This window comes from Veillonella sp. KGMB01456 (genome assembly GCF_023051165.1).
GTDB lineage: Bacteria > Bacillota > Negativicutes > Veillonellales > Veillonellaceae > Veillonella_A.
Genome location: NZ_JALKIG010000005.1, coordinates 1 through 113974, shown reverse-complemented (window position 1 = coordinate 113974; position 113974 = coordinate 1). Strand labels below are relative to the sequence as shown.

The 113974-nt window shown below is 43.8% G+C and carries 104 protein-coding genes and 2 riboswitches; of the genes, 88 read left to right on the top strand and 16 right to left on the bottom strand.

Features of this window, described 5'->3' with window-relative positions; all coding sequences use genetic code 11:
• Window positions 1-135: 135 nt before the first annotated feature.
• Window positions 136-1821 carry a glycoside hydrolase family 2 TIM barrel-domain containing protein gene (locus MXE28_RS02780; RefSeq protein WP_226974256.1) on the top strand — a complete coding sequence of 562 codons (1686 nt, stop codon included), beginning with the start codon at window positions 136-138 and terminating at the stop codon, window positions 1819-1821.
• A 106-nt stretch (window positions 1822-1927) separates the two neighbouring features.
• Here MXE28_RS02780 and MXE28_RS02775 read toward each other — a convergent pair whose 3' ends face one another.
• The 3 genes from MXE28_RS02775 to MXE28_RS02765 form a co-directional block, all read right to left on the bottom strand.
• On the bottom strand, window positions 1928-3493 hold the full coding sequence (locus tag MXE28_RS02775; protein WP_247239773.1) for a reverse transcriptase/maturase family protein: 1566 nt from the start codon (window positions 3491-3493) through the stop codon (window positions 1928-1930).
• 277 nt (window positions 3494-3770) lie between these two features.
• On the bottom strand, window positions 3771-5030 hold the full coding sequence (locus tag MXE28_RS02770; protein WP_021840967.1) for an O-antigen ligase family protein: 1260 nt from the start codon (window positions 5028-5030) through the stop codon (window positions 3771-3773).
• Complete coding sequence (locus tag MXE28_RS02765; protein ID WP_247239772.1) at window positions 5030-6598, bottom strand: polysaccharide biosynthesis protein; 1569 nt, start codon at window positions 6596-6598, stop codon at window positions 5030-5032. The genes MXE28_RS02770 and MXE28_RS02765 overlap by 1 nt, the downstream gene beginning before the upstream one ends.
• 327 nt (window positions 6599-6925) lie before the next feature.
• On the opposite strand from MXE28_RS02765, the gene MXE28_RS02760 reads away from it, so the two are divergent.
• Both MXE28_RS02760 and MXE28_RS02755 read left to right on the top strand, forming a co-directional pair.
• Window positions 6926-7276, top strand: coding sequence for a type II toxin-antitoxin system RelE/ParE family toxin (locus MXE28_RS02760; protein WP_226974254.1), 351 nt, complete (start codon window positions 6926-6928; stop codon window positions 7274-7276).
• On the top strand, window positions 7266-7661 hold the full coding sequence (locus tag MXE28_RS02755) for a helix-turn-helix transcriptional regulator (RefSeq protein WP_021840970.1): 396 nt from the start codon (window positions 7266-7268) through the stop codon (window positions 7659-7661). The genes MXE28_RS02760 and MXE28_RS02755 overlap by 11 nt, the downstream gene beginning before the upstream one ends.
• 124 nt (window positions 7662-7785) lie before the next feature.
• On the opposite strand, the gene MXE28_RS02750 is transcribed toward MXE28_RS02755, so the two are convergent.
• The 3 genes from MXE28_RS02750 to MXE28_RS02740 form a co-directional block, all read right to left on the bottom strand.
• A complete protein-coding gene (locus tag MXE28_RS02750; RefSeq protein ID WP_226974253.1) occupies window positions 7786-9066 on the bottom strand; it encodes an OFA family MFS transporter in 1281 nt (426 codons plus the stop codon).
• Window positions 9067-9216: 150 nt separating this feature from the next.
• A riboswitch (ZMP/ZTP riboswitch) is annotated at window positions 9217-9298 on the bottom strand.
• Window positions 9299-9512: 214 nt separating this feature from the next.
• On the bottom strand, window positions 9513-10442 hold the full coding sequence (gene fba, locus MXE28_RS02745; protein ID WP_021840972.1) for a class II fructose-1,6-bisphosphate aldolase: 930 nt from the start codon (window positions 10440-10442) through the stop codon (window positions 9513-9515).
• 154 nt (window positions 10443-10596) lie between these two features.
• Window positions 10597-11571 (bottom strand): RluA family pseudouridine synthase, encoded by a 975-nt coding sequence (locus tag MXE28_RS02740; RefSeq protein WP_226974252.1) that lies wholly within the window; start codon window positions 11569-11571, stop codon window positions 10597-10599.
• 218 nt (window positions 11572-11789) lie between these two features.
• On the opposite strand from MXE28_RS02740, the gene MXE28_RS02735 reads away from it, so the two are divergent.
• The 11 genes from MXE28_RS02735 (at window position 11790) to MXE28_RS02685 (ending at window position 20841) form a co-directional block, all read left to right on the top strand.
• Window positions 11790-12284 (top strand): YajQ family cyclic di-GMP-binding protein, encoded by a 495-nt coding sequence (locus tag MXE28_RS02735; RefSeq protein WP_226974251.1) that lies wholly within the window; start codon window positions 11790-11792, stop codon window positions 12282-12284.
• A gap of 85 nt (window positions 12285-12369) precedes the next feature.
• The gene (gene cbiD, locus MXE28_RS02730) at window positions 12370-13488 is read left to right on the top strand and encodes a cobalt-precorrin-5B (C(1))-methyltransferase CbiD (RefSeq protein WP_156705947.1); all 1119 of its coding nucleotides are present in this window, start codon (window positions 12370-12372) and stop codon (window positions 13486-13488) included.
• Window positions 13464-14090, top strand: coding sequence for a precorrin-6y C5,15-methyltransferase (decarboxylating) subunit CbiE (cbiE, locus tag MXE28_RS02725; RefSeq protein ID WP_021840975.1), 627 nt, complete (start codon window positions 13464-13466; stop codon window positions 14088-14090). Before cbiD ends, cbiE begins: the two co-directional genes overlap by 25 nt.
• 64 nt (window positions 14091-14154) lie before the next feature.
• Entirely contained in the window at window positions 14155-14739 is a 585-nt protein-coding gene (gene cbiT / locus MXE28_RS02720) for a precorrin-6Y C5,15-methyltransferase (decarboxylating) subunit CbiT (protein ID WP_021840976.1), read from the top strand.
• Between the two features lie 134 nt (window positions 14740-14873).
• A complete protein-coding gene (cobM, locus tag MXE28_RS02715) occupies window positions 14874-15689 on the top strand; it encodes a precorrin-4 C(11)-methyltransferase (protein WP_226974250.1) in 816 nt (271 codons plus the stop codon).
• Between the two features lie 8 nt (window positions 15690-15697).
• The gene (locus tag MXE28_RS02710; protein ID WP_021840978.1) at window positions 15698-16801 is read left to right on the top strand and encodes a cobalt-precorrin 5A hydrolase; all 1104 of its coding nucleotides are present in this window, start codon (window positions 15698-15700) and stop codon (window positions 16799-16801) included.
• 29 nt (window positions 16802-16830) lie between these two features.
• On the top strand, window positions 16831-17520 hold the full coding sequence (gene cobJ / locus MXE28_RS02705) for a precorrin-3B C(17)-methyltransferase (protein ID WP_021840979.1): 690 nt from the start codon (window positions 16831-16833) through the stop codon (window positions 17518-17520).
• A complete protein-coding gene (gene cobK, locus MXE28_RS02700; RefSeq protein WP_021840980.1) occupies window positions 17517-18308 on the top strand; it encodes a precorrin-6A reductase in 792 nt (263 codons plus the stop codon). The genes cobJ and cobK overlap by 4 nt, the downstream gene beginning before the upstream one ends.
• Window positions 18295-18969 carry a precorrin-8X methylmutase gene (locus MXE28_RS02695; RefSeq protein ID WP_021840981.1) on the top strand — a complete coding sequence of 225 codons (675 nt, stop codon included), beginning with the start codon at window positions 18295-18297 and terminating at the stop codon, window positions 18967-18969. The genes cobK and MXE28_RS02695 overlap by 14 nt, the downstream gene beginning before the upstream one ends.
• Window positions 18962-20008, top strand: a complete 1047-nt coding sequence (locus tag MXE28_RS02690) for an iron ABC transporter permease (protein WP_021840982.1) — start codon at window positions 18962-18964, stop codon at window positions 20006-20008. The genes MXE28_RS02695 and MXE28_RS02690 overlap by 8 nt, the downstream gene beginning before the upstream one ends.
• Window positions 20008-20841: an ABC transporter ATP-binding protein gene (locus tag MXE28_RS02685; RefSeq protein WP_156705957.1), complete on the top strand. Its 834-nt coding sequence runs from the start codon at window positions 20008-20010 to the stop codon at window positions 20839-20841. Before MXE28_RS02690 ends, MXE28_RS02685 begins: the two co-directional genes overlap by 1 nt.
• Window positions 20842-20996: 155 nt before the next feature.
• Here MXE28_RS02685 and MXE28_RS02680 read toward each other — a convergent pair whose 3' ends face one another.
• Both MXE28_RS02680 and MXE28_RS02675 read right to left on the bottom strand, forming a co-directional pair.
• The gene (locus MXE28_RS02680; RefSeq protein ID WP_247239771.1) at window positions 20997-21947 is read right to left on the bottom strand and encodes an ABC transporter substrate-binding protein; all 951 of its coding nucleotides are present in this window, start codon (window positions 21945-21947) and stop codon (window positions 20997-20999) included.
• A gap of 370 nt (window positions 21948-22317) precedes the next feature.
• On the bottom strand, window positions 22318-23337 hold the full coding sequence (locus MXE28_RS02675) for a sirohydrochlorin cobaltochelatase (protein ID WP_021840985.1): 1020 nt from the start codon (window positions 23335-23337) through the stop codon (window positions 22318-22320).
• Window positions 23338-23578: 241 nt separating this feature from the next.
• A riboswitch (cobalamin riboswitch) is annotated at window positions 23579-23748 on the bottom strand.
• A gap of 271 nt (window positions 23749-24019) precedes the next feature.
• Here MXE28_RS02675 and MXE28_RS02670 point away from each other — a divergent pair.
• The 21 genes from MXE28_RS02670 to nrdG all read left to right on the top strand — a co-directional run bounded on the left by MXE28_RS02670 (window position 24020) and on the right by nrdG (window position 48103).
• Window positions 24020-24337 carry a hypothetical protein gene (locus tag MXE28_RS02670; protein WP_021840987.1) on the top strand — a complete coding sequence of 106 codons (318 nt, stop codon included), beginning with the start codon at window positions 24020-24022 and terminating at the stop codon, window positions 24335-24337.
• Window positions 24338-24840: 503 nt separating this feature from the next.
• Window positions 24841-25713, top strand: coding sequence for a sirohydrochlorin cobaltochelatase (locus MXE28_RS02665; protein ID WP_247239770.1), 873 nt, complete (start codon window positions 24841-24843; stop codon window positions 25711-25713).
• A 62-nt stretch (window positions 25714-25775) separates the two neighbouring features.
• A complete protein-coding gene (locus MXE28_RS02660; protein WP_156705094.1) occupies window positions 25776-26630 on the top strand; it encodes a sirohydrochlorin cobaltochelatase in 855 nt (284 codons plus the stop codon).
• A gap of 110 nt (window positions 26631-26740) precedes the next feature.
• A complete protein-coding gene (gene cobI, locus MXE28_RS02655) occupies window positions 26741-27448 on the top strand; it encodes a precorrin-2 C(20)-methyltransferase (protein ID WP_247239769.1) in 708 nt (235 codons plus the stop codon).
• 4 nt (window positions 27449-27452) lie between these two features.
• Window positions 27453-28844: a cobyrinate a,c-diamide synthase gene (locus MXE28_RS02650; protein WP_021840991.1), complete on the top strand. Its 1392-nt coding sequence runs from the start codon at window positions 27453-27455 to the stop codon at window positions 28842-28844.
• A 1-nt stretch (window position 28845) separates the two neighbouring features.
• The gene (cobO, locus tag MXE28_RS02645) at window positions 28846-29505 is read left to right on the top strand and encodes a cob(I)yrinic acid a,c-diamide adenosyltransferase (RefSeq protein ID WP_021840992.1); all 660 of its coding nucleotides are present in this window, start codon (window positions 28846-28848) and stop codon (window positions 29503-29505) included.
• Between the two features lie 165 nt (window positions 29506-29670).
• Entirely contained in the window at window positions 29671-30063 is a 393-nt protein-coding gene (locus MXE28_RS02640; RefSeq protein ID WP_040770711.1) for a class II SORL domain-containing protein, read from the top strand.
• Between the two features lie 265 nt (window positions 30064-30328).
• Window positions 30329-30604, top strand: a complete 276-nt coding sequence (locus tag MXE28_RS02635) for a thioredoxin family protein (RefSeq protein WP_021840994.1) — start codon at window positions 30329-30331, stop codon at window positions 30602-30604.
• A 185-nt stretch (window positions 30605-30789) separates the two neighbouring features.
• Window positions 30790-32019 (top strand): aspartate kinase, encoded by a 1230-nt coding sequence (locus MXE28_RS02630; protein ID WP_247239768.1) that lies wholly within the window; start codon window positions 30790-30792, stop codon window positions 32017-32019.
• Window positions 32020-32245: 226 nt separating this feature from the next.
• Window positions 32246-35158, top strand: a complete 2913-nt coding sequence (locus MXE28_RS02625) for an insulinase family protein (protein ID WP_156705100.1) — start codon at window positions 32246-32248, stop codon at window positions 35156-35158.
• Between the two features lie 161 nt (window positions 35159-35319).
• Entirely contained in the window at window positions 35320-36723 is a 1404-nt protein-coding gene (locus tag MXE28_RS02620) for an MATE family efflux transporter (protein WP_247239766.1), read from the top strand.
• 171 nt (window positions 36724-36894) lie between these two features.
• Window positions 36895-37338: a hypothetical protein gene (locus MXE28_RS02615; RefSeq protein WP_021840998.1), complete on the top strand. Its 444-nt coding sequence runs from the start codon at window positions 36895-36897 to the stop codon at window positions 37336-37338.
• A 72-nt stretch (window positions 37339-37410) separates the two neighbouring features.
• Window positions 37411-38595 carry a hypothetical protein gene (locus MXE28_RS02610; protein WP_021840999.1) on the top strand — a complete coding sequence of 395 codons (1185 nt, stop codon included), beginning with the start codon at window positions 37411-37413 and terminating at the stop codon, window positions 38593-38595.
• A gap of 26 nt (window positions 38596-38621) precedes the next feature.
• On the top strand, window positions 38622-40166 hold the full coding sequence (locus MXE28_RS02605; RefSeq protein WP_021841000.1) for an LptA/OstA family protein: 1545 nt from the start codon (window positions 38622-38624) through the stop codon (window positions 40164-40166).
• Window positions 40167-40275: 109 nt separating this feature from the next.
• The gene (galU, locus tag MXE28_RS02600; RefSeq protein ID WP_226974243.1) at window positions 40276-41142 is read left to right on the top strand and encodes a UTP--glucose-1-phosphate uridylyltransferase GalU; all 867 of its coding nucleotides are present in this window, start codon (window positions 40276-40278) and stop codon (window positions 41140-41142) included.
• A 151-nt stretch (window positions 41143-41293) separates the two neighbouring features.
• Entirely contained in the window at window positions 41294-41833 is a 540-nt protein-coding gene (locus MXE28_RS02595; RefSeq protein ID WP_226974242.1) for a hypothetical protein, read from the top strand.
• Window positions 41834-41978: 145 nt separating this feature from the next.
• On the top strand, window positions 41979-42503 hold the full coding sequence (locus tag MXE28_RS02590; protein WP_021841003.1) for a biotin transporter BioY: 525 nt from the start codon (window positions 41979-41981) through the stop codon (window positions 42501-42503).
• A 25-nt stretch (window positions 42504-42528) separates the two neighbouring features.
• A complete protein-coding gene (locus MXE28_RS02585) occupies window positions 42529-43659 on the top strand; it encodes a thiolase family protein (RefSeq protein WP_021841004.1) in 1131 nt (376 codons plus the stop codon).
• Window positions 43652-45106: an AMP-binding protein gene (locus MXE28_RS02580; protein ID WP_247239774.1), complete on the top strand. Its 1455-nt coding sequence runs from the start codon at window positions 43652-43654 to the stop codon at window positions 45104-45106. The genes MXE28_RS02585 and MXE28_RS02580 overlap by 8 nt, the downstream gene beginning before the upstream one ends.
• Before the next feature lie 201 nt (window positions 45107-45307).
• Window positions 45308-47458, top strand: a complete 2151-nt coding sequence (gene nrdD / locus MXE28_RS02575) for an anaerobic ribonucleoside-triphosphate reductase (protein ID WP_021841006.1) — start codon at window positions 45308-45310, stop codon at window positions 47456-47458.
• Window positions 47459-47605: 147 nt separating this feature from the next.
• Window positions 47606-48103, top strand: coding sequence for an anaerobic ribonucleoside-triphosphate reductase activating protein (nrdG, locus tag MXE28_RS02570; RefSeq protein WP_021841007.1), 498 nt, complete (start codon window positions 47606-47608; stop codon window positions 48101-48103).
• Window positions 48104-48297: 194 nt separating this feature from the next.
• Here nrdG and MXE28_RS02565 read toward each other — a convergent pair whose 3' ends face one another.
• The 3 genes from MXE28_RS02565 to MXE28_RS02555 all read right to left on the bottom strand — a co-directional run bounded on the left by MXE28_RS02565 (window position 48298) and on the right by MXE28_RS02555 (window position 50571).
• Window positions 48298-48846: a gamma carbonic anhydrase family protein gene (locus MXE28_RS02565; RefSeq protein ID WP_021841437.1), complete on the bottom strand. Its 549-nt coding sequence runs from the start codon at window positions 48844-48846 to the stop codon at window positions 48298-48300.
• An 83-nt stretch (window positions 48847-48929) separates the two neighbouring features.
• Window positions 48930-49871: a nitronate monooxygenase gene (locus MXE28_RS02560; protein WP_021841438.1), complete on the bottom strand. Its 942-nt coding sequence runs from the start codon at window positions 49869-49871 to the stop codon at window positions 48930-48932.
• 163 nt (window positions 49872-50034) lie between these two features.
• On the bottom strand, window positions 50035-50571 hold the full coding sequence (locus MXE28_RS02555) for a hypothetical protein (RefSeq protein ID WP_021841439.1): 537 nt from the start codon (window positions 50569-50571) through the stop codon (window positions 50035-50037).
• 362 nt (window positions 50572-50933) lie between these two features.
• Between MXE28_RS02555 and MXE28_RS02550 the strand changes: the two genes are divergently transcribed.
• The 4 genes from MXE28_RS02550 (at window position 50934) to MXE28_RS02535 (ending at window position 53500) form a co-directional block, all read left to right on the top strand.
• Window positions 50934-51068, top strand: a complete 135-nt coding sequence (locus MXE28_RS02550) for a rubredoxin (RefSeq protein WP_006554990.1) — start codon at window positions 50934-50936, stop codon at window positions 51066-51068.
• Between the two features lie 252 nt (window positions 51069-51320).
• A complete protein-coding gene (locus tag MXE28_RS02545) occupies window positions 51321-51839 on the top strand; it encodes a DUF177 domain-containing protein (protein WP_006554989.1) in 519 nt (172 codons plus the stop codon).
• 38 nt (window positions 51840-51877) lie between these two features.
• On the top strand, window positions 51878-52060 hold the full coding sequence (gene rpmF / locus MXE28_RS02540) for a 50S ribosomal protein L32 (RefSeq protein ID WP_006554988.1): 183 nt from the start codon (window positions 51878-51880) through the stop codon (window positions 52058-52060).
• Between the two features lie 303 nt (window positions 52061-52363).
• Entirely contained in the window at window positions 52364-53500 is a 1137-nt protein-coding gene (locus MXE28_RS02535; protein WP_156704552.1) for an acyl-CoA dehydrogenase family protein, read from the top strand.
• Between the two features lie 118 nt (window positions 53501-53618).
• On the opposite strand, the gene MXE28_RS02530 is transcribed toward MXE28_RS02535, so the two are convergent.
• The 3 genes from MXE28_RS02530 to MXE28_RS02520 form a co-directional block, all read right to left on the bottom strand.
• Window positions 53619-54188 (bottom strand): DNA glycosylase, encoded by a 570-nt coding sequence (locus tag MXE28_RS02530; protein WP_156705599.1) that lies wholly within the window; start codon window positions 54186-54188, stop codon window positions 53619-53621.
• Window positions 54189-54356: 168 nt separating this feature from the next.
• Window positions 54357-55565, bottom strand: a complete 1209-nt coding sequence (locus MXE28_RS02525) for an alpha/beta hydrolase (RefSeq protein WP_021841442.1) — start codon at window positions 55563-55565, stop codon at window positions 54357-54359.
• Window positions 55566-55668: 103 nt separating this feature from the next.
• A complete protein-coding gene (locus tag MXE28_RS02520; RefSeq protein ID WP_226974238.1) occupies window positions 55669-56199 on the bottom strand; it encodes a phenolic acid decarboxylase in 531 nt (176 codons plus the stop codon).
• 211 nt (window positions 56200-56410) lie between these two features.
• Here MXE28_RS02520 and MXE28_RS02515 point away from each other — a divergent pair, with 211 nt between their 5' ends.
• A complete protein-coding gene (locus MXE28_RS02515) occupies window positions 56411-56962 on the top strand; it encodes a PadR family transcriptional regulator (RefSeq protein WP_021841444.1) in 552 nt (183 codons plus the stop codon).
• A 74-nt stretch (window positions 56963-57036) separates the two neighbouring features.
• Here the strand turns inward: MXE28_RS02515 and MXE28_RS02510 are convergent, their stop codons facing one another.
• On the bottom strand, window positions 57037-58716 hold the full coding sequence (locus MXE28_RS02510; protein WP_226974280.1) for a DUF438 domain-containing protein: 1680 nt from the start codon (window positions 58714-58716) through the stop codon (window positions 57037-57039).
• A 279-nt stretch (window positions 58717-58995) separates the two neighbouring features.
• Here MXE28_RS02510 and fapR point away from each other — a divergent pair, with 279 nt between their 5' ends.
• From fapR to trxA, 31 genes are all read left to right on the top strand, one after another.
• A complete protein-coding gene (gene fapR, locus MXE28_RS02505; RefSeq protein WP_006554981.1) occupies window positions 58996-59556 on the top strand; it encodes a transcription factor FapR in 561 nt (186 codons plus the stop codon).
• A gap of 3 nt (window positions 59557-59559) precedes the next feature.
• Window positions 59560-60588 carry a phosphate acyltransferase PlsX gene (gene plsX, locus MXE28_RS02500; RefSeq protein WP_127058228.1) on the top strand — a complete coding sequence of 343 codons (1029 nt, stop codon included), beginning with the start codon at window positions 59560-59562 and terminating at the stop codon, window positions 60586-60588.
• Window positions 60572-61567 (top strand): beta-ketoacyl-ACP synthase III, encoded by a 996-nt coding sequence (locus tag MXE28_RS02495; RefSeq protein ID WP_021841447.1) that lies wholly within the window; start codon window positions 60572-60574, stop codon window positions 61565-61567. The genes plsX and MXE28_RS02495 overlap by 17 nt, the downstream gene beginning before the upstream one ends.
• A gap of 14 nt (window positions 61568-61581) precedes the next feature.
• Window positions 61582-62526, top strand: coding sequence for an enoyl-[acyl-carrier-protein] reductase FabK (gene fabK / locus MXE28_RS02490; RefSeq protein ID WP_006554978.1), 945 nt, complete (start codon window positions 61582-61584; stop codon window positions 62524-62526).
• A gap of 17 nt (window positions 62527-62543) precedes the next feature.
• Window positions 62544-63485, top strand: coding sequence for an ACP S-malonyltransferase (gene fabD / locus MXE28_RS02485; RefSeq protein WP_021841448.1), 942 nt, complete (start codon window positions 62544-62546; stop codon window positions 63483-63485).
• A gap of 1 nt (window position 63486) precedes the next feature.
• Window positions 63487-64230, top strand: coding sequence for a 3-oxoacyl-[acyl-carrier-protein] reductase (gene fabG / locus MXE28_RS02480; protein ID WP_021841449.1), 744 nt, complete (start codon window positions 63487-63489; stop codon window positions 64228-64230).
• A gap of 42 nt (window positions 64231-64272) precedes the next feature.
• Window positions 64273-64509, top strand: coding sequence for an acyl carrier protein (locus MXE28_RS02475; protein ID WP_006554975.1), 237 nt, complete (start codon window positions 64273-64275; stop codon window positions 64507-64509).
• Window positions 64510-64578: 69 nt separating this feature from the next.
• Window positions 64579-65535, top strand: a complete 957-nt coding sequence (locus MXE28_RS02470) for a nitronate monooxygenase (protein ID WP_247239765.1) — start codon at window positions 64579-64581, stop codon at window positions 65533-65535.
• A gap of 38 nt (window positions 65536-65573) precedes the next feature.
• Complete coding sequence (gene fabF, locus MXE28_RS02465) at window positions 65574-66818, top strand: beta-ketoacyl-ACP synthase II (protein ID WP_021841451.1); 1245 nt, start codon at window positions 65574-65576, stop codon at window positions 66816-66818.
• Window positions 66819-67580, top strand: a complete 762-nt coding sequence (gene rnc, locus MXE28_RS02460) for a ribonuclease III (protein WP_021841452.1) — start codon at window positions 66819-66821, stop codon at window positions 67578-67580. It abuts the gene before it with no gap.
• 103 nt (window positions 67581-67683) lie between these two features.
• Window positions 67684-68799 carry a radical SAM protein gene (locus MXE28_RS02455; protein WP_226974281.1) on the top strand — a complete coding sequence of 372 codons (1116 nt, stop codon included), beginning with the start codon at window positions 67684-67686 and terminating at the stop codon, window positions 68797-68799.
• A gap of 60 nt (window positions 68800-68859) precedes the next feature.
• A complete protein-coding gene (smc, locus tag MXE28_RS02450) occupies window positions 68860-72411 on the top strand; it encodes a chromosome segregation protein SMC (RefSeq protein WP_226974282.1) in 3552 nt (1183 codons plus the stop codon).
• Window positions 72411-73355 carry a signal recognition particle-docking protein FtsY gene (gene ftsY / locus MXE28_RS02445; RefSeq protein WP_156704582.1) on the top strand — a complete coding sequence of 315 codons (945 nt, stop codon included), beginning with the start codon at window positions 72411-72413 and terminating at the stop codon, window positions 73353-73355. Before smc ends, ftsY begins: the two co-directional genes overlap by 1 nt.
• The gene (locus MXE28_RS02440) at window positions 73348-73794 is read left to right on the top strand and encodes a hypothetical protein (RefSeq protein ID WP_156704585.1); all 447 of its coding nucleotides are present in this window, start codon (window positions 73348-73350) and stop codon (window positions 73792-73794) included. The genes ftsY and MXE28_RS02440 overlap by 8 nt, the downstream gene beginning before the upstream one ends.
• 1 nt (window position 73795) lies before the next feature.
• Complete coding sequence (uvrB, locus tag MXE28_RS02435; RefSeq protein WP_247239764.1) at window positions 73796-76000, top strand: excinuclease ABC subunit UvrB; 2205 nt, start codon at window positions 73796-73798, stop codon at window positions 75998-76000.
• An 86-nt stretch (window positions 76001-76086) separates the two neighbouring features.
• A complete protein-coding gene (uvrA, locus tag MXE28_RS02430; protein WP_247239763.1) occupies window positions 76087-78942 on the top strand; it encodes an excinuclease ABC subunit UvrA in 2856 nt (951 codons plus the stop codon).
• The gene (uvrC, locus tag MXE28_RS02425) at window positions 78942-80777 is read left to right on the top strand and encodes an excinuclease ABC subunit UvrC (protein ID WP_021841458.1); all 1836 of its coding nucleotides are present in this window, start codon (window positions 78942-78944) and stop codon (window positions 80775-80777) included. Before uvrA ends, uvrC begins: the two co-directional genes overlap by 1 nt.
• 155 nt (window positions 80778-80932) lie before the next feature.
• A complete protein-coding gene (brnQ, locus tag MXE28_RS02420) occupies window positions 80933-82282 on the top strand; it encodes a branched-chain amino acid transport system II carrier protein (protein WP_156704589.1) in 1350 nt (449 codons plus the stop codon).
• Between the two features lie 4 nt (window positions 82283-82286).
• On the top strand, window positions 82287-83207 hold the full coding sequence (locus MXE28_RS02415) for an NAD-dependent epimerase/dehydratase family protein (RefSeq protein ID WP_021841460.1): 921 nt from the start codon (window positions 82287-82289) through the stop codon (window positions 83205-83207).
• A gap of 87 nt (window positions 83208-83294) precedes the next feature.
• The gene (locus MXE28_RS02410; RefSeq protein WP_021841461.1) at window positions 83295-83894 is read left to right on the top strand and encodes a rubredoxin-like domain-containing protein; all 600 of its coding nucleotides are present in this window, start codon (window positions 83295-83297) and stop codon (window positions 83892-83894) included.
• A gap of 105 nt (window positions 83895-83999) precedes the next feature.
• Window positions 84000-84998 carry a nucleoid-associated protein gene (locus MXE28_RS02405; protein WP_021841462.1) on the top strand — a complete coding sequence of 333 codons (999 nt, stop codon included), beginning with the start codon at window positions 84000-84002 and terminating at the stop codon, window positions 84996-84998.
• A gap of 150 nt (window positions 84999-85148) precedes the next feature.
• Entirely contained in the window at window positions 85149-85637 is a 489-nt protein-coding gene (gene ybaK, locus MXE28_RS02400; protein ID WP_247239762.1) for a Cys-tRNA(Pro) deacylase, read from the top strand.
• Between the two features lie 29 nt (window positions 85638-85666).
• The gene (locus MXE28_RS02395) at window positions 85667-86407 is read left to right on the top strand and encodes a ribonuclease H family protein (protein ID WP_021841464.1); all 741 of its coding nucleotides are present in this window, start codon (window positions 85667-85669) and stop codon (window positions 86405-86407) included.
• A gap of 223 nt (window positions 86408-86630) precedes the next feature.
• Entirely contained in the window at window positions 86631-88070 is a 1440-nt protein-coding gene (locus MXE28_RS02390; protein WP_247239761.1) for a glucose-6-phosphate isomerase, read from the top strand.
• Between the two features lie 94 nt (window positions 88071-88164).
• Window positions 88165-89151, top strand: coding sequence for a UDP-glucose 4-epimerase GalE (gene galE, locus MXE28_RS02385; RefSeq protein WP_247239760.1), 987 nt, complete (start codon window positions 88165-88167; stop codon window positions 89149-89151).
• A 16-nt stretch (window positions 89152-89167) separates the two neighbouring features.
• The gene (locus MXE28_RS02380; RefSeq protein WP_247239759.1) at window positions 89168-89923 is read left to right on the top strand and encodes a hypothetical protein; all 756 of its coding nucleotides are present in this window, start codon (window positions 89168-89170) and stop codon (window positions 89921-89923) included.
• Window positions 89924-89949: 26 nt separating this feature from the next.
• The gene (locus MXE28_RS02375; protein WP_247239758.1) at window positions 89950-91140 is read left to right on the top strand and encodes a secretin N-terminal domain-containing protein; all 1191 of its coding nucleotides are present in this window, start codon (window positions 89950-89952) and stop codon (window positions 91138-91140) included.
• A 39-nt stretch (window positions 91141-91179) separates the two neighbouring features.
• Window positions 91180-93150: an ABC-F family ATP-binding cassette domain-containing protein gene (locus tag MXE28_RS02370; RefSeq protein WP_021841469.1), complete on the top strand. Its 1971-nt coding sequence runs from the start codon at window positions 91180-91182 to the stop codon at window positions 93148-93150.
• Window positions 93147-94232: a tRNA glutamyl-Q(34) synthetase GluQRS gene (gluQRS, locus tag MXE28_RS02365; RefSeq protein ID WP_226974286.1), complete on the top strand. Its 1086-nt coding sequence runs from the start codon at window positions 93147-93149 to the stop codon at window positions 94230-94232. The genes MXE28_RS02370 and gluQRS overlap by 4 nt, the downstream gene beginning before the upstream one ends.
• Before the next feature lie 26 nt (window positions 94233-94258).
• Window positions 94259-94630: a CoA-binding protein gene (locus MXE28_RS02360; RefSeq protein WP_021841471.1), complete on the top strand. Its 372-nt coding sequence runs from the start codon at window positions 94259-94261 to the stop codon at window positions 94628-94630.
• Between the two features lie 96 nt (window positions 94631-94726).
• Window positions 94727-95047 (top strand): thioredoxin, encoded by a 321-nt coding sequence (gene trxA, locus MXE28_RS02355; RefSeq protein WP_021841472.1) that lies wholly within the window; start codon window positions 94727-94729, stop codon window positions 95045-95047.
• 376 nt (window positions 95048-95423) lie between these two features.
• On the opposite strand, the gene MXE28_RS02350 is transcribed toward trxA, so the two are convergent.
• On the bottom strand, window positions 95424-96731 hold the full coding sequence (locus MXE28_RS02350) for a threonine/serine exporter family protein (protein ID WP_226974287.1): 1308 nt from the start codon (window positions 96729-96731) through the stop codon (window positions 95424-95426).
• Between the two features lie 349 nt (window positions 96732-97080).
• On the opposite strand from MXE28_RS02350, the gene MXE28_RS02345 reads away from it, so the two are divergent.
• The 17 genes from MXE28_RS02345 to MXE28_RS02265 all read left to right on the top strand — a co-directional run bounded on the left by MXE28_RS02345 (window position 97081) and on the right by MXE28_RS02265 (window position 113907).
• Window positions 97081-97278: a hypothetical protein gene (locus tag MXE28_RS02345; RefSeq protein ID WP_226974288.1), complete on the top strand. Its 198-nt coding sequence runs from the start codon at window positions 97081-97083 to the stop codon at window positions 97276-97278.
• 244 nt (window positions 97279-97522) lie between these two features.
• Window positions 97523-97957 carry a division/cell wall cluster transcriptional repressor MraZ gene (gene mraZ / locus MXE28_RS02340; RefSeq protein ID WP_021841474.1) on the top strand — a complete coding sequence of 145 codons (435 nt, stop codon included), beginning with the start codon at window positions 97523-97525 and terminating at the stop codon, window positions 97955-97957.
• 154 nt (window positions 97958-98111) lie between these two features.
• Entirely contained in the window at window positions 98112-99044 is a 933-nt protein-coding gene (gene rsmH / locus MXE28_RS02335) for a 16S rRNA (cytosine(1402)-N(4))-methyltransferase RsmH (RefSeq protein WP_021841475.1), read from the top strand.
• Between the two features lie 19 nt (window positions 99045-99063).
• On the top strand, window positions 99064-99480 hold the full coding sequence (locus tag MXE28_RS02330) for a cell division protein FtsL (RefSeq protein WP_021841476.1): 417 nt from the start codon (window positions 99064-99066) through the stop codon (window positions 99478-99480).
• A gap of 62 nt (window positions 99481-99542) precedes the next feature.
• Window positions 99543-101027 carry a UDP-N-acetylmuramoyl-L-alanyl-D-glutamate--2,6-diaminopimelate ligase gene (locus MXE28_RS02325; protein WP_021841477.1) on the top strand — a complete coding sequence of 495 codons (1485 nt, stop codon included), beginning with the start codon at window positions 99543-99545 and terminating at the stop codon, window positions 101025-101027.
• Between the two features lie 2 nt (window positions 101028-101029).
• Window positions 101030-102406 carry a UDP-N-acetylmuramoyl-tripeptide--D-alanyl-D-alanine ligase gene (gene murF / locus MXE28_RS02320; RefSeq protein WP_021841478.1) on the top strand — a complete coding sequence of 459 codons (1377 nt, stop codon included), beginning with the start codon at window positions 101030-101032 and terminating at the stop codon, window positions 102404-102406.
• Window positions 102407-102692: 286 nt separating this feature from the next.
• Window positions 102693-103655: a phospho-N-acetylmuramoyl-pentapeptide-transferase gene (gene mraY / locus MXE28_RS02315; RefSeq protein ID WP_127058256.1), complete on the top strand. Its 963-nt coding sequence runs from the start codon at window positions 102693-102695 to the stop codon at window positions 103653-103655.
• Between the two features lie 12 nt (window positions 103656-103667).
• Window positions 103668-105050, top strand: a complete 1383-nt coding sequence (gene murD, locus MXE28_RS02310; protein WP_021841480.1) for a UDP-N-acetylmuramoyl-L-alanine--D-glutamate ligase — start codon at window positions 103668-103670, stop codon at window positions 105048-105050.
• A 2-nt stretch (window positions 105051-105052) separates the two neighbouring features.
• Entirely contained in the window at window positions 105053-106159 is a 1107-nt protein-coding gene (gene murG / locus MXE28_RS02305) for an undecaprenyldiphospho-muramoylpentapeptide beta-N-acetylglucosaminyltransferase (RefSeq protein ID WP_226974290.1), read from the top strand.
• 21 nt (window positions 106160-106180) lie between these two features.
• Complete coding sequence (murC, locus tag MXE28_RS02300; RefSeq protein WP_156704603.1) at window positions 106181-107554, top strand: UDP-N-acetylmuramate--L-alanine ligase; 1374 nt, start codon at window positions 106181-106183, stop codon at window positions 107552-107554.
• A 2-nt stretch (window positions 107555-107556) separates the two neighbouring features.
• Window positions 107557-108489, top strand: a complete 933-nt coding sequence (locus tag MXE28_RS02295) for a D-alanine--D-alanine ligase (protein ID WP_021841483.1) — start codon at window positions 107557-107559, stop codon at window positions 108487-108489.
• 19 nt (window positions 108490-108508) lie between these two features.
• On the top strand, window positions 108509-109480 hold the full coding sequence (locus MXE28_RS02290) for an FtsQ-type POTRA domain-containing protein (RefSeq protein ID WP_247239757.1): 972 nt from the start codon (window positions 108509-108511) through the stop codon (window positions 109478-109480).
• Window positions 109481-109501: 21 nt separating this feature from the next.
• Window positions 109502-110197, top strand: a complete 696-nt coding sequence (locus MXE28_RS02285; protein WP_021841485.1) for a DUF881 domain-containing protein — start codon at window positions 109502-109504, stop codon at window positions 110195-110197.
• Window positions 110197-110541, top strand: a complete 345-nt coding sequence (locus MXE28_RS02280) for a small basic family protein (RefSeq protein WP_127058263.1) — start codon at window positions 110197-110199, stop codon at window positions 110539-110541. Before MXE28_RS02285 ends, MXE28_RS02280 begins: the two co-directional genes overlap by 1 nt.
• Before the next feature lie 144 nt (window positions 110542-110685).
• On the top strand, window positions 110686-111687 hold the full coding sequence (gene ftsZ, locus MXE28_RS02275) for a cell division protein FtsZ (protein WP_021841487.1): 1002 nt from the start codon (window positions 110686-110688) through the stop codon (window positions 111685-111687).
• A 43-nt stretch (window positions 111688-111730) separates the two neighbouring features.
• Window positions 111731-112309, top strand: coding sequence for an outer membrane beta-barrel protein (locus tag MXE28_RS02270; RefSeq protein ID WP_226974292.1), 579 nt, complete (start codon window positions 111731-111733; stop codon window positions 112307-112309).
• 347 nt (window positions 112310-112656) lie between these two features.
• On the top strand, window positions 112657-113907 hold the full coding sequence (locus MXE28_RS02265; RefSeq protein ID WP_226974293.1) for an aminotransferase class I/II-fold pyridoxal phosphate-dependent enzyme: 1251 nt from the start codon (window positions 112657-112659) through the stop codon (window positions 113905-113907).
• The last annotated feature ends 67 nt before the right edge of the window (window positions 113908-113974 follow it).

The following is a 113974-nucleotide window of genomic DNA, read 5'->3' as shown; positions in this document are numbered from 1 at the left end:
CACAGGAACAATATTGTGTCTTATTTATTTGTCGCATTTGATTATACTATGAACCAACAGAATTTCCTGCATAAATTCATTGAATACATATAGGTATTTAGTATATACTTATAAGAGATATAGGAGGAGTCTTTGATGAGTACGATGGAATTATTGCAGCCCGTAACAAACGTATTTCGCGACAGTATCGATTTACGTGGCAATTGGTTCTTTGCCTTTGATAAATTAAAGGATAAAAACTATGAAACCGGCGTGGCTCGGCAGATGTCGGTACCGGTACCGGCGGCTTTGCAGGACGTTTTTGTAAGTCCTGGTGAGCGAAGCTACTGCGGCACCATGTGGTATGAACGGAATATCTACATTTCGAAACGATGGCTCGGATCGGATGTATTTTTGCGTTTTGACGGTATTGGCAATCGAGCGGTTGTGTATGTAAACGGTATGGAAGCAGGGCGCCATGAAGGGGTCTTTGTTTCGACGGTTATTAACGTGACTCGGCAATTACGCTACGGTGAAGAAAACCGCATTGTTGTAAAAGTGAATAATGAATTATCCGCGTATACTTTGCCGGCCGGGCAGGTTGCTACATCGCCTAAAGGACGCCGCATTAATCAGCCGAATTTTGATTATGACGTGCCGACCGGGATTTACGGTAATGTTACGCTTTATACGGTGCCGACGACCCGTTTGACTGACATAATGGTGCAGACCGAAGCGTTGTCACAGGAAGAGGCCGTTGTGCAATATATGGCTCACGTACAGGGCAACTGTTTGGTAACGGCTACTTTGCGTGATAGAGAAGGCCGTATTGTGGCAACCGGCGTGGGTGGTAATGCGAAATTGACTGTTGAAAACCCACATATTTGGACCGTAGGCGATGGCTACTTATATACTTTGGAAGTGGAAGTAAGCCGTCTAGGCAAAAAGCATGATATCTATCATCAACGTATCGGCATTCGCACGGTAGCTGTAGATGGTGGCAACCTCATGTTAAATGGTGCCATTGTTCGCTTGAAAGGGATTGAACTGGGGCCTTCTAATTTAACCTTATCTTCAAATCCAATTCAGGCAAAACAGCAATTACAGAAATTATTGGAGCTTGGTGGCAACTGTGTTTTCACTAGTGGTCGACCAATATCGCCGGACGTGCTTCAACTCACTGATGAAGCAGGTATTTTGGTTGTCGCTGAAATGCCGGCAGCCGGTTTAGTAGCTAAAGATTGGCGACCGGGCGAAGCAAATTTCAATAAAACCGATATTAAATCCAGATTGCTTGATACTCATAAAGACACGATTGACTCCTTAATAACTCGTGATAAAAACCATCCATCCGTTATCAGTTGGTCATTGTTATATAATCCGGTAACGATGATGAAAGAGGATGAAATGTACTATTCGGATATTGCTGAAGCGGCACGTCAAAGTGATTGGGAAAAACGTCCGTTGGCGTTGACTATGATACAGTCACTCAGTGATATTTGGGCCGGAACTTTAAAAGCGTACTCCTTATTAATTTTGAAAAACTGGACAAAACAGTGGCATGCCGATGTGGAACTTTTGCAGAGCGCCATGTACAAAGAGTTGGTTGATTGGGAAGCTAAACAACCGGATAAGGCGCTTGCCGTGGTAATGGGTTGTGATTCCGCAACGGAACAGTCCGGCATAGGCCAGATGATTACTTCTTATGCGGTGTATCGTGAAGCTTCTGAAAAAGTACAGGAATTGCTAACTATGTTAAGTTCTATGCCGAATGTACAAGGTCACTTTTTACAAGGTGAGGCAGCGGAATTAGTGGAAACGCTAAAAAAGAATTGGAAATAATATATTAAAACGCTATAATTTTATAATCTATATTTTTGTATAATTAAAAAGGTGGAGAGAGAAGCCATAATATAAGTCTTCTCGTCCACCTTTTTAATTCATAATACTAATTTTTACGTTTTTTGCGTTTTTTCTTTATTGCTATTTGTATTTTATGATTTACATTATTGAGTAAAGATTGTGCTTCAGGATCTTCTGATAAATTAATAATTTTATTAGCTTTATCAAGGTAAGAAATAAAGTTTCTTTTATCGGAGCGGCCATAATTATTATAGAGAGTTTCTTTAAATGTAAACTTTCCATTATATGATGTCCAGTCTCTTTCTCTAAGAGTTTTTGCTTTACGTTGCATTCGATAATAATATTTGCCGAGAGAACGTGGCCGTATTTTTATTTTATTTCCATCAAATAGGAACCCAAGATAATCTATTTCAGTTGGAACTGAGTCTTGTTCATTTCTGGTGGAATTATTTTCAAATAAGTATACATGGGTTTTTTCTTGTGAGAGTGTGATATAGTTTCCCATTGTTGAGATATTATCAAAGATTTCTTTTTTATAATTAGTGATATCTTCTTTTTGTGTTAGAGGTAAGATGATGATTAAATCATCTGAATAACGCATATAGGTTCCGTTTTTTGATTTAACATAATGAGACATCAATTTGTCAAAATCAATCATATAAATATTTGAAAGCACTGCACTGATAGGTGAGCCTTGAGGAATTCCAATATTGGTGTGGTTTTTCTTTATATATTTTGTATTTGACTTAAATTGTAAATTTGTAAGGATTTTATCTCTTTTGTTTACAATGGATTTAATTTTATTTTTGCTTGTGGTATTAAATTCATCTTCGTAACTACACTTTATAATATCTTCCCATTCCCAGAAAGCAAATTTTGTAATGTTTTTATATACAGCATAGTAATCTTCAGGAAGCTTTTGTTCAGTTAATAATTCACAAAGCTTTTTTTTCAAATATTCATGATTTATATTGTCAAAGAAATGTTCAAAATCACTAACAAAAATAAATGCGTTCTTTAATGATGAAATCTTTCTAAAGGCTTCTTTTGCAAAGTCAATATTTGTTTTCCCTAAATTATCTCGGTAGGCAATTGCTACACTATTAATATGGTTATTTTGTGCGAAAACATTATATTTTTCATTTAACAGGAATGCATATCTTTGATATACACAACGATCTAAATGAGAACAGTAAAATAAATCTCTTGGATTAGGGGTTTTCATATTTTCCTTATTTTGGGTAAATTTCTTTTTTGTTTTGGAAAAATGAATAAAAGGATAAAAATTATGGCTTTTGATATTGTTAATATTAAGAATATATTTTAGTGTTCGTGGATTTGAAAGAGAAGTTCTCTTATCGAAATGTGCATAAGACTTTATATCGGAATGCTTTTCTATAAAATTATCCCAATTGGAACAATGTTTCAACTGAGGACAATTTTTACAATCAATGGTTAAAGTGCAGTTATTATGATTTTTTAGATTCTCCAATTTGTTTACTCCGAAAAGCAACATGCCGACTAACCAGGGGGACAAAATCCCTATAGCTAGCCGGCAGTCATATAACGTAAATGTCCAGTAAAAGATTGCTCTCCATGTTATTATTATGGAAGGAGCTGTAGCAATGGTTAGTTTCACTAACGTAGACATGGTATATCTAGTAATATTAATAGATTTACCTTGTCGGATAACTGCAAGAATTGCAATTATGTCATTGACAGAAATCCTGTGCCCTTATTTCAAAATACAGAATTTCAAAATTCTGTATAATAAATAAGGTAACATTATTATATAATTATTTGAGTTGAGAGTCAAATTCTGTTGAATGTTTGTCTATATTATATTTTCCTAATACGAGTAATTCAAAATATAAGAGGAAAGACCAATTTTATGTTTACTTATCTTTCCTCTTTTTAGTTTATAAGTATTAAGTTCTTTCTGAAATCGTATCATTTGGCTTGAGTGTTTTATTATCTGCAATTTCGGCTGCAGTCTCATTCTCTGCCAACGCTTCCAAACTCAAGCTGATAGCGATATAGTACCAATAGAGCTTCATAATAGCTGATGCATCAAAGGTATAGTCTATAAGACCAAAAAGTAAGTAGAAGGTGGTGGCAGCCAAACGCATGTAGGCATATGGATTGCCTTTAAAAGTGTCTCGAAGTGCAGTAACTTCGATATACCCGAACAGGATTAAGAAGGCTAACAGGCCGATTACGCCTGATTCGGTGGTGACTTGAATAAAGTTATTATGCGTATGTACCATGCGTTGTGTATTTTCCGGTAACTCATAATGTGCTTTATATAGTTCAGTGAATTCTCCGGGACCTACACCAAAGAGTGGATAATCATGAATCATCATAGCCGCTGATTCCCAAACAACGAGACGATCCGCATTGGAGCGGTCTGTTGTCATATTGATGGTCGATATGATTCGATTTTGCATGCTCGGACTGGAGGCAATATAGCCTCCGATAATAGCAGCTATAATAAGGCAGGCAATAGGAAAGTATTTATTCTTACGCCAATACTTAAAAGAGAAAAATGGTGTGAAGGCTAACAGTAACCAGCTGCCGCGACTTTGACCGCCGAACAAGCCAAGAATATTCGTGAAAATAGAAATAACGGCTAATTTTCGTAACCCCATAGGGAAGACTGTTTCGGCCATCACAATTACTTGTACCGGAATGGTCATAGCTAAGATGGCAGCTAAGTTCAAGGGGTTATTACTAAAGCCCGATGGACGGGGCTCTTTTAAAAGTGTATGTTGGAAAAACGCCAATAAAGAATCAAGGTTTAATGAGATAAATACCGCACCTAAGAGCCAATACATTTGTTTTTTGCTTTTTGCACAGAACGGAATAATAAAGAGCGGTAAAGCGCGATAGAGCCAAATTTCAAGCAAAGCTTTAAAGGATTTTCCTAAATGTTCACTCACAAATACAGAAGGTACTATGAGGAGAATGGCAATGCCTAAGATTTTGAAATAGGGGAGTGCCTTTTTCACAATATAATTATCTTTTAACGTGTGATTCTTATACTGTTTGTAAAGGCTGATTAAAAAGAATAAAATTGCCAAGCCATATAATACATTGCCGGCACCCATGGATATTCGTTGCATGAAAATCGCGGCACCAACAAAGAATATGCCATAGTTTTCAGTAGTAAGATGTTTTAAATAATTCATTATTCTTTACCTCTAAAGAACTTCCCAATTAATGGCATCCGTTCTCCGTCATGGCGATTCAATCCTTTTAGAAGCACCATAACGATGACGTAGATAACGCCGCCCACAAAGGCACTGATGGCCATGGCAAAGAATTTATGCATGATACCTTCAAGCGGTGGGTAGAGGAAGAACATAGCCACGCCCATAATAATGGCGCTGACGATGTTTTTCCAAAGTAGGGAAAAGTCTAGGAAATAGCCTGTGTATTTTTTAATCCAAATCAGATTTAAAAGGGCAGCTACACCAATGTCGGCTACGGTCGCATAGGCGGCACCGCTGATACCGAGCCAAGGAATAGATGTTAAGTTCCAGTTCAAAATAACTTTGGAAATGGCCGCAATGCCCATGTTAATAACCGGTAAGGTTGGTTTGCCGAGGCCTTGTAAAACACCGGTTGTTATCTGATGCATGCCGAGGAAGAAAATAGCGATAGCTGTAATTTGGGTCGCTTCAGCGGCACGCGGTGCGTTGTAGATGACGCTCACTACCGGTTCAGCTAAAACGTAAAGCATTAAGGTAAACGGCACAGTGGACATAAAGGTAATACGCATAGCACCGGCGGTGCGGTAGTATACGCCTTTTTTATCACCCGTTGCATTCGCATTGGAGATGGCCGGAACGATGCTTGTCGCCAAAGCGGCGGTAATAATCGTGGCCAAATTGATGAGCGGCACGGCCATACCGGTTAAGTAACCGAATAATTCAGTTGCCTGGCTGGTGGTAAAACCGGCGACTTCCAAACGGCGCGGAACGATGAATAAATCGAGGTTTGCTACTAACGGCAACATTAGGCTGGCCAAAGAAATCGGAATAGCCAATTTAATAAGGCGTTTTACGATGGATCCGGACGATTCACCGGGACCTTCCGGTTGTTTATGTGCATCTTCCGGAGATTTCGGTAATTTATAATAGTAGTACATGAGCACCACTAGGGCACCAAACGCACCGATACCGGCCCCCATGCTGGCACCGCCGGCGGCGGCTCCGAGACCGTAAGGAAGGAGCATATACGCAGCTCCGAGCATAACAACTACGCGGAGTAATTGTTCAATGATTTGGCTCACGGCAGTCGGCGTCATCATTTGCCAACCTTGTAAGTAACCGCGGTAACACGAAATAAGTGTTACGAAGAAGATGGCCGGAGCTAAGGCAAGTAATGCCAAATACGCTCGATCATCTATGATGTAGCCTGAAGATATGAGCCAATCGGCACCGAACCACATCAGGATGCTGAATAGCAGGCCCGTAGCAAAGAGAAGGTAGAATGACAGTTTGAAAACCTTCTGGGCGCCGCGATAATCGAAGCGGGCCAGTTTTTCCGCCGTCAAAATTGAAATTGCAATCGGAATCCCGGCACTGGACAGTTGCAATGATAAGAGATAAATCGGGAACGCCATTTGGTAGATCCCAATCCCTTCACCGCCGAGTACACGGGACAGCAAAATCCAGTTGATGCTGCCGATGGCTTTGACCACAAAGCCGGCAATGGTAAGAATAAGAGTGCCTTGTAAAAATCGGTTAACCATTTACTATACTCCCAACTTGATATTCATATGGTAGTTAATGTTTATAATGTCTATAATGTCTATTTGAGGCTGTATTAAACTTCAGCCTATCAATATTAATTTTAACATACATTCGAGTACAGTGCATTAGGATTTTGAGAAAGAAGGGGGCTTTTTAAGTGAGTCATACCATTGGTATGAATTAGCAGGAGTTTTATACTGTAAATTAGAAAGTAGTCTTTAGATAAAAGTTTAGGGATTTTAGTTTAATAACTTTTTAGTTATTGAATTTTGATAACTTTTGAGTTATTATATGATTAAGGGGAGCATTTAATGAATTAAATTTACTTGTATAAAACTAAGTCTGGAAAGATTCCTGTCTTAGAATATTTGCAATCATTAGCTGAACGTAAGGATAAGGATAGCAGAATAAAACTTAATAAAATAAGGGATTATATTAAAGTTTTACAAAATCGGGGCGTTGCGGCTGGAATGCCGTATATACGACATATTGAGGGAGAGATTTATGAATTGCGCCCCATAAGAGATAGGATATTATTTTTCACTATGCAAGATGGTAAATATATCTTGTTACATCATTTTATGAAAAAGGCTCAGAAGACGCCTAAAAAAGAAATTGAAAAAGCATATAGAGAAATAGAAGAAATAAAAAGGGGTGAATTATCATATGAAGAATAAAGCAATTGGTCCCGCTTGGGAAGATGTCGAGAAGCAGTTATATACTCCTGAAGAAATAGGGGCCAGTGATTTACGCGCGGCGATTATGTGTGAACTGATTGATGCTCGTAACGAGAAAGGTATTAGTCAGAAAAAATTAGAAGTATTAAGCGGCGTAAAACAACCGGTGATTGCCAGAATGGAAGCAGGGACAACGAGCCCTCGACTAGATACGGTATTAAAGGTTCTCGCTGCATTGGGAAAAACGTTAAAAATTGTACCAATTAATAATCAAGATGGTGATTCGGTAAATCAAACTAAGACTTATCAGTATGATCCTAAGGTTTTAGGTGTGCCGAAAATATCTGAAGGTAACACAGCAGAGTATAATTTAGATAAGAAATAAGAAATGGCTACAACATAATGCAGATGAGATCTACATTGTGCTGTAGCCATATTTAATATATTTAGTTATTTAGTATGCAAGTGTAACTATGTCTAAATACTTAATTGTAAGAAGAATGTATTTTTTACGCATTCAAAGCGTCGCCATTTTTAATATCAACAACTTTTTCTTCCGCTTCAAAGTGATGATCTTTAGTGAACACTTTGAGTGCCACAGCCACGGCCAAGTTCAAAACGAACAAGGCGCTGAACACGAAGAGCGGACCGCTATAGCTGTTGGTGCTTTCACGAAGGAAGGACACGAGCATAGGACCGGCGATACCGGCGAAGCCCCAAGCGGTTAATACACGGCCGTGAATGGCGCTGAGCGCTTTGGTGCCGAATAAGTCACTAAGATAAGCCGGCATGCAAGCAAAACCGCCGCCGTAGCAAGTAATAATAGCGAACACGAGGAACTGGAAGAAGAAGGAGTTGCTCGTATGGCCGAGGGCAAAGAAGGCCAAGATTTCGATGAGGAAGAACAACATGTAGGTAAATGGTCGACCGATGTAATCGGAGATAGTGGACCAGCCGATGCGGCCGAGACCGTTTAAGAGACCGATGATACCAACCATGGAAGCCGCTTCTGTAGCGTTCATGCCAACGATTTCCTGCGCCATTGGGGAAGCAACCGCCAATAAACCGATACCACAGGTGATGTTGATGAAGAAGATCCACCATAAAGCGCTGAACTGCCAAGTTTTCATGGCTTCGTGAGCATTCATGCCGCGGTTGAAAATAGATTTTTTCGGAGTTTCAGTTTTGGCACCATCTTTAGAATCGGCAACAGTAGTCGTAGTAGCCGTTGTCGGTGGTTTTAAGTATAACGACGAGAGCGTCATGATGATGATGTACGCCACGCCGAGGATTTGGAATGTTTGCACCAAGCTGTAGGCGGCCGTTAAGTATTGCATTAACGGACCGGCGATTAAGGCTGCAAAGCCGAAGCCCATGATGGCAAGGCCGGTGGCAAAACCGCGATTGTGCGGGAAGTATTTCACGAGGGTCGAAACCGGTGTGATATAACCGACGCCGAGACCGACACCGCCGATGACACCGTAGAAGATATAGAGCAAGGTCAAGCTGCTTTGCTCTAAGGCGTAAGCCGTACCTAACATGCCGATACCGAAGAAGAGGGTACTCAACAAGCCACTCTTTTTAGGACCGATTTTTTCAGCAAAACTGCCTAATAAACCGGCGGAAAGACCGAGGAATAAAATAGCTAAAGAAAAAGTCCAAGTTGTTTCTTTAAGGGACCAGCCCATGGCCGCCATGATAGGTCGTGTCAACACGCTCCAAGCATAGACACTGCCGATAGAAATGTGAATTCCGATAGCCGCCAAGGCAATTAACCAACGATTTCGCATATAATCATCCTTTCTGTAATGAAAGAAGCTGCTCAAAGTCTTTTTTCGAAAGTTTAGAATGGCTTTTAAAAAGAAGGCTTAAATTAGTAGTCTTTTGATGATTGAAAGGCCCTTAAAGGCTTTCAAAATATGCAAAAGACCGCCTGAGCAATCTTCTGCCCAGACGGTCGGCGTTTCTTCGCATACAATACACGTGGTTAATTCCACTAATCCGTCAGCATTGTATGTTGTTCTTTATTGTGAGGTCATTATAACAATAAAAAAGGGAGCAGTCAATCTAAAAAATTAGATAAACTGCCCCTTTTTAGTTATGCATATTATGCTAAAAAATCACAAGAAAATCAGTGATATAGCGTCATATAGCTTTCTTATTATCGATTAATTTTCAGGCTGCTCGGTAGTTAATGTGCAGTGGATTTTAAATAACTGTTGCCTGAGAGTTACGATTATAATTTGCCGGAAGAACCCAATACATCTTTAATTTTGTGCTGTACCATGCCTTTAATAGCATCGCGAGCAGGGCCCAAGTATTTACGAGGGTCGAATTCGGATGGATTTTCCACGAAGAATTCGCGAATGGAGGCGGTCATAGCTAGGCGAAGGTCGGTGTCGATGTTGATTTTACATACGGACATGGACGCTGCTTTGCGAAGCATTTCTTCAGGAACGCCTTGCGCGCCCGGAATGTTGCCGCCGTATTTGTTGCATTTTTCAACAAATTCAGGAAGTACGGTGGACGCACCGTGTAAAACGATAGGGAAACCAGGCAACAATTTGCCGACTTTTTCCAAACGTTCGAAGTCGAGGTACGGTTCGCCTTTGAATTTGTAAGCGCCGTGGCTGGTACCGATGGCGATAGCTAAGGAGTCAACGCCGGTACGTTCTACGAATTCGGCAGCCTGATCGGGATCGGTGAAGAGCGCGTCTTTTTCACTTACGTTTACGTCGTCTTCAACACCGGCCAAACGACCTAATTCGCCTTCTACTACTACGCCGTGTGCGTGAGCATATTCAACAACCTTTTTAGTCAAGGCCACGTTAGTTTCGAAATCGTGTTTAGAGCCGTCGATCATAACGGAGGTGAAACCGCCGTCGATACAGGATTTACAGATTTCAAAATCATCACCGTGGTCAAGATGTAATGCGATTGGTAAGCCCGTGTCTTCAAGCGCGGCTTCAACCAATTTCACAAGATAAATGTGTTTTGCATATTTGCGGGCACCGGCGGATACTTGAAGAATCAACGGAGATTGTTCTTCTTTAGCCGCATCAACGATACCTTGTACAATTTCCATGTTGTTAACGTTGAATGCACCAATAGCATAACCGCCTTCATAGGCTTTTTTAAACATGTCTGTTGTTGAAACTAATGGCATAGTATTTCCTCCTTGTAATGGAATACTGATAACTGATAAGGAATGTCATACATCAAGTTAAGTATAGCAAGAAGAACCTGAAAGGGCTACTGCTATTTATGCATAATAGAAGGGCTCTATGGCGGCGGCCACATGGGGGACGAGCGAATTTTTGTCAAAAAGAAATCTTGTTGTGCTCTAAGTACTGTGAAATCAAGGGTTCCCAGGCTGTCGGCAGCGGTGCGGTCACGTTCATGAACGTATGCGTCATAGGGTGGACAAATTGTAGCCCAATGGCATGGAGAGCTTGCTTTTCGAGTAAATCGAGGGAGCCGCCGTAAAGATCGTCGCCTACCAGGGGGAACCCTAAGTGAGACATGTGGACGCGGATTTGATGGGTGCGGCCGGTGTGTAATACAAAGCGAACGTGGGAGAGCCGTTTGTGGCGGGCGACGCAGGTAATGTCCGTATGAGCGGCTTTGCCGTCAGGACTTACGGTGCGCTCGATGATGCTCTCTTCTTTGCGGGCAATGGGCCAGTGGATGGTGGCAAAATTGGCCGGAAAAAAGCCGTCACACAGAGCTTCGTAGATTTTGCGAATGGGCGCGTGCGTTTTGGTAAAACTGTGCTGCACCAAGGCATTCTTCGCGATGATGACAAGGCCTGACGTGTCTTTATCAAGGCGATGCACCGGGTGAAAAGCGGCCTGCGTTTGATTCGTTTTTTCAAAATAATGGATGAGCGCATTGGCGACGGTGTGAAAACGCTCGGTCGAGGTGGGATGCATGAGGAGTCCCGTCGGTTTGTTGATGATGAGCAGGTGCTCGTCTTCGTAGATGATGGGAATGTCATACGCCCAAGGGATAAAGGTGGGCTCTTCTTTTGGTAAGTAAATAGTTACCTTATCGCCCGGCACAACGAGGCTATGCCAGGAGGCGGCTTTCTGATTCACATAGACAATGCCGTCCGTGCGCAGGCGACGCCGCATAGCTTGAGAAACGCCGGCCTGACGCACTAAGTGGTTAATAGAGAGCCGTCTTGTTTTGCCCTTATTTGAGGGCGAGGGCGTTGAATCCGCTACGACTAAGGTCAACAGCGGCTCACCGTTTACTATATTCTTTTTTTCAGTTGGAGCTGTAGTATCTGGCATAATAGGCGTGCTTTCTTGATTTTTTATTACAATAACTTGATTTTTCTAATACGATTTAGTTGTAGTTATATGTATATTGTAACCTATTTTAGTCTATTTGTTTTGTCAGGTATAAAAAAATTTCATACAAAGTTCAATTTTCCAAACCTTTCTATGTGAGGAACGGGGCCTATATGATATAATAATAGTACTATTTAAAAAGCAAAGGAGGCACATATATGGCCAAAGATTGTTCGTTTGACGTAGTGTCGGAAGTAAATATGCAAGAAGTTGATAACGCGGTAAACCAAGCTAAAAAAGAAATCGGTACCCGTTATGATTTTCGCGGCAGCAAATCTGAAATCAGCCTTGAAGGGGAAACCATTAAGGTGATTTCTGATGATGAATATAAATTAAACGCCGTAATCGACGTTGTTAAAGGCAAGATGGTTAAGCGTAATGTAGCGCTTAAAAATCTTGATTACGGTAAAGTAGAACCTGCTTCGGGAGCTACCGTTCGTCAGGTGATTACCATTAAAAAAGGGATTTCCAAAGAAACCGCCAAAGATGTGGTTAAATTAATCAAAAACATGAAACTTAAAGTAACGGCGCAAATCATGGAAGATCAAGTGCGCGTTACGGGCAAAGATAAAGACTCCTTACAGGAAGTTATCCAAATGTTGAAACAACAGGATTTGCCGGTAGAATTGCAATTTGTAAATTTCCGCTCCTAAGTAGAGCCCTAAAGAGCAGCGACATTAAGCTGCTCTTTACCATGATATCAAGTTGTGAAAGATTCTTTCACCGAAGGAGGTATGAATGGATATAGAGGCTATGCGTGGCGGTTATACGACCGGCTCCTGTGCCACCGCCGGCATGAAGGCGGCCTTGATGGCATTGCTATCGGAAGAGTATCCCTCCCGTGTGACGGTGATTAATCCGCAGGATACACCCATTGATGTGCCCATTAAGTCGGTAGAGGTCATATCTGATACGGAAGCTCGGGGCACGGTTGTTAAAGACGGCGGCGACGATCCGGATGTAACGCACGGCACCGATGTGGTGACGACGGTGCAATTGACGACTGACGGCGAGCTTCAGTTCCGCGCCGGTTTTGGTGTCGGTACGGTGACGAAACCGGGCCTTGCTATGCCACCGGGGGAACCGGCTATCAATCCGGGACCGCGTACCATGATGACCACCGTGTTCAAAGAGTTTTGCACGGCCGGTCAGGGCGTTATCGTGACGGTATCGGTGCCAAACGGCGAAGTGTTGGCGAAGAAGACCCTAAACAGTACCCTCGGCATTGAAGGGGGCATTTCCATTATCGGCACCACCGGTATTGTGAAGCCCATGAGTGAAGAAGGGTTTAAAAACTCCTTGGTGCCGCAGCTCACGGTTATGAAGGCGGCCGGCTATGAAACGGCGGTGTTGGTGCCGGGGCGCATCGGTCAGGAATTGGCCAAGAATGTGCTCGGTATCGCTATCAATCAGATGGCGGAAACGTCTAACTTTATCGGCTTTATGCTGGAACAATGTGTAAAAGTCGGTTTTAAAAAGATTGTTATTATCGGTCATATCGGTAAGATTATAAAACTCGCGTCCGGCAGTTTTCACACCCATAATCGCATGAGTGACGGTCGTATGGAAACGCTCGTTGCCTATGCGGCGCTTGACGGTGCGTCGACGGCCGTGGCCAATGAAATTATGGAGTGTCGCACCACGGAAGCGGCTATGCCGATTTTAGCGCGCGAGCATTTGACGAGCGTCTATCAGCGCGTAGCGGACAGAGCGTCTATGCGTTCGGAGCGCTATATTGCGAATGAAGCGGAAGTGGGCATTATTATTGCCACGTTGGACGGCGAAATTTTGGCGGTTGATGAAACGGCGAAACGTATCGGAGGTGAAGAGCATTGGCAAATACCCTCTACGTTGTAGGTATCGGGCCCGGTAATCCGGATTATGTGGTACCGCGCGGCCTCAAATTGATTGCGGACGCTAAGGTACTCGTAGGCAGCGAACGCTCTTTACTGGATTTTGCCCATGAAGGGCAGCTCACGCATTCGGTTACGGGTAAGCTTACGGAGCTGGCTCTTTGGATTGAAGAACAGCTCAAGCGCCATGATGTGGTTGTCATGGTAAGCGGTGACACGGGTTATTACAGCTTGTTGCCGTATTTGAAAAAGAAATTCCCCGATACGCCTATTGATGTGGTGCCGGGCATCAGTTCCATGACTTTTGCCTTTGCGCGCATTGGCGAAGTATGGCAGGATGCTGATTTACTGAGTTTTCACGGCCGTGTGCCGAAGGAAGAGGCGCTTCGCTATGAAGAAGGTCGTAAGCTTGGCTTTTTGACGGATAAAGAACATAATCCGGCGGCCATTGCGCAGATTCTAATGGATCACGGCTGGCCGGCTGATACGAAGTCGGTGGCCTTAGAACGTCTCAGTTATGAAGATGAACGGATTGAACCGGGCACGTTGGCAGAAATTGCCAAATTACCGGGATTTGAACATTCCGTGTTTATTATTTTAGGTTAACCTCGATAGTTAGCTCACAGCATGAACATCGTAAGTGTTAAATTAAAAAACTAAGGAGGTATTCATGCGACATTTTTTCGGCATTGAAGACGAAGAATTTATTCGCGGTGATGTGCCTATGACAAAACGTGAAATTCGGATGGCTGTACTGAATGAAGCGCGCGTACAAGAGGATAGCTATGTGCTTGACGTAGGCGCCGGTACGGGCTCAATTTCCATCGAAGCGGCTTTGGGGGCACCTAAAGGCCATGTATATGCTATTGAACGTTTTGAAAAAGGCATTGAGCTCATTAAAGCGAATGCGGAAAAATTCGGCGTCAATAATTTAACCGTTATAGAAGCTAAAGCGCCGGAAGGGATGGCGGATTTACCGGCCCTTGATGCCATCGTTATCGGTGGCAGTGCGGGTGGTATGGACGCTATTCTCGATGAATCGGAGCGCTTATTAAAACCGGGCGGTCGCCTTGTCGTAACGGCGGTGACGATGGAAACGGGTTATACCATTTTGAAAGCTTTAAAAGGTCGTCCTTTCACCTATGAAGGCTATCAGATGCAGATTAATCGCTTCCGTAAAGCGGGGCCGTATCATTTACTAAACCCGTTAAGTCCTATTTTTATCGTAACGGCGATTAAACAGGCTGACGTTTAAGATTCGAATTATCGAGCCAAAACTATAAAGACTTTGAGCTAAGCCCAAAGTTATATAGATGCTGGATTTAAGATACGAATTATATTATATATTACAATTAAGTTGGCCAGCAGGCCGAGGAGGTAAATCGGAACATGAGTGAAGATAAAACAATGTCAGGCGAGAATGTTATGACGGCGAATCAAGAAGTACCGGTAGTTCATATTGTAGGCGCAGGTCCCGGGGATCCTGAGCTCATTACGCGCAAAGGCTATCGTTTAGTCAGTGAAGCGGATATCGTGATTTATGCCGGCTCTTTGGTAAATCCGGAGATTTTAAAAGCTTGTAAAAAGGATTGTGAAATTCATAACAGCGCGACTATGAATCTGGATGAAGTAATCGAGGTTATTAAACGCGGTGCCGCTGAAGGTAAAGCTATCGTTCGTTTACACACCGGCGACCCTGCTATTTACGGCGCTATTCAGGAACAGATGGATCGTTTGCAAGAATTGGGCATCACTTATGCGGTAGTACCCGGCGTAAGCTCCTTCCTCGCAACGGCAGCTGCTTTGAAGCAGGAATACACGTTGCCGAATGTGTCTCAAACGGTAATTATTACGCGTATTGAAGGCCGTACGCCGATGCCGCCGAAGGAAAAGTTGGCCATGCTCGCTGCTCATGAAGCAACCATGTGTATTTTCCTTAGCGTGCAAATGATGGATAAAGTGGTCGAAGAACTCATCAAAGGCGGCTATAGCCCTAAGACACCGGTTGCGATTGTGGTGAAAGCATCCTGGCCGGATCAACGCATTATTCGCGGTACTTTGGAAACGATTGCGGATATCGTAAGTCAGGAAGGCGTATTGCGCCAGGCCATGATCGTGGTCAGCAAGGTTCTTGACAGTGATTATGAATTGTCAAAATTGTATGACAAAGGCTTCAGTCACATGTACCGCAGTGCGAAGGACTGAGTAGGCTTATGGAATCAATAGCGATTATTTCCGTTACGGTTCATGGCGCCGGATTGGGGCAGAAGTTGCGGCATCATTTTGAAGCAGATTCGAATTATGAGGTGCACTGTTTTGAAAAAGAAGGTCGTGCCAGTGGTGATACTGCCGAATTTTTCAGTTCCATGAAGCCCCATATGGAAACGTGGTTTAAATCGTATGATAAACTGCTTTTTATCATGGCTACGGGCATTGTGGTGCGCATGATTGCCCCATACATTAAGCACAAGTCGGAAGATCCGGCTGTAGTGGTCATGGATGAGCAGGGACATTTTGCCATCAGTTTATTGTCCGGTCATCTCGGCGGTGCCAATGAGTGGACGGCGGATATTGCTCAGTTTGTGGGCGCCACGCCGGTTATCACGACGGCTACGGACGTGAACGGTATTCCCGCACCGGATGTACTGGCCCGCAAACTAGGCTTTAAGGTAGAAGATTTCAGCACGTTGCGAGAAGTTAATTCGGCTCTCGTAGCGGGTGAAAGGGTACCGTATTATATTGACGATACCTTGTTCTTTTTACATGAGTATGAAGCGGTAGCCAAAGCGCAGGGGATTGAACTCATTCGTTTTAATCCGCATACCGTAACGGGCAAGGCTACTTGCGAAACGGGCGGCGAAAATGCAGCGCGCGTAGTCATTACCGATTTATTATTGCCCTTTGGACCGCGCACCTTGGTGCTTAGACCGCCGACAATGACGGTGGGTATCGGCTGTCGCCGTGACACGCCGAAAGAATTGATCTTACATGCCGTTAACGATTCATTGGCCAATGTGAATCGTTCGCCCAAGAGTGTGGCATCTGCCGCATCGGTGATTGTCAAAGCCGATGAAGTGGGATTATTGGCAGCAGTACGAGAGTTACAATGGCCCATTCACTTTTTTACGCAAGAAGAAATGGCGCCTTTCATAGAAGCAAGTCATATTGAAGAATCTAATTTTGTTAAAGAAACGATAGGAGTAGGCAACGTATGCGAAACAACAGCACTATTACAGGCCAAGAGCCAAACATTACTACAAAAGAAAACGGTGTATCCACGAACAACGGTAGCCATCGCCCAGGTACAATCAAAGTAATCGGTATCGGACCGGGCAACGAAGAATTCATGACACCGCAAGCTCGTGAAGCGATTTTGGCGGCTGACCGCGTGGTAGGTTATTTGACATATCTCGACCTCATCGCCGATTTAATTGCGGACAAAGAAAAAGTGGGCACTGCTATGATGCAGGAAGTTGACCGTTGTCAGCAGGCGGTGGATTTAGCCATTGAAGGTCACGAAGTAGTGGTTATTTCCAGTGGTGACTCCGGCATCTACGGTATGGCCGGTCTCGTTATGGAACTGGCCAACAAAGTACCGGCTGAAAACCGTCCGCAAGTGGATATTGTGCCGGGGCTCAGTGCTGTTAATGTGGCAGCGGCCGTATTGGGTGCTCCACTTATGCACGACTTTGCCGTTATTTCTTTGAGCGATCTTATGACACCTTGGGATTTAATTAAAAAACGTGCCGATTTGAGCGCTGAAGGGGATATGGTTATTGCCCTTTACAATCCACGCAGTAAAAAACGCGTTAAACATTTGGACGAAGTGCGAGAATTGGTGCTTAAACATCGCGACCCTAAAACTCCTGTCGGCATTGTTCAAAAAGCGGGTCGTCCGGGTCAGCATATGGTGATTTCCGATTTGGAAAACTTTACTAAAGAAGAAATCGATATGCAGACGTTGGTTATTATCGGCAACAGCCAGACTTATGTTGAAAACGGCCGCATGATTACCCCTCGAGGCTACAAATTATGATTTGGGTCATTGCGGGCACATTAGATGGTCGCAATTTGGCGGTTACCGTTCGTGAAACTACCAAAGAACCCGTATTCGTATCGGTGGTCAGCCAATATGGGGCGCAACTGGCGGCTCATGAAGGGATCGAAGTGCATACGGGGCGCCTCGACAAAGAGGCGATGAAAGAAATTATTGCCGATAAAAAGATTCGTCTTTTAATCGATGCCAGCCATCCGTACGCAGCCGTAGTTACCGCTACGGCGCGGGATGCGGCGGCAGAGATGAATATACCGTTCCTTCGTTTTGAACGCAAGGAAGTGCCGCTGCCGGATTATGATAAACTTCATCATGTAAGTAATGAAGTTGAGGCGGCCGCGTTGGCCGGTAAATTGGCAAGCAGCTTGCATAAGCGTGTCTATTTGACAACGGGGAGCAAGACGATGGGGATTTTTGCCAAAGCGGAAGCCCTTCAGGATATTGACGTTTGGACCCGCGTATTGCCGACGGCGGAAGTGCTGGGAATCATGGAAGACCTGGGCGTGTCGCCAAAACGAATTATTGCCATGCAGGGACCGTTCAGTTATGATATGAACAAGGTTATGTTTGCCGATACGAAGGCAGACGTGGTGGTCATGAAAAACTCCGGCCTCGTAGGTGGTTCCGATACGAAGTTACAAGCTGCTATTGATCTAGGTTTACATATCATTGTTATTGATCGTCCGGAGCCTGCCAAAGGGGCTATGACCATTTCCACGGCTCAGGAGTTCTGTGATTTATGGGAGGACAAAACAAGTGGATTACATTAAAAACCCTAAAGCCATTGAAGATAAAAGTATGGAAATCATTTATCCATATGTTAAAGATTTAAACCTCACCGATGATGAAGTGCGCGTATATTCCCGTACTATTCATGCATCGGGTGACGTAGAATACGCGCAGCTCGTTCGTACCAGTCCTGATGCGGTTAAAAAAGGCATTGAAGCGTTGCAGAACGGTGCTCATGTGTATTGCGACGTAGAAATGGTTCGCACCGGCATCAATAAACCGGCGTTGGCTCTTCGCGGCAGTGAAGTGCATTGCCTCATTAAAGATGAAAAAGTGGCTGAATTGGCGAAAGAATTGGGCGTAACACGTTCTATCGCCGCTATGCGTACGTTCGGTAAACAATTGGACGGTCAAATCGTGGCCATCGGTAACGCTCCGACCGCTCTTTATGAAGTGTTGCGTCTCGCTTTGGAAGAAGGGGTTAAACCGGCGCTTATCATCGGTATTCCGGTTGGTTTCGTAGGCGCTGCCGAATCGAAAGATTATTTAATGGAAGTATCTCCGGTACCGTACATTACGGTTAAAGGCAATAAAGGTGGCAGTCCGATTGCCGCTTCCGTGGTAAACGCGCTTCTTTATACGGGCGTAAAACGTGACGGCATGTTGTTTGTCCAAGACAACGAGTCGAAGAAAAATGACTAATCAGAGTAATGATACCAAAAATGGGGCCGAAGTAGGCCAAGTTTTGCCGAATGAGCGGCATCGCAATGTGAAACGAAGTTTTCTGGTCCTACTCTTTCTGGCCTTAGCCTTGGCGGCCATGGTTATTTCCCTTGTATTCGGTTCCGCCGATATTACGATGGCGAAAATTTGGCATACTTTATGGAGCTCCGAACTCAAGGATACGCAGGAGATGGTTATTTGGAATATCCGTTTTCCTCGTAATATTGTAGCCGCTTTGGTGGGCGCCAATTTGGCCGTAGCCGGCGCTATTTTGCAGGCTGTAATGAAAAATCCGCTGGCAGATCCGCAGATTGTGGGTGTTTCTTCGGGGGCCGGTTTGGCCGGGGTTATAATCCTCATTCTCTTTCCGAGCTGGGAGTATTTAGTGCCTTTAGTGGCCTTCGTTGGCGCTTTGGCGGCAGCTCTCATGGTGTATGCCTTAGCGTGGAAAAACGGGATTCGGCCGACTCGTATTATTTTGGCCGGGGTGGCCGTGGCGGCTTTCTTGGGTTCCGGGATTTCCGCGTTGCTCGTATTCTATGGTGATCGCGTGCAAGGTGCCTTACTCTGGATGGTAGGGGGCCTTTCGGCGCGCAGCTGGCCACAGGTATACCTCTTGGCACCATATACGGTCATCGGCTTGTTGACGGCTTTTTTAGGTTCCCAGCGCTTGACAATTTTAAGTCTTGGTGATGAAACGGCCAAAGGACTTGGTTTACCGGTGGAACAGACCCGTTTTACCATGACGGCGGTGGCTGCGTTCCTCGCTGCCAGTGCAGTTAGTGTGGCCGGTCTTATCGGCTTTGTAGGGCTCGTTATTCCGCATGTAGCCCGCATGCTGATTGGGTCCGATTATAAATTCTTATTGCCGGGCTCAGCTTTTTTAGGGGCTGCAGTACTCGTTATGAGTGATACGTTGGGGCGTGTGCTATTTAGCCCCGTAGAAGTGCCTGTAGGCATTATTATGGCCTTCTTCGGTGCGCCGTTCTTCTTATATTTGTTGCGGAGGGATGCATGATGACTATGAGTAATCAAGCACAAGCCTCGGCAACAACAGCGGTGCCGGCTATTACGGTGAAGGATATAGTGGTCTCTTTTGAGCAAAAAGATGTTTTAAAAGGTATCACTTGGGAGGTACCGACTGGTGCCATTACGACACTTATCGGACCGAATGGGTGCGGTAAAAGTACGCTCTTAAAGTGCATTACGGGCAGTGTAAAGCCTATTAGTGGCACGATTTATATTAACGGTCAAAAGGCGTCGTCCTATTCGCCGCGCACGTTGGCACAGCGGATGGCATTTTTGCCGCAGTCGCCGGAAGTACCGCGCGATATGGTGGTGGAAGAGCTTATCTATTGTGGGCGCTTTCCTCATCAAAATTGGTGGCGCAATACGGCCGGTGAAGACCGTCAAGCCGTTGAGAGTGCTATGACTGTAACGAAGACGACGCATTTGCGCAATCAGCCGGTATCGTCTTTGTCCGGCGGGGAACGGCAACGCGTGTGGATTGCCATGGCGTTGGCGCAGGAGCCGGATATTCTTCTCTTGGATGAACCGACGACTTATTTGGATATTAATCATCAGTTTGAAGTGATGGAACTATTGCGCCGTTTGAATCGTGAACAGGGGCTTACGGTTGTCATGGTACTTCATGAATTGAATCAGGCGGCTCGATATTCGGATCAGGTGGCCGTACTTCATGAAGGTCATTTGGCAGCTGTGGGCAGTCCTAAAGAGGTCATGACAGCGGAGCTTCTAAAAACAGTGTTCGCTGTTGATGCTCTCATTGAAGAGGGTCCCGATAACAGCCCGTACATTAAAATTGAAGGGCTTGTGCAGCAGGCAGAATGATCCATGCCCTATAATCCGATTAATCAAGTGAATAAAAAGAGGGATTAACGTATAACGATATAATATCGTCTGTTCGTTAATCCCTCTTTATATTTTCAGTGTTAAATTACATGCGATTTTGCACTGATGTTAATAACTTTTCTTAGGGGCTTAATTTAGAAGGTTACATCGATGCCATAGGCCATTTTAACAAGCTCAGCCATGGCTTCCGGTGTTTGTAAGCCCGGATTCAATAAGAACCAATTCGATGGTAAGTAGAATACTTTACCGTTTTTTACAGCCTTAAGATTTTGCCATGCCGGATTGCCGGTCATTTCTTTTTCCATAGTTTTGGTAATTTCATCTTTTTTACCCATGGTGGAAACAAAAATGATGTCCGGATCGTCGGAAGCGAGCGTTTCTAAGGAGTACGGAATGGTCTTGGCAGATTTATCAAAATCGCCATGTTGTAACACCACATTCTGCATGCCTAATTCTTGAACCATAGCGGCTGTTACGGCTAAGGTAGTTTCAGCGGTTACCGCTTTACCGGTAGCGCGCAACACGGCTACGCGGGCCGGTTGTACATTTTTAACGGCATTTTTGACTTTGTCAATTTTGCTGTTGTACTGGGCAATAACTTCTTTAGCTTTCTCTTCGTGATTGGTCAGTTGGCCTAAGAATTCAATGAGGGGCACATTGTCTTTAATACCGTCATAGGAAATTAAAATATACGGTAATTTATTACTCTGTAATTGGCCTTCAAATTTGCTGTGCTGATTGCTGAGGCCGATTACGAGGTCCGGTTTCAAATCGATAAGTTGCTCCATGTTGATGTTGGCGGTCTGCCCTAAAGAAGGTAATTCTTTGAGGTGAGCGGGCATGTCATCCTGCGTTTCTACGCGGCTGATGGATTTGGCATCAATGGCATCCATGAAATAGAGTAGGGAATTGGCAAGTACCGCAATTCGTTCCGGTTTGGCCGGCACCGTATAGGTTTGATCCTTATAGGTTAAAGTACGGGTGGCTGCGGATGATGTGGAATCGGTTTTACCGCAGCCGGCGAGGATAGCCATAATGACTGTCATCGCCATTACAATAATGGTTAAGCGTGAAAATTTTCTCATAATACACCTGCCTGACAGTAGATAAAAAGTACGTAAAAGTATTACCTGTGAGTAAGCAGGTAATTCATAGCGGTTCCAAAACAAGCTTTAGTAAAATCTGTTTCGCAAACTCATACTTGTACTATACCACAGGTGATGGTGGTTGCCTATGGTTATGTGTTGCGTATGGTTATATGGTGCCTATCGTTATATGGTGCGTATGGCACTTTTATAGATCCAAATATAGCAATTAAAAGAGGCTGTAAGTAAAATGTGATATGCTCTACATTTTATTACAGCCTCCTTATGTATAGAACGCTTTTGGTTGGTCAAAACGTCTTAGCTTGTAAGTGCGTTTTGGCAATAATATGAACCCTTACAGTGTTATATCTTATTTAGCGTCGTTTTGAAGAGCTTGCCAAGCTTCATCGGCATGAGCGGCAAAGAGGTCACGGATTTTCTGGTTTTCACCAAGACCATGGATGTAAGTGTCTACTTTGAAGCCGTCAGCCAACAAGATGGATTTATGGGAATCAGGTTCGTCACCGGACATATCGTTGTTGGCATGGTCGCCGGCTACCATCATGAATGGCATAAGGGTTACATGTTCGATGCCTTTTGCTTTCAATTGAGGAACGATGTCTTCAAGGCTTGGCCATCCTTCTACGGTGTAGATGTAAGTGTTGTGAAGACCGGCCGATTCCAAACGATCTTGGATTACGGAATAGTAAGCGTTGGAAGGATCCGGAGTGCCGTGAGCCATGATAAGTACAGCATCTTTAGGACCTACTTTAGGGAACTGAGTTGCTACAGCTTGTACAGTTTTAGCAATATCGTCAGTTTGACCTTCTTGGCCCATCCAGTACATGAGAGGTGTACCAAATGTCATTTTTTTGAAGTTATGTTTGTACTGATTGTAAACAGCTGTTTTATAGTTGTATTCGATACCAGGGATTACGTCGAGAGTTGCCAAAGCAACGCGAGTGTAACCTTCAGCTTTTAATTGATCGAGTGCTTCTTCAGGTGTAGGGTAGGTGATACCTTCTTTAGCTTTGATACGATCGATAATGATGTGGGAAGTGAAAGCTGTAACTACTTTTACGCCCGGATGTTGTTCTTTAATTTCGTTGATAGTCGCATCGATTGTTTTAGCACGAGTATCAGTGAATGTAGTACCAAAGCTCATTACTACGATAGCATCTTTGTTAGGTGCTTTAGCCAATACAGGATCGGTTGTGTTGTAAGTGCGAACACCGATTTCAGTTGCTTCCAATAATGCAGGGGTAGCAGTTGTTACTTCGTCACTTAATTGGTAAGCAGCGTTTACGTCTGTAGCAAGGAATCCGAAGCCTGTTAAAGCGGCCACTGCTAATGTTGTAGCTAACGTTTTTTTGAAAAAATGTTTACTCATTTCATTCACTCCTCGTGATAAAAAGAAGATAAAAATAAAAACTAAAAATAGAATAAAATAAAATACAAAAACCTCTGCCCACAGGGCAGAGGTAGTATTAATAATCACTAGTTATGCTAAGCACCTGACGTATATTAGTTCATATCAAACTTAATTAAGTCGTTTATGAATTAAAAAAATAATTCCCGGTCAGTGTATAGTACAGGTAGTGACATTGATTAACCTCGCCATCCTTCGTGGGTTATCGGCAATCCATCAAGGCAGGTCTTCTGGCTCAAGTTCAACGCAACAATCACCTTCCCAGAAACTTCCAGTGGTATTTTGATTGTGCTCCCTCTTACAGCGGCGGGATCGCGGCAGCTTCTACTGCTCTTCTCTATTAAGTCGGGCACCTTGAAGGTCGTATTCATTTGATAATCATCATAGCAGAATAAATGTCCACTGTCAATGCAATACCGGGTAGGGTATACTCACTGTGAATGGAAATTACCCGGGTCATATAACTCCTAGGAATAAGGGACTTATTTATGAGTAATAACTTTTGGTTATTTGTGATACACTTTTTTTGATTACACATAGGCAAAGGAGTCAAAGTTTGGTACTATGAATAGAGAATGGTGTTCATCATAGGGCAATGTGCTTTATGATAAATAGCTATATATTAACAAAGGAGGTCCATCGTATGGATCAATTTACAAATGGTGCCGGTCCTAATGAACTATCGGAATCGGTATATGAAGTGGCATTTACGCCTGTATTGGAACGTGAAGAGTATCAAGGTGAACCTTTACATTCCAAATTATTAGCTCTTAAAAGCGCCATGGGCGAAGAGGATTTTAACGAATATATTAACAGCTTATTGCGCATTACCTATAATTGCAAACAATTGTGGTTAATTACTAAAAGCGAACGTAAACGTACGTTAATTGAAGGCAAATTTTTACCTATGATTGCTGAGATTTTTGAAGTAGCAGCACCGCGCGTGTTCTCGCAACCATAATTATTATCAATTATAGGCGTAACAATACATTGCTTTTTGATTGAATGAATGACTAAATTAAGAAACTTGATGTATAAAAATTCATGAATGAGGAATATTAATTATTAGATGTTATCTGTATCAATCGTAGACCGTGATTGGTATAGTATTATCTGAATTATTAATATAATACCTGTAAGCAAGTAGTATTCTTTGTAATAGTAATGGGATATAAATTCTCTTTAAATCGATGAAAATAGAAGTGAATCGGTAAAGATGAATATAGTTGATGAAAATATAATTAAATTTCCGATTTATCATTGATAATCATTGATAAGTTTGAAAATGAGAGAAATTCTCATTGACTAAAAATAAAATCTAACGTATCATTATACCAACGAAGAATAATCAACATGTATTTCGAATGTATTCGATAATGTGAAATATGACAGATTTTTGTCAGATTAAGAGGTTCGATTATGGTATAAGTTTAGAGGTATTTTTGATATCGGAGGATTTATAAAATGAGTACAAAGGGTATTATCTTAGCGACATTCGGTTCAATATACGGCGAAGCCGTAGAGAAATCCGTAGGCATAATGGAAGCAAAGATTAAAAAAGCATATCCCGATGCAGTAATTCGCCGTGTCTTTTTGGCGGATGCGCTGGTGGAGAAGTGGAATGAAAAATATGAAAAACCGGTACAATCTTTGGAAGTCGTGTTGGCTGAATTTAAGAATACCGGCGTCCGCGATGTATTTGTTTTACCATTTGCCTTGGTAGCCGATCAATGTTATCAAAAGATGCGTAAAGCTATTGCCGCATTTACCTATAATACTGAACGAAACGCCATGCGCATTCACGTAGGTAAGCCACTCTTAAGTTCTTTAGGTGTAAAAAACTATGCCGATGATTATGTGGCTACCATTGATGCCATTATGAAGCACGTGAATATTCGCGCCTTGAATAAATCCATTTTGCTTATGGCAAACGGCCAAAATCAATTGGAATTCAGTGCTTTGCAGTTAAAATGCTTATACGGTAACGGCCAAAATGTGGCGGTGTTTACATCGAATGGATTCCCTAATTTCAAACAGGCTTTAACTTTATTGGAACGCTTAGATCATAAAGAAGTTTTGGTAGTGCCGTTGGCGCTTATCGGCTCAGAACATTTGATGGACTTCTTAGGTGGCGATCGTTCCGATTCCGTAGCTACTTTGCTTACTGAAGAAGGCTATGGTGTTTCTATTTGGAATGAAGGCTTAGGTGAAAACCCGTTTATTCAAGAGTTATTCTTAAAACATTTAGCCCAGTCCATTCGCATGATTGAGCGTAAACAGCAGGCGCATCAGCAGGCTAAGACGGAAAGCGTAAACCGCTCGAGTATGGCTGTTTAATACGTTAAAATTACATACTAACGGTCCTCGTTTTGGGGACCGTTTTTTTTAAAGGAGGGTGTATGAAGCAAGCTGTTTTAGTAGTCGCTTTTGGCACTACGGTGCCAACGGCACGGATCAATCAAATCGATCCGGTTGTGGATTTTATCAAAAAAGAGTTTAAAGACTATGAAGTTCGTTTAGCTTTTACTTCACGCATTATTGTTAAACGTTTGCGTGAACGGGGCGAAGAAATCGATACGGAGCAGAGTGCCATTGAGGCCTTAATTGCTGAAGACTATGAATCCATTGCGGTGCAACCGCTTCATATGATTGGCGGCGAAGAATTTGATAAATTGAAAGCCAATATAATGGCTTATGAAGGACAAGGTTCTTTGAAACACATTGCTATGGGACGCCCTTTACTGTATTTTATCGGTCAGGAAGAACGACCTGATGACTATGAAGCACTCATTGAGAATTTTATAAAAAAACTTAATGTACCGGCAGAAGAAGGTCTGTTATTGGTCGGTCATGGTGGCATGAGCGTAGGTAACACGGCGTATGCCGCGTTACAGTTGAAATTGTGGCGTGCCGGTCATACCAATGTTCGTGTGACGACCTTGGAATGCTTCCCCGAATTGGAGGATACGGTTATTCCGTGGGAATGGCTTGACGGGAAACGGCCGGGACGCATTCAGGTGCATCCCCTTCTTTTAGTGGCCGGTGATCATGCCTTAAACGATATCTTCGGCGATGAAGATGACAGTGTACAATCCATGTTGGAAGAAGCAGGCTTTGAAGTGGTACGTCATTTGAAGGGACTTGGTGAGTATCGCGGTGTTCAGGAAATATTCGCAGACCACTTAAAAGATGCCATGGCCGGGCGCTATGAAAAACGCAGTTCCCATCGGCCGAGTATTCCTAAGATTAAATAAAAAATACTTGCTCTTTGCGGCAAGTAACGCATACAATAAGAAAGTATTATCTAAGCAAGATTCAATTTCAAGATAGTTTTGTTATCAAGTGTTAAGAAAAGGAGTTTATCATGAAAGGTATATTATTTGGTATCGGCGTAGGTCCCGGAGATCCGGAATTAATGACTGTCAAAGCAGCTCGTATTGTAGGCGAAGCGGATATTATTATTACGCCAAAAACCGAAAAGAAAGACGGTTCCGTAGCGCTCAACATTGCTAAACCGTATATCCAGGAACATACGGAAATCGTGCCGGTTGTGTTCCCAATGGTGCTTGATGACAATGCGCAGGCTGAAGGTTGGCAGGAAGCCAAAAAAATCATCCTCAGCTATTTGGAAGCCGGTAAGAATGTAGTATTCCTTACTTTGGGCGATCCAATGTTCTACAGTACGTATATGTATGTATATCGTTTGATTGAAAACACCGGTTTTGAAATCGAAACAATTCCGGGCGTAACCGCATTCTGTGCTATCGGTTCCCATTTAGGTTATCCGATTGTAGAAAAGGAAGAAGTGTTGGCTATTGTGCCGGCTACAGCACCTAAAGAGAAAATCGACAAAGTATTAGCAGTTGCCGATGATGCGGTAATCATGAAAGTATATCGCAATTTCCACGAAGTTCAGGAAGTTTTGAAAAAACACGATATGGCTGATGATGCTGTAATGATCAGTCGTGTTGGTCTTGATGGCGAAGAAGTATATCGCGGTCTCGATGAGTTACCGGCTGATTTGAAATTAAACTATTTATCCACTGTATTGGCTAAGCGTAAGGATCGCTAAGACTATGAAATCATATGCTATTCCGAGAGTTGTCATCGCCGGAACAAATTCCGGTGTAGGTAAAACGACCATTGTAGCCGGTTTATTGGCGGCGTATCACGAGCAGGGCAAGGCCGTGCAAGCTTTTAAAGTGGGCCCTGACTATATTGACCCCGGTTTTCATAAACTGGCCAGCGGTCGTGATTGTTACAATTTAGACACATGGTTGGTACCGCCCCATAAAATGAAGCCTTTCTTTGCCGGTATGGCAGGGGATGCGGATTTGGTGATTGTGGAAGGCGTTATGGGCCTCTATGACGGCGGCCGTGAAGGCGTGAGCTCCACCGCAGAAATCGCTAAATCGCTTGATGCACCGGTTATTTTGGTTATTGATTGTAAAGCTATGGGCGAAAGTGCGGCAGCGATTGCCAAGGGCTTTAAAGAGTATGACCCGGCCGTTAATTTGGCGGGCGTCTTGCTCAACCGCATCGGCTCCGACAATCATGAGCATATGATTCGTACAGCTATGGAACGCTTGGGGATTCCCGTTATCGGGGCCATTCGGCGCGATGAACGGATGCATTCGCCGGAACGTCATTTAGGTCTTACGCCGGTGACGGAAACGGATCCGCAATCGGCGTTGACGACGATTCGCGAAGCTGTAAAGGTTAGTGTCGACTTGGATGCATTGGCTAACTTAGCCACGGCGGCGCCAACCTTGATGGTGCCGGAATTGACCGCAAAAGAAGTGACGGGGCCAAAAGCTCGCATCGGGGTAGCCTATGATGAAGCGTTTTCTTTCTATTATCCGGCCAGCTTACAGGCTTTGGCGGCGGAAGGGGCGGATTTGGTTTACTTCAGCCCGCTTACCGATAAAACGTTACCTGATGTAGATGCCTTGCTTTTTGGTGGCGGTTTTCCGGAAATGTTCCTCGAAACACTTAGCGAAAATACAGGCCTCATGGCGGCTATACGGGATGCAGCCGCTGACGGTATGCCGATTTACGCGGAGTGCGGTGGTCTCATGTATCTTTGCGAGTCGGTTACCGATTTTGAAAATATTACCCGTCCTATGGTTGGCCTTGTGCCGGCTAAGACAGTCATGCAGGCTAAATTACAAAAAGTTGGCTATGTAACGGCTACGGCTTTAGGGGATACCTTATTGGCACCTAAAGATGAATCTTTGCGTGGTCATGAGTTCCATTTTTCTACGATGGAATTGTCACCGCAGATTACCGAAGCTGAATTCCCGTGGGCTTTTCATTTCGAAGGGGGCCGCAAATTGCAGTCTTATAAAGGCGGTTACAGCAAAGACAATGTATTGGCCAGCTATTTGCATTTAAACTTTGCCGGTAATGAAGCGGCGGCGGAACGTTTTGTGGCGGCTGCCAAGGCCTATCGTGCCAAGGAGGCTTAGGATGACTGATAAAGTGTTAAAATCCAATACGACGGCTGAAGCTATGTCGGTTGCCACTATGGCGGACGCAACTACCACGGGTGCAACTACAGCGGCTGCAACTGCGACGGCTAAGCCTAGTCGAGGCCTCATTCTGGTCAATACCGGTGACGGCAAGGGCAAAACAACGGCCTCTTTAGGGGTTGCTTTGCGTGCCGTTGGCAATGGTTATCGCGTGCTGATTTTACAGTTTATTAAGGGCGGTCAAGCCTATGGTGAACTGAAAGCAATAGAAGCGCTACAAAAGGCCGGTATGCCTATCGAAATTCGCCCTATGGGTAAAGGCTTTGTTTTTCACAATAAAGAAACTTCGGAGGCTGATTTACAAGCTCATCGGGCAGCGGCTGATAATGCCTGGCAGATGTTGACGGAAGAAGTGATGTCCGATAAATGGGACCTCATAATTTTTGATGAAATCAACTATGCCGTAAAATTTGGCTTATTGCCGGTTGAACAGGTTGTGGACTTATTGAAAACCAAACCGGAGCGCCTTCATGTGGTTCTTACCGGGCGCGATGCGAAGCCGGAGATCGTTGCCATGGCCGATACCGTTACGGAAATGCGCGTAGTTAAGCATGCTTATCAGCAGGGCATTAAAGCGGCTCGGGGCATTGAGTTTTAGTATAATTCATGTCAAAGGCATGTTTATAAATCGAAAAAATTAGTATTTCGTGCTTGAAAAAATCGAGGTAAATGGATATAATGAAATTATAGAGAGTTATTATTAATTTTTACTATAAGAAAGTTCTTATAGGATATAATTTTTATGACCAAGGGGGTTATATCAATGGCAGTAACAAACTATGTAAAATCCGCAGATTTCAAGAATGAAAAACACGTTCCTGTAATTACCGCACCTGATACAGTTAAAGCAGGTGAAAAAGTTCACATTGAATTGGAAGTAGGCAAAGACATTGCGCATCCAAACACAACTGAACATCATATTTCTTGGATCAAATTATACTATGTTGAAGAAGGCACTACGCTTCCTTACGAAGTAGCTCGCCTCGAATTCAACGTACATGGTGAAGCCGCTGCCGGTGCCAACGAAGGCCCTGTATATGCAGAAGCAGCCGGTGTTGTTGTAGCATCCTTCAAAAAATCCGGTAAATTGATTGCTACTTCTTACTGCAATATCCACGGCTTATGGGAATCTGAAAAAGATATCGTTGTTCAATAATAACTTTTTCCGATTTACTTCGTTGTCAATAACAGCGTAAACGAAAGCTATTAGGGGTTGTAACGAAATTGAGTTTTTAGCTCATGTTTTGCTTACAACCCCTTTTTATTGCGTGTGCGTCTTTTATCGCGCTGAAGTAGATTTGCATTATTAAGAACCGGAAGCTTTTGATAGCAAGTGATTTTGAAATGCGAAGTCAGAAAGTTTTTAGATTATTAATACTACGTTATATTGTATATAATGAAAGGAGAGAAAGGAGAGGCCTATGATTTCAATCGTGCAGTACGGTTCCGACACATGTCAGCCTTGTGGCGCTTTAGAGACGAAGCTGGGCGCTTGGGTGAAGGAACAGGAAGGTATTGAGTACAGCTATGTATCGGTGGAATTAGAGCCGGCTAAGGCGGCTCAGCAAGGTGTTTTCACGGTGCCGGCCATTGTTGTGTATATGGATGGCAAGGAAATTACACGTCGCGCCGGTTATTTCAGCCTCGATGAGCTGTTAGCTCAGGTTGAAGATATTAAGACCAGAATAGAAGGCTAATCAAGGAGGGAGAACCATTGCGGTCGGTGTAAAATCGGCTGAAATGTATGTGGACTCAGTACTTTTTTAGTGAACTTGTCTTTAGATGAAGATTAAAGGCTTTTATGCTTTACACAAAGAGCCTTTTTATGATAGAGTATCTTTATATATTTTATAGTATTTTTAGAGATAAAGAGGGATGCATAGTGGCGTTAATTGTTAAGAAGTTCGGTGGCAGTTCTGTGGCTTCACCGGAGAAAATTTACAATGTAGTCAACCGCGTTTTGCGTGACAAACAGCCGGAAGACCGCGTTGTAGTCGTTGTATCGGCTATGGGCGATACGACTGATGACTTAGTGTCATTAGCACGCGCTGTCACATCGAGACCGTTTGGTCGGGAAATGGACCGCCTGTTATCGACAGGTGAGCAAGTATCCATTGCGTTAGTAGCTATGGCATTTATGGAAAAAGGGCAGCCGGCCGTTTCCATGACGGGTGCTCAAGCCGGTATTTTGAGCAGTGATAATCACGGGAAAGGTCGTATTTTGACAATCGATCCGAAACGTGTATTTAAAGCCCTTGATGAAGGTAACGTAGTGGTGGTTGCCGGCTTCCAGGGAATTACCGATTGTGGTGATATTACGACTCTCGGACGTGGTGGTTCCGATACGACAGCTGTTGCATTGGCGGGGGCTATGCAGGCGGATGTATGCGAAATCTTCACCGATGTGGAAGGTGTTTATTCGACCGACCCTCGAATTGCACCGAATGCGGTTAAATTGGATGAAATTACGTACGGTGAAATGCTGGAAATGGCTCGCTTGGGGGCGGGTGTTATGCAGCCTCGCGCCGTAGAAATGGGTAGCCGTTACGGCGTGCCGATTCATGTACGCTCTACATTCAGTGACAATGAGGGAACCATTATTCGGGAGGACTATACAATGAAAGCAAATGAACATGTAATCCAAGGCGTGGCTGACGATACCAATGTGGCAAAAGTTTCAGTGGTAGGCGTTGAAAATAAACCGGGCATTGCCCATCATATCTTCCAAAGTTTGGCAGATAAAAATGTTGATGTGGATATGATTGTGCAGAGCATTCGTACCGTTGAAGATCAGAAGACGGATATTGTATTCACCATTACATTGGATGATGTGGTATTGGCTCGCGAAGTGTTGGAATCGCTTAAAGCAGAAACGAAGATGGAAGAATATGTCATTAATGAAAAAATGGCGAAAGTATCCATCGTCGGTGCCGGTATGCTTGGTGAACCGGGCGTAGCCGCTCAGATGTTCGGCATTTTGGGCGAAGAAAATATTAATATTGAAATTATCAGTACCTCTGAAATCAGCATTACCTGCTTGATTGCGGAAGATCGCGTAAAAGATGCGATTCGTGCTATTCATGATAATTCAGTTATCGGCAATCGCGGTTAATAGTGTTCAATAGCAATTATTAGCGCGGCTGTCAGGGCTTATTAAACTTACAGATATACAGACTTTCTCAGGTTATTTAGAAGTAACCTAAGAAAGTCTGTTTTATTTTGAAAATCTTACTCATCTTTAGTATAATATACATTGTGCACAGTTTATTTGAGTGCCCGAGAAGTTAATTATTATCAATTAATTGCTTAATATAAAATAATGATAAAGGAGTTTTGCTATGAAAGAACAAAATATTTATAGCGGTTTTAAAGTAGAGCGCATTGAGACTGTTCAGGAAATCAGCGGTACAGCTTATTTGCTTCGCCATGAGAAGTCCGGCGCCCGTTTATTATACATTGATGCGGACGACACGAATAAAGTGTTCTCCATTTCCTTCCGCACACCACCTAAGGACAGTACCGGGGTGGCACATATTATGGAGCATTCCGTGCTTTGCGGATCTCGCAAATTCCCTTTAAAAGAGCCATTTGTAGAGCTCGTTAAGGGGTCCCTTAATACATTCTTGAATGCCATGACCTATCCGGATAAAACGATGTATCCCGTAGCCAGCAAGAATGACAAGGATTTTCATAACTTAATGGATGTATACTTGGACGCGGTTTTTTATCCACGCGTAGCGACTGACAAAGAAATCGTCATGCAGGAAGGTTGGCATTATGAATTGGATAATGCGGACGATGAATTGACCTATAAAGGTGTTGTGTACAATGAAATGAAGGGTGTATATTCTTCCCCTGACTCCATTTTGGAAACTCACATGATGGCGGATTTATTCCCGGATACGACCTATGGCGTTGATTCCGGTGGTAATCCTGATAATATTCCTGATTTGACCTATGAAGATTTCCAAGGTTTTTATAAAAAATATTATCATCCGTCCAACAGCTACATCTTCTTGTACGGCAAAATGGACATTGAAGAACAATTAAAGTTCATTAACGATGAATACTTGCAAAACTTTGATGCCATTACGGTTAATTCCGAAATTACCTTGCAAAAACCATTCGCTGAGGGTAAAGTAACATCCTATCCGTATAGTATCGGTACGGAAGAAAGCGAAAACGGTAAGACTATGCATGCGCTTACCTATGTAATGCCGGAAATATCTGTTGTGGACAGCTTAGGGCTTGATATTTTGACCCATGCCTTATTGACTTCGCCGGCAGCACCACTTAAGGAAAAACTCGTTAAAGCCGGTGTAGGCAGCGATATTAGCGGTTATTTCTTAGATAGCGTTCGTCAGCCGATTTGGAATGTAACGGTTAGCGGTTCTGAAATGAAGGAACAGGCGCGCGTTCAGGAATTGGTGGAATCGGAACTTGCGCGACTTGTGAAGGAAGGCCTTGATAAGAGCTTATTGGAAGCATCCCTTAATATTACGGAATTCGCTTTGCGCGAAGCCGATTTTGGGGGTCGTCCGATTGGTTTGGCTTACGGTATTCGCGTTATGGATCAATGGAATTACGACAAAGATCCGATTCAGGCATTGCGTTATGAAGAGGCGTTAACACAGTTGCGTGAAGGACTTACCAATGGTTATTTTGAAGAGTTAATCGAACGCGGCTTGCTTAAGAATCAGCATAAAGCTCTCGTTTCCATTTATCCGGAAAAAGGTTTGCAGGAAAAGAAAGAAGAAGCGGAACGCGCTCAGCTAAAAGAAATTAAAGCTAACATGACCGAAGCTGAAATCGAAGCGATTGTGGCACAGACCAAAGCCCTTAAAGCACGTCAGGCGGCACCGGATTCGGAAGAAGCGTTGGCTACCATTCCATTATTGGAACTCAGCGATTTATCCCCTAAAGTAGAACGAGTGGAACGTATCGATAGCAAACTGGGTGATGCGAACTTGCATTTCGTACCGACTCAGGCTAAAGGGATTAACTATACCAGCTTCTATTTCCATTTAGATTGCCTTGATGAGTCTGAATTGTTCTATGCTAACTTGTTGAGCGATCTTATTTCCCGTGTGAATACTACCGAGCATGATTACAACGAAATTGCCAAGGAAATTAATATGAACCTCGGCGGTTTCAGTGCCAGCATCTCCGATTTCACGAAATATAATCAGCGCGATGCGTTTACGCCATTATTTATCGTACGAGCCAAAGCGTTACACACTAAATTGGATGCTTTGGTACGCATTGTGTCTGAATTGGTTACGAAGACTGACTATACCGATGTAAATCGTTTGACCGAGCTCATTAAAGAAACGAAAGCCATTTGGGATACCGATGCATTCCGTCGCGGTCATACCATTGTAATGAATCGTGTCATTGCTCAGATTTCGGAACTCGGTAAATTCCGTGATGCCGCTAACCTCGGTTATTTTGAACAGTTGGCAGCGTTAGCTGCTGATGAAAAAGCGCTTCAAGAATTGCCACAAAAATTGGCAGCCGTAGCGGCTAAATTGTTCCGCCCTGCTAATGTGGATATCAACTTCGTCGGGGAAGCTCATGAATTTGAAGTTTTCAAAACATTGCTTACCGAAGTATTGCCACAGTGGCCGAATGAAGCTGTTGAAGCTAAGGGTTTGAAACTTACGAAGGAATATGTTAACGAAGGTATTGTTACCTCCGGTAAGGTTCAGTACGTAGCTCAAGGCGGTAACTTCCGTGACCATGGTTTCAAACCAGGCGGTGCCATGAAGGTGTTGGAAGTCATCTTGCGTTATGACTACTTGTGGACGCGTATCCGTGTTCAGGGGGGGGCCTATGGTGCTTTCGTAAACTTCTACAACAATGGTAACTTTGTACTTTGCAGTTATCGCGATCCGAACTTGACGGAAACATTGAAAGTATACAGCGAGCTCAGCGAATATCTTGCGAAATTTGATATTTCCGACCGTGAAATGCGCAAGTATATTATCGGTACCATGAGTGGCCTTGATATTCCGTTGACACCGGCTTTACGCGGACCGCGCGCTATGAGCGAATATTTCGGTGAAGCAACGCCTGAAGATGCGGAACGTTTGCGCGAACAGGTAATTGCGACCCGTCAGAGCGATATTAAAGCTTTGGCTGAAGTGGTAGCTTCGGTTATGAAAGATAGTCATATCAGCGTTATGGGTAATGAACAAATCATTAAAAAAGCAGGCGATATCTTCACTGACATCATTTCGTTGCCTCAATAAGACAAATTAAGACCTATAGTCGGTCTATGAGAATTGACGAATCCTGTGTATAATTAAATGCGAGTTAATAAACACTCCTAGGCAAGGGCCTTGACCTCTGTTTAGGAGTGTTTTTTTATAGCGAGTGGGTTTAGCATGGTTTTTGAAAAAGAGGAGTTGTCATGTTATTAGGACTAGCGGGACGATTTGGGATTGATTATATTTTGCCGCCGGCGAAACGTTTGGGACCGGTGCCGACAACAAAAGAAATTTATAAAGAATATATTGATGTAGCTTGGCCGGCTACGATGCAGGGGTTGTTGTTGCAACTTATGACAGCCATCAATTTGGCTATGGTAGGAGCTCTTGGAGCCGATGCTTTGGCGGCCGTAGGGATTATGAGTCAACCGCTTATGGTGATGCTCGTTTTTGTCCGTTCCGCAGCGATTGCGATTACAGCCATTGTGGCAAGACGCAAAGGGGAAGAGGATTATGAAACGATGAACTCCGTACTAAAACAAGGGGTATTATTGACCGTATTGTTTTACGTGCCTTTGTTGTGTATTTGTTTTTATCTGTTAAATCCTATTTTAACGTTTGCCGGAGCTCAGGCTTCTTATATTGATGAGGCCGTTGCCTATGGTCAATTCATCATTATCGGGCTTTTCTTTTCGGCCTTAGGTGTTATGCTGGGGGCGGCATTAATCGGCGTGGGTAACACGAAGGCTATTTTTAAAGCTAATGCCATCGGTAATGTGCTTAATGTAGTTATGAGTTTTACCTTGATTTACGGTCTGGGACCGATTCCGGCGCTTGGCATCAAAGGAGCCGGGATAGCCACTATGACGAGCTACACCTTAATCTTCTTTCTTTTGTTATATGCAATTCATGCGAAAGACTCCCATTTGTCGTGGCATCGGGGCAGTTGGAAATTCAATCGTGAAATCTTACAGGGTATTTATTATATCGGTGGCAGCTCTTTGGGTGAGCAGGCTTTTGAACGTTTTGGTATGTTTGCGTATACCAAAATGGTGGCGTCATTAGGTGTAGTGGCGTTGGCAACACATCATATTTGTATGAATTTTATTGATATTTTTTACTATTTTGCCATGGGTTTAAGTTATTCCGGTGCTTCTTATACGGGGCAATCGTTGGGGAAAAAACGACCTGACTTAGCCGAGGCTTACGGCAAAATCGGTGTTCGCATCGCTCTTATTATTTCGGTAATCGGCTTTGTTTTGTATTTTGGTTTACGCAATGTAGTATTTGATATTTTCACCCAAGATAGGTTGGTTTGGCAGCTGGGGGCGGATATTATGATTCTCATGGCTTTTGCCAGCTTCCCGCAGGCTTTGCAATTAGTATATTCCGGCGTCCTTAAAGGGGCGGGCGATAATTTCTATGTTATGAAATATTCGCTCTTTGTTATTGCTATTTTCAGACCGATTATTACATATCTCCTTTGTTTTACTTGGGGATTCGGTCTGTATGGTGCATGGATAGCTCTTTTAATTGATCAGAGTATGCGTACGGCATTTTCCGGTTGGCGTTTTAGAAGTGGTGTATGGCAGCATATAAAAATTTAGACATAAGTATAATGCACTTTAAAATAGAGTGTATTAGCATATAAAAAAATGATGAATTATAAAATGAATGGCGTATTTACGGCGCTTATACAAGGACAAAGGCTTTGATTTGTGATATAATAACATCAGTATAAACCGCTAATTATGTATACGATAGAGGAGGACATAGATATGAAAAAGAAATTATTGGCAACGGTTATGGCCGTTTCCATTGCAACACTTTCTACCGGTGCATTAGTAAATACGACGCAAGCATTCAGCTTGAATTTAGGCAGCATTTTAAAAGTCGGCGGCGTGGGCATCTTAGTTGATCGCTTCGGCGGCCAGATTAATGATTTTTTAAATAAAATTTTAGCTCAGAATAACTTGAGCACTACTTATACGACTAAGGTTGTGCCGATTGTCAGTGTAGGTACGAACGGTTACATCGGGGCGGCTCAGGTAACGGGTCCTGCTTCCGAAGTAGAGCGCGTTGAAGCGGTAGCTCAGTTGGAAGCCAGCTTTAATAATGTAGCTCGTGTAAAAGGTTTAGTGCCTATCGACAGCAAGAACCCTGTTAATGCATCCCGTATTCAAGGGGTTGGCGTATCCGCTATTATTGACCTCAAAATTTAATCATATTGTTTAATACGCATTGAGGCGAATAGCATTCAATAATAGGTTAAGTCTTGTTTATTTGGAGGATGTATGAAAAAACACATGCTTACGTTGGCGGTAGCAGCGCTTATGACCGGTCAGGTATGGGCGGCTCCGGAAACCGTATTAGAGAAAACCGATGCCTTAGAAAATACAGTATATGGTTCCACGCAGGTTGGGGCTTTAGTGGATCGTGTGCAGCAGATTAGTCAGACCGTTTATGGTAGAGATTCTTCCGGTACTTTAAATTCACAAGTTGATTCTTTGTATAATTCCATCGATGGCAATACGCGTGGTAAAGTATCGGTAAGTCAAGAATTATCCATGTTGGAATGGCATTACCAGAATAAAGTGGGCAACGGTTCCTTAGTTTCTCGTGTGGAACAATTGGAACGCAGTGTAACCGGTCGTATCAGTACCGGTGCCTTGGACACACGAATTAATGCCTTAGCCAAAACGATTAACGGCGCACCTTTGAAATTGACGTCTCAAGTAGGCTCGGCACCAAGCACGGAAGTATTTGCCGTAACTTTGAATACGCCGATTAATACGGCTACCAGCAAACTGGGTGATACTTTCAGCTTTACCGTGTCGGAAGACTTGATGGACGGTAATATCTTATTGGTACCGGCAGGTACTGTTGGGGAAGGTCATATTTCCGAACTTAAAAAAGCCTCCTCTTTTGGTCGTAACGGTAAATTAGATTTGATGTTTGATAAAGTTCCGGCATTGGATGGCACTGAATTTACAGCTATTCAAGGGGAAGAAGCAAAAGCTCGTACGCAGCAGGAATTGAAAGCAGCCGGCGCCTCTGTAGCCGGTGCCGTATTATTGGGTCCTGTCGGTTTAGTAGGCGGTTTCTTTGTAAAGGGTAAGAATATCGACTTGCCTGTAGGGGCTACAATTTATGTGCAGCCACAAGAATTGGTAACCGTACAGGGGATTGTCGTAGGCGGTGATGGCCAGGCTCATAATTCCAGCGATCCAAGTTCCCAAGATTCCTATGATGACTATACATTAGGTGATGCATCGGAACCGGTAACCTTAGTTCCGGCCGACTCTTATGAAGACGAAGATACACCGGTGAAGGTAGTGGAAGAGTCCGATGATTCAGCGGCAACGGTAGAAGATGGCGATTCTGAGGACAATGGTGAAGTGGAAGAAGCAAGTGCTGACACTGCGGATCAAACGAATGTATCACAATCACAACCAATAATTGTTGTAAAACGCAACTAATCCAGTGAAGATGAGGTAGGTAAAAGATGGTAATGAAAAAGGCTAAGTATGCATTGGGTGCCGCTTTAGTCGCTATGCCTTTATTAGCCGTGCAGGCGGCCGATAATAGAGGCCTTGTTTATGAAAATGCTCAAGATGTTGCAACCGATTCCAATCCGGTAACCATCGCTAATATGGGCGAGTCCGATGGCGGTCTTATTCGTGTAGTCCGTCGCGGTAAGCCGGTGACCACGGTAAATGACAGTGAGTTACCTGTTAAAGTTGATGCGGACAGCATGTATTACAGCAGTGCTACCGGCAATGTTGTGGCTGTCGGTAAAGTAGATGCTTATCAGGGCAGTCGTGAAATTCATAGTGAAAAGCTGTTAGGTAATACTAAATCCCAAGAGTATACGACGGATGGTGAGTTTCATTACCTGGAAAATAAAGGGGCCACTAAGGACTTACGGGGCCAAGATTTAGTATTTAACAGCGGCACTAATGCTATGACGGCACCTGATGTTATCGGCTATGTAGAACCATACTATGTGAAAGCTGAAAAAGCAGAATTCGACGGTAATCAGGGCCTTATTACCAAAGGCTGGGTTACTACCAAACATGCTATGGCCTATAAAGGTGTGCCCGATTATCGTATTGAAGGCAGCACCATTGAAGTGTATCCGGGGGATAAAGCCATTATTCATGATGCCAAGCTGTTTATTAAAAACGGTAAAATCATGAGTACGAAGAAATATGTAGTATCCCTTCGCAATGATCGTCAAGGTCAATTTAGTGTGTTTGACTTGATTCCAAGACCGACGTATTCCAGCGACGATGGTTTCGGCTTGAAGGGCGGTCTTAAATATCCGGTTGGTGATGACGGTGAATTGTTCTTCCGTTATCAGTGGATGACCAAGGAAGGCTTTAAGCCAAGTTACGGTTATCGTCATTACTTGCCTTGGGGCGTTGCTACGGTCGGCGTGAGCCGTGAATCGGCCACTTTAAATGCCCGTACCGTTTGGGTAGAAAAGAAACCGGAATTCTCCGTATATACCAATGTGTACCATATTGGCGATACGCCGTTTACTGTTCGTGGCGGTGCTACGGCCGGTTATTGGAAAGAAGATTACATCAAGGGCAGTCACTACATGTACTTTGGTGAAGTAAGCCATGATACAATTAAATTGGCTAAAAATGCCAATTTACGTTTCTTTGCCGGCTATCAGCGTGATTACTATGGCTATAACGACCATATTCGCAGCATGCCGTACTGGGGCGGTAATACGAATTGGCGAATAAATTCACGAGTTAACGTATTTGCCGGTTATCGTCAGAATAATATTGATCCGAAAGATAATTCGCCATATCCGTTTGACCGTGAAGACATTCTTCATAACTTTACGGTGGGGGCTTCCTTCCGCCTGACTCGTTTGGATACATTTACGATTACTACGAAACGTGATGTACAGTCCGGTGAGTTGCGTTATGTAGACTATACTTGGCATCGTGATATGCACTCCTTTGAAGGGTGGCTCACATATCAGTCTAAACAGAAAAAATGGTCTTATACGGTAGTTGCTAAAGATTTCTAGTAATTGAACGAAGTATAGATGTTTTAGGTTATGAAGCTGTGCCCTATGGCATGGCTTCATAATTACTCTTAATCATTATTATGACGGAAAAAAGTGAGGTCTTTCAAACATGGGCAAAGTACGCAAAGCTATTATTCCGGCCGCCGGCTTCGGTACACGTTTTTTACCGGCGACCAAAGCACAGCCTAAAGAAATGTTACCGATTGTTGATACACCGGCGATTCAATATATTGTGGAAGAAGCATTGGCTTCCGGTATTGAAGAGATTTTAATTATTACGGGGCGCAATAAACGAGCCATTGAAGATCATTTCGATACCAGTGTTGAATTGGAACAGTTGTTACAGCAGCAGGGCAAGAAAAAACAGTTGGCCATGGTTCGTTCCTTGGCGGATATTCGGGTTCACTTTATTCGTCAAAAAGCACCGCGTGGATTGGGTGATGCCATTCTTTGCGCCAAAGCTTTTGTAGGCAATGAACCGTTCGCCGTATTACTGGGTGATGATGTGGTATATAACCCTGAAAAACCTTGTTTAAAGCAATTAATAGATTGTCATGAGCGTATGGGCGGCACGATTCTTGGCACTCAGCGCGTACCGGAAACAAAGGTAAGTTCCTATGGTATCGTAGCAGGGCATGAAATTGAGCCTCATATTTATAAAGTGGATGGCTTGGTTGAAAAACCGTCACGCGATTTGGCACCATCTAATTTGGCTGTCTTGGGGCGTTATATTTTGACACCTGAGATTTTTGGGGTGTTGGAAAATACTCCGCTTGGCGCCGGGCGTGAATTGCAGCTTACCGATGGCCTTGCCGCATTGCAGAGTGACGTATATGCCTTAGAATACGAAGGCCGTCGCTATGATATAGGTGACCGCCTTGGCTATTTGGAAGCCACCGTGGAATATGGCTTGCGCAGTGAACATTGCAAAGATTCATTCCGTACCTATTTACAGGAATTGATTAAAACATTGTAACAAAAAGCCTTTTTCAAAGTAAGTACTTCACAGCTTTTGAGTACACTTTGGGAAAGGCTTTATTTGTTAACAATGAGAATGGCGCGTAGTTGACGAATAAGCATGAATTTAATATAATTTTAAGTAGATTTGCGAAAGAGGGGGCTCCAAAATGCGTGAGTTATTTAAGGCTATGATTGAAGCTGATAGAGAATTACCCCGTTCAATGGTGATTGCGCAATTAAAATGGCAACGTTTGGCAGAGCCGGCGGAGCACACCGAAGTTCGTCAGAACGGTGAGTGGTATGAAACTGAGCTGGTAAGAGGCAATGAAGCGCTTACGGTACTATTAAAAGTTTTAACGCCTGATTCAATTCCGGTGAAGCCGAAACCGGCGAAGGCGGATTATCAGATACCGACTGATGTTGTGCCTTGGCGAGCATTCAATCGATCTGAAATTTTAGAATTTGTGACGGATGTAGAAGATCATAACAGCATTCATCAGCAGGAAAATGCCATTGTGTCGGGCTGCCAGATTTTGGAGGCCATGGCGGCGTATTTAGCTGAAACTGTAGGGACGGATGTGACAGCTGTGAAGATTCGATTTCGTAGGCCTACCTTTGTAGATGAGACAATTGTTTTACAAAGATCAGGTCGCACCATCCAAGGTTTTACTGCGCATCGACCGGTGTTTACCTGCAGCTACAAGTAGGTTGCGTTTTCCTTACTTTGTGGTGTGGCTTCATTTTTTTTAAGAGTGTTATTTTTATTTGATGAGTAGCTTAACATTAAACTGTAGTTAAGCCAATACACTCATATTTTTGTGATTATTATTTTAGTTTGTGAGGTTGTTTATTATGTCAGATACTCGTAAATTGACCAAAATGGCGTTACTCGTAGCGTTGACCTGTGTGTCCGCTTATATTTCATTCCCAATTCCGTTTTCACCGGCCATGGTAACGGCTACCACTTTGGTATTATGCTTAATCGGATTTTTATTACCACCAAAGGAAGCCTTTATTACTATTTGTGTGTATTTATTATTGGGCATTATCGGGGTGCCGGTATTTTCCGGCGGTACCAGCGGTCTTGGTAAAATCCTAGGCCCTGCCGGCGGTTACTACATCAGTTATCCGATTGCCTATACTATTCTCAGTATGCTTAAAGGTAAAACGCCGTCTTTCTTCAGTTATTTTTGGCGTTCCGCCGTTATTACCATTCCGATTACGTATATTTTCGGTATGATTGGTGGCATGATTGTAACCAATATCGGACTTGAAGCAGCCATAGCGGGGTATGTGTTGCCGTTTATCCCCGGCGACCTTATTAAATGTGGCATTGCTGCTTGGTTAGGTATGAAAGCGGTTAAATTGAATATCTAAGAGACAATTTCTCGTTGGAGGCATTATGAAAACACAACAAACATTGTCTCCGGTGTACATAATGGGCGGCCTTAGGACGCCCATTGGTTCTTATAAGGGGCAATTTAAATCGATAAAACCAGAAATATTGGGGGCTCGTGTCTTAGATGCGTTGTATGAACAGTATCCTGACGTGGCTGAAATCATCTGTGGCAATGCGGTCGGCACCGGCGGTAACATTGGCCGGTTAACGGCCTTAAATTCTCGTTATGGTGAAAAAACACCGGCCTATACGGTAGATATGCAGTGCGCCTCGGCCGGTGCCGCAATTATTCAGGGCTTTCGCGCGATTCGTAGCGGCATGGCGGATTGCGTGCTGGCCGGCGGCACGGAGAGCAGCTCCTTACAACCCCTCAGGACCTATGCAGCGGGGGATGACAGAATAGGTGAATATATGGTGGCTCAGTTTTCACCACAGGAGAATGATGCGCAGGCTATGTTAAAAGGGGCACAACGAACCATCGAAAAGTATGATGTGAGCAAAGAAGAGTTGGATTATTGGAGCTTGCGGAGCCAACAAGCGGCCGGGCGAGCTCGTGATGAAGGCTTGTTAGCGCCCTATGTGTTAGACATGGGGCGAGACTATGTGGATGAAAGTGTGCGACCCGGACTGTCACAACGCTTATTGAATCGCATGAAGCCTGTTTTGGGACCGGGAACCTTGGTGACGGCCGGCAATGCTTGTTTTACTCATGACGGAGCGGCTTTTGTAGCCTTAAGTAATGAAGTAGGCCCTTTTAAGTTGGTCGACGCCATTACTTTTGGCGGTGATCCTTTATATAGTCCTGAAGGGGCGTGGCAGGCAACCGAACAGCTTCTAGCCAAAACGGGACTCACCATGGATGATATTGATGCGGTGGAATGGAATGAGGCCTTTGCGGTGATTGATGTGCTCTTTGAGCGCAATTATAAGGCCTATGTGGATCGTTACAACCAATTGGGCGGTGCGTTGGCCTATGGTCATCCATTCGGCTGCTCGGGAGCGATTATTTTGCTCCATTTGATGGCTGCCTTAGAGTACTGTAACGGTAGATATGGGATTTGTGCTATTGCCGGTGCCGGTGGTATGGGGACGGCCATGCTTATTGAACGAATGGAGGCTGTTTGTGATGCGTGAAAAAAATTTAACAACCTTCTCTCAGGCCGTTGAGTTGAATGACCCTAAAGTTGCTATGAAGGGTCTTTCCTTTTGGGAACGTCTCGATTATATGGCTCAGAATTATCCGAATAAGTTGGTTCTGGTTGTAGATGACGCAACGTACACCTATGAAATGCTGAATAAGGGGATTCGTGAAGTAGCCCGAGAATTGGCGAATACGGCGCAAATAGATATTTCGCAAGCAGACAGGGGGCAGGCGAATTCCGAGAAGTCTCATTCCAGGCAGGCGAATTCCGCGCAAGCTAACAATCGTATTGAGTATATCCGCTCTGATTCGGTATGGCAGCAATTCGTACAGTGGTTGGGAGCGATGAAAGCGAAACGCTTACCCATTCTATGTCATCCTGATTTAAGCGATGAACGTCTGGCACAGTTGCAAGCTAAATACGGTTTTACTATTGACCGTAGTGTCAATCCAAAAGCTGATTTCGGCGTGCTTACTTCGGGCACCACCGGTTTGCCTAAAATCTTATGGCGGCCGTTGGCCAGTTGGGTGGATTTTTTCGAAGCACAGAATAAAATCTTTAAAATCGACTTTGGTACGATTATTTTCCAACAAGGCAGTTTAAGTTTTACCGGCAATTTCAATACCCTTGTATCGGTTATCTATGAAGGGGGCACGGTGGTTACGTCGGCTCATATGTCGCCCCGTACTTGGCTGACATTGAGTGAGCAATATGAAGTGACTCATTGGTACTTATTGCCCACGAAATTGCGTCTGGTTACAGCGGTTTTACAGGATACGTTACAGTCCCTCAGAATGATTTTTACGGGATCACAAACGCTGGATGCTAAACTACTGCATAAGCTCAAAGCTAAACAACCGCATACGGAATTTATTCTTTATTACGGCGCCAGTGAACTAAATTATATTACCTATTGCTCCGGCGAAGAGTGGTTGGCAGAACCGAACACGGTGGGCTATCCGTTTCCGGGCGTTACCGTTACGGTAGGCGTTGACAGCTTTATCTATGTAGATACACCATATGGTATAGAAGGGTTAACTTTGCCTTTTACGGTGGAAGATACGGGTTACATTAGTGATAGCGGGCGATTGATTTTTACCGGGCGGAAGCAGGCTATGATTAATCGAGGCGGTTATAAGCTGTCTATTCCGTATTTAGAGAGCCGTTTATTAGCCATTGACGGCATAACGGCGGGGGCGGTTATCGGTGTGCCGGACGAACTTCGGGGGGAACAACCGGTGGCTTTTTTAGTTAAAAACAGTAACACCCCTATACAAGATATAGTAGGTGCCATATCAGAGCGTTTACTCACCAAAGAACGGCCGAAGGATATCATTTGGCTTGATGAGCTGCCTTTGACAGCCTGCTCGAAGGTTGATATTGTGCGTTTAAAGCAATTATACCTTCAAAGTGTTGTCAAGCATGAAAATAATATATAGTATAATATATTGAAATCAGATACAAGATGTTGTATAATAAGCAAGACGAAAGCAACTGGTGACTGTAAAGTACCGGTTGCTTCCATTTATAGGTAAGTACTGGGGTATTTAACTAGGTGGCCAAATGGTCATTGCTTATTTGTCAATATCTTTTTTTATTTACATACTATATTTAGTAGTAAGTGTTAGGGAGGCTTTACCGTGTTGGAGGTAATTAAACGTGATGGCCAGAAAGTGCCATTCGATAAAACAAAAATCGAAATAGCTATCGAAAAAGCCATGAATAGCAGTACCGGTTTATATGAAGAAGGATTGGCGGGGCGTATCGCTGACGAAATCGAAGAATACGCTCATAAGATCGGCAAAACATTGACAATTTATGCTATTGAAGACCAGGTATATTACAAATTGTTGGAATACCATAATCCGGCAACGGCACGTGCTTATGAAAACTACAAAGCCGTTCAGGCTTTTAAACGTAAAGAAAATACCACCGATAAAGATGTATTTGGCTTGTTGGATCGCAGCAACACAGCATTGATTGATGAAAACTCCAACAAGGATGCAGCCATTGTTTCCACACAGCGTGACCTTATTGCCGGTGAAGTAAGCAAGGACATTGCCCGTCGTAAATTAATTCCGGCGGATATCGTGCAGGCTCATGACAGCGGCGCTATTCACTTCCATGATATGGATTACATCATTCAGCCGATGTTCAACTGCTGTTTAATTAATTTGGAAGATATGCTCACCAACGGTACTGTTATTAACGGTAAGAAGATTGATACACCGAAGTCATTCCAGGTTGCTTGTACCGTAACGACGCAGATTATTGCGCAAGTTGCTTCCGGTCAGTACGGCGGTCAGAGTATTAACGGTATCGACCGTATTTTGGCGCCGTTTGTACGTAAATCGTATGATAAGATTTTAGCCAATGTTTTGGAAGAACAGGTTGAAATCTATGACATGAAACCGAATATGGAAAAAGCGAAAGAAATTGCTTGGAAACGTACGCGCAAAGAAGTTAAAGACGGTATTCAGACTATTCAATACCAGATTAATACATTGATGACGACGAACGGTCAGGCTCCGTTTGTAACTTTGTTTATGCATTTTGACCCAAACAGCGAATATGCTAAAGAAGCGGCACTCATCGATGAAGAAATTTTGAAACAGCGCATTATGGGCGTTAAAAACGAAGCGAATGTGTATATTACACCGGCGTTCCCTAAATTGATTTATGTGTTGGATGAACACAATATTCACCCCGACGCACCATATTATTATTTAACGGAATTGGCTGCTAAATGTACGGCTAAACGCATGTATCCTGACTATATTTCCGCCAAGAAAATGAAGGAAAATTACGAAGGTAATGTTTTCAGCCCAATGGGTTGCCGTGCGTTCTTGTCTCCTTGGAAAAACGAAAAGGGCGAGTATGTATTCGACGGTCGTTTCAACATGGGCGTAGTAAGTCTCAACTTGCCACAAATCGGTATTTTGGCACGTCATAGCGAAAAACGTTTCTTTGTAATTTTGGATAAACGTTTGAAATTGGTTGAAAAAGCCTTATTATTGCGTTATGAATTATTGAAGAACGTAACCAGTGATGTATCGCCGATTCATTGGCAGCACGGTGCGATTGCTCGTCTTAAAAAAGGCGAACCGATTGCTAAATTCCTTAAAGGCGGTTATGCTACGATTTCTATGGGTTACATCGGTATGTACGAAGCAACGAAGCTTATTACGGGCGAGTCCAATACCGGTGAAAAAGGCCGTGTATTTGCCATGAAAGTCATGGATCGTTTGAACGAAGCCATTGACACTTGGAAGAAACGTCATAACATGGGCTTTGCTTTATACGGTACACCGGCTGAAAGCCTTACCAATCGCTTCAGCTCTTTGGACCGCGCCCGTTTTGGTGAAATCGAAGATATTACTGATAAAGGTTATTACACAAATAGCTATCATGTAAACGTACGGGAAGAAATTAATGTATTTGATAAGTTTGCATTCGAATCGGAATTCCAGAAAAAGTCGACCGGCGGTTGCATTTCTTATGCGGAAATTCCGAATATGACCAACAATATTCCGGCCGTATTAACTATGATTAAATACATTTACGATAATATTTCCTATGCGGAATTTAATACAAAATCAGATTATTGTCATGTTTGCGGTTTTGACGGTGAAATTAAAGTCAACGATAACAATGATTGGGAATGCCCACGTTGTCATAACACGGACCGTGATAAATTGACAGTAATCCGCCGTACTTGCGGTTATTTAGGTGAAAACTTCTGGAATGAAGGACGTACTAAAGAAATTAAAGACCGAGTAATGCATATTTAACACTCAAAAACAGGTCATGATTTCATGACCTGTTTTTTGTTTAGATTATTTAATTTAGGTAAGAATATTTTATTTAGGTATATGAGAATGATTGTGCCGAAGTAACAATTATTTTTAAATTTGAGCAGGTAGAGGAGGCGAGCCGTAATGAATTATGGACAAATTCGCAAATTAGATATTGCCAACGGAAACGGTATCCGCACGTCTATTTTTGTTACCGGTTGCACACATAAATGTTTTAATTGTTTTAACGAAGAATACCAAAACCCACAGGCAGGGAAGCTTTGGACCGATAAGGAAACGGCAGAAGTACTTACTTACGTGAGCGATCCGAATGTATCGGGCCTTACCTTGCTCGGTGGCGAACCGTTTCAAAACGTGGACGGTTTGTTGCCGGTTGTGAAAAAGGTGCGTGAAACGGTGCCTGAAAAGGATATTTGGGCGTACTCCGGTTATACCTGGGATGAGCTCATCGCTTGCCCGGCTAAACGACAGTTATTGGAACAATGCGATATCTTAGTGGACGGCAAATTTGTGGATGCTTTACGCGACCCAAGCTTGCGGTTCCGCGGCTCGAAGAATCAACGTATTATTGATGTGAAAAAGAGCTTGGCTCAGGGCGAAGTTGTTATCGCCATGGACTAATGAAAAAGAGCTTGATTCAGGGCAAAGTTATTTGGTTATAGACGGATCAAACAAGCTGAAATATGAAATTGCATAGAACATATAATAAGAGGCTGACAGCAAATTGTTGTCAGCCTCTTTTGTGTGATGGGGAGCTAAACTTAGGGATAGCTCTTTAGTTTTTATTCTTTATTTGCGACAGTCATTTGTTCGTATTAAACGATTTTAGCGCCTTTTTTGTATTCTTCGCCGCCTGCATTAGGTAATAAACCGTAGCGTTCAGTCCAAAGGTTTTTATATTTCAATGCCTGGTTATGGATGCGTTCAACCTGAGATTCATCGGTACGAACTACTTTCGCCGGTACACCTACAACGAGGGAATACGGAGGAATCGTGGTGTTTTCCAACACAACCGCACCGGCAGCGATGATGGAACCGGTACCGATATGGCAACCGCTGAGAACGATGGCACCCATGCCAACGAGGACATTATCTTCCAAGGTGGAAGCGTGAACGATGGCACCGTGACCGATGGTTACGAAATCGCCGAGTACGCAAGCTTTATCGTCATCTACATGGAGTACAGAGTTGTCCTGTACATTGGTGTAGCGACCAACGATAATTTTATTTACGTCGCCGCGAGCAGCTACGTTTTGCCAGAGGGAGGCGTATTCTTTAAGCTCTACATCGCCGGCAATTTCAGCGCCCGGCATGAGGCAAGATTTAGGATCTAATTTTGGGTATTTTCCGTTAAAAGGTAACATAGTTAAAACTCCTTTACTAAATAATACATGGCCTCGGAACAATCAAAGGGGTCGTTGAGGCCATGGTAGGTCAATACTAAAGCTTAAGCAAAACGCTGTGCTTTTTTAATCGCTTCTTTTGCTTCGGCGATTACAGAATCAACGATTACTTTAGCCGGTTCAACTTTAGTCAAGCGATTTAAGCTTTGACCGCATTGTACGGCGCCATTTACGATGTCGCCTTCAACAGCCGCTTTGCGGTTAGTGCCGACGGACATAGCCGTTAATTCGTCTTTTGGAGCACAGCTGAATTCAGCTTCCAAGTATTTTTGCGTAAATTCATTTTTTAAAGAACGCACGCCGCCATGACCGCTGGTTAAACCGGTAACAGCAGAGTCCGTATCGGTTGCTTTGATGATGGCATCTTTACAGTTCTGATGCATCTGGCATTCTTCTGCCAAGATGAAGCGGGAGCCCATTTGCACGCCTTCGGCGCCCATAGTGAGGGCTGCAGCCAAGGCACGACCGTCAGCAATACCGCCGGCAATAACTACAGGGATATCTACTTCAGGCAATACGTTTTCCATGAGAGCCATGGTAGTCTGGGTACCGATATGACCGCCTGCTTCCTGGCCTTCAATGATGAGGGCATCAGCGCCGGCAGCAGCCACACGTTTAGCCAATTTAACGTTTGGTACAACCGGGATTACTTTGATACCGGCTTCATGCATCGGTTCGATGTAAGGAACCGGGTTGCCTGCCCCCAAAGTAACGAAAGCCGGTTTTTCTTCTTTAATAACGGCTACGATTTCGTCGATGTTCTTAGCCATTAACATGAGGTTAACACCGAACGGTTTGTCCGTCAAATTCTTAGCCGCACGGATTTCTTCACGTACCCAATCAGCTTCGCGACCGCCGGTAGCGATAACGCCGGTAGCGCCTGCGTTAGCTACGGCCGCTACTAAAATATGTTCAGACGTCCAAGCCATAGCGCCCTGGATAATCGGATATTCGATGCCTAAGAGTTCAGTCAATTTTGTTTTCATGTTCTACCTCCTGTAAAATGTAGATTGTTTATTATTATAAAAAATTGTGAATTTGTTTAATAAAAGAAGTAATTGAAAATCACTTTTATTTCCACTACTAATTATAAAGGAATTTAATGAAAAAGTCTATAAATAGAAATATTTCGATTGTTGTGTTGTTGGATTAAAAATAAATACTATAGACCTTTTTAAATGCACTTGATGCGGTATTGTATGCTGGACCAGCAAAAGACGATTTCATTACTCTAGGAGGATCATTGCTAGGTGGCAGTAATAGATTTCCGTTCAAATCATAAAAACCATTATCGGTGACCGTAAGACTAAGGCCATTATCTTTATCTTTTTCTTGAATTAGGATTTCGGTTAATTCATCCCTTATGTTGTATTTAGGCAAAGTGCTAGTATCTACATTATCCAGTATATAATTGACACTACGGTCATAGTTATAATTAGCAACAGTATTGATTTCTACTATTGCTTTGTTACTATAGGAAACGATATATATAGTATATTCTAATGTATAGTAAGGTGGTGAATAACGAAGTATTTTTATTGAGTCTTGGTTTAAATAATAGGTGTCATCGGATGTTTCGTCTGTTTTTAAGAATTGAGGCGAGTTTTGCAGTTCGGATAAGGAGATAGCGAAAGCTGAAGTAGCGAGAGACACCAGTAATAATGTTAAGAATAATATCCGTTTCATAGTTTTACTCCTTAATTGAAAATAAAATTGAGTATCTTTATATTTAATTATAGAATAAATCAAATGCTTTTTGTAGATGAAGTTGAATAAGAAATTAAAATGGATAAAAATATATTTTACTTAAAGAACGATGGCTAGTAAATTTATAGCAAAACGTTAAGATAAAACACCAAAAATAATAATAACAATATGCTACATTTTATTACGAGTTTTTCATGTCAAAAGTCTGACAATATAGATAGAATAAGGCTTAAAAAGGATTTAACAAATTTTGAAAAAAGATATTGAACATAATCGATATTTGTGATAGACTAAAGATGTAGATACAAGTGTCTATTCTAAAATGAAAGGAGGAACAAGTGATGGAAAAATACGTATGCGTAGTATGCGGTTGGGTTTATGACGAAGCCGTTGAAGGTGTAAAATTTGAAGATCAACCTGATGATTATGTTTGCCCAATCTGTGGCGTTGGTAAAGATCAATTCGAAAAAATGTAATTGATTGACATCTTAATCAGAAACTAAAAATATAGAAGCCTCCTTGCAAAAGGGGGCTTTTCTCTTCATTCTAAAATACACTTTTAAAGGCGTTGAGGGTCTCTTACGAGTGTATCTACGGTTATCTGTCTCCTTAAGCATAGATATTAAATCGGACGAGTATATTTTTATTAGAAAAATACGGCAAGAATGTAGATAACAATTTGACAAAGACATGTTAGATAGCTATAATATTATAGTCGAGGTAAAATTATGAAACTGCAAGTAGAGCAAGCAAAAGAACACATAGGAAAATCGTTTCCTTTTCAATTTACTGAACCGGCCACCGTGCTGGGGGATGTAACTGCTTTTCCTTGGAGCCGTCATGATATAACCATTAGTGGTGATTTTCGTTACGATGGACAGGATTTCATCGTAGAAGGAACCGTAACAACCAATGGTGATTACGAATGTACACGTTGCTTGACGGAAGTAGCGTATTCGCAGACTACACCATTCAATGAAACCTATGGCGTCCTTAAAGAATGGGACGATGTTGAGGAAGCCGAGGTTGTTCCTTTTGATGGTGAGACCATTGATTTAACGGATCTCATTCGGGATACATTAATCATCAATGAGCCATCTCAAGTGTTATGTCAGGATGATTGCAAAGGATTGTGCGTTCATTGCGGAGCAAATAAAAATGTTTCACCTTGTTCTTGTGAATCCTTTGTAGTGGATCCTCGATTGGCAGTGTTACGTACACTGCTCGATGAAAAAGATGATGATTAATTAAAAGTCCCAGTGATTATGTTAAGGAGGTGCAGATAATGGCAGTACCAAAGCGTAGATTGTCCAAATGTCGTCGCGACCGTCGTCGTGCGAACTGGAAATTAACTGTTCCAGGTTTTGTAGCTTGTCCGCAATGCCACGAACCTATGATGCCTCATCGGGTTTGCCCTACATGCGGTCATTATAAAGGAACTCAGGTTGTTAATAACATCGCTGAATAAGACCTGCTGAGCTAGTGAATAGCTCTTAATAAAGCGCGGTTATCCATCGGATAGCCGCGCTTTTGCTATGTCCGGATATTTGATTTGTGGACGATATAGTTTAATTGTGCTATAGTAGCAGTGAAATGTCTTATTAAAGGCATAGTATGTTAATTGTATTAGTGTTGATATAGACAGCAATATTTGGATGATAACCGTTAGATAAAACGGACTGAAATTAGTATTTTAATATATATGGCTGTCGGTATGAGCATTAGGCGCTACGAATAGGTTTTTAATAAGAAGAGGCATAAGGAGGTTACTATGCATCCGTTAACAGCGAATCAAAAAGCTTGGCAGGAAAAAGTAAATGAATTTTGTCGTGAATTTGTGGAACCTACCGTGATTGAACGGGATAAAGCGCAGATTTTCGATCGTCAATTGGTAGATAAGGTAATGGCTTTAGGCTTGCCTAAAATTGCTTGGTCTAAAGAGTATGGCGGCTTAGGCGAAGATTATATCAGCTATATGGTGGCTTTAAAAGAGCTCGCTAAATTTGATGATGGTCTTGCCATTACTCTGTCCGTTTGCATGGGGCTTTGTTGTGAGCCATTATTGCGATATGGTACTGATGAACAAAAAGAAAAATTTTTGAAACCCCTTGTTGCAGGCAGTATCTTGGGCGCCTTTGCATTGACTGAAAAAGAAGCAGGCACTGATGCATCGGGCGTACAGACTATGGCTGTAAAAGATGGTGATTTTTACATTTTAAACGGTGAAAAAATGTATATCACCAACTCCGGCGAAGCAGGCATGTATATCGTGTTTGCCAAAACCGATGCGGAAGCCGGTGCCAAAGGTATTTCGGCTTTTATCGTAACGCCTGATATGGAAGGGTTTACGGTAGAAAAACGAGATCCTATGATGGGCCTTCACACATCCACTTGTTCCGGTCTTACTTTTAAAGATGTAAAAGTTCCGGCAGCTAATTTGTTGGGGAATGAAGGGGAAGGCTATAAGATTGCTATGTATGCCCTTGACAGTAGTCGTATCGGCGTAGCTGCTCAGGCTACGGGCCTTGCGGAAGCTGCATTAGCTCATGCTATTGAGTATACGAAAGAACGCGTTCAGTTTGGTAAACCGCTCAGTAAATTCCAGAATACACAGTTTAAATTAGCCGATATGGCAATAAAAGTAGAAGCAGCTAATCTGATGCTTCACAATGCCGGCCAAGATAAAGCGGAAGGTAGACCGTATACAATTTCTGCTTCTATGGCTAAAAAGTTCTGCAGTGATATTGCCATGGAAGTGACTACGGCGGCAGTACAGCTTTTTGGCGGCTACGGTTTCTCTGAAGATTATCCGGTAGCCCGTTTAATGCGTAATGCCAAAGTTACCCAGATTTATGAAGGCACTAACGAAGCCCAGCAGATGGTTGTGGGCGGTTCTTTGTTGCGTTAGAAACGGGGCTTTGATTGCAATAATATAATGCTATTAAAAGAGAAACGAGCGGATTTTTCCGCTCGTTTTTTGTCGTTAACTGTTTATATTTTTTTAGTTATAATTCACACAAGGTGGGCTATTTCAACAATCCCATTTCATGGAAAAAAGCTTCATAGGCTGCCGCTTTTTTAGCAAGGCTTAACGGATAGGCGCGGGAGGTGGATGGCAAACGTGTTATGGTAACGGTTCTTGTCCCAAAGGTAACGGTAATGGTTTCACCGGTTTTAGGAAGTTTTGTTTTTTCAGGTAATAGGCTGAGTAAGACTTCCGTCGCTTTGCCGCCGGTGGTGCCGATATGTTTGCAATTCGGTAGTTTGCCTAAGACTTCTTCAATCGGCACCGGTTTTACTACTTTTAAGAAAGCATCCGACGCATTGCCGTGCTCGCGAATAGCTTGCCATACAGTAGGGCAGGAAGCGATACCTCTTTCGGCTAAAAATGCTTTGATTTTATCGGCATCGAAGGCTTTTTCTTCACCTTTACGGAAGTGGTCCGGATCATTAAAGAAAATCATGCCGTACACACGCCACATGTCGTTTTGAAAGTTTGGGTAATGGAATTGCATGGCCCGTTTATCGGCGGCCGGTGGAAAGGTACCCATCATCATAACCGTAGCATTGGAGGGTAATAATGGGGGAAAGGGCATGCTTTCCACAACCGGTGTTGCACTTGTTTCTGCAATAGTATTGGCAGTATTTTTATCTATGTTTTGATTGACTCTTTTGGCACACATAATAAAACAACTCCTTTTATGATGACTATCTATAGGCTTAGTATAGCACAGTACATAGAAGGAGTTGTTGCATTTAACACATTATTTAGTGTTTGATTGAGTTATTGGTTGCGCGTTTAATTTATCGACAATCCATTTGACCATAGTTTCGTTTACCAATTGACCTTGGTTACCGTGTGGTGCCTCGGAATTGGAAATGAATAAATTTTCCACACCATTTGAATTTAAAGCATCCCGTAAGCGATAGCTTTGGGCAATCGGTACCAATGTATCACGACCGCCGTGAGCAATGAACATTGGCGGGGTCTGTGGTGTTACCTGATAAACGGGACTACCGTTTAGAGCTAATTCAACATAATGCCAATCCGGAGATTGTGTGTTATGTGTTTCGTAAAGCTGTCGTAATACACCAACACCTTGGCCCGGTTTATTGAAGCCTAAAAGAATAGATTCATTGGCATCCGGAGCATCGTGAGTTTTGGCCGCTTTGGCAGTCGATTGTAGGGCCGGGTTCATTTCGGGCGCCATGGTCAACAAGTCCGTAGGGCCGTAATAATCGATGACAGCCGAAACGGCACTAGAGTATTCGGTGTTGCCGCCCACATTGCCTTCATAGGCAGGATTGTTATTGGTGGTAGCCAAAAGAAGCGCTAAATGAGCGCCCGCCGAGGTGCCGCTGATAGCAATGCGATTAGGATCGATGTTGTATTCTTTAGCGTGAGCGCGAATGAAGCGTACGGCACCTTTTACATCATAAATTTGATCCGGATAGGCGGCTTCGGAATTTAAGCGATAGTCTACTGAAACTAGGGCAATTCCGTGGCGAACTACTTCTTTGAAAACTTCCAAGGATGAACGGTTGTCATTAGCCATAAGTTGACCTGTAGCATCGCCGTAGGTATTCGGTGGCAGATTGCTCATCGAAGTAGGCGTATTGTTTACGGTGCTGTTTGCAGTATCATTAGCTGTCGGTTCCGCATAGGTTCCCGTAGCCCATCCGCCGCCATGTACAAAGACTAAAACAGGAACCGGTTCGGTTGTATTTTGCGGTTTGTATATATTTAATCGCAAGGCTTTGGTTTGATTGTTATATGTCGGTACGTTAGCGACTAAGATGTCCTGATAGGTGGGGGCAATATAGTCGTTTTGAGTACTGTTTGCTGTTGTTGTCATAGTTGGCACCGTATTGGCTGCATTGCTTGTAGCGGCCTTGTCATTAGTTAAAGGGAAGAGGATAAGCCCGGTCGTCAATAGTGAAACGGCCAAATAGGCTTTCAGTTGTAATTTCATAGTATCACCTTTTTTAGTAAATTACATATTATTTTTGAAAAGCCTCTAAAATATTTTACTTATATATTATAGGGGGATAGGGACTTAATTGCATCATACATGCTTATTTCTTAATGCGTTTATAGTCTTTATCAAAATAACGACCTTCACGAATATCGTCGGTCATGCCTTTATAAGGTGCTTCGGCAATGACTTCTTCATTATTTTGGCCGGCTTTTCTTATGTAAGTAATGGTAGCAAATTCAGGAACTAACAATTTAGGATATGTTTCGTATTTTTCACGGGATTCATGCATTAAGTCAATGTGTTCATTTTGATAGCAAACGGTGATTTCCGGATGATCTTCTACCCATTTAGGGAAGAAAATTGTGCCATGCATGATTTTTTCATTAGGCATAAAGTCGAGGGCTACATCGGTACCGGTAGGTTCGGTCCAGGTTACTTTGAAAACGCCGTCTGTTAATTTAACAATATTGGCTTCTTGATCGGTTACCCAACGGCCGGCTACCATGCCGCCGTGAATACGATAATCTACGGTGTGATCATTTTTGGCATACCATTCATATTCCCAGCCGTTATCATAAGTGTAAATAAAATGAGTGCCTAAAAAGTCGTCTAATTCTTTGAATTCCATAGTGATAACCTCCTACATATTAACATGTGATTAAGTGACTGATTGATGTTTTAATATTAAAATAACAACATGTAAATAAATACATGTTTATTTACACTTAGTATGTTATACTTAGTAATAGGAAAAGTCAAGCGATAAATATGGACTGACAGTTTAATCATTGGAAACTGTCATTTTGATACTAAAGAACTGTTGAAAGAGGTGAGTTGTCATGGCTCAAAAAAATACATTGCGCTATGTAATTTTAGGCTTATTGTCAAAAGAGCCTATGGCCGGTTACGATATAAAAAAAGCGTTTGAAGGGGAAATCGGAGATTTTTGGTACTCCAATCATAGTCAGATTTATCCCGAGCTTAATCGGATGGAACAGGAAGGGCTTATAAGCGGTCATGAAGCGATTGTAGGGAGTAAACTGACGAAGAAGAAGTATACCATTACCGATTCGGGTAACACCGTATTCGGTGAATGGCTGAATGAATCATTGAATGCATTGCCACCTACACGCGACGAATTCGCCATGAAAGTATATTTTATGGATTCCGCCGATCAGCCTTTATTGGTGACTTTATTTGAGGAAGAAATTGCGCGGCACGAAGAAAAATTAACCTATTTAGAATCTCGTTGGCAGATGTTGTTCGGGACGACAAATCCTAAAGAGCGATACTTTGGTCATTCATTGATTTTAGAGCGCGCTATTCGTCGTGAAAAAGATCATTTAACTTGGCTACATGAGGCTTATAATCGTTTACCCGGTAAAAAGTAAAATAAGGAGATTGCAATCCGTAACGGTTGCAATCTCCTTTTTTTTTATTAATAGAATTTTAAGTTAATACTATTTTAAGCCTGTTTTTCAATATATTGAGCAATGGCATTCATCAAATCGGCTTGGATCATGCCGGAACGATCGGCTGCTTTGGCGATGGTAGCTTTTTTAGCCATAATTTTGCCGAAAGCGGTGTTTAGCATAGCAAAATTGCTGTTAATTTCCGGCATATGTTGACGGAGACCAGGTACTTGATCGAAGAGGTCAAAAAGACGAGTGTCCCCAGTGATGGTAATGCCTTTGACAGTAATTTCGTCCCCCATAGTAGCTGAAGTTTCGCTGTTTTGATCCTTGTCAGCAAAATTTGTATCAGTCGTAGCGGTGTTAGCTGCAGCGGCCGTAGCGGTACTGCTTGTAATAGGTGTAGCGGCACTATCGGCAGCAGCGGTTTCTGATTCTTCTTTATTACCGTGAACTTCATCGTCCCAAGTTAAGAGGGTACGAGAGCCTTCAAGACTACGGATACGTGTGCAATCTTGCATCATTTCAAGAACCCCTTTGAAGTTACCCTTTTCATCGCGCACAGCGGTGTAAAGAATGTAGATGAACGCTTCCGGCTTATTAATCCAAAATTCAGCTTTATCTTGTTCGCCGGAGCGGAATTTTTCAATAATTTCTTCTACCAAATGAACGCTCTTTGCAGGATGGCAGTTGCGTACTTCACGGCCGATAACATTGGCACTGCGAGGGAAAATACGATGTTTCGTATCACTGTAGAATTTAACCAGTTCGTTTTCGTCCACATAGGAAAGGTCAACCGGCATGTGTTTAAAGAGTAGGTTGATGCGTTCAAGGGATAATTTTCCGGTAGCTACATCGAGTTCTGTTTCAGGGGATGGGGCTGTAGCTACATTGTATTTACCTAGTAAAGCAGCTAATTCGCTCATGAAGTTTTGTTCGTTGCCGTTTGAGAGTGAGGGCGCATCGTTGACGGTTCCGTTGGCGGTCACATTACCGTAGAATGGTGGCGGCGTAATGAGGGCAAAGCCGATTTCGTGGTCGCCGCGGCTCATGTGGCTGAATTCATCATCCTTCACCAGTTTATACGCCGTCGGTAAGAGGACTTCCTGTTCTTTGTCGGCCAAGTCACGGAAAGCATCGGTCATTTTGGGTTGGAGTTCTAAGAATTTTGTGGTGTCATCGGCTTGTAAGAGGCGACGGCTTTCGCTGATTAAATCACGCACTTTGTCGTCAAAGGTCCACATGATTTTGGTAGGGCGGTCAAAACCGTATTTTTCGAGAGCCGGGTAGAGCTGGTTTTGTTTGCGGGACAGATGGCGGGACCACTGTGCTAATTTATCGTAAATACCGAGCCATGGATTTTTAATAAAATGAGGTGCTTTTAATAAAGCGTCTACTTCATCCATAACCGCGAGGCCTGCTTGGATTTCTTGCATATATACCCAAAGCGGATGGTTTTCCGGGTAGGTATTTTCGGCACGAATAAGGATGCCGTCGAATAATTCGAGAAGTTCATCCATGCGGTGGGTGATTTCTTCGTCTGTGTAAGAACCTTTTAATTGTTGCTCACCGTAAGCAAATTCGTCCGGTGTGCAAGTGCCGATGTGATCTTTTAACAGGGCACGGGCTTCTTTTAAACTTAACTGACCACTTAAATAGCTGTCCTTGATTTCAATCATTTTTTCGAGGCGTTGGTTGTTGTTTAAGCCTAAGGCTGTTTTCATAGATGTCATAGTTCTTCTCCTTTTTTCGGTTGCACATTACTGCAATTAATAGTTAAAATATATATAGGGATACTTTGTTGTAATATATGGTCCCAACGGTTGAGTTATGATCATGTTTTTATTATAATGAAGTTGAAAATAGTTTTCAGTAGCTGAGGCTACATAATCGCCGTATTTTTGTTGAATTTTTGTTGAATTTTTAGGGCTCATAAATTTTACTTGCATAAATGGCCATTGTGACATATAATTGTAACGAAGTATTATTACTTGGTCATAAAAGGTGGTACCATGAGTCGGATAAAAAAACAAGAGCGACAACAGTTATTGCAACAAAAACTGAATACTACGCCCTTCGTTACTGACGAAGAGTTGGCCATCTATTTTAATGTCAGTGTGCCGACGATTCGTTTGGATCGATTGGAGTTAGGCATTCCTGAATTACGGGAGCGCATTAAATCCAGAGTAGACGGACTGACGCCAAGTGGCAATAATCACAGCCATATTGAAGTGGTTGGTGAGCTTATAGATCTCACCGCCGGTGAACAAGGTCTGAGTATATTGCGGACGACGGATGACATGACCGATTCCAGCGGCTATGTGGAGCCTCAGTATTTATATGCGCAGGCTGATTCATTAGCCAAGGCTGTGCTGGGCATCCCCGCTTCATTAGCCGGTGTCGGCAATATAAAGTATAAGAATCCTGTTAAAGCAGATTGTAATTTGGTGGCCAAAGCCTCTGTCATGCGACAACGAGGTGAGAAGTATTTTATTTGGGTCACAATCAAAGATAAAGTTAAGGAAGTCTTTCGGGCGAAATTCATAATGGAGCCCATTCAGAATAGGGTGTAAAATATGAAAATTGCATTAGATGCTATGGGTGGTGATTTTGCACCGTTTGAAATTGTGCGTGGTGCAATTGATGCGGTTAAAGCCTTCCCTAATATTGAAGTAGTTTTGGTGGGTGACGAAGCACGAATTTATGAAGTATTAAAAGAATTCGGGCAGGAAAAAAATCCGCAACTCATTATTCACCATGCCAGTGAAGTAATTGAAATGAATGAACATCCCGGCACAGCTGTGCGCAAGAAGAAAGACGCATCGGTCATTGTCGCTACGCGTTTAGTTAAACAAAAAGTATGCGATGCGGTCATTGCGCCGGGCAGTACCGGGGCAGCCGTAGCGGCAGCTTTGTTCGGCTTAGGACGTATCAAGGGGATTGACAGACCTATGATTGCCACGCCGATTCCTACACCACAGGGTGTTACCGTTATGCTTGATTCGGGTGCTAACGCGAATTGCAAGCCAAAACATATGGTGCAGGGGGCTATTATGGGCTCCGAATATGCACGACTTATGTTTGGCCATGAAAACCCTACCGTCGGTTTGTTGAATATCGGCGAAGAATCTACTAAGGGTAATGAATTGTGTTTAAGCAGCTATCCGTTGTTGGAACAACTTAAAACCATTAACTTTAAAGGTAATGTGGAAGGTCGTGACATTCCTAAAGGTACGGTTGATGTTGTTGTATGTGACGGCTTTACGGGCAATGTAGTTCTTAAGTTGGCAGAAGGCCTTGTAGGGGTCATGACGCAACTTGTTAAGGAAGGCATCAAGGATGGCGGTATATTAGCCAAACTGGGGGCATTCCTGATTTATCCGGTGTTCAAGAAGATTCGTAAACGCCTTGACCATACGGAAAACGGCGGCGCACCATTATTGGGCGTAAACGGCGTATTCATGATTTCGCATGGCAGTTCCAAGGCTAAAGAAATTTTGACAGCTATTAAAATTGCCGGCGATATAGTTGATCGTAAGATTATTGAAAACATTCAACACAGTATAGAAGAAGAAGGAGCTATCAAATATGACGATGTGGACTAAACCGGTAGGTATCATCGGTACCGGAAGTTTTGTACCGGATAATATCGTAACCAACGCTGATTTGGAAAAAATCGTAGACACGAATGACCAATGGATTCGTGAACGCACCGGCATTGAAGAGCGCCGCGTTGCTCCGGAAGGCATGAATGCTTCCGATATGGCAACGGAAGCGGCTAAACGTGCCTTGGACGCAGCCGGCTTGAAGGCGGAAGATATTGATTGTATCATTTTAGCAACTTTAACCGGTGATATGTCGGTTCCTTCCACAGCTTGTTTAGTACAAGCTAATTTAGGAGCTACTAATGCGGCCGCTTTTGATTTAGGCGCTGCTTGCTCCGGCTTTGTATATGGATTGATTACGGCCGGCAGTTATGTGAATAATAACTTCTTCAAAAATGTGCTTGTAATCGGTGTAGAAGTTATGTCCCGCGTGCTTAACTGGAAGGATCGCAGTACTTGTATCCTGTTCGGCGATGGCGCCGGCGCAGCAGTAGTGTCATCTGTACCTGAAGGCTATGGCATGTTGGGTATGGATATGGGTGCCAACGGTGCCAGCGGTATGGCAATTTGCATTCCATCCAGCGGTACGGCGATGGTGCCTAACGATAAACGTATCGAAGAAGGCTTGACCTATGTTCACATGGATGGCGCCGAAGTTTATAAATTCGCGGTTAAAATCATGGGACGCACCGTGCTTAACGCGTTAGAAAAAGCCGGTTTACAGTTAGAAGATTTAGATCGTTTCATTCCTCATCAAGCCAATACACGGATTATCGATTCCGCAGCACACCGGTTGAAAATGCCGGCAGAGAAAGTGTTTGTTAATTTGCCGAAATACGGCAATACATCGGCCGCTTCGGTAGCTATTGCTTTAGATGAAGCAGTGAGATCCGGCTTTGTTGAACGAGATCATACAGTCGCCTTTTCCGGCTTCGGAGCCGGATTAACTTGGGCCGGCTTGGTAATGAAATGGTACTAAGGAGGACAACCATCATGATTAAGACTGATATTTGCGATTTGTTAGGGATTGAGTATCCTATATTCCAAGGTGGTATGGCTTGGCTTGGTACCGCTGAACTTGCTGCGGCTGTGTCCGAAGGGGGCGGTCTCGGTATTATCGGTGCCGGACATATGCCACCGGACGTATTCCGTAATGAAATTCATAAATTAAAAGAACGTACCAATAAACCTTTCGGTTGTAACATCATGTTGATGTCGCCGTTTGTTAAAGAAGTTATGCAAGTTGTCTTGGAAGAACGCGTTCCGGTAATTACAACCGGTGCCGGTAATCCGAGTACATACGTGCCTGCATTAAAAGAAATCGGTACTAAAGTTATTCCTGTAGTAGCTTCCGTATTGCTCGCTAAACGTTTGTTGCGCGGCGGTATTGATGCGGTAGTTGCGGAAGGTACCGAATCGGGCGGTCACGTAGGGGAAATCACAACTATGTGCTTAATTCCTCAGATTGCTGACGCTGTAAACGTACCGGTTATCGCTGCCGGCGGTATTGCTGACGGTCGCGGTGCGGCTGCAGCCTTCGCTTTGGGCGCCAGTGCGGTACAAATGGGCACACGTTTTGTATTATCCGAAGAATGTATTGCTCATGCTAACTATAAAGAAGCCGTATTAAAGGCAAAAGACCGTTCCACCGTTATGACTGGTCTTACGACAGGTCATCCGGTTCGTATTTTAGAAAACTTATTATCCCATCAGTACCAGGAATTGGAATTCAGCGGTGCTCCTAAAGAAGAATTGGAAGCTTTGGGTGCCGGTGCACTTCGCAAAGCGGCTATTGAAGGGGACGTTAAAAACGGTTCCGTTATGATTGGGCAGATTTCCGGTATGTTACAGGATGTAAAACCTTGTGCTCAAATCATTCGCGATATTATGGCCGAAACCGAAACCGTAATCGGCGGCTTACAAAAGATCATTAAATAATACAGGAGGCGTTACTAGTGAAAACAGCATTTGTATTTCCTGGCCAAGGTTCTCAAAAAGTAGGTATGCTTCAAGATTTATATAATGCCTATGACATTGTAAAACAGCGTTTTGCTGAAGCTGATGAAGCATTGGGCTACTCCATTACGAAGCTTTGCTTTGAAGGTCCTGATACCGAATTGGTTAAAACGGCTAACACACAACCGGCTATTTTAACAGCCAGCGTTGCTTGTTATGAAGTATTGAAAGAAAAGGGCTTTACTCCTGATATCGTGGGCGGTCACAGCTTGGGCGAATACAGCGCTCTAGTGGCAGCCGGCGTACTTGATTTTAAAGATGCTGTTTACCTCGTTCATAAACGCGGTGAATTCATGCAGGATGCTGTTCCATTGGGTGAAGGTGCCATGGCGGCTATCTTGGCTTTACCTCGTGAAGAAGTAGTGGCGATTTGTGAAAAAATCGACAAAGAAGTCGGTTCCGTTCAGGCAGTAAACTTCAACTGCCCGGGTCAAATCGTAATTGCCGGTGCTACGGTTGCCGTAGAAAAAGCTGCTGAAGAAATGAAAGCAGCCGGCGCGAAACGTGCCGTTATGTTACCGGTAAGTGCTCCGTTCCACAGCCGTTTGATGGAACCGGCTGCGGCCCGTTTGAAAGACGAATTGGACAAAGTAACTGTTAACGATGCCAAGATTCCGGTAGTAGTTAACGTAACCGGTGAAATTTTGACCGATGCGAACGCTATTAAAGAATCCCTCGTTATCCAGGCGGCTCATCCTGTTCTTTGGGAAGATTGCGTAGCTACCATGATTAATTATGGCGTAGGCAACTTCGTAGAAGTAGGTCCGGGCAAAGTTTTGACCGGTTTTACCAAAAAAATTAACAAAGAAATGCAATTGGCTAATGTAGAAGATGTAGATTCCTTAGGGAAAACTATTGAATTTTTAGAAGGGGTTCGATAAAATGCAGTTAACAGATAAAGTTGCTTTAGTTACCGGTGCCTCTCGTGGTATTGGCCGTGCCATTGCTTTGTTAATGGCTAAACAGGGTGCCGACGTAGTAGTGAATTACAGCGGCAGCGAAGGGGCTGCGCAAGAAACCGTAGATGCTATTTTGGCTATGGGCCGCAAGGCTATCAAAATTAAAGCTAATGTAGGCAATGCCGAAGAAGTAGCGGCTATGGTTGACGAAGCGCACACAACTTTCGGTCGCATCGATATTTTAGTAAATAACGCCGGCATTACCCGTGACGGTTTGCTCATGCGTATGAAAGACAGCGATTGGGATGATGTTATCAACATCAACTTGAAAGGTGTTTATCTGATGACCAAAGCGGTTTCCAAAATTATGATGAAACAGCGCAGCGGTAAAATTGTTAATATGACATCGGTTGTAGGTGTGACCGGTAATGCAGGCCAGGCCAACTATAGTGCCTCAAAAGCCGGCGTAATCGGTTTTACTAAAACTTGTGCTAAAGAATTGGCATCCCGCGGTATTACCGTGAATGCGATTGCACCGGGTTTTATTCACACCGACATGACGGATGTTTTACCTGATAAAGTGAAAGACGCCATGGTTCACACGATTCCGTTGGGCCGTATGGCAGAGCCGGATGAAGTAGCTGCTGTAGCTGCTTTCCTAGTCAGTGATATGTCGAGTTATATTACGGGTCAAGTCATTAATGTTGACGGCGGCATGGTAATGTAGCTAATATATATAGAGCAAACAATGAAAGGAGGTGAAATCACAATGACCACGTTTGATAAAGTTAAAGCGATCGTTGTGGAACAGTTAGGCGTTGACGAAGCTGAAGTTAAGATTGATTCTACATTCATTGACGACTTAGGAGCTGACTCCTTAGACATCGTTGAATTGATCATGGCTTTCGAAGAAGAATTCAATGTTGAAATTCCTGATGATGTAGCTGAAAAAATTAAAACAGTGAAAGATACGGTAGAATACATCGATTCTATCAAAGAAGCGTAAGACTTACTTGTGCACCGGTAGGAGGCGGCAACGCCTCCTAGTCGGTATACGTAACAGGAGGAATTTATAGTGAAGCTCCCTGAACTTCGCATCGGAAATCTGGTAGCAAAGGTGCCAATCATTCAAGGCGGCATGGCAATCAGATTGTCTACGGCTCGTCTTGCAGCAGCTGTAGCTAATGAAGGTGGCATCGGTCTAATTGCGGCCTCCGGTATGCCATTTGATGAATTACGTTATGAAATTAAATTAGCTCGAAAATTATCACCTACGGGTATTATTGGTATAAATGCAATGGTAGCAGCTTCCGAGTTTGCTGGCCTAGTGCGAACGGCTATTGAAGAAGGTATTGACCTCGTTGTAGCCGGTGCAGGTTTTTCTCGTGATATGTTTGGTATGGGGAAAGAATCGGGTACTCCCATTGTTCCGATTGTGTCCTCCGGGAAATTGGCTCGTATTTCTGAAGGCTTGGGTGCGGCCGCTGTCATCGTTGAAGGCAGTGAAGCCGGTGGTCATTTAGGTACAAATCGCTCATCGCGTGAGATTGTACCGGAGGTGTTGAAGGCCGTTAAAAATATCCCGGTAATAGGAGCGGGTGGCGTTCTCGACGGGAAAGACATTGTCGAAATGATGAAATTAGGAGCAAACGGCGTACAAATGGGTAGTCGTTTTGCAGCTAGTGAAGAATGCAATGCATCGGATGAGCTTAAAAAAATGTACTTACGTGCTAAAGCGCCTGAAGATGTTGTATTGATAGAGAGTCCGGTAGGATTGCCGGGGCAGGCGATTCGTAACAAATTCGCTGCTTCTGTATTGGACGGTACTGTACAGCCACCAACTGAATGTGACCGTTGCTTAAAGCATTGTTCTCACAAATTTTGCTTGATTAAAGCCTTAGAACGGGCACAGCAAGGTGATGTGGAAACCGGTTTGGTATTCTCCGGCAATAATATGCGCAAAGTAGATGAGATTTTGCCGGTTAAGGAGATTTTCCGTCGTTTGTTAGCGGAAGTATCTCAGATTGATTAATGTATTTCAATGCATAGTTTACATGTGAGGTGAAATAATTGGAAAAACGTGTTGTTATTACCGGTTTAGGGGCTGTAACGCCTGTAGGTATCGGTAAAGATGCTTTTTATGAAGCTTTATTGGCGGGTAAATCCGGGATTGGCCCGATTACTCATTTTGATGCTTCTGAATATGCTACCCGCATTGCCGGTGAAGTTAAGGATTTTGATATTACGCAGTATGGTGTAGAGAAGAAAGAGTCTCGTCGTATGGACCGCTCCTCTCAATTTGCAATCGCCGCAGCAGTTCTTGCTTTACGCGATTCCAATCTCGATTTGGATAAAGAAGATCGCGACCGTTGCGGTACTGTAGTTGGTACCGGTATCGGTGGGATTGACTCCATCCACGATGTTTATGTTACATTATTCCAGAAAGGACCTAATCGTGTAAGTCCTTTTGCAGTACCTATGATGATTGCCAACATGGTATCCGGCCGTGTGTCCATCGAACTCGGTCTTCGTGGTCCGGCTATTACGGATATTACGGCTTGTGCATCCGGTACAAATTCCATTGGTGATGCATTCCGCATCGTAGCTCGCGGTGACGCAGACATTATGTTTGCCGGCGGTACTGAAGCAGCTGTATCTCCAGCAGCAGTGGCCGGTTTCGCAGCTATGAAAGCTATGTCTACCCGCAATGATGAACCTGAAAAAGCATCCCGTCCATTTGACGCCGATCGTGACGGTTTCGTTATGGGTGAAGGCGCCGGTATCGTTGTGCTTGAAGAATTAGAACATGCTAAAGCGCGTGGTGCTCATATCTACGCTGAAGTAATCGGTTACGGCAGCAATGGTGATGCTTACCACATTACAGCTCCGGCTCCGGGCGGTTTACAAGCTCGTAAATGTATGGAATTGGCCATTAAAGATGCAGGCATCGATCCTAGTGAAATTAACTACATCAATGCTCATGGTACTTCCACAGGTCTTAACGACAAAAACGAAACTATGGCTATTAAGGAATTATTCGGTGACCATGCTAAATCCTTGGCAGTTAACTCGACTAAATCCATGACAGGCCATTTATTGGGCGCAGCCGGTGCTATTGAAGCCATCGTTATGGCTATGGCGATTGAAACCGGTAAAATTCACCCAACCATCAACTTGACTAATCCGGATCCTGAACTCGATTTGGACTATGTTAAAGAAGGGGCTCGTGAATTGAAAGTGAATTGCGCATTATCCAATTCCTTCGGTTTTGGCGGTCATAATGCAACATTACTCGTTCGTCGTTACGAGGACTAATTGAAGGGCCGTAAGACTCATAAGACAATCTCGCACCAAGCTCGCGAAGCAGCGCTTCGAGAGCTTGTGGCGCGTTTGCGTATCCCTTTGACAGATATAAATTTGCTCGACAGAGCGTTTACGCATACGTCTTATGCAAATGAAAATAGAGCAGCTCGCGTTAAGCACAACGAACGTCTGGAATTTCTGGGCGATGCCGTTTTGGACTTAATCATCGGTGAGTATCTGTTTAAAACATATCCTCAAATGACTGAGGGTGAACTGACAAAAATAAAGGCAGCCACTGTTTGCGAAACCTCGTTGGCCACATGTAGTTCCAAATTACATTTTGGTAATTATTTATTGCTTGGGCGAGGCGAAGCGACTTCGGGCGGTCGGGAACGGGCGTCGATTTTAGCGGACACCTTTGAAGCCGTTATCGGTGCTTTATATGTAAATACTTCCTATGAAGTAACGGCACAGTTCGTATTGAGTCATTTGCAAGGATATTTGGAAAAAGCGAAAGACGGTAAGCTCGGCAAGGATTATAAGACTATGTTGCAAGAATATGTGCAGCAGGAAGGCGAGAAACAAATCGTCTATACCTTGCTCAGTGAATCGGGACCCGACCATGATAAGATTTTCTGCATGGAAGTGCGGATTGAAGGCAAGGCCTATGGTTCCGGTACCGGTAAAAGTAAAAAAGAAGCTGAACAAAATGCGGCTCAAGTTACACTTGATTATTTAATCGGCAAAAATGCTTGTCGATTGACGCAGGATTAATTCAGGTATATGGTAAATAGAGGAGCGGCTAATCCGCTCCTTTTTCATATTCTGATATAATGTATAGTGGTAGAAATTTTTAACAAAAATGAGGTAGGTAAAAATGAACCAACACAAAAATAACAGCATAGCTAACGATAAGCCTCACGGTTTGATTCCTTTTTACATACCCCATGCAGGCTGTCCGCAGCAATGTGTATTTTGTAATCAGCATCGCATTGCCGCCGGCGGAGCAAGAGCTTCTGAGGTTGATGTGAAAGCTACCATAGACGAATATATCGGCAACGAGCGGCATGAAAAATATTGGGAAGTGGCCTTCTATGGCGGTAGTTTTTCCGCGTTGCCGGAAGACTTACAACGCTCTTTGTTGGAACCGGCCTATGAGGCCTTGCAAAACGGTGAGATTGATGCCATACGTTGTTCCACTCGTCCTGATGCGCTTGGCGAGACGGAGATAGCACTGTTAAAAGCCTATGGTGTGAACACCGTTGAGATTGGTGTGCAGTCCATGGACGACACGATTTTAACGAGAGCTAAACGAGGTCATTCGTCGGCAGAGGTTGTGGGAGCCGTTCAGCGATTGCAAGAACATGGTTTTACCGTTGGTATTCAGCTATTACCGGGGTTACCCGGTGAAAACTGGCATACGTTAGTGAATACGGCGGTAGCCGTGGCTGAGTTGATGCCTGATTTTGTGCGCATTTATCCGGTTCTAGTCATTGAAGATACGGAGCTGGCCGATGATGTGAGAGCCGGTCGCTACACGCCGCTAACGGTGGCGGAAGCGGTAACGTATAGTGCCTTTTTAAAAGAGTATTTTGAAGAGCATCATATCACGGTGATTCGTACGGGACTGCAGAGTACGCCGGAATTGGATGCAGGTATCGGTTTAGTAGGCGGTCCTTACGAACCGGCCATGGGGGAACTGGTGACGAATTATCAGTGGTTACAGCGATTTTTAAAAGTCTTACGGGACCATAGAGCGGCGAGCTTACCAATGCATTCGGTGACCGTCCTGTATCCGCGTCAACTTACATCAAAAGTGCGTGGCGAAAAGCAACGGAATATGAAATATTTGGCAGAATGCTATACAGACTGCACTTGGCAATGGTATGAACAGGGCTCAAAAAAAGCGAAAGCTATGTTCGGAATAAAGACAAACAAATTTTCGGATAATGTTCTACTTTTTATCGATAATTTTAGGTATAATGTGATATAATAAAAGGTACGTTATTAGATATATTTAAAGTGACTTAAGACACACGGAAAGGTGGTTTGCATGCAACTCTTACGATTAGAGTTAAAAGGATTTAAATCCTTTGCGGACAAAACAATTGTAAAATTTTCACCCGGCATGACGGCTATCGTAGGTCCTAACGGGAGCGGCAAAAGTAATATTACCGATGCCATGCGTTGGGTGCTGGGCGAATCCAATGTGCGCCATTTACGTGGTCAAAAAGCGGAAGATATAATTTTTGCCGGTACGGAAAAGCGTCGTCCCATGAGCACCGCGGAAGTAACCTTGGTGTTCGATAACAGCGACAAACGTTTACATCCCGATTTAGCGGAAGTTGCCTTGACGCGTCGTATCTACCGTAGCGGTGAAAGTGAGTTTTTTATCAATAAAAAAGCTTGTCGCTTGAAGGATATTCAGGCTTTATTGGCTGATACAGGCTTAGGACGCGATTCCATGGCCATTATCGGGCAGAATCGGGTAGATGCTATTTTAAACAGCAAACCGGAAGATCGCCGCCTTTTTTTTGAAGAAGTGGCCGGTATTTCCCGTTTTAAAATGAATAAAGATGAGTCATTGCGCCGCATGGGGCAGACGGACCGCAACATGGAACGGGTGGCCGATTTGATGGCGAATTTGGAAGAGCAAATGGAACCGCTCCGAGAGAAGGCGGCCAAGACACAGGCTCATGCCGAATTAAGTCAAAAGAAACGCCTCTATGACGGAGCGTTGGCTTTTCACGATTATAAAGTGGCGGATCGTTTATTCACAAAACAGGAAAATGAAAAGATTGCGTTGCAGCAGGAAGAAATAGAAATCAATACGGAACTGGCCGGTTTAGGTGCACGGGAACAGCAGTTAAAGTTAAAATCCGAGGAACAACAGCAAGCTTTGCGGCAACAAGAAGAATTATATGCGAAAGCTCAAAAAGAAGAAGCCCGGCTCGAAGGGGAAAAAAATGTGCTGGCCGAGCAATTGCGGAATGCGGACAAAGAACTGCAGGAATTGCGTGATCGTATTCATGAAATAGAAGCGACTATCGCCGGTGACAAGCAAAAAGTGTTGGTCCATCAGAAACTGTTGGCCGACGGTGCCGGTGAATTGACGGCCAAAGAAGCGGCTTTGCAGACGGCTGAGCAAGCGTATGAAGCGGCTCGTCAAGAATTGCAGCGCATTCAAGGTGAGTTCCAAACGGCGCAAAAAGCGGTGGCCGCACGCCATGATGAACAATTACAGTTAGTCGGTCAAGTGGAAAAATTCCGCGTAGAATTACAAACTTTAAACGGCGAACTTACCAAAACAGGCGAACTGGTAACCACTTTGACGGAAGAATTGCAAACGGTGGGGGCCGAAGAAGCGGAAGCTTTAACGAAGCAGCAGACTTTGCAAGAGCAGCAGGAAGCTAATCGCGCCGAACGGGACCAAGAGCAGCAAACATTAGGGGAATTACGAAAACTTCGTCAACAGTTGGAACGGGACGTTCAAACCGGGCGCCGTGAAGAACAACGCATGGAAGGACGTTTACAACTCTTGGCGCAGTGGGCTGAACAGCATGAAGGTTATGCAGACGGTACGCGTAACGCCCTGGCCGCTAAGGAGCCGTGGCAGCAGGACTTACTGGGGGCTATCGGTGATTTGTTTACGGTAAAGCCGGAATTTGCCACGGCTCTCGATATTGCCTTAGGGGGCAGTATTAACCATGTAGTATCGCGTACCTCGCGAGCTGCCGCTGATTGTATTGCCTATTTAAAACGGACTCAAGGCGGTCGCGTTACTTTTTTACCGTTAGAAACGGTGCACGGTCAGGCCATTAATACACCGGCTCTCAATGAATCGGGCGTATTGGGGCGGGCCGTAGATTGTATTACTTTTGATGAAACGTATCGTGGTGTTTTCACCTACTTGTTGGGGCGTACTCTCGTAGTGGAAACGATGGAGCAGGCTATTGCTCTACAGAAAAAATATAAGCAACAGCTTCGTTTAGTGACACTGGGAGGCGAACAATTCCAACCGGGCGGTTCTTTAGCCGGTGGTGTGACCAAACGGCGTAAAGCCTCCGTTATGGCTCAAAAAGAAGAGATGGGCCTGTTAAATACCAAATTGCAGGTATTACAAGCAGAGTTAGTTAAAAAACAACAAGCTGCCGCTGACTACGAAAAACAGTTTGAAGAATTAAGTGAACAGTTGGCAGCGAAACAAAATAGTTGGGATGAGCAGCATACCTTGCTTTTGACGGCGGAATCCATTTTAAAAACAACGCGGGAACGAAAGTTGCGCAAGGAACAGGTGCTGCAAAACAATTTGGCGGAGCAGGACCGTTTGACCGGTGAACAGGCTCGTGTTACGATGACATTGGCACAAGCGGAAAGTGCTCTTAAGACTTTGAATGAAAATATTCAGGCTGATGGCGGTCATTCGGTGACCCTGGCTGAATTGGAGCGCTGTCAAAAAGCGCAGGACGAAGTCGGTCAGGTGCGTCAAGATGCACGTTTGCACTATGAACAATTAAAGCAGCAACAAAGTTACGGTGAACAGCAAATCAATGATTGGCAAAGCGCTATCGAGCAAAATGTAGCGCGTATGAAGCCGTTACAAATGCAGCTGGATGTTCGTGAACAACAGGTAAATACTGAATTACCACAGAAATTGAGTGATTTGGAGCATGCTTATGAAGCCCAAGCTAAGGCGACGGCGGAATTAGCCAAGCAGCGCGACGCGCTGTATGAATCACATAGTGAACAGCAGCGAACGTTAGCTGATTATTCCACGGAGCGCGAAACTTTGGATACTCGTCAAAAAAGGGTTCAACAGCGTTTGGTGCAGATGGAAGGTCAGCTGGCAAAATATGAAATGAATAGCGAACAGGCTTTACAAAAAATCGCCGAACTCGGTTTTTCACGAGAAGAAGCACAGGCTTTACAGCCGGAAGGGGCTGTAGCGGATTGGCGTCTCGAAGAAGGTAAGTTGAGTGCTGAACTGGAAGCCTTAGGGGCGGTTAACCCGGAAGCGGTAGCTGAATATGAAGCGGCGCAGACGAAACAGGCTTTTTATGAAACGCAGCAATCCGATTTGGAACAGGCTAAGGCTCAGTTGGAAGCGGTTATTGCAGAGATTGATAAAGCGATGGCCTTACAGCTCGGCGAAGTCCTTGAAGTGGTGGGCGATCGTTTTCAGGCCGTGTTCAGCAAGTTGTTCGGCGGCGGCACAGCTCAGATAGTGCTCACCGATCCGGATAATATTTTGACCAGCGGCATTGATTTTTATATTCAACCACCCGGTAAAAAACGCCAACAGTTAACGCTGTTGTCCGGTGGTGAGCGGGCCCTTACAGTTATAGCCTTGCTGTTCTCCTTCTTGGATTACAGACCGGCACCGTTCTGTGTGCTCGATGAAGTGGACGCGGCGTTGGACGAAGCCAATGTAGAACGTTTTGGCAGCTATTTACAACGACTGGGTGACGATACGCAGTTTATTGTTGTATCGCATCGTAAACGAACTATGGAGGCGGCCTTGGTATTACAAGGTGTTACCATGGTGGAACGAGGTGTTTCCCGATTGTTAACAGTAGCCTTTGATGAAATAGAGGAGGATATGTAATGAGTTTTTGGAATAAAACCAAGAAATTTCTTGGTTTCGGCGATGCCTTAGAAAATACGAAAAAGAAGTTTACCGAAGCCATTGAAACGGTCATTATCGGCTATGCCAAGATTGACGACGACTTCTTGGATGATTTGGAGGTCGCCATGATTACCGCCGACCTGGGCAGTAAGACGACGGAACTTTTGATGAAAGAAATTCGTCGCGGTGTTACGGAAGGCAAAATCAATCATACCAATGAAGTGATGAACTACATTGAAGAATACATTACGAAGTTACTGGAAGAACAGGAAGAAACTTTGGAAATGCATTCGCCGGAAGTTATTTTGGTAGTGGGCGTTAATGGGGTAGGTAAAACAACGACTATTGCCAAACTGGCTCATTATTATAAAGAAGCCGGCAAAAAGGTGGTGTTGGCGGCAGCCGATACGTTCCGTGCAGCCGCTTCCGAACAGCTCACTATCTGGGCGGAACGAGCCGATGTGCCTATCGTAAAACATCAGGAAGGGGCCGATCCGGCCGCTGTCGTATACGATGCCTTGGCATCGGCGAAAGCACGTAATGCAGATATTGTGATTATCGATACAGCCGGCCGTTTGCACACAAAAACCAACTTGATGGAAGAATTGAAGAAAATCGGCCGCGTAGCAGACCGTCAGGTTCCGGGAGCGCCGCATCAAACCCTATTGATTTTGGACGGCACCACCGGTCAGAATGCGGTTAGCCAAGCTAAATTATTCGGCCAGGCTGTACCGATTACCGGTATTATTGTGACTAAATTAGACGGCACCGCCAAAGGGGGCGTCGTAATTTCCATTAAAGAAGAACTGGGGGTTCCCGTTCGTTGGATTGGCATCGGTGAAAAAATTGATGACTTAAAACCATTCAATGCGAAAGAATTTGCCAATGCCTTGTTTGATAAAGGAATGAGTACGAATGAATAATCAAATGAGCCGTGCTGAGTTGGTAGCTTATGCACGGGCTGAAAATATAGCTAATCATTTCGGCGCACCATCCGAAGCGCTGGATACATTAGGCGATTTATTGGCTTACATCGGCAATGAAATGTATCGTCCGGTGACACGCTTGATGCTTCAAAATTGGAATCAATTGAATGATCGCATCGAACATTTTACGCCGGAAGAGTGGATTTTACCAACTGAGATTGCCAATAAAGAAGGGCTTGATAAAAAAGCCGTAGCCTTATTGATTGAAGTCTTGGAAGGTGTGGATACACCCATTCAAGAAGCTGACGGTAAACGCACGGAAATGAATGAATTGGAAAAGCAACGTTTGCAAGAGCATATCGAAAAGGTGAGAGCGGAAGAAGCTGCCATGGCTCAGGCCGAAGCAGAACGCCTCATGCGTGAAGAAGGTAAATAATATGGCACATCCACATATTCATCGTAATTACGAAGGTAATATGACTCCTTTTAAGGTTGAAGCACCTTTTGAACCAATGGGCGATCAGCCGGCAGCCATTCAATCGTTGGTGCAGGGCGTCAATAACGGCGACTGGGCACAGGTTCTGTTGGGGGCTACCGGTACGGGTAAAACCTATACCATGGCCAAGTTAATTGAAGGCGTGCAAAAACCGACTTTAGTTATTGCTCATAATAAAACCTTGGCTGCGCAATTATGCAGTGAGTTTAAAAGCTTTTTTCCCAATAATGCGGTGGAATATTTTGTGTCTTATTATGATTTTTACCAACCGGAAGCATATATTGCGTCAACCGATACATATATTGAAAAAGATGCATCCATTAACGATGAAATCGATAAATTGCGTCACTCGGCTACAATGAGTTTGTTTGAGCGTCGCGATGTGATTATTGTGGCCTCTGTAAGCTGTATTTACGGCTTAGGTGACCCGGAAGACTACAGCGATTTGGTTGTATCGCTCCGTTTGGGGCAAGAACGAAGTCGTGACGATATTTTGAAAAAACTGGTGGATATTCAATACAGTCGCAATGATATTAATTTTACCCGTGGTACTTTCCGTGTCCACGGCGATACGATAGAAGTATTTCCGGCAGCCAATAGTGAACGAGTCGTTCGCATTGAATTATTCGGCGATGAAATTGACCGTTTGTCCGAAGTGGATGTTTTGACCGGTGAAGTAATTGCCGATCGCAAGCATGTGGCCATTTATCCGGCCTCTCACTATGTAACGACCCGTGAAAAATTGCAACTCGCCATTGAGCGTATTGAAACAGAATTGGCGGAGCAGTTGGAATTTCTTAAATCACGGGACCGTTTACTGGAAGCCCAGCGTTTGGAGCAACGAACTCGTTACGATATTGAAATGATGCAGGAAATGGGCTATTGCTCAGGCATCGAAAACTATTCCCGCCTTTTATCCAATCGTAAACCGGGGGAAGCACCGTATACGTTGATTGATTATTTTCCGGATGATTTTTTGATTTTGATTGACGAATCCCATGTAACGATTCCACAATTGCGGGCCATGTATAATGGCGACCGGGCTCGTAAGGAAAACTTAATCGAGTATGGCTTCCGTTTGCCTTCCGCTTTGGATAACCGCCCGTTGAAGTTTGAAGAATTCCAAGAGCGAATTAATCAGATTGTATACGTATCGGCTACACCGGGCCCGTATGAAATGGAAGTGCAGACCAATATTGCGGAGCAGATTATTCGTCCTACCGGTTTATTGGATCCGCTTATTGAAGTGCGTCCCATTAAAGGGCAAATGGATGATTTGTTAGGCGAAATTAAAGTGCGGGCCGCTAAGAATGAGCGTGTCCTCGTAACGACATTGACGAAGAAAATGGCGGAAGATTTGACGGAGTTTCTCAAAGAAGTGGGCATTCGTGTGCGCTACTTACATTCCGATATTGCCACCATTGAGCGTGCCGATATTATTCGTGACCTGCGGGCCGGTGTTTTTGATGTGTTGGTGGGTATTAACTTACTTCGTGAAGGTCTGGATATGCCGGAAGTTTCCTTGGTGGCTATTCTTGATGCGGATAAGGAAGGGTTCCTCCGCAGTGATACCTCTTTGATTCAGACTATCGGTCGTGCGGCGCGTAATGAAAATGGTCGTGTTATTATGTATGCGGACCGTATTACAGGTTCTATGGATCGGGCAATCACTGAAACGGAACGCCGTCGTGAAGTACAGAACGCCTACAATAAGAAACACAATATTACGCCAAAATCGATTCATAAAGAAGTTAAAGAATTGATTGAATTGACTAAATTGGAAGAAGAAGAGGCCGGTAGTAAAGCCGGTAGTGCTAAGCGCACCGGTCGCGGTAAAAATGATGGCTACGATGACGGCGCAGCGGCTGTTGCTTCCGCTAAAAAAGGGCGCACTGCCAAAACAGGCGCTAAAGCGGGTAATAAAGGCGGCGCCAAAACGTCAGGCAAGGCTAAAGGGGTACAAGCTGTGGCTGATGGCACCGCTACTTATGAAGCGGCACCGGAATTAACCGTGGAAGATGTATTTAACAAGATTGAAGAAACTACGCGTCTCATGAAGGCGGCCGCTAAACAGCTTGAATTCGAAAAAGCAGCCGAACTTCGTGATGAACTCGGTATTTTAAGGCAGCAATTGTCTGACTTATAGGATGTACGTCGTAAAAAATAGGAACTTATGGGCAAGGCATTCTGTCTTGCCTATTTGTCCGTTAATTTGATAATCGGGAGGTTATCGTGAAAGAACAAATTATAGTAAAAGGGGCGCGTCAGCATAACCTTAAGAATATAGATGTGGCCTTGCCACGGGACAAGTTTATTGTCATTACCGGGCTTAGCGGCTCCGGTAAATCGTCGCTCGCTTTCGATACGATTTATGCGGAAGGGCAGCGACGCTATGTAGAATCCTTGTCGGCCTATGCGCGTCAATTTTTGGGCCAAATGGATAAACCGGATGTGGATTATATTGAAGGTTTGTCACCGGCCATCTCTATCGATCAGAAAACAACCAGTCGCAACCCTCGATCTACGGTGGGGACAGTGACGGAAATATATGACTATTTACGCTTATTGTTTGCTCGTGTGGGCCATGCCTTTTGTCCGCAGTGCGGTAAGCCAATTACGCAGCAATCTATCGAGCAGATGGCCGATGACGTAATGACCTTGCCGGAACGCACTAAATTGCTCATTATGGCGCCTATATTGCGCGGCAAAAAAGGGGAACATAAGCAATTATTGGAACGTCTTCGCAAAGAAGGGTTTGCCCGTGTCCGCATAGATGGTGATATTCGCACCTTGGACGAAGATATTGAATTGGCAAAGACTAAAAAGCATGATATAGAAATCGTGATTGACCGTTTGGTAGTGAAAGAAGGCATTGAGAGCCGTTTATCAGACTCCATGGAAACAGCTGCCAAATGGGGCGAAGGCATTGTGGTGGTGCAGGAAGTGGATGGACCGTCACATATGTACAGCCAGCATTTTGCCTGTCCCGATTGCCATATTTCTTTACCGGCTATCGAGCCGCGCATGTTCTCCTTCAATAGCCCGTTCGGTGCTTGTCCGGCCTGCTTGGGTATCGGCAGCACCATGGAAGTGGACGAAGAGCGGGTAATTCCGGATGGCGATGTGTCTTTTGCGGACGGCGCCGTATTGCCTTTAAGTTCCAATCCGAATGCATGGTTTATGCGTCAATTGGAAGGTTTATTGAAGGCTCATGGCTATGATTTATCGGCTACGTATAATGAACTACCGAAGAAATTACAACAAATGGTGATGAACGGCAGTACCGATAAAGTAACCTTCGAGTATGAAAATATGCGCGGTGAAGTAAAGACGTTCCACACGGAGTACGAAGGTATTTTGCCTATGGTAAAACGTCGTCACAGCGAAGCTTCTACCGACTCTATGCGTGAAGCCTTTGAAGAATTCATGTCCATCAAACCATGTAAAACTTGCGGCGGTGCCCGCTTAAAACCGGAAGCCTTAGCCGTGCGCGTAGGCGATAAAAACATCAACGAAGTGACGCAGCTCACCATCAGTGATGCGGTGAACTTCTTTGATACCGTGCCGCTTACGGAGCGCGAACAGTTTATCGGTAACCAGATTTTAAAAGAAATCAAAGCACGCCTCATGTTCCTCAATAATGTGGGTCTCGATTATCTCACCATGAATCGTAATGCCGGAACTTTGTCGGGCGGTGAAGCTCAGCGTATTCGCTTGGCTACCCAAATCGGTTCAGGCTTGGTAGGCGTTTTATACATTCTCGACGAACCGTCTATTGGTCTCCATCAACGCGATAATGATCGCTTAATCGGGACTTTGAAGGGTCTTCGTGACCTCGGTAATACCTTATTGGTCGTGGAACATGATGAAGACACCATGTTAGCGGCCGACTATTTGGTAGATATCGGACCGGGCGCCGGTGAGCACGGAGGGGAGATCATCGCCCAAGGGACGGCTCAGGAAGTAATGGCCAATGAAAACTCCATTACGGGGCAGTATCTGAGCGGTCGTAAATTTATACCGTTGCCGGAAACCAGACGCAAGTCCAACGGCAATGTGTTGGAAATTCGCGGTGCCTCGGAAAATAACTTAAAGAATATTAATGTAAAATTCCCACTTGGCGTTTTCACGGTGGTAACCGGTGTGAGCGGCTCCGGTAAATCCACCTTAATTAATGAGATTCTCTACAAGGGCATGGCGAATCATTTATATCGCTCCTATCACAAGGTAGGGGCTCATAAAGAGATTCGCGGCACTGAAAATATCGATAAAATCATCAATATTGACCAGAGTCCGATCGGACGTACGCCGCGTTCCAATCCGGCCACTTATACGGGTGTATTCGATTCCATTCGTGAATTGTACAGTCAAACGCCGGAAGCTAAAATGCGGGGCTATAAGCAGGGGCGTTTCAGCTTTAACGTCCGTGGCGGTCGCTGCGAAGCTTGTCGCGGTGACGGTATCATCAAAATTGAAATGCATTTCTTACCGGACGTGTATGTGCCTTGTGAAGTCTGCAAAGGAGCTCGTTATAATCGGGAAACTTTGGAAGTTAAATATAAAGGTAAATCCATTGCCGATGTATTGGATATGGTGGTGGATGAGGCAGTTGAGTTTTTTAAATCCATTCCGAAAATCCATCGCAAGCTTGAAACGTTACAACAGGTAGGTTTGGGGTATATTCGTTTGGGCCAGCCGGCCACAACCTTGTCCGGTGGTGAAGCACAGCGTGTAAAACTGGCTACCGAATTGGCTCGTCGCAGTACGGGTAAGACTTTATATATCCTGGACGAACCGACAACGGGCTTGCATGCGGAAGATATTCGCAAGCTGCTCGATGTGTTACAAAAATTAGTTGACGCCGGCGATACAGTAGTCGTTATCGAGCATAATTTGGACGTTATTAAAACGGCGGACCATATTATCGACTTAGGTCCTGAAGGGGGTGTACGCGGCGGTACCATTGTCGGTACGGGCACGCCGGAACAAATCGTCAAAATGGAAGGCAGTTATACCGGAAAGTTCTTGGGGCCTGTTTTGGCAAAAACAAAACGATTTATGGATGAAGCTAAGAAAGCAGGTCAATAATGGTTACGGAAGAAGTATTGGAGAAAATCAGCCATTTGCCGACCACGCCGGGCGTATATTTATGGCGGGACCAATATAAACGTATCATTTATGTGGGCAAAGCCATAAATCTGCGCAATCGCGTCCGTTCCTATGTGCGCAATGATATCAATCGGGCTCCAAAGGTAACAGCCATGATGCGACGCGCCGTTGATGTGGAGGTCATTCAGACCAAGACGGAAATGGAAGCGTTAATTTTGGAAAATACGCTCATTAAGGAACATCATCCGAAGTATAATATTATGCTCCGCGATGATAAGACCTATCCCTATGTGAAGGTGACGGTGCAGGAGGAGTATCCGCGGGTGCTCATGGTGCGCCGCATGGTGCGTGACGGGGCCAAGTATTTTGGACCGTTTACGGATGTGACGGCCGTACATCAGACTTTAAAATTGTTCCGCCGTCATTTCCCCTTGCGCACTTGTTCAAATATGAATGTACCGCGACCATGCTTGCAGTATCATTTGGGTTATTGTGAGGCTCCTTGTCAAGGCTTGGTATCACCGGAAAAATACCGCTCCTATATCGATCAAATCGTACAGGTATTGGAGGGTAAACCGATTCCTCTTTTAGGCGAATTGAAGCAGCAAATGGAAGCGGCGGCGGAAGAGCTTGATTTTGAAAAGGCGGCTCAACTGCGCGATCAATTGCAGGCATTGGAAAAGCTTCGTGAAAAACAGCGCATGGTAACCCAACGCGGTGATATTGACGTAGTCGGTATCGCCATGGAAGGCCTCATGGCCTGTGTGCAGGTCTTTTTCATCCGTTCCGGCCGTATGTTGGGGCGTGAAAACTTTTTCATTAAAAATGAAGGTGATGACGCCGCTACGGTTATGACGGAATTTATAAAACAATACTATGGCGGCACCACATTCGTGCCAAAAGAAGTATTGTTGCCTTATGAAACGGAAGAACGGGAACTCTTTGTGGAGTGGTTCACCGAAATGAAGGGCCAAAATGTTGAGGTTTCGGTGCCACAACGAGGTTATAAGCATGATTTGATTAAGATGGCGGCGGAAAACGCCCAGAACTTCCTGGAAGAGCGTCGTCGTCAATGGCAATATGATTTGGATAAGAGCGGCGGCGCCGTTAAGAAATTGGCGGAAGTCCTCGACTTGCCGAGACTCCCGGAACGTATGGAATGCATCGATATATCCCATACGCAGGGCAGTGAAACGGTGGCTTCCATGGTTGTCTTTGAAGACGGTAAACCGGCGAAGAAGGAATATCGTCGTTTTAAATTAAAGACGGTTCAGGGCAAACCGGATGACTTTAAATCCATGGCTGAAATTATGGAACGCCGTTACGGCAATGAAACGGATTGGCCTATGCCGGATTTAATTATCATCGATGGCGGTAAGGGGCAGCTCAACGCAGCCTTGCCTTTAATCAGAGCAGTCGGTGTGACGGATGTGCCGGTTATTTCGCTGGCTAAACGAATTGAAGAAGTTTTTGTGGAAGGTCAGTCGGAAAGTATCATATTATCTCATCATTCGCCGGAATTGCAGTTATTGCAACAAATTCGTGACGAAGCTCACCGCTTTGCCATTACGTATCATCGTAAATTACGGGGCAAGCGCAATTTGGAGTCGATTCTGGATCATATTGAAGGTATCGGACCAAAACGGCGTAAAGCATTGTGGCAGGCTTTTGGCAATTTAGAAGGTATTAAGGCGGCTACGGAAGAGGAATTGGCAGCCGTGCCGGGAATGAATCAAAAAACGGCGGCGGAAGTGTATCGATTTTTCCGTTTGTCTAAAGATGAAAAGCGTGCTACCATTGAAGGAGACCGCTAGCAGTTATAGCGGATTTTATAAGTAACATTGTAAGTAACATATGGGATACATTGTCAGCGCTTGGCTTCAGGCAGTGTATCCTTTGTGTTGGGTTTTACGGTAGTGTTATATTTTGTAGAGTAATGGCAACTGCCATTCGGTAGGAGGGTACTATCTTGCAAGGAAAATTGTCATTAAGTTCAGCCATAGTTATTGGCTCAATGTTGTTCGGTATGTTCTTCGGCGCAGGCAATCTGATTTTCCCGGTTCATATGGGGCAGGAAGCAGGGGCCGACATGTGGCCGGCTACGGTAGGTTTTCTTATTACGGCCATTGGCTTGCCGTTCTTAGGTGTTGTTGCTATCGGTATTTCACGGAGTAACGGTTTATTTGATTTGGCATCTCGCGTACATCCGACCTATGCGAAATTATTTACTATTCTTTTATATTTAACCATAGGGCCGGCTTTTGCTTTACCGCGTACGGCCACGGTTTCTTATCAAATCGGCTTGGCACCGTATATCGGTGATGATATGCAGACGGTAGCCTTGGCGGCCTTTACCTTTGTGTTCTTCGTCTTGGGTCTGTTTTTCTCCATGAACCCGGGTAAGTTAATGACCTACATCGGTAAAATTTTAAATCCGTTGTTCTTAATCTTCTTGGCTATTCTCTTGGTAGTGGCCTTGATTAATCCAATGGGATCCGTGGCGACGGCACCGGTGAGCGGTGATTATTTGACCATGCCGTTCTTCAAAGGCTTTACGGAAGGTTACAATACGATGGATGCTTTGGCGGCGTTAGCCTTCGGTATCATCGTAGTCCGCGCCATGCAGAGCGTAGGTGTTACCGAGCCTAAGGATATTGCGGCGGGCATGGTAAAAGCCGGTATCGTTACGGTAGTCTTGATGGCCATTATCTATGCATTCTTAGCTTACGTGGGTGCCTCCAGCCTCGGCGTTTTCGCCTTATCCGCTAACGGCGGTATTGCGTTGGCACAAATTGCCCATTATTATTTCGGACCAATCGGTGCCGTATTATTGGCAATTACCGTAACCTTGGCTTGTTTGAAAACGGCGGTAGGCCTTATTTGTGCATGTTCGGAAACATTCGTCGATTTATTTCCGAATTCCATCAGTTATAAAAAATATGCCTATGCATTCGCTATTATTTCTTTCTTAATCGGTAATGTAGGCTTAACTCAGATTATATCGCTGGCGATTCCTATTTTGATGTTATTGTATCCGTTGACGATTACCATTATTTTGTTAACATTCTTGGCACCGCTTTTTAACGGTCGTCAAGCTGTATATTTCATCACTACAGTATTTGCCTTGATTGCGGCTATCGGTGATATGCTCAATACTTTGCCTGAATTTTTAGGGCAAGCAGCTTGGGTACAGCAAACTGTAGGCGTATATAAGATGTTGCCGTTCTTTGATTTAGGTATGGGCTGGGTAGTGCCGTCCGCTATCGGCTTTGTATTGGGTCTTATTTATATAGCAGTTGTAAAAACTAAGGGAGGTTAGGGTAATGAATATTTGCGTGACCGGCGGGGCCGGTTTTATCGGTTCCCATCTTGTAGATGCTCTCATTAATGAAGGGCACAAGGTAATGGTTATAGATAATTTAAGTACCGGTTGTCGAGATTTTGTAAATTCTAAGGCTGACTTCGTGGAAATGGATATTCGCGATAAAGAACTTGCCGCTAAAATGGCCGAGTTTAAACCGGAGTATGTATTTCATGAAGCCGCTCAGACAATGGTGCCGGAATCAATGAAAGATCCTGCATTTGATTGTGATGTTAATTTATTGGGACTCATTAATGTGCTTAATGCTTGCCGCAGCGTGGGAGTAAAAAAAATTATCATGCCTTCGTCAGCCGCCGTATATGGTGATCTCGATACATTACCGCTCACAGAAACGATGGCGGGGCAGCCGTCCTCGTTTTACGGACTTACCAAATTGACTACGGAAAGTTATCTGCGCATTTATCATGAAGCATTCGGCTTACCTTACATCTGTTTTCGCTATGCAAATGTGTATGGACCGCGTCAAGGCAATGGCGGTGAAGGCGGCGTAATCAGTATTTTCTGTGAACGTTTACAGGCTCATAAAGATATAAGTATATTCGGTGACGGTGAACAAACTCGCGATTTCGTCTATGTAGACGATGTAGTGGCAGCTAATATGGCGGCTTTGCATAAACCGGACCTTGTGGGGGTTATCAATGTGAGTACCGAGAGAGGTACTTCGCTGAATAAATTGGTAGCACAATTTAAAAAAATTGTGGACCATGAATTTAACGTGCACTACGAAGAGGCACGGCAAGGGGATATCAAACACTCGTTATTAAGTACAAAAAAAATGATAAATGAATTAGGTTTATCAGCTACAGTTAAATTAGATAAAGGCTTGACAACGACCTATGAATACTTTCATAATAAAAAGTAATTATTAATGAGTGATTTACTGTAGTCGAATAAATAGAGATTATGGTACAATGGTAAGAGAAGTAGTTGTTCTTGTGAGGAGATTGACATGGAAACAAAAAAACAAGAAGAGAAAAAGATTCAGTATATAATTTGTCGTGTGTGCGGCTATATCGAAACAGCCGATAATGCGGATAAACCATGCCCGGCTTGCGGCTTTCCGAAAACCGTTTGGGCTGAATACACACCACGCAAATTGAATCCTACCCGTAAACGTTTATTGGATTTACATTTGCATCCGATTGCGGTTCATTTTCCGATTGCCGGTTCCGCTTTAACTGTGGGCTTGCCTATTTTAGGTTTACTCGTGCCTTACAGCTTGGGCTACCGTTTATTCGATTTCGCTATGATGGTTTGTCTCGTAATGCCTTTATTGGTATTAATTGGCGGTATTTCCGGTTATATTGGCGGTAAACTTCGTTATAAAACAACGACAGCGCCGGTTTTAAAATTCAAAATCTACTTATCCGTAGTGTATTTCGCCCTGACGCTGATACAGGCCTATGTGGCATATTCGTATAATGTCACCGCAGGCAATGCACTGGTTATTGCCGTCATAGGTGCTTTAGCATCGCTTTGTGCCGCTATTTTGGGCAAAAAAGGTTCTCACTTGTTTGCCGGTTTATTCGGACCATACGTACAAGGCTAAACTTAATCATATGCATTGTAAAATGCATTAAATATCGTTGGAGTGTCTTGTTTTCGTGTTGTTAAATACGAGGCAAGACACTTTTTTATCCACTAAGGAGCAAATATGCAAATCAATCGGGCTGTATTACAAATTCTTGATTTTTCATCTTCTTTAGCCGTTTATTCGGAAAATGAACTGAATATGGGCGAGGAAGCCTTACAGGACTATGTCAGTGCTCATGTAACTAAGGGGATTAAAGACCCGGGACTTAGAACGGGCTATATAAATGAGACGAGTAAATTAGGTCAAATGTTGGTGCAATATCGCGACGGTCTTACCGATATTACCACCTTAGGCAAGGAATTGGGCGAAACGATGTTCAATTATATGAAACAGGCGACGGATCCGGTTATTATTGATACAATTATCTGTGAAGCGGCTGAAAATCATCGCTATTTATGTATTCTCCTTTGTCAGGCCCATGATGCGTATACGCACCAACTGTTTAATGAAGAAGACGGCACTTTAACTACGGAATTGATTCCGAATCGAGCGGTGTTACCGAGTCCGACCCAAAAGCTTCGCTCATTTTGTGCTATTGATTTAGAGGATTTTTCGGTGCGTCTGTTTGAACCAAAAGGTGAATATGACGGTGAAGCTGTTTATATTTTAGGAGATAAAGTTTTACAAATCGGTACGAATCCGTCATCCCGTGATACGGTGGCCAAAGTGCGACGCATCGTGGATAAGGTGGCTAAAGCGCATGAGGGCGATGGCGTGGAAGAGTTGGTTAAGGTTCGCTCCATGATTTCCAAAAATGCGGAAGTATCCGATACGTTGAATCCGGAAACCATTGTGGATACGGTTTTTGCCAATCAGCCGCAACAAAAAGAAGCGGCTAAAAAAGCATTGGCAGAGCAGGATATGTTACGACCTTTGCCGGTAAATCGTGAATTTGCCGCCAAGGTAGGGGAAAAGCATAAAATAAAAACTGACACGGGAATTGAGATTAGTTTTCCCGTTGAATATATGCAAAACAGTGAATTCATTGAAATCGTGACGAATCCTGACGGAACTTTGCGTATAGAACTTAAAAACATTAATAAAATATTGAACAAGTAACAATAAGCAAAAATTTGAATAAATAATTATAATTCATAATTATATTTGATAAATAATGCGAAAAATTTCATAAATATTCAGCTGTTTTTCAGCTGTTTTGTAGTAATATTTTAAATGAAACTGTAGTAAAATAAAAAAGGAACGATGGTCGTGAGTAAGAAAGAGCATAAAAAAACAAATGCTATGCGCATGCTGGACACGCATAAAATCGGTTATGAAGTATTAGCCTATGAATGGGAAGAAGGACGTGGTGCAGGCGTCCATGTAGCAGAAGAACTGCATTTACCGGAAGCACAGGTTTTCAAAACATTGGTGGGGAAAGGCAATGTGACGGGGCCGGTCGTGTTTTGTATTCCTGTTGCCGCTGAATTGGATTTAAAACAGGCGGCACGGGTGAGTGGCAATAAATCAGTTGAGCTTATCGCTGTGAAGGATTTATTGGGGCTTACCGGTTATTTGTGGGGCGGTTGTTCGCCGGTGGGGATGAAGAAATTATTTCCCACCTATTTTGATGCGACCATGGCAACGTTTGATCAGATTTATGTAAGTGCCGGTTTGCGAGGCATGCAGATTAAAGTTAATCCAAACGATTTACAGACAGTAGTAAATGCTCATTTCGAAACATTAACGATGAACTGATTGCAGTTATTCTAGAACAAGGAGCTTATATGGGTAAAAAGTATTATGCCGTAAGAGAGGGGAGAGTGCGGGGAATTTATGATTCTTGGGCGGCTTGTGAACGCCAAGTAAAGGGCTATGGTGGTGCCATTTACAAATCTTTTATGTCAAAACAGGAAGCGGAAGCTTTTATGGAGGAAGATATTGCGCCTATTAAAGGCATGTCCATGGAAGAATATTTAGCTACCGCCAAGGCCAGTCAGCGCCGTACGCCGCGTCGTCGCAGAGCTACCGGTACGGGCGTAAGCAATAAATCGGCTCAGGATTCCAATGCCTCGGATACTATTTTTGCTGATTTAGGAGCAAAAAGCGCGGTAGCCTTTATTGATGGAAGTTTTGACAAAACAAACAAAGTGGTCGGCACCGGCGGCGTTATTTTCTATGAGGGGCAAGAAGAAACGTTTTCATACGGTACCGATAAAGAAATATATACGGCCTATTGGAATGTGGCGGGTGAACTTTTAGGGGCCATGCATGTCATTGAGTGGGCTGTAGCTAAGGAAGCTAAAGAAATTCACATTTACTATGATTATATGGGCATTGAAATGTGGGCTACGGGACGTTGGAAGGCGAATAATCCGCTTACACAGCAGTATGCGGAATTTATGTTAAACAGCCGTCGCCTTATTAAAACAGTATTTCACAAGGTAGCGGCTCATACGGGTGTAACCTATAATGAAAAAGCCGATGAATTAGCTAAAGCAGGCACCAAAAAGGTAATCGAATTATAAGTTCAACTGAGTTGAAATTGTTCGGGATACAGCATTCTCATGGTATAGGTAGAGGATAAAGGTATTAGACTTTTAACTTTGAAAAGTTATATTTGCTTAAGGTATGAATGGGGCTAAAGTTGATTGAGTTATGAATAAAATGTATGATGCTCTTCAGTTTTTCTATTGCGCCATAATTTATAGAACGGTACAATAAGAAGAGTGGTTTAAAGGAGGAGTTTCAATGAAAAAAATCATTTTACCATCCGGTTTTATATTTGATTATACTAATTTATTTTCAGCTTGGGGCGTAACCGAAGCTGATGTTCATACTTATTTCGATTCTATTGCCAATGCCGTAAAAGCGGCCGTTCGCGTACGTACTACAGGCGTTGTGGAAGGCCATTTGTTTAAAGACGGTCAGCCGGAAGCTGTATTATTCCCGCAATTGCCGTATATTGAAGATAAAAATCTCAATAACGAAACAGTTTTAAAACGTTTGGAAGACTTGGGGCAACATGCTAAAGAGTCTGTAGATGCCGTAGTAAGCTTCGGTATCGGCGGCTCTTATTTAGGCGGTAAAGTACTCTTTGATGTTCATTGCGGTGAATTTTGGAATCAGAAATCCGAAGCGGAACGCGACGGGTATCCAAAATTATACTTCAGTGGCAATAATGTGGATCCTCATCGCACTAATGATTTGATTGAAACGTTAAAACGCAGTGCGGCCCATAAAGGATCTCCTTATACGGTAATGCTCATTTTAATTTCTAAGTCCGGGTCTACCATTGAACCGATGTCCAATTTCATGGTGGTGCAAGAAGCGTTGGCAGCGGCCGGTATTAAAGTGGAAGTCGTAGCTGTTACGGATCCTCGTACCGATGAAAAAGAAACGTTGCTTCATAAATTGGCGGTTCAGCAGAACTGGCCGACGTTTGCTGTGCCTGATGGGGTGGGCGGACGTTTTTCCGTATTTACGGAAGTAGGTCTTATTATCGGTGCCGTGGTAGGCTTCAATATTCGTGAATTTTTAGACGGAGCCAAAGGCATGGATGAAGCCTGTCAGGGTGGCGATTTGCTTAAGAATCCGGCTTTGTTGAATGCAGTTTTGAAATATATTGCTGCTGAAAAATACGGCCGTATTATTGAAATCATGATGCCTTACGGCGATTCTTTGAAATCCTTGGCTGAATGGTATGTACAACTTTTAGCTGAATCATTAGGTAAACATCAGCCGAAAACTGACGGCCGTTACGGTCGCACGCCGGTAGTTGCGGTGGGAACTACGGATATGCATGCACAGACACAGGAACATCAAGAAGGGCGCTTGAACAAAATCGTGTCTTTTGTAAAAGTAAAAGATTGGGAAACAAAAGCGATTGTGCCTCATACTTACGATGAATATAAACCGCTTAAAGCATTCAGTGGCTTGGACTTAGGGGTAATTTTAAATACTGCTTTAGAAGCTAACAGCGAAGCTTTAACAGGCGATAAGCGCTTCAATGTAACTTATGAATTGCCGACCTTGTCAGCCTATCATTTAGGTGAATTTATGTTTATGCTTTGCTGGGCTATTTTCTACGAAGGTCAATTGGCCGGTGTAGATGCGTTTGATCAGCCGGGCGTTGAAGTGTATAAAAAATTGTTGGGGCCTAAATTGGCAGCTCATCAAGCGGAAAAATAATCAGGTCATGTAGTTTTTGCCGATCCTTTCCCGTTCGCGGACATAATTAAAGGTTGCGGCAAGCAGTGGCAGTTTCGATTTAGGGAGGATTATTATGAAAATTTTGGTTACCGGTGGAGCCGGCTATATCGGCAGTCATACTGTGCGAGCTTTGCAAAAAGCAGGTCATACGCCAATTGTTTTGGATAATTTATCGCGTGGTCATGTAGAATCTTTGCCGGAAGGCGTTGAATTTATTAATATGGATATTGCTGATGCCGGTTTAGCCGATGTATTAAAGGCTAAAGGCATTGAAGGGGTTATGCATTTTGCGGCTCATTCACAGGTTGGCGAATCCATGAAAGATCCTATGATTTATTATGAAAACAATGTAGTAGGTTCATTCCGTCTCATTGAATCTGTCCGTAAAGCCGGTGTCAAATATTTTGTATTCTCCTCTACTGCCGCCGTTTATGGCGAACCTGAAGTTGTACCGATTAAAGAAGATGCACGTTTAGCTCCGACTAATGTATACGGTCGTACGAAGCTCATGATTGAACAAATGTTGCGCGATTATAGTGATATTTACGGTCTGCGCTATGTGGCTTTGCGTTATTTTAATGCAGCGGGTGCCGACCAAAGCGGTGAAATCGGTGAAGATCATACCCCGGAAACACATTTGATTCCCCTCATTTTGGAAGCTGCTTTAGGCAAGCGCGCCAATATTTCAATTTTCGGTACTGACTATGATACGGCTGACGGCACTTGTGTGCGCGATTATATCCATGTTACCGATTTAGCTTCGGCCCATATTCTCAGTATGGAATATTTGCGCGACGGTGGTGAATCTAATTATTTTAACTTGGGAACCGGTAATGGTTTCAGTGTAAAAGAAATTGTAGATGCCACTAAATCCGTAACCGGCGTAGACTTCCCGGTTGTTATCGGCGAACGTCGTGCCGGTGATCCGGGCACTTTGATTGCGTCTTCTGAAAAAGCGCAAACTGTTTTAGGCTGGAAGCCGATCCACAGCGAGGTCTCCCAGGTTATCGGTGATGCTTGGCAATGGCACAAAAACCATCCAAACGGTTATAAAAAATAATAAGGACTGTGATATTATGAATAGACTGTCTCTACAAGAAATGCGAAATTTATTAATTAAGAAAGGTCGCCTCTTGTACGGGGCGGTCTTTTTATTTTGCCTCGTTTGCCTCTATGGTTTATATACATCTCAGTGGACAAGGGTAAGTGATTTGGCAGCGGATAATGCGGCACCTGATTCATCGTCTAAAACTGTGAGTTTAGACGCTAAAGAAGGCCGTGGCGGGGCTATTGGGAAGGGTAAAAACGAAGGTACATTTGTAGCACCGGTAATTAGCTTAGCCGGTGTTTTAAGAGGTCACCCGCTAGATGATCCGTTTACGCATTTGCTGTTAAATGAGGATAGCACAGTCATAGCCGGTGCGCCTCAAATCGCACAAAAGGGAAGGTCGGGAAATCCCGGTATAGGTAATAGTTATGGGCAAACTGATACATTCAACACTTCATATGTGAATGGTTCTAATAGGGGCCGGCGCACAAATAATTATGCCGAATATAGTGGTAACAATTATGGTCGCAGTGGCGGGGCTTATACCGGCGGATCCGGTACGGAAAGTAAGGGGAGCTATGGGAATCGGCAAAATTCTATGACTGATATAAAAGTCACCGGTATTATCACGGGCCCCACGCCGATGGCGATTTTGACAAACGATGGCAGCGAAGGTTGCTATGGTGTTGGCGAGGGACCGCGTGGTGTGACAGTGAAACAGATAGCGGACCATGCAGTTTTAATAAGTGGCGCCGGTGGCAGTCGTTGGTTATATGTGGAATAAGTCTGGGGTAAGGGAGTAATATAGGGATGTTAGTTAGCGTATTAAGGGTTTTAACAGTTTTGGCTGTTATCGTACAATTTCATCTTTGCGGCGAATCGGTGGCCGCTTTGTCTATGACGGTAAATAACAGCAATTTGAGTAGTTTAGTGCAGTCCATCGCACGCAGTGAGGGCATTGCCATTACCGGTACGGAAACGTTGCAAGGAACCGTATCGATACGCCTTAATGAAACAAGCGGTATTGCCGCAATAAAGCGCTTGGCGGCGATAAAGCATTTCAGTTTGTATGAATCGGACGGGCTCTGGATTGTGGATGGTCAAGGCATGGGGGATAAAGATGCGCGCGTGGCCGAAGTTTTAACACCTCGACATATTTCGCCGAAGGCCTTAGGCGATGCCTTGGTTGCCATTGTGTCGGAGAAGAATATCAAGGTGGTAAAAGGAAGTAATCAGGTTATGGTCTATGGCACGGCGGCTCAGTTGCGACAGGTTCATGATATTCTACCCATGCTGGATATAAGCCCCAAACAAATTCGCTTAGAAGTAGCCGTTGTAGCCATTGAGCATAATTTTGTAAAAGAAACGGGCATAAAATGGTCCTGGCAGAGTTTGACCGGGCGTAATAAGGATGATACAAACTCTTATGGGGGCATTCAATTTGGTCGAGCTCCGGAAGGTACGCCTTATACATTTTGGTTTAAACCGGAATTGAGTGCGCAGCAAACAAATAATAAAACAGTCTTAATTGCGAGACCTTCTATTATGGCGGTGAATGGTGAAGAAGCGAAGATTTTAATAGGGGACCGGATTCCCGTGCTGGAAGAGGTGAAAGACGGCACGGAAAGCCGCATCACTACACGCTATGAAGAGGCGGGGATTCGTCTTACGTGCACACCGTTTGTGACGGAAGATAACAGTATTGAAGCGGATATTCATGCGGAAGTGAGCAGTCCCGCCATGGTTTCGGAACTGAAAGCTTATCGTATTACCACGCGCGAGGCACATACGAGGGTTCACTTACAGCCCGGCGAAATCCTCGTCATCGGCGGCCTTATGGATAATCGAGAAAGGAAACAGTTTTCAAAAATTCCGCTCCTCGGCGATATTCCTTTATTGGGAAAATTATTTCAACATGCCCGTAAGACCAAGGACAGTGTTGAATTGTGTATTTTTGTAAAAGCTGACACTGTGGAGGCGCCAACGGACATTCCTCTATGATATAATAGAAGAGTATATGATTGAACGGAGGCTTAGAGGATGGAACAAATCCGCGTAATAGGATTAAGTAAATCATTTGGCGTGCGCCAAGTGTTTAACAAAGTATCCTTTGAAATAAAACATGGTGAGCGTGTCGGCTTGGTGGGCCCTAACGGGGCTGGCAAATCGACGCTCATGAAATGCCTGTTGGGCATTGAAGAATATGATGAAGGTCAGGTTGTCAAAGATAGTGCTACTACAATCGGTTATTTGCAGCAGGATATCAATTTAGGGGACGACAGTTTAGCTATTGAAATTCAAAAAGCCTTTGCCGATGTGCAATATTGGGAACAACAATTACAGGAAGTATCGGCGAAGCTTGAAACGAATCCTCATGATGAAAGTTTGCTCAAACAGCTCGCCCGCATTCAGGACCGTTTAGATTGGCTTGGTGGTTATGATTATGAGGCCCAAAGTCGCCGCATTGCCTACGGCCTTGGTTTTTCCGATGAAGATTTAACGAAATCTGTGTCTGAATTTTCCGGTGGGCAAAAAACACGTATTAATTTGGCAAAAGCTTTAGTTCGGCGCCCTGATTTTTTATTTTTGGATGAACCGACTAACCATTTGGATATGGATATGTTGGAATGGTTGGAAAATTATTTGAGCTCTTACGGCGGCGGTATCTTAATTATCAGCCATGACCGTTATTTCCTTGATCGTGTAACGACGCGTATTGTTGAATTGGAGCATCATAAGGCAACCAGCTATCGTGGTAATTACAGTCGTTATGTGGAGCAGCGTGAAGCTCAACATAAGGCGCAGCAAAACGCCTATGAGAAGCAACAGGAATATATTCGCAAAACGGAAGAGTATATCGATAAGTACCGCGCCGGGATTAAATCTAAAATGGCCAGAGGCCGCCAGTCGCAGTTGAATCGTTTGGAGCGTTTGGATGCGCCGGAAACTTCACAGACATTGAAGTTTAGATTTCCTAAAGCGGAATTCAGCGCCGATAAAGTGCTGACGGTGGAAGAGTTATTTTTATCCTACGGCGAGCGCGATATTGTAGAGGATGTGTCCTTTATGATTCGTCGCGGGGAAGCGGTGGCCTTAATCGGGCCGAACGGCGCCGGAAAATCCACTTTATTAAAAGCTATTACCGGTGAATTGACACCGGAAGCGGGTTTTATCGATATCGGCAGCCGTGTATCGGTGGGGTATTTTTCACAGGAACACGAAGAATTACATCCTGCTTGGACGCCGATTGATGAAATTATGAGTCATTTTAACTATAGTGAGGAAAAAGCCCGTAATGTACTGGGCATGTTTTTGTTCCAAGGGGATGACGTTTTCAAGGAAATTCGTGATTTGTCCGGTGGTGAACGGGCTCGCTTAAGTTTATTGATTTTGTTTTTACAAGGCAATAATTTCTTAATTCTTGACGAACCGACCAACCATTTAGATATTCCGACGCGCGAAGTGGTGGAAGAGGCTTTGATGAACTTTACCGGCACATTACTGGTTGTGTCCCATGACCGGTATTTCTTGGATAAAGTGGCCAAACGGACCTTGGTGTTAGAGCCGGAAGGCGTGGAAGAATACCTTGGCAATTACAGCTACTATAAGGCGAAGCTCAAAGAACAGCAGGATTTGGCCGCCTTGGCAGCTGAACAAAGTGGTCAAAATAAAGAACGTTCGAGCAGTAATAAACGCAACAGCAACAATAATGACGATACGAACTCGACCGACAGGGTGGATTCGAATGAAGCTAAAAATACCGGCAGTACAAGTGGTAACGAAGGTTCCGGAGATAAAAAGCTAAACTCCTATATGCAAGCCAAGAAATTGGAAGAAACGGAAACCGAAATTGCCCGTTTGGAAGCTACGCTGAAAATGTACGAAGTTCAAATACAAAATCCCGCTTTACAGGAAGATGCGGAAGCCATGGCAGAAACGGCGGCTCAAATGGAAGCTACCAATAAAAGATTGGCTGAACTCTATGAAATTTGGGAGCAATTGGCACAATGAGTGACATCGTAATTGACACAGATAATGGCGGTAATGTTGATACAGCAAATGGTACGACAATTAGGCCTATGAGTGATACACTGATTAGTTCTATGAGTGATACACTGATTAGTCCTATGAAAGGACGATTTGCGCCAAGCCCGACGGGACATCTTCATTTAGGTAATTTGTGGATTGCCATGCTGTCGTGGCTACAGGTGAAACAGCAACAAGGTACCTTTGTTTTGCGCATGGAAGATATCGACATACAGCGCGCTAAAAGACAGTATGGGGAAGATTTACTGGATGATTTAGAATGGTTTGGCCTGACTTGGGATGAAGGCCCACGCGTAGGCGGTCCCCATGAATCGTATTGGCAAAGTGAACGGTATCCTCTCTATGAGGCACAGATTGCTAAATGGCAAGAATCGGGGCTTGTGTACCCCTGTTACTGTAATCGAGCGCGCTTGCAGAGCATTGCATCGGCTCCGCATGGTCATGAAGGAATTGCTCATTATGATGGTCGTTGCCGCCACTTGAGTGAAGGGGAACGGCAGACTTTAGGTGAGCGGAAGAATCCTTCGTGGCGCATGAAAGTAGAACCACGATTGTATGAATTTACTGATTTTTGGCAAGGTTCGCAGCGGGAAGAACTTATTCCGGCGCAAGATGATTTTATTGTTCGTCGCGCTGACGGCATGTTCGCCTATAATTTAGCCGTTGTTATGGATGATATAGCCATGGGCATTACCCATATTGTGCGCGGTTATGATTTATTACCGGCTGTGGCCGGTCAATTGTGGCTCTATGAGTGCCTGGGTGCCAAGGTACCGCACTATGCACATGCGCCGTTAATTGTTGATGAGGAAGGCTATCGATTATCAAAAAGGCAGCAGAGTATAACCTTGCGTGAATTGAGAATGAGCGGCTATAGTGCGTCTATGATTTTAGGGCATTTGGCATTGGCGGCAGGACTAGTTTCATCATCTCAAACAGACAAATTCGGAGGGCTCACATGGGAAACTTTGTTGAATTGTAGTCTTGATAATAATTATCTAAAAAAACCTCAAATTAAATTGACAAATTTCGATGTTTTGATATAATGAATATAGAGAGTTGAGGTGATAGGATGACACCAAAAGAAGCACTGACTAAAAAAGTTTGGGCAGTACTGGGCGCAACAAGCCGTAAAGAAAAATTCGGCTATAAAATATACGCTTGTTTGCGTGATCACGGATACAAAGTATATCCGGTGAACCCTAATGTAAATGAGATTGATGGCGCCACTTGTTATGCGTCACTTCACGATTTACCGGAAGTTCCCGAAGTAGTGGACTTTGTTGTTCCCGAGGCTGTAGGTTTACAGGCTTTGGAGGATTGCCAAAAGCTGGGGATTTCGGTAGTTTGGTTGCAACCGGGCGCTGATAAACCGGCCGTAGTGGCTAAGGCCAATGAGCTTGGTTTTGAAGTTATTCAGGACTGTGTTTTAGTTCAGATTTGACCGGCAACTAAATTTGTAGTTTAATATAATTAACACATATATTGATATTTATTTTCAACAATTTGTAAATTTGTTGATTTAGGAGGTTATTTAACTATGGCAAACGTAACAGAATTAACAGTAGCAAACTTTAAAGATACCGTAACTTCTAAAGAAGTAGCAATCGTGGACTTCTGGGCTCCATGGTGCGGTTACTGCGTACGCATGATGCCAATTTTCGAAGCTTTGTCTGAAGAATTGGGCGACAAAGTTGTATTCGCTAAAGTTAACACTGACGAAGTTGTAGAATTAGCTAAAGAATTCAGCATTGAAGTATTGCCTACATTCGCTATTATTAAAAACGGTGAAGTAGTAGACCGTAAAATCGGTTACATTCCACAAAACGAATTAAAAGCAGCTATCGAAGCTCAGTTATAATTTAATAACAAAAAATAGTAATCCAAACTATGCGAAAGAGGCGTTCACAAATCGTGAGCGCCTTTTTTTTTACCTAAAACAGCACAGTCCTTTATTTTTTATATCCCCCATATTCCTCCACTCCCGATTTCTTTGCCTCAAAGGCGCTTCTTGTTTCCGGCAAGAAGGTCACGATATGAATAAAAATTGCTCGTGTCGTAGAATCTCGAACTAAAATGGCACTACGGCTGTTGCTGTATGATAATTCTATATAAAAAATATATCGCCTCCATAGGGTCTTTTTTCGTAGAAAAACCAAGCCTATAAAAGTGCTATTTTTTATTCTTAAACAGTTAATAGCCGAGTGCCATTAGTTGAGAACTGAGGCGGGCAATTTTTATTCCGAGAGCGATTTCTGCCGTTCGCGAAGCGCTTTGTGCAAAGAAATCTCCTTTTTGCGATCCAAATAACTTCTGGCAATAATATGGGCAATGGCTACGCCGATGGCAATACAAATTATTGTGAAGACCCCGGTAATCCCGCTGCGCAAGGCGAATAGCAGGTTATCCGGTGTAAGGGAATTAATAGTCAGTAAGCCGAACAAGAAACGATATAAGAGTACGCCCGGAATCAGCGGAATTACGGACGGAATAGATAAAATCAAAGGCGCCGTTCGCAATAATTTATATGTTTTTAAGGCTAGCAAACCAATGATAGCGGATGCCACAAAACTGGCGCCAACGATGGTAAAACCGAAATCAACTATGAGTATATTTCGTGTAATGACGCTGATGGTACCGCCTATAGCGATTATCCAAAGTAGCCGATACGGTGTATTAAAAATAGTGGCAAAACTTACCGCACCTATTGCAGCGGCGATGGCCTGAATCGGTGTTACTACAACCGGTGTAATATTTAGGTGGGTAAAGGTGGAGACGTGGTCGAAATATAGAGCCATGGCGATACCGACGGACATGCTGCTAACAATTAAAAGCGTATGCATGGCCCTGGTCATTCCGGATACAATATGGTTATTAATCATATCGTCTACGGCGTTGATCAGAGGAACGCCGGGAATCAGAAAGAGGGTACAACTGACCATAGCATATACGATGCTGCCTGAGTCAAAGGTTGTATTAATCAGATTGGCTGTAAAAGTAGCGGCAAAGGAGGCCGCTACGATGCCAAAATAAAAGTTGATTTGATAGTGATGACAAATGTAGCGGGTTATAAAACCGATGACCGCACAGATGACGGTTACTAAAGCGGCTAACCAAGTGGCACCGAATAAAATGCTGAAAGCACCGCACGCAAGACCCGCTGCCAGACCGAGTAGGGGCGTCGGATATTTAGGCGGTGCGGCCTTAATCGTTTTCAAATGATCTTCGAATTCATCAAGACTGTAATTATTTTCAATGGCCTTCCAGGTTAATTTAGAAAGGGTTGAAAGAATGGTCATATTCACACCGTGTAACGGTGTTTTGCGAAAAACCGTATACGAGTGTTTTTCGTCATTTATATTCAACATTAAGGTCATATAGGTTATGTGAATATGAACAAATTGAGGTGGAATGCCCATGTAAGAGGCGGCGCGCATCATATCACGTTGAATGTGATTGGTGTTAGCGCCGTTTTGCATGAGCAACTGACCGTAATCAAGGAGGAGTTCCATTTTGCGGTGAATGGCTACAAAAGGTTCGCACATAATTTGAAACTCCGAAGGACCTCGGGAGCAGTGTTTATCATGTTTTATTTGATGTTGATGACTGCGCGACCGTGTAGTTCCGTGAGAGCGTGAGCCGTGAGTCGTATGAGGGGTTTTCTCTATGCTCATAGAATTAGTCCTTTCTATCAGTAAGCATGTAAGGGGCTTAATTTAATCCTTTTATCTGTCTAAGTATAGTATAGCAGATGCAAGCATTATTTTTGACTGATATAGATAATTATCATAAATGATGAAAAAAGACTGCAATCGTATGAAGTAAAGGAATACTGAAAACTATAGTCTTTCTGTTTTAGGAGTTGGCGTACTCAAAAGAGTCGGTGCACCGAATATGGAGATTTTAGAGGATCAAATAGTGGTCCCTGCTGTATCCCAAAAAGTGGAGGCTGCCGTATCCCAAAAAGTGGAGGCTGCCGTATCCCAAAAAGTGGGGGCTGCTGTATCCCAAAAAGTGGGGGATTTTTATCAGGTGCTGAAAGTTTTGAAAATAATCGGTGGCAAAAAGTGGTGTTTGTTAATGATTTTTTAGTTGTGGTGGTGTGAAGTGGAGGGGCTCAAAAATTAAAGCCTTATTTCTTCGCACATATCGACTAAAAGAGGGAACAAAAAATCGTTGTAGTAGCGCCAATTTGCGATTAAATGTTTGGTTAAAAGATTTTTTTGCTAAATTTCGCTAAAATTTGCAGATTTTATTGTTATTAAGTGGGGGAATGTGGTAGAATTTACCATATAGTGGTAGATAAGATAGGGAAAGTGTAAAAGGAGGTGAGACAATGATGTTCATGGGTGAATATTCACATACCATTGATACGAAGGGGCGCTTAATTATTCCCGCAAAATTACGCGAACAATTAGGCGAAACCTGTATTATGTCCAAGAGCTACGATAATTGTCTCGCCATTTATACGACCGAAGTATTTACCGCCAAGGCTATGCAGATGATGAAGCAACCGAACAACAAAGCCGGTGTTCGTGGGCTTAAACGTCAACTTTTTGCCAATGCCACCGAGTTGGAATTCGATCGTCAAGGTCGTATTTTGGTGCCGGCTACACTGCGTGAATTTGCCAAACTTCAAAAAGAAGTAATGGTACTCGGTATCGGGGATCACGTAGAAATTTGGAACCGTGAACATTGGTTGGCTTACCAGGAAGACATGGATGATAATATGGAACAATTATCAGAAAACATGGAAGACTTCTTCTTGTAATTTAAGCTGCAATTTAAGATTGAATGTTGAAGCTGTATGGTAAAAATGGAAGTATTTTGGCTATTTATTACGAAGTAATGCAATACTATAGCGATATAGTGAATGTTTGATTAAGGGTGAAAACATAATTTCGAAGTCGGAAAGGAGCGGACCCATGGAATTTCATCATGTAAGCGTATTGCTTAACGAAACAGTAAACGCTGTATTAACAAATCCCCATGGGATTTACGTGGATTGCACGTTAGGCGGAGCCGGTCATGCTCATGCGCTAGGCGAGCAATTGGCCGCTGACGGCTTACTCATCGGACTCGATCAAGATGAAGTGGCGCTGGCGACCGCGACGGAACGACTGGCTGATTTAAAATGCCGAGTTATGACGATTCCCACTAATTTCAAAGATTTGAAAACGGCCCTTACGAGCCGCGGCATTACGGAGGTAGACGGATTTATCTTTGATTTAGGCGTTTCAAGTTATCAGCTGGACACAGCGGAACGAGGTTTCTCCTATATGCAGGACGGTCCTTTGGACATGCGCATGGATAGGCAGGGGAACTTGACGGCTGCGGATATAGTCAATGGCTACAGTGAAGCTGACTTGGTGCGAATCATTCAGGATTATGGGGAAGAACGATGGGCGAAACGAATTGCACAATTCATAGTAGCGGCTCGTTCTGAAAAACCGATTACTACCACCGGTGAATTAACCAAAATTATCAAACAGGCCATTCCCGCCGGGGCACGCCGTGAAGGTCCGCATCCGGCTAAACGAACATTTCAGGCGATTCGCATTGAAGTGAATCAGGAGTTGGCTATTTTAAAAGACAGTTTTAAAGATGCAGTGGATTTATTAAAACCGGGCGGTCGTATCGGTGTTATTACATTCCACTCATTAGAAGATAGAATTACGAAGCAAACCTTTAAGGAATTGAGTACCGGTTGTATTTGTCCGCCGGAACTGCCGGTTTGTGTTTGCCATCATGTGGCAGTCGTAAAAGCAAGAAATAAGGCGATTGAGCCGGGCAATGAGGAAGTAACAGCGAACCCGCGAGCGCGGAGCGCCAAGTTACGGGTAGCCGAAAAGGTATAGATAACGGGGGGTTGATTATATGTTAGCGAGAAAGACAGTCGGTGTACGCGTTGCACAACCGACGGCGAGACCATATATACCAACTAAAACACGTCGAGCGAAGCAGGTTGGTGTATTTAGTAACGCGTCGCCGGAATTGAAACAGATTTTAGTGTTATTAGCCATGGTTGGCGTTGTAGGGGCTACCGTTTTGGGAGGCCGTGTGGTGAAAGCCGGTGCCGGTTATGAATTGGTAAGCATGCAACAACAGGTTGTTCAATTGACCAGAGATAATGAAGAGTTGAGTCTGGAAGTAGCGGAATTGAAGTCGCCTACACGGATTCAGCAGATTGCGCAAGATAAATTGGGAATGGTTTTGCCCGATGCTTTTGTGTACAACAGCAAAGGTACTACTGTAGAACGTGATGTGAAAGTAACAGCACGCATCAGGGACTAAACTACGGTATGAGGCAGCTCCGGAAGTGAGCTGCTTTCCTTGTTTGAGATGGAGGAAATGTTGTGAAAACAGTACAAGAATTAATAAATGTGATAAGCGGCGTAAGCGTCAAAGGAGCTACCGATACTGTTATCAGCCATATTACGGCGGATTCGCGAGAAGTAAAACAAGGCAGTTTATTTATCTGCCTAACCGGTGCTCATGTAAATGGTCATGATTATGTACAAAAAGCCGTTGAAGCCGGGGCGGTAGCTATATTGGCGTCAGAACCGATCGATGTGCCGGCTGCGGTAAGTGTACTGACTGTTGACGATACACGAATCGCTATGCAGCAATGTGTACCGTTTTTTTATGACTATCCCGGTTGTAAAATGCGTATGATTGGGGTAACCGGTACAAACGGTAAAACTACAACGACCCATATTATCGGCCACATCTTGCGAGCTCAGGGGTATAAAGTGGGGATCATCGGTACGGTTCACGTAGTTATTGGGGATAAAACCTATCCGATTCACAATACGACCCCGGATGTGGTTGACTTGCAACACATTTTGAGCCAAATGGTGGCTGAAGGGGTAACGCATTGTATCATGGAAGTATCATCGCACGCTTTGGCGCTCAACCGAGTGGCCGGCGTGGAATACGATACAGCCGTTTTCACAAATTTGACACAAGACCATCTCGATTTCCATAAAACCTTTGAAAATTACTTGGCGGCCAAATGTAAATTGTTTGAACAGGTAAGTGCGCCAAATCAACATAAGCAAAATAAAGGGGCTGTCATTAATATCGATGATCCTCACGGTGAACGCGTTATGACAAAGAACTCCGCACCGCTCATTACGTACGGTACTAAAGGGAAAGGTACCTTGGAAGGTGAAAACCTTACCATAACGGCTAAGACGAGCGCCTATGATATTGTGTATGAAGGTAAAGAATATCCGATTCACATGCGTATTACCGGTCTTTTCAATGTGTATAACACCTTGGCGGCCATCGGTGCTTGTCTCTTTGAAGGCGTGAAGATGGAAGCCATTATTGAAGCGTTGAGTGATTTCACGGCCGTACCGGGACGTTTTGAGTTGGTAGAAGAAGGTCAGCCGTTCGCTGTTGTTGTGGATTATGCGCATACACCGGACGGTTTGGAAAATATCCTGCAAACTGCTCAAAAAATTGTGGAGCGTCACATTCTCGTAGTATTTGGTTGCGGTGGTGACCGTGATGCCACGAAGCGTCCGATTATGGGCCGCATTGCTGCGCAGTATGGTGATGAAATCTTCGTAACTTCCGATAATCCGCGTACGGAAGATCCTAAAAAAATAGTGGCTCAAGTGGCAGAGGGTGTAAAAGAAGGCTTGCGGGAAGGTTCGGTATATTCCGTTATTACGGATCGCCGCAGCGCCATTCATGCCGCTATCAAAGATGCCAAAGCAGGTGATGTGGTAATCATCGCCGGCAAGGGCCATGAAGATTATCAGATTTTAAAAGATAAAACGATTCATTTTGACGATCGGGAAGTAGCCCGCGAAGCATTAAAGGAGAGATAAAAATGGCAGAGTTTACGCTCCGGGAGGTGTTGACCGTAACAGGCGGTACCTACAACGGGAAAGCAAGTGAAACAACAGTATTTACTAATGTATCCACCGATACACGTACCATTGAAGAAGGTTCGCTATTTGTTGCTTTGACGGGTGACACTTTTGACGGGCATGATTTTTTGCCGCAAGCCCGGGCTAACGGAGCGCTCGGTGCCTTGGTAAAACCGGGGCATACTGCCAACGATCTCATCTGCATTGAAGTAGCGTCACCGCTATTGGCGTATCAGCAATTAGCTAATTATCATCGCCGTCGTTTTGATATTCCCGTAGTTGCTGTTACCGGCTCATCCGGTAAAACTACGACGAAGGAAATGATTGCCGCTGTACTGGGCAGTAAGTTTAATGTTCTGAAAACAGAAAAGAACTTTAACAATGAAATCGGTTTGCCAAAAACATTGTTGCAACTTACAGCCGACCATGAAGCCTGTGTGGTGGAAATGGGGATGCGCGGGCTCGGTCAAATTGATGAATTGGCTCGCATCGCCGAACCGACGGTAGGTGTGATTACGAATGTAGGGAATAGTCATATTGAACTTTTAGGCTCTCGTGAAAACATAGCGAAAGCCAAGAGCGAATTGATTCAACATATTCCGGTTGACGGAACAGCTATTTTAAATGAAGATGATGAATTTGTTCGTCAGATGGGGAATTTAACGAAAGGTAAAATCATCTATTACGGCATCAAAGAAAAAGCGACTATTTCAGGCTTTAAATTGCGCTATAAAAAAGACGGCATTAAATTTACTTGCCGCAGTTTTGATGAAGTATTTGATGTATTCTTGCCGATGATTGGGGAACACAATGTATATGACGCGCTGGCCGCTATTGCGGTAGGCCGTTCCTTAGGTGTATCTTCACAGAAAATTGCTAAGGCATTGGGTTCTTTTAAAGGTATGCCGATGCGCCAGGAAATTGTTTCCTTTGGTGACTTCGTTGTCCTCAATGACGCCTATAATGCCAATCCTATGTCCATGGCGGAATCGATTAAAGCCTTGGGACAGCTCGACGGTAAACGAAAAATTGCCATGCTCGGTGATATGTTGGAGTTAGGTGAGTTTTCCGAAGAACATCATCGTGAAATCGGTCGTTTACTGGTGGCAGAAGGTTACGATCAAGTATATACTTTTGGTGAGGCCGCAAAATTTATTGCTCGTGAAGCAAAAGCGGCAGGCATTCGCATAGCTAAAATTTGCGACAGCCATTTAGATATGGTTAATGTATATTGTGATGTGCGCGCTAAAGGTGATGTTATTTTGGTTAAAGGCTCCCGTGGCCTTCGTATGGAACGGGTAGTCAATGAATTTGAAGACCGTGAGGCACTTCAATAAACAGTAAGAATTATGATAAGGAAGAACGTAAAGTAAGACCGTAAAGTGCCTTGGCAATGACCGTTAAGCACCTCAGTAAAGACGTTTGTCCGGTTGTGGTAGTTTGTAGCCGAAGTTTTTCAAAAAAACGAGAATTATATTTGCATTACAGCCTTATATGTACTACCATAGATAGCGGCTTTGTTTTTCTATAAAGCTAAAGCAGATAACAACATCTGTAAAACCATGTAAAAATAGTGAGTTAATCGGCTTCATAAAGGCCGTAATGTAAGGAGCGATAGTTCGAATGACCATGCAATTATTATTCGCGTTTATTACTTCCTTGGTAATAACGTTAATACTCGGAAAAATAGGAATACCGTTGTTACGGCAGTTACATGCACAACAAAGCATACGCGAAGACGGACCGCAAGCCCATTTAGCTAAGGCGGGCACCCCGACGATGGGTGGTATTTTCATGCTTTTGGCTATGGTGATAACAGTTCTTGTATTTGCACCGTTTCAAATGGCTACGTGGGTATTGTTGTTTTTGACATTAGGTCATGGCCTGTTGGGCTTCTTAGATGATTTTATTAAGTCCGTGAAAAAACGTAATTTAGGTCTTACGGCTAAACAGAAATTATTGGGACAGATTATTATGTCTGCCGTATTCTGCTATATTGCAACGGAAGTGATGGTAATTCCTACCACCGTCTGGGTTCCGTTTGTAAATACTACCTTCGATTTAGGCATGATGTACTATGTATTGGTATTTATCATTATTGTGGGGACTACGAATGCGGTTAACTTGACGGACGGCCTTGACGGTTTGGCAGCCGGTACGTCGGCAGCTGCGGCTATTGCTTATACCGTTATCGGTATGCTGGCGTTACAGCCGAGTGTGTCCTTCTTCGGTATTGCTCTTTGCGGTGCCGTACTGGGGTTCTTATATTTCAACTCCAACCCGGCTAAGGTGTTCATGGGTGATACCGGTTCCTTGGCATTGGGCGGTGCCTTTGCGGGCATGGCTATTTTAACTAAAACGGAATTATTGCTCATCATTATCGGCGGCATTTTCGTAATGGAAGCATTGTCCGTTATTATTCAGGTAGTATCCTTTAAAACACGTGGTGTACGCGTTTTCAAAATGAGTCCGATTCATCATCATTTTGAATTGTCCGGTTGGAGTGAGCAAAAAGTGGTAAGCCGTTTTTGGCTTGGCAGTTGCTTGTTTGCCGTATGTGGTTTGTTAATTTATGTAATGCGATAGGTAGGCGTAATCATGGAGTACAAGGGTAAACGAATTTTAGTGTTAGGCGCAGGTCGGAGCGGTATCGGTGCCGCTCATGTGTTGGGATTAATGGGGGCTGACGTTACTTTAAACGATTATAAAGAAGTTGCGTTTACATCGGCTGAAAAGGCACTATTGGAGGAGGCTCATGTAACCGTTATTACCGGCCGCCAGAATAATGAATTATTGGCGGCTGTTGATCGTATTGTAGTTTCACCGGGGATTGCTCTTACCATTCCTATTTTAGTGGAAGCGGCTAAACGGGACATGGATATTGTAGGCGAAGTGGAAGTGGCCTATGACATTTCCAAAGCACCTATTCTCGCTATTACTGGTACAAATGGCAAAACTACGACTACTACATTATTGGGCGAAGTCATGAAACAAACCGGTCGTCCTGTAATGGTGGGCGGTAATATTGGCGATTCATTGAGTGAAGCAGCCTATGAAATTCCGGCGGATGGTTATTTGGTGGCAGAAGTTTCCAGCTATCAATTGGAAACGGTAAAAACATTTAAACCATTGGGTGCCATCATGTTGAATATTACGCCGGACCACTTACAGCGCCATAAAACCATGGAAGCTTATCAGGCGGCTAAAGAGAATGTTTTTAAGCAACAAACATCGAAGGAGCGAACCGTCCTCAATATGGACGATCCGTTAGTGGCGGGGATGGTACCGCGCGTACCGGGCAAAGTACTTTGCATCAGTCAGGAACATGGTGTGACGGATGGAGCGTATTTTGCGGATAATCAGTTGTTTGCCGTTCGTAATAATGAAGCGGAAGCTGTTATCAGCACGGCGGATATTCATTTGCCGGGCCGACATAATATTGAAAATATTTTGGCAGTCATTGCTTTGGCTTATGATTTAGGTATTACCGCAACACAACTGCATGATGTAATCGCTAATTTTAAGGCTGTAGAGCATCGTCTGGAACGGGTTACGGTTATCGATGGAGCTACTTATTTTAATGATTCGAAGGCAACCAATACAGATTCTGCCATTAAAGCATTGGAATCATTTAAGGAGCCCGTTGTTTTGTTGGCCGGTGGCTATGATAAGATGACGGATTTAACCGATTTTATGAACATGGTCAAAAAACATGCCAAAGCGTTAGTCCTCATGGGTGATGCGGCAGCGCGTTTTGAAGAATCCGCTAAAGCGGCCGGTGTTGAAGACATTGTGCGCGTCCGTTCTATGGCCGAAGCGGTAGCGAAAGGTCATGAATTGGCGAAACCGGGTGATGTGGTTTTATTGTCGCCCGCATGCTCCAGTTTTGACTGGTATCATTGTTTTGAAGAACGAGGCGATGATTTTAAAAATGAAGTATATGCATTAGCTGATATGTTGGCTAATAAGAAGGGGTCTTAGTCATGAAGCGTATAATTATTTCAGGAGGTGGCACGGGTGGTCACATTTATCCTGCCATTACCATTTATAAAGAAATAGCCGCTATGACGGAGGCTGAATTCTTATATATCGGGACCGATAAAGGCCTCGAAGCTACCTTGGTGCCTAAAGAGGGAATTCCTTTTAAAACATTGCCGGTAGAAGGTTTAAATCGTAATTTGTCATGGCATGCATTGGTGACCTTGGGCAAAACGCTTAGTTCTTTGTGGCAGGCCGCGCGCATTATTTCGGAGTTTAAACCGGATATTGTAATCGGTACGGGCGGTTATGTGTGCGGTCCGATTTTGTTGGCCGCAGCACTGCGGAATGTGCCGACTCTTATTCAGGAACAAAATACCATCGGCGGTATTACGAATAAAATCCTGAGCCGTTTTGTCGATGTAGTAGCGGTTGGTTTTGAAGATGCAAAAAAAGCATTTCCTAAAGCAAAGCGACTTGTCTATACCGGTAATCCGGTGCGTCCGGAAGTATTGGTGGATACCCGAGCGGAAGGGCGTGAGTTTTTTAACTTAAAAGATGATGAGTTTGCCGTACTTATTGCCGGCGGCTCACGTGGGGCACGCAGTATTAATACAGCCATGATTGAAGTACATGAGTATTTTAAAAACCGTAAAGGCATTAAATTGATTCATGTAACCGGGTCCGGTGAGTATGATCGGGTCCTTGAAGCATTGCATATTAAAGACGGTGAGGCCTACAGTGATTCATCAATAATTTTGCCGTATTTGCATGAAATGCCGAAAGCCTTGGCGGCTGCCGATTTAGCTGTATTTCGTGCCGGCGCCGTTGGTCTTGCGGAACTTACGGTGCGAGGCATTCCGTCAATTTTAATTCCGTACCCGTATGCGGCGGAAGATCATCAAACGTATAATGCGCGGGCGTTGGTAAGTGCCGGAGCGGCTCGTATGATTGTGGATAAAATGTTACAAGGTAAAGATTTGATTGGTGAAATCGAATTCTTCATGAACAATCCGCATGAATTGGGGCATATGTCGGCGGCAGCCAAGACGTTGGGTAAACCGGCGGCGGCTCACGATATAGCCCAATTAGCGCTGGAAATTGCAAAGTAAGGAATAAGGAGAGATTGCACCATGTTAAATGGTATTCATAAAATACATCTTATCGGCATTGCCGGCTCAGGTATGCGAGCCATTGCCAACATTTTAATCAGTCAGGGGTTTGAAGTATCCGGTTCCGATATTCAGGAGTCAGCCGTGACAGAGCGTTTCCGTAAAATGGGCGCCACCATTCATATCGGTCACAATGCGGACTATGTAAAAGGGGTTGATGCGGTTGTTCGTTCTACGGCTATTCACGCAGATAATCCGGAACTTATGGCGGCTCACGAATTACAGATTCCTATTTTACATCGCTCCGATATCGTTAAAGCCGTGTTGGATATAACAAAGGGCATTGCCGTCGCCGGTGCGCACGGCAAAACCACGACTACCTCTATGCTGGGGCAGATTTTTGTGGAAGCCGGCCTAGATCCGACGGTTATTATCGGCGGTGAAGTCGATTATTTGGGCGGCAGCAGTCAGTGGGGCCGCGGTGAATACAGCATCGCCGAAGCCGATGAAAGTGACGGTTCGTTTTTAAAATTGAATCCGAAGGCCATCGTTATTACCAATATTGAAAATGACCATATGGACCACTACGGTACGATGGAGCATTTATTGGATGCTTTCTGTGAGTTTGTCGGTAAATTACCTAAGGACGGTAAAGCCGTTGTCTGTGGCGATAATCCGTCGATTCAGAAAGTGATGCCCCGTGTAGATCGTCATTTCGTAACGTATGGTCTCGGCGAAGACAATGATTACAGGGCTCGCAATATTCATTATGAAAAAGGTATTTTGGTTTATGAAGCCATGAAGGGTGATGAAGTGATTGCCACTATTCGCCTTAAAGTGCCGGGTACGCATAATGCGTTAAATTCCTTGGGCGCTTTTGTTATGGCTACGGATTGTGGCATTCCGGCCGACGTAGTTGTGGCCGCATTAGCTAAATTTACAGGTGCTAAACGTCGTTTTGAAACGAAAGGTCATGTTAAGGGCATATGGGTAGTTGATGATTATGCACATCATCCGACAGAAATTGCAGCTACTTTGAGTGCGGCCAAAGCTTTGGAATCACATCGCGTAGTTTGCGTATTCCAACCACATCGTTTTACCCGTACTAATTTATTGTTAAAAGAATTCGGTAAAGCTTTTGTGAATGCGGACGTATTATTTATTACCGATATTTACAGTGCCGGTGAAGATCCGATTGCCGGTATTGACGGCCATTCCATCCCGGATATGGTGAAAGCTACTACCGGTCAGGATGTTCATTATATTGCGGACGTAAATGATGTGCCGCAAACGGTAAAACAAATTTTACAACCTGATGATTTGGTAATTACTATGGGCGCCGGCAGCATTAGTCAATACGGACCTAAATTATTGGCAGCATTGGAAGAGGAATAATCATGAAAAATAAAAAAATTATCGTATTAATGGGTGGTCCTTCTAAAGAAGCAGAGGTATCTCGTCGAACCGGTGCAGCTATTGCGGAAGCGTTATGTAGTTTAGGGTATGATGCTCAAACTTTGGAATTGGTACCGGAACAATTGTTAGCCGATATTAAAGCATTAGGCGGCGAAATCGTATTCAATGCATTGCACGGCAAGTTCGGTGAAGACGGAGCGCTTCAAGGCTTACTTGAAATGGCCGGCATTCCGTATACCGGTTCCGGTGTTATGGCGCAAGCCGTAGGCATGAATAAAAAAATCAGTAAAGATGTGTTTGTAGGCGCCGGTATCCCGACGGCTGCAGCAAAATCTTATAATGCAGCAGCACAAAATGAAGCTGATATTGTTGCAGATATTAAAGCTAACTTTACATTACCGGTTGTTTTGAAACCGGCTACCCAAGGTTCCAGCATAGGCGTAACTATTGTACGTGACGATAGCGAACTTACGGCAGGTGTAAAAGAAGCGCTCGTATATGATAATATTTTGGTGGTAGAACAGTATTTGGACGGTCATGAATTTACAGTTCCCGTATTGGAAGGCAAAGCCTTACCGGTTATCGAAATCAGACCACATTCCGGTGAATATGATTACACTTCAAAATATACGACCGGCGCTACCGATTATTTGGTACCGGCTCCGATTGATGAAGCATTAACTAAAAAACTACAGGCTATCGGTGAAACTGTATATCGTGAATTACAATGCTCCGGCGTAATTCGCATCGACTTCATGACCAATAAGGCAGGGGAAGCGTTTGTGTTGGAATATAATACGATTCCGGGCATGACGGCGACCTCCTTGGTACCAAAATCCGCTAAAGCTATGGGGATGGATTTCCCTACCTTATGTGAAAAAATTCTGCTCACCGCCGGTTTAGGTAAGTTTTAAGTAAACTGGAGATACTGAGATGAATAGAGATAATCGGCCATATTCCGGTCCGGTGGAGGCAGTAAAACCAAATCCAACGGCCACATTCGGACCGCCCGGTGAACAATCATCGGGGGGCTATTCTTCGCCGAATTACCATGGGGAGCAACAATCGGTACATTCGCCAAGGAACCACAGTGGGGCGAATCGACCTTTATATGATTTTGATGGTGCCTATTCATCACCGGACGGTAATGGTGAAAACGGGTATTATCGCGATGGTGGCGAACCGCCGGAGCCACCGAAACATCCTCATGCATGGCGTCGTCGCGTTGTTTTAATCGGCGGTGGCTTATTATTACTATGGTTGCTTTTATTTATTTTGCCGATTCCGTTTGGCACAATAACAGTGACGGGTAGTAAAAATGTAACTGTATCAGATGTGATGGCGGCCGGTAATATACGGTATCCGATTAACCTGTTGCAGATTAATGCCGGCCAATTAGAAGAACGGTTGCAGCATGATTTGCGGGTAGACTCAGTTAAAGTAACGTATGTATTGCCGCTTACTTTACAAGTGAATGTAACAGAACGTCGGCCGGCGGCGGTAGTGGCGACGCAGTTCGGTTTTGCCACCTTGGATGCGAAAGGTCAAGTTATTAATATTGGCCCGGCCATCGAAGATACGTCAGCTACGATTATCTCCGGTATCAAACTGGGCAATGTATTATTAGGTGATACAATTGATACGCCGGTCATTAAAGGGGCTTTGTCGTATTTGAACTCATTAAGCGATGAAGGTCGTAAAGAGATTGCCGAAATTAATATAGGTGATGTTAATCAGTTAATTGCTTATACGGTAGATGGATTGCCGCTTCATTTAGGCGATACATCGGATATGGATAAAAAAGGGCCTTTATCTGAAAATATGCTGCGTGATGTGAAGGCTCGCGGTGTGGCAGCACAATATTTGGATGTCAATGTAAAGGCGCCGTTTATTAAGACGCCTTAAGGGAATAATGGAAGAGGAAGCATGTTAAAGCAAGGTCGTTGGGCAATAGCGGCTGTAAGCATGTTGCTGGGGATTATGTTGGTTGGTCAATATAAAATGACGCAAAGCATAGCGGAAAGCAATATTCATTTGCAGCGAACAGGAGATTTAGCACGTGAACTGACCGCGGCAGAAAAAGAACGTGATGAGCTGCGGCAACAATTAGAAAAAATACAAAAAGGTGATGCGTCGGCCAGTGTGGTCAGCGACATCAATTTATTGAAGCAACGGGCCGGCCTTACAGATGTGACCGGACCCGGTGTGATAATCACTATTAATGACAGTAAAATACCGGTAAAAGACAATGAGAACCCGAACCTATACTTAATTCATGACGAAGACCTTTTGCGTGTTCTGAATGAATTACGAGCCGGTGGGGCAGAGGCCATTGCGGTTAACGACCAGCGGTTAACCGGCACATCGGAAGTTCGCTGTGCGGGACCGACGGTCATGGTTAACGGTAAGGTGTTTGGACCGCCCTTTGTAATTAAGGCAATCGGGGATCCGAAGACTTTATCCGCAGCGCTCACCATGCGTGGCGGTGTGGTTGAGTCTTTGAAGTATTGGGGCATTGAACTGAAGATTCAGGAAGTAGATCAGATGATTGTGCCAGCTTTTAACGGTACTTTTAAAGAAGAACATTTAAAGGTAGTCAAGCAAGGAGGCGATAAAAAATAATGATGTACTTATTTATCGTCGGAGGCTTGGTAGTGGGTATTATTATCGGTGTAATGTCACCGCTTGAAATCCCGCCGGTGTATGCCAAGTATACATCGGTAGCTTTGTTGGCCGCTTTGGACAGTGTATTTGGTGGCACTCGTGCCGCTTTGGAACGAATATTTAATTTGTCGATATTTCTGACCGGGTTCTTTTCCAATTCACTATTGGCCGCACTCTTGGTATTCCTGGGAAATTTTGTGGGCATTGACCTTTATTATGTAGCACTCATCAGCTTTGGTTTGCGTTTATTTCAAAATACCGCAGCCATTCGACGTTTGCTTTTGTCAAGACGCACAAAATAAGGTATACTTTATTGTAAAAGAGTAGAAAAAATAAAAAAAATAGTGTAAAATGAAATGAAACTAGTTATAATAGTATTGAACATAATCATGTTGTTTGAAATAAAGGGCATATAAATTTTACGGGCAACAGGAGGAGGAACGTAAATGTCGGAATTCGCAAATATTAAAGTTATTGGTGTTGGTGGCGGCGGAAGTAACGCCGTAAATCGTATGATTGACAGTGGTCTTCAAGGTGTAGATTTCCTTGTAGCTAATACAGAAACACAAGCTTTGGATAATTCTAAAGCAGATATAAAAATTCAATTAGGTGAAAAATTGACTAAAGGTCTTGGCGCCGGTGCTAACCCTCAGGTTGGCGAAGAAGCAGCCCAAGAAAGTCGTGAAGAAATTACAAAAGCCCTTTCAGGTTCCGACATGGTCTTTGTAACCGCAGGCATGGGTGGCGGTACCGGTACCGGTGCGGCTCCTATCGTAGCTGAATGTGCACGTGAAATGGGCGCCTTAACTGTTGGCGTAGTAACTAAACCGTTCACATTTGAAGGTAAACGTCGTAAAAACCAGGCTGATAAAGGTATTGAAATGCTTACCAGCAAAGTGGATACCATTATCGTAATTCCTAATGATAAATTATTACAAGTTGTTGATAAGAAAACTCCTTTGAACGAAGCTTTCCGTACAGCTGATGACGTGCTTCGTCAAGGTATCAAGGGGATTTCCGATTTGATTACCGTACCTGGTCTTATTAACCTTGACTTCGCTGACGTTAAAACTATCATGACTAACCAAGGCGAAGCTCTTATGGGTATCGGTATTGGCGAAGGTGAAAACCGCGCTGTTGACGCTGCCAAAATGGCCATTAACAGCCCATTGTTGGAAACTTCCATCGAAGGTGCCAAAGGCATTCTCTTGAATATTACCGGTAGCGGTGATTTGAGCTTGTTCGAAATCAACGAAGCGGCTGAAATCATTTCCGAAGCAGCGGATCCTGAAGCTAATATTATCTTCGGTTCCGTTATAGATGAAAACTTAGGAGATCGTGTACAGATTACTGTTGTAGCTACGGGCTTCGGCGCACAACCTAAAACAGGTGCTGTCAAATCTCCATTCGGTGTAGGCCCTGAAATCCCTACATTTATGAAACGCTAAGTTGGTTGCTAAGCGTGTATGTGTGTACAGAGGAGGTAATTCTATGAACAAGAAAGTGTTAGTTGCTACTTTAGCTGCTACAATGTTAACAGGTGCTGCCTTCGCAGCTGCTGTGCCTGTAACAGACATTAACGAAGGTGACAGCAAGATTGGTGTTGAATACAGCTTCTCCCAGAGTGTAACCGGTGAAAGCGGTCATGCTGACGGTTTCGGCGTTAACTTACAGACCGGTTTAACTGACAAATGGGCTTTGCAGTATTCCTTTAACAAAATTAATCTTGATGACCGTAGCGACATTAAAGATCATCAATTAAATGCAGTTTATGATTTCCATCCTAATTTCAATGCTTATGTTGGCGGTACTTACATTAAAGCTGCCGGCGATCATGAAACAGGTTTACAAGCCGGTGTAATCGGTCATATGCCATTGACAGATCGTATCGACGGCTTTGCTAAAGTAGGTTTCGGTAACGATATTAAACGTACATTCCAAGTTGGTGCTACTTATGCATTGAATCCTGAATTCGATCTCAGCGTATACTATCAATACGATAAATACAGTGTAGATGATGCTAACGTAACGGCTAAAGGCTTCCATGCCGGTATCGGTTACAACTTCTAATTGTTGCACTGATGTCTTACAGATAATGTAAGGACTGAGAAAGAATTTGTGTCACATACTTTGTGAACACGCTTTAAGCAATTTAAACCGTGAATATTTATCCTTTTGGGTAATATTCACGGTTTTTTGTATGCAAAAATTGAAAAAAGATGCCTCGTTTATGCTCTAAAGTAAACGTTAACTTGCGTCTTAAACATGATTTATGCATAGCCTATATTGTATACAATATTCTTTTCTAAAAACAGCATATTTTTGTCATTTTTCAACGTCTTGCTCTTGTAAGTGGCTTTTTTTTCCGCTATTATTAAGTAAGGAATTGATTAATATCAGATGGGATGGTGTCGGTTATGACTATGAGTATGGCAGCAACACACGCAAGGGGAAAAAAAGCAAAGGACAATATTTTTGTCATGAATGCACGGGCGCAAGAAGATGCCAAAATTAATGGCAAAGAAAATGTGCTTAACGGTACCTTGGGCTCCATTATGGACGAAGAAGGCAATATTGTCTTTTTGAAAGCAGTAGAAAAAGAATATTTAAACTTGCCGCGTAATGAATATGTGGCATATGCACCGATTGCAGGTTTACCTGAATTCTTGGAAGCCGCTAAAAGCGAATGTTTTGGCGAATCCAGACCGGATGCTTTAATAGAAGCTGTGGCCACGGCCGGTGGTACAGGCGGGATTCATCATTTAGTACACAATTATACAAATCCTGAAGATATCGTCTTGACCGCCGATTGGTATTGGGGCGCGTATGAACAAATTTGCGGTGATAATCATCGCCACTTGGAAACCTATCCTTTATTCGATGCGGAATTGAAGTTTAACTTTGAAGGTTTCAAGGCTAAAGTATTGGAAGTAGCGGCTAAACAGGAAAACGTAGTGACTATCTTCAACTCACCGGGGAATAACCCGACCGGTTTCAGCTTAACCGATGAAGATTGGGATAAAGTTATTGCCTTTGCTAAAGAATTAATCGGCAATGGTAAAAATAAATTTATCATCGCTTGTGACGTAGCTTATATCGATTATTCCGGTGAAAAGCAGACCGTTCGCCGTTTCTTCAAAAAATTCAGTCAATTGCCAAAAGAAATTTTGGTAGTAGCATGTTACAGCTTATCTAAAGGTTTCACCATGTATGGTCAACGCGTAGGGGCTATGATTGGTATTACCGCCGATGCTGATGTTGCTGCTGAATTTAAGGAAATTAATGCGTTAACATCGCGTGCTACTTGGTCTAATATTTGCCGTCCTGCTATGCGGACCATGGCCAATATTGTTATGGATCCGGCTAAGTTGGCAGCTCATGAAGCGGAACGTGCCGAATACTGTGAACTTGTTCAAGAACGTGCTCACATTTTTACTGAGGAAGCTAAAGAATTAGGCTTGCCATGCTTGCCATATTGCGGCGGTTTCTTCTTAACCATTCCGACCGAACATGCTAAAGAAGTCGTGGAAGAACTTACTAAAGAACATGTGTATGTTATTGCTTTGAAACATGGCGTTCGTATTGCCGCTTGCAGCATTCCTAAAAAACAAATGCGCGGCTTAGCGAAGATTGTATATGACGTAATGCACCGCTTAGGTCATTTATAAAATGTAAAAAATGGGGCTGTAACGAAATACACCCCTAAAAACAAGAATGCGGTTTGAAGATACGAAA

What these genes read in the sequence shown, in the direction of transcription:
- MXE28_RS02360 (WP_021841471.1), top strand. Translation starts at nt 94,259, where the DNA reads ATGACACCAAAAGAAGCACTGACTAAAAAAGTTTGGGCAGTACTGGGC.
- fabG (WP_021841449.1), top strand. Translation starts at nt 63,487, where the DNA reads ATGCAGTTAACAGATAAAGTTGCTTTAGTTACCGGTGCCTCTCGTGGT.
- MXE28_RS02775 (WP_247239773.1), bottom strand. Translation starts at nt 3,493, where the DNA reads ATGTCTACGTTAGTGAAACTAACCATTGCTACAGCTCCTTCCATAATA.
- MXE28_RS02545 (WP_006554989.1), top strand. Translation starts at nt 51,321, where the DNA reads ATGAAACTGCAAGTAGAGCAAGCAAAAGAACACATAGGAAAATCGTTT.
- MXE28_RS02280 (WP_127058263.1), top strand. Translation starts at nt 110,197, where the DNA reads ATGATGTACTTATTTATCGTCGGAGGCTTGGTAGTGGGTATTATTATC.
- MXE28_RS02405 (WP_021841462.1), top strand. Translation starts at nt 84,000, where the DNA reads ATGCAAATCAATCGGGCTGTATTACAAATTCTTGATTTTTCATCTTCT.
- MXE28_RS02770 (WP_021840967.1), bottom strand. Translation starts at nt 5,030, where the DNA reads ATGAATTATTTAAAACATCTTACTACTGAAAACTATGGCATATTCTTT.
- MXE28_RS02440 (WP_156704585.1), top strand. Translation starts at nt 73,348, where the DNA reads ATGAATAATCAAATGAGCCGTGCTGAGTTGGTAGCTTATGCACGGGCT.
- galU (WP_226974243.1), top strand. Translation starts at nt 40,276, where the DNA reads ATGGGCAAAGTACGCAAAGCTATTATTCCGGCCGCCGGCTTCGGTACA.
- MXE28_RS02680 (WP_247239771.1), bottom strand. Translation starts at nt 21,947, where the DNA reads ATGAGAAAATTTTCACGCTTAACCATTATTGTAATGGCGATGACAGTC.
- uvrC (WP_021841458.1), top strand. Translation starts at nt 78,942, where the DNA reads ATGGTTACGGAAGAAGTATTGGAGAAAATCAGCCATTTGCCGACCACG.
- gluQRS (WP_226974286.1), top strand. Translation starts at nt 93,147, where the DNA reads ATGAGTGACATCGTAATTGACACAGATAATGGCGGTAATGTTGATACA.
- cobO (WP_021840992.1), top strand. Translation starts at nt 28,846, where the DNA reads ATGACTGATAAAGTGTTAAAATCCAATACGACGGCTGAAGCTATGTCG.
- murC (WP_156704603.1), top strand. Translation starts at nt 106,181, where the DNA reads ATGTTAAATGGTATTCATAAAATACATCTTATCGGCATTGCCGGCTCA.
- smc (WP_226974282.1), top strand. Translation starts at nt 68,860, where the DNA reads ATGCAACTCTTACGATTAGAGTTAAAAGGATTTAAATCCTTTGCGGAC.
- nrdG (WP_021841007.1), top strand. Translation starts at nt 47,606, where the DNA reads ATGAATTATGGACAAATTCGCAAATTAGATATTGCCAACGGAAACGGT.
- trxA (WP_021841472.1), top strand. Translation starts at nt 94,727, where the DNA reads ATGGCAAACGTAACAGAATTAACAGTAGCAAACTTTAAAGATACCGTA.
- MXE28_RS02740 (WP_226974252.1), bottom strand. Translation starts at nt 11,571, where the DNA reads ATGCCAGATACTACAGCTCCAACTGAAAAAAAGAATATAGTAAACGGT.
- MXE28_RS02660 (WP_156705094.1), top strand. Translation starts at nt 25,776, where the DNA reads ATGAAGCAAGCTGTTTTAGTAGTCGCTTTTGGCACTACGGTGCCAACG.
- MXE28_RS02665 (WP_247239770.1), top strand. Translation starts at nt 24,841, where the DNA reads ATGAGTACAAAGGGTATTATCTTAGCGACATTCGGTTCAATATACGGC.
- ftsY (WP_156704582.1), top strand. Translation starts at nt 72,411, where the DNA reads ATGAGTTTTTGGAATAAAACCAAGAAATTTCTTGGTTTCGGCGATGCC.
- MXE28_RS02640 (WP_040770711.1), top strand. Translation starts at nt 29,671, where the DNA reads ATGGCAGTAACAAACTATGTAAAATCCGCAGATTTCAAGAATGAAAAA.
- MXE28_RS02375 (WP_247239758.1), top strand. Translation starts at nt 89,950, where the DNA reads ATGTTAGTTAGCGTATTAAGGGTTTTAACAGTTTTGGCTGTTATCGTA.
- fba (WP_021840972.1), bottom strand. Translation starts at nt 10,442, where the DNA reads ATGCCATTAGTTTCAACAACAGACATGTTTAAAAAAGCCTATGAAGGC.
- MXE28_RS02295 (WP_021841483.1), top strand. Translation starts at nt 107,557, where the DNA reads ATGAAAAATAAAAAAATTATCGTATTAATGGGTGGTCCTTCTAAAGAA.
- MXE28_RS02590 (WP_021841003.1), top strand. Translation starts at nt 41,979, where the DNA reads ATGTCAGATACTCGTAAATTGACCAAAATGGCGTTACTCGTAGCGTTG.
- MXE28_RS02530 (WP_156705599.1), bottom strand. Translation starts at nt 54,188, where the DNA reads ATGCCCTTTCCCCCATTATTACCCTCCAATGCTACGGTTATGATGATG.
- MXE28_RS02675 (WP_021840985.1), bottom strand. Translation starts at nt 23,337, where the DNA reads ATGAGTAAACATTTTTTCAAAAAAACGTTAGCTACAACATTAGCAGTG.
- MXE28_RS02345 (WP_226974288.1), top strand. Translation starts at nt 97,081, where the DNA reads ATGGAGATTTTAGAGGATCAAATAGTGGTCCCTGCTGTATCCCAAAAA.
- fapR (WP_006554981.1), top strand. Translation starts at nt 58,996, where the DNA reads ATGAGTCGGATAAAAAAACAAGAGCGACAACAGTTATTGCAACAAAAA.
- MXE28_RS02685 (WP_156705957.1), top strand. Translation starts at nt 20,008, where the DNA reads ATGACTATGAGTAATCAAGCACAAGCCTCGGCAACAACAGCGGTGCCG.
- MXE28_RS02585 (WP_021841004.1), top strand. Translation starts at nt 42,529, where the DNA reads ATGAAAACACAACAAACATTGTCTCCGGTGTACATAATGGGCGGCCTT.
- MXE28_RS02670 (WP_021840987.1), top strand. Translation starts at nt 24,020, where the DNA reads ATGGATCAATTTACAAATGGTGCCGGTCCTAATGAACTATCGGAATCG.
- cobM (WP_226974250.1), top strand. Translation starts at nt 14,874, where the DNA reads ATGAGTGAAGATAAAACAATGTCAGGCGAGAATGTTATGACGGCGAAT.
- murF (WP_021841478.1), top strand. Translation starts at nt 101,030, where the DNA reads ATGGCAGAGTTTACGCTCCGGGAGGTGTTGACCGTAACAGGCGGTACC.
- MXE28_RS02285 (WP_021841485.1), top strand. Translation starts at nt 109,502, where the DNA reads ATGTTAAAGCAAGGTCGTTGGGCAATAGCGGCTGTAAGCATGTTGCTG.
- cbiD (WP_156705947.1), top strand. Translation starts at nt 12,370, where the DNA reads ATGGATATAGAGGCTATGCGTGGCGGTTATACGACCGGCTCCTGTGCC.
- MXE28_RS02755 (WP_021840970.1), top strand. Translation starts at nt 7,266, where the DNA reads ATGAAGAATAAAGCAATTGGTCCCGCTTGGGAAGATGTCGAGAAGCAG.
- MXE28_RS02350 (WP_226974287.1), bottom strand. Translation starts at nt 96,731, where the DNA reads ATGTGCGAACCTTTTGTAGCCATTCACCGCAAAATGGAACTCCTCCTT.
- fabK (WP_006554978.1), top strand. Translation starts at nt 61,582, where the DNA reads ATGATTAAGACTGATATTTGCGATTTGTTAGGGATTGAGTATCCTATA.
- MXE28_RS02550 (WP_006554990.1), top strand. Translation starts at nt 50,934, where the DNA reads ATGGAAAAATACGTATGCGTAGTATGCGGTTGGGTTTATGACGAAGCC.
- MXE28_RS02535 (WP_156704552.1), top strand. Translation starts at nt 52,364, where the DNA reads ATGCATCCGTTAACAGCGAATCAAAAAGCTTGGCAGGAAAAAGTAAAT.
- MXE28_RS02650 (WP_021840991.1), top strand. Translation starts at nt 27,453, where the DNA reads ATGAAATCATATGCTATTCCGAGAGTTGTCATCGCCGGAACAAATTCC.
- MXE28_RS02735 (WP_226974251.1), top strand. Translation starts at nt 11,790, where the DNA reads ATGGCCAAAGATTGTTCGTTTGACGTAGTGTCGGAAGTAAATATGCAA.
- MXE28_RS02270 (WP_226974292.1), top strand. Translation starts at nt 111,731, where the DNA reads ATGAACAAGAAAGTGTTAGTTGCTACTTTAGCTGCTACAATGTTAACA.
- MXE28_RS02455 (WP_226974281.1), top strand. Translation starts at nt 67,684, where the DNA reads ATGAACCAACACAAAAATAACAGCATAGCTAACGATAAGCCTCACGGT.
- MXE28_RS02475 (WP_006554975.1), top strand. Translation starts at nt 64,273, where the DNA reads ATGACCACGTTTGATAAAGTTAAAGCGATCGTTGTGGAACAGTTAGGC.
- MXE28_RS02605 (WP_021841000.1), top strand. Translation starts at nt 38,622, where the DNA reads ATGGTAATGAAAAAGGCTAAGTATGCATTGGGTGCCGCTTTAGTCGCT.
- MXE28_RS02390 (WP_247239761.1), top strand. Translation starts at nt 86,631, where the DNA reads ATGAAAAAAATCATTTTACCATCCGGTTTTATATTTGATTATACTAAT.
- mraY (WP_127058256.1), top strand. Translation starts at nt 102,693, where the DNA reads ATGACCATGCAATTATTATTCGCGTTTATTACTTCCTTGGTAATAACG.
- uvrB (WP_247239764.1), top strand. Translation starts at nt 73,796, where the DNA reads ATGGCACATCCACATATTCATCGTAATTACGAAGGTAATATGACTCCT.
- MXE28_RS02710 (WP_021840978.1), top strand. Translation starts at nt 15,698, where the DNA reads ATGGAATCAATAGCGATTATTTCCGTTACGGTTCATGGCGCCGGATTG.
- murD (WP_021841480.1), top strand. Translation starts at nt 103,668, where the DNA reads ATGGAGTACAAGGGTAAACGAATTTTAGTGTTAGGCGCAGGTCGGAGC.
- murG (WP_226974290.1), top strand. Translation starts at nt 105,053, where the DNA reads ATGAAGCGTATAATTATTTCAGGAGGTGGCACGGGTGGTCACATTTAT.
- MXE28_RS02525 (WP_021841442.1), bottom strand. Translation starts at nt 55,565, where the DNA reads ATGAAATTACAACTGAAAGCCTATTTGGCCGTTTCACTATTGACGACC.
- cobK (WP_021840980.1), top strand. Translation starts at nt 17,517, where the DNA reads ATGATTTGGGTCATTGCGGGCACATTAGATGGTCGCAATTTGGCGGTT.
- rpmF (WP_006554988.1), top strand. Translation starts at nt 51,878, where the DNA reads ATGGCAGTACCAAAGCGTAGATTGTCCAAATGTCGTCGCGACCGTCGT.
- MXE28_RS02410 (WP_021841461.1), top strand. Translation starts at nt 83,295, where the DNA reads ATGGAAACAAAAAAACAAGAAGAGAAAAAGATTCAGTATATAATTTGT.
- rsmH (WP_021841475.1), top strand. Translation starts at nt 98,112, where the DNA reads ATGGAATTTCATCATGTAAGCGTATTGCTTAACGAAACAGTAAACGCT.
- MXE28_RS02495 (WP_021841447.1), top strand. Translation starts at nt 60,572, where the DNA reads ATGACGATGTGGACTAAACCGGTAGGTATCATCGGTACCGGAAGTTTT.
- cobJ (WP_021840979.1), top strand. Translation starts at nt 16,831, where the DNA reads ATGACACCGCAAGCTCGTGAAGCGATTTTGGCGGCTGACCGCGTGGTA.
- cbiT (WP_021840976.1), top strand. Translation starts at nt 14,155, where the DNA reads ATGCGACATTTTTTCGGCATTGAAGACGAAGAATTTATTCGCGGTGAT.
- MXE28_RS02765 (WP_247239772.1), bottom strand. Translation starts at nt 6,598, where the DNA reads ATGGTTAACCGATTTTTACAAGGCACTCTTATTCTTACCATTGCCGGC.
- plsX (WP_127058228.1), top strand. Translation starts at nt 59,560, where the DNA reads ATGAAAATTGCATTAGATGCTATGGGTGGTGATTTTGCACCGTTTGAA.
- MXE28_RS02580 (WP_247239774.1), top strand. Translation starts at nt 43,652, where the DNA reads ATGCGTGAAAAAAATTTAACAACCTTCTCTCAGGCCGTTGAGTTGAAT.
- MXE28_RS02620 (WP_247239766.1), top strand. Translation starts at nt 35,320, where the DNA reads ATGTTATTAGGACTAGCGGGACGATTTGGGATTGATTATATTTTGCCG.
- MXE28_RS02415 (WP_021841460.1), top strand. Translation starts at nt 82,287, where the DNA reads ATGAATATTTGCGTGACCGGCGGGGCCGGTTTTATCGGTTCCCATCTT.
- MXE28_RS02555 (WP_021841439.1), bottom strand. Translation starts at nt 50,571, where the DNA reads ATGAAACGGATATTATTCTTAACATTATTACTGGTGTCTCTCGCTACT.
- MXE28_RS02510 (WP_226974280.1), bottom strand. Translation starts at nt 58,716, where the DNA reads ATGACATCTATGAAAACAGCCTTAGGCTTAAACAACAACCAACGCCTC.
- ftsZ (WP_021841487.1), top strand. Translation starts at nt 110,686, where the DNA reads ATGTCGGAATTCGCAAATATTAAAGTTATTGGTGTTGGTGGCGGCGGA.
- MXE28_RS02625 (WP_156705100.1), top strand. Translation starts at nt 32,246, where the DNA reads ATGAAAGAACAAAATATTTATAGCGGTTTTAAAGTAGAGCGCATTGAG.
- cobI (WP_247239769.1), top strand. Translation starts at nt 26,741, where the DNA reads ATGAAAGGTATATTATTTGGTATCGGCGTAGGTCCCGGAGATCCGGAA.
- MXE28_RS02565 (WP_021841437.1), bottom strand. Translation starts at nt 48,846, where the DNA reads ATGTTACCTTTTAACGGAAAATACCCAAAATTAGATCCTAAATCTTGC.
- MXE28_RS02780 (WP_226974256.1), top strand. Translation starts at nt 136, where the DNA reads ATGAGTACGATGGAATTATTGCAGCCCGTAACAAACGTATTTCGCGAC.
- galE (WP_247239760.1), top strand. Translation starts at nt 88,165, where the DNA reads ATGAAAATTTTGGTTACCGGTGGAGCCGGCTATATCGGCAGTCATACT.
- MXE28_RS02610 (WP_021840999.1), top strand. Translation starts at nt 37,411, where the DNA reads ATGAAAAAACACATGCTTACGTTGGCGGTAGCAGCGCTTATGACCGGT.
- MXE28_RS02330 (WP_021841476.1), top strand. Translation starts at nt 99,064, where the DNA reads ATGTTAGCGAGAAAGACAGTCGGTGTACGCGTTGCACAACCGACGGCG.
- MXE28_RS02560 (WP_021841438.1), bottom strand. Translation starts at nt 49,871, where the DNA reads ATGAAAACAAAATTGACTGAACTCTTAGGCATCGAATATCCGATTATC.
- MXE28_RS02595 (WP_226974242.1), top strand. Translation starts at nt 41,294, where the DNA reads ATGCGTGAGTTATTTAAGGCTATGATTGAAGCTGATAGAGAATTACCC.
- MXE28_RS02750 (WP_226974253.1), bottom strand. Translation starts at nt 9,066, where the DNA reads ATGCGAAATCGTTGGTTAATTGCCTTGGCGGCTATCGGAATTCACATT.
- MXE28_RS02395 (WP_021841464.1), top strand. Translation starts at nt 85,667, where the DNA reads ATGGGTAAAAAGTATTATGCCGTAAGAGAGGGGAGAGTGCGGGGAATT.
- MXE28_RS02380 (WP_247239759.1), top strand. Translation starts at nt 89,168, where the DNA reads ATGAATAGACTGTCTCTACAAGAAATGCGAAATTTATTAATTAAGAAA.
- mraZ (WP_021841474.1), top strand. Translation starts at nt 97,523, where the DNA reads ATGATGTTCATGGGTGAATATTCACATACCATTGATACGAAGGGGCGC.
- MXE28_RS02690 (WP_021840982.1), top strand. Translation starts at nt 18,962, where the DNA reads ATGACTAATCAGAGTAATGATACCAAAAATGGGGCCGAAGTAGGCCAA.
- MXE28_RS02635 (WP_021840994.1), top strand. Translation starts at nt 30,329, where the DNA reads ATGATTTCAATCGTGCAGTACGGTTCCGACACATGTCAGCCTTGTGGC.
- MXE28_RS02520 (WP_226974238.1), bottom strand. Translation starts at nt 56,199, where the DNA reads ATGGAATTCAAAGAATTAGACGACTTTTTAGGCACTCATTTTATTTAC.
- MXE28_RS02370 (WP_021841469.1), top strand. Translation starts at nt 91,180, where the DNA reads ATGGAACAAATCCGCGTAATAGGATTAAGTAAATCATTTGGCGTGCGC.
- MXE28_RS02615 (WP_021840998.1), top strand. Translation starts at nt 36,895, where the DNA reads ATGAAAAAGAAATTATTGGCAACGGTTATGGCCGTTTCCATTGCAACA.
- MXE28_RS02515 (WP_021841444.1), top strand. Translation starts at nt 56,411, where the DNA reads ATGGCTCAAAAAAATACATTGCGCTATGTAATTTTAGGCTTATTGTCA.
- MXE28_RS02265 (WP_226974293.1), top strand. Translation starts at nt 112,657, where the DNA reads ATGACTATGAGTATGGCAGCAACACACGCAAGGGGAAAAAAAGCAAAG.
- MXE28_RS02290 (WP_247239757.1), top strand. Translation starts at nt 108,509, where the DNA reads ATGAATAGAGATAATCGGCCATATTCCGGTCCGGTGGAGGCAGTAAAA.